Raw genomic sequence first — 109,623 nt, forward strand, 5'->3', positions numbered from 1 at the left:
GTTCGCTCGCGGCGTCCCTGCCGAGATATCGCCGCTCGAGGAGACGGGGATCGACGCGGAAGCGATCTTCGAGGAGTTCGCGTCGGGCGAGTACACGAATCTCGCCGGACGACACACCGACCTGTTCGAGTAAGCGGGAGACGGATAGACGCGAACGGGACGATCGAGGCGTCTACTGAACGAAGCCGGCGAGTGGATGCTGAACAGGCGACGAACGGGAGCCGAGAGCAACGACGAGCGGAAACTGAGACGCGGCGACGCGCTCGCTACTCGCCGACCGGAATGCCGGCGCTGTCGTCGGCGTCGATTCGGATCGGGTCGTCCTGCCAGTCGATATCGAGTCGGCGACGCGAGAGGTACGGCGAGAGTGTCGACATCGAGACGAGCCCACAGTAGGTCTCTCCCTCGACGACAGGCAGATGTTTCACCCCATCCGCTCGCATCGTTTCGGCGGCCGCCGTGATCGATTCGCTCGGAGAGATGGTAGTCACGGGTGCGGACATGATGGTCTCGACTGGATGGGAATCGAGCGTTTCGGCCACGAACGCGACGATATCCGATTCGGTCACGATCCCGGCGACGGTTTCGTCTTCGAGGACGACCAGCGCCGGGACGTCAGGGTCGCGCAGTCGCTGGGCGGCCTCGCTCACGGGCGTCTCCGGCCGGAGCGTTCGTGCGGAACGAGTCAGTACGTCTTCGATTGGAACGTCGATCATCGCTTGTATAGTGGTACCAAACGACACTATATAGTCGCTGTGGACATACACACTATATCTCCTAGTATGGTTACGAAAGGCTCAATCAAATCACCATATGTGCCACAAACGTCTATGAAATCATCGGTTCGAACGCCATCGTCAGTGTTAGAGCTGTCCCGACGACTCACCTAAGCGTGCAATACCGGACTCGGCGAGACGGCGGCTGAACTAACCGAGTCTGCGACGGCATCAACGATCAGTTCGACCCCTGTGACGCGTCGTCGAACGAAGCGAGCCGCCGCAGTCGGGACAGTTCGAACGGTAGGAGACCGGATGGACTTCGGTTGAACAATCCCTGCGCTTGTAGTACTCTTTGTACCGACTCATTCGATATCCACTGTATTATATCTCCATCTGTCACGTATTAACGCTTTCTCTGGACGAAGTCTCGATACCGACAACAGTTCGGTGTACGACTGCTCCACGACGTGACGAAAGCGGCGAGTCACTGAACGATACCGGACTCGAGCAGCGTCTCGATTTCCTCCTCGTCGTACCCCGCGTCGGCGAGATACTCCCGAGTGTGTTCGCCCTGTGATGGAACGGTCTCGTCGGTCGCGTCCGACCCGGTACCGTGGCGTGCAGGGTAGCCGATCCGTGGCAGTGCGTCGTCCGTCCCTTTCAGGATCCCGCGAGCCTGAAACTGGGGATGATCGACCATCTCGGCGGGCGAGTAGACGCCCGCGAACGCTGCGTCGACGTCCTCGAGCCGGGTCTCCCACTCGTCTCGCGTGCGCTCGCGAAAGAGGTCCCGAAGTTCGCCCTCGAGCGCCGCCAGCACGTCCGGATCCTCGGATCCGTGTTCGTCGGCGAGGTCGTTTCGGTCGACGGCGTCACAGAAGGCGTCCCAGAACTGCGGCTCGAGGGCGGCCAGCGTCACCCACGTTCCGTCGGCCGTTTCGTAGCTGTCGTACCAGGGGACGCCGCCCGTCAGCGACGTCGCGCCGGGCCGCGGGTCGGCGGGGTCGCCCGTGAGTGCCTGGTAGGCGACCGGTTGAGCGAACGACGCCACGACGTCGGCCATCGCGACGTCGATGTACTCGCCGCCGCTATTGCCGAGTTCGCGCGCGAGCACCGCCTCGACGATGGCGAACGCGGTGAACAGGCCGCCGGCCATGTCGCCGATGGGGTAGCCGGGCATCTGCGGTTTTTCGTCCGGCGACTCTCGAGTCATGTCGAGCAGGCCGGCCAGCGCGACGTAGTTGAGGTCGTGACCGGCGCGGTCCGCCCAGGGACCCGCCTGCCCGTAGCCCGTGAGCGAACAGTAGATCAGTTCGTCGTTGTACTCGGTAAGCGTCTCGTAGTCGACACCCAGTCGGTCGACGACGCCGGGACGAAAGCCCTCGAGGACGACGTCGGCGTCCTCGACGAGCCGGTAGAACGCGTTTTGGCCGTCCTCGCTTTTCAGGTCGATCGCGACGCTGCGTTTCCCTCGGTTGACCATATCGAAGATTGCGCCGAAGCCGCGGGTCGTCTCCGGACCCATGAATCGGGCGTAGTCGCCCGCGCCGGTATCCTCTACCTTCACGACCTCGGCACCCGAGTCGGCCAGGAGCTGCGTCGCGTACGGGCCAGGCAACAGCCGCGAAAGATCGAGCACGCGAACGCCGTCGAGTCTCATAGCCGAGTTCTCGATGTACCGATACTTTATCGTATGGGCTGGGCTCAGCCACCGACCGACGGTGCGCGTGTCGTTCTCTCCCAAAGAATTACCTCCGTCGGCGGAATACGCAGCGATCTATGGACTTCGGACTGCAGGACAGAACCGCCGTCGTCACCGGCGGTGCCGGACGAATCGGAAGCGCCGACTGTCGACTACTCGCGAACGAAGGGGCGGACGTCGTCGTCCTCGACGTCGACGCCGACGGGGCGAGCGAGGTCGCCGCCGAAATCGACGAGACGGCGGACGCGGGCGAGGCGATGGCCCTCGAGTGCGATCTGACCGATGCGGACGACGTCCAGGACTCGATGGCTGGGGTACGCAACGAGTTCGGCGGGGTCGATATCCTCGTCAACAACGCGGCGATGGTCGACGCCCGTTCGCGCGTCGGCGACTACGACGACGACGTCTGGAACCGCGACGTCGAGATCAATCTCACCGGGACGTACAACATCAGCAAGGAAGTCTTCCCGGAGATGTGCGAGCGGGGCTGGGGCCGCGTCGTCAACATGTCCTCGATGGCCGGCTGGTACGGCGGGTTCGGCCAGCTCTCCTACTCGGCGACGAAGGCCGCGATGATCGGACTCGGGCGGACGATGGCGCTCGAGGGCGCCCAGTCGGACGTCACGTCGAACGTCATCGCACCCAATATCGTTGTCGGCGCGTGGGCCGAGATGGATCCCGACGAGCTCCGCGAGAACGTCGACGAGTACTACGCGCGAATCGCCGAAGCGACGCCGATGCGCCACCTCGGGACCGAAGAGGACGTCGCCAACATGGTCACCTACCTCTGTTCGGAGCAGGCGTCGTACGTGACCGGTCAAGTGGTCGGTGTCACGGGCGGCGTCGACCTCTTTAGCTTTTAAGCCCCGGACGCGGAATCGTTCGCAACTCTCCTTTTCACTCCGGATATTCGTCGTGCCACGGCCGCTGGCGTTCGAAGGCGGCGCTGGCGGCGATAACGTCGTCGTCGGCGTGTCGCTCGCCCGCGATCTGCATCCCGACGGGGAGTCCGTCGACGAAGCCGGCTGGAATCGAGGCTGCTGGCTGACCGGTGAGGTTGTACGGCTGTGTGAGCACCCAGCCGCGGAGCGGTTCGATCTCGACGCCGTCGATTTTCTCGGGCTCCTCGTCGTGGGGGAACGGTGTCGTCCCGACCGTTGCCGTCACGAGGAGGTCGTACTCCGCGAACAGGTCAACTAACCCATCGAGCACCCGCGTCCGAACGACGTCGGCGCGCTTGTACTCCCGCGTGGTCGGCTCGTTGGCGTCCATGATCAGGTTGACAAGGTACGGCCGCAGGCGGTCGCGGTCGTCGCCTTGCGGGTCGAACCCGTCGTCCTCGAGTGCGTCCAGCAGCGACCGCCACCGCACGGTCGCCATGGTATAGTAGGCGTCCAGTATCTCCTCGTTGTGGTGTCCCAGGTCGGGATCGACTGTGTCGACGGTCGCGCCGGCGCGTTCGAACGCCGAGACGGCGTCGTCGAGAACCGCACGTACGTCGGAATCGACGGGATAGACGTCCATGCCCGGACTGTAGGCGATCGTCATCTCGTCGATGGGGCGGTCGACGGCGGCACGGTACTCGTTCCGTTTCGGTACCGAGAACGGATCGCGCGGATGGGCCCCCGCCATCACGTCCAGCGAGAGGGCCGCGTCTTCGACTGTCCGAGCCATCGGTCCCGTGGTGGAAAACGGCGTGTGGCTCGCGAACCCGTTCGGCCGGCTGACGTTCGGGATCACTCCCTGGGTGGGCTTCAGTCCGTACACGCCGCAGAAACTCGCCGGCACGCGGACCGAACCACCAGCATCGGAGCCCGGCGCGAGCGGTACGAGCCGGTCGCCGAGCGCCGCTCCGGCTCCTCCGGACGAGCCCCCGGAGACGCGGTCAGGATCGAACGGGGTCCCCGTCGATCCGGCGACCCGGTTGTCGGTAGTCGTGCCGAGCCCGAACTCGGGCGTGTTCGTCTTCCCGACGACGATTGCGCCCGCTGCCTTCAACCGAGCGACAAACGGCGAATCCGAATCGGCGACGCGGTCCTCGAAGAGCAACGATCCCGACGTCGTCCGGACGCCCTCGACGTCGTCCAGGTCTTTAATGGCGACGGGGACGCCGTGTAGCGGCCCGAGCGGCTCGCCGTCCGCGATCGCACGCTCGGCCTCCTCGGCCATTTCGTGGGCCAGTTCGTCCGTAACGGTGACGAAAGCGTTCGTTCGATCGTTCCGTTCGTGGATGCGCTCGAGGACGGATTCAACGACTTCCGTGGGCGAGTACTCGCCGTCTCGAATTGCTCTCGCGAGACCGGCAGCAGTCAGACGTGTAGGTGTCGCGACCATGCTGGATCAGTCCATAACGCCCATCGACTTCGCGATCGTGTTGAGCTGAATCTCGTCGGTGCCCTCGACGATCCGCAGGATTCGCGCCTGGTGGAGCAGATCCATGTAGGGGTTCTCCTCGGCCAGCCCGTTCGCGCCGTTGACCTGCACGGCGGCGTCGGCGACCTCCCACATGACGTTCGTAGCGAACCACTTCAGCACGGAGGAGTCCATCACCGTCCGCTCGTCATGGGCCATCTTCCAGGCCAGTTTGAGCCCCGCCGCGTCCGCGGCGTAGGTCTTCGCCTTCCCGCGAGCGAGTTTCGCCGAGACCTGTTGGAAGTCGCCGATCGACCGGCCGAACGCCTCGCGCTCGGTGACGTACTCGGTGGCCTCCTCGAGCAGAAACTCGCTGTAGCCGACGGCCTCAGCGCCCAACTCGAGCCGTCCAAGCGAGAGAAAGTCCATCGCGGCGTAAAACGCGCCGTCGACCTCACCGAGCACACGACTTTCAGGAATCCGCACGTCGTCCAGTACGATCTCGGCCTGCGAGCCGACGGAGCCGACGGCGTTGTTGAACGAGCCGAGTTCGTACTCGTCGCGTTCCACGATGAAACACGTAATCCCGCCGTAGCGCCCCACCTCCTCCTGTGGCGTCGTCCGGGCGAAGAGTTGGACGAAGTCCGCGTACGGCGCGTTGGTGATCCACTGCTTGCGGCCGTTCAACACCCACTCGTCACCCTCCTTCTCCGCGATCGTCTCCATGTTCGGCGAGTCCGAGCCCGCGCCGGGTTCGGTCTGGGCGAACGCGGTCGACTGCTCCGCCCGGACGGTGGGCTCGAGGTAGCGCTCCACCTGATCGCCTTCGGCCTGCAACAGGAGCGGTTTCGGCCCCTCGGGGCCGGCGAGGACGTACCGCGTCATCCCGGGGCCGTGGGAGGCGAGGTGCTTTTTCGCCCGGTACCAGGCGACCGGCGAGACGTCCTCACCGCCGACGTCCTCGGGCAGGTTCATCGCGTAGAAGCCGGCTTCCGCGGAGCGACGGCGAATCTCGTCGCGGGCCTCGAGCAACTCGTCGGTCCACCGACCGTCCTCGCGGTGGCCCTTCCGCGGGTTCGTATAGACGTCACCCAACTCGTCGAGTATCGGCTCGACCTCCTGGGCGACGAACTCGTCGAGGCTGTCGAGGATCAGTCCCGTCTCATCGTCGACGGCGAAGCTCACGCCACCACTGTCGTTCGTTGACATACCCCAACGACCGTGTGATCGGACTTAAGGTTCAGCCTCTTCCCCGTCGTCTGCCTCGAGCACGGTATCGAACCGATCCCGCAGCCGTTTCTTGTCGAACTTCCCGGTCGAGGTCTTGGGAATCTCCTCGATAAACTCGTAGGCGTCGGGGAGCCACCAGTCCGGGAACGTCTCGGCGAGGTGGCTCTCGAGGTCGTCCGCTGTGAGCTCCCCGGTCCCCGTTGGAACGACGATTGCGAGGGGCCGTTCCTGCCAGCGTTCGTGTTCGACCGCGACGACCGTGGCCTCCGCGACGCGCTCGTGGGCCATGAGTTCGTTTTCGAGTTGCACGGAGGAGATCCACTCGCCGCCGGACTTGATCATGTCCGTGTCGCGGTCGACGACGTCGATATAGCCCAGTTCGTTCCGCACGGCGACGTCTCCCGTCCGAAGATAGCCGTCCGCCGTGAACGCGTGTTCGTTCTCCTCGGGACGGTTGTGGTAGTGGTCAGTCACCCAGGGGCTGCGAACCTCGAGTTCGCCCATCGTCTCGCCGTCCCGCGGGACCTCCTCCCCGTCATCGCCGATCACGCGGACCTGCATTCCGGGCACCGGGAATCCGGCCATCGCGCGGTACTCGTACTGCTCCTCATCCGGCAACTCCGCAACCTCCTTTCGGAGCGTGCTGAGCGTGCCCAGCGGCGACGTCTCGGTCATCCCCCAGCCCTGGAGGATCGGCGCGTCGTACTCCTCGTCGTACCGGCGGATGAGCGACTCCGGCGGCGCGGAGCCGCCGACCGTCAGCCGATCGATGTTCGAGATGTCGACCTCGGGATTCTCGTCCAAGTACTCGGCCATCTCGAGCCAGATGGTCGGGACGGCGGCGGAGAACGTCACCGCCTCCTCGTCGATCAGGTGGGCGATCGACTCGGGGTCGGTGTGAACTGAGGGAAACACCTGCTTCGCGCCGACGAACGTCGCGCCGTAGGGGATCCCCCAGCCGTTGGCGTGGAACATCGGGACGACCGGGAGCACGGTGTCGCGCTCGCCGATCGCGTTGGCGTCGACATGGCCGCCCACGACGCTGTGGAGGTACATCGCCCGGTGGGTGTAGGGAACGCCCTTCGGAAGTCCCGTCGTCCCCGACGTGTGGCACATGCCGTACTCCGTGTCCTCATCGATGTTGGGCCAGTCGTACTCGGTGGGGTGGCCGGAGAGCAGCGACTCGTAGTCGATCACCGGCTCGAGGTCGGTCTCCGGACCCGCCTCCTCGCTCTCGAGGACGACGTACTGCTCGACGCTTTCGAATTCGTCGGCGTTCGCCTCGACTTTCTCGACGAAGGCCGGATCGACGAAGAGCACCTCGTCCTCGGCGTCGTCGATGGTGTGAACGAAGTGGTGGTCGGGCAGCCGCATGTTACACATGTGGATCGACCGCCCGGTGCAGGCCGGCCCGAAGTACAGTTCGAAGTGCCGGTAGTGGTTCGTCGCGACCACGCCGACTCGCGCGCCCGCCTCGAGTCCCAGTTCGTCGAGCGCGTGCGCGAGCTGACAGATCCGCCCGTAGGCGTCGGCGTACGTGTACCGGTGCGTACTCCCGTCGGGGAGTTTCGTCACCAACTCCCGGTCGGGGAACAGGTCGACCGCGCGCTCGAGATGCTTGTCAAGTGTTAACTGGATACCCATCATGGCTGGGGCAAATATTACGATCAGACAGTTAACTGTTCGGCCGACCGTCTCTCAGTACGCTTCGTCAAACCCTTTCCGAACCGGTATCGAAACATCTCTCTGACCGTCTCGAAGCACCTTCCCGACCGCTATCGGACCACCTTCCCGACCGTCAGTCGTCGCCCTCGAGTCGCACTAGCTCGTCGACGTCGGGAATGTCGGCCGCGGCGTCGGTGATCTGGCGCATCCGATCGGTGTGCTTGTCGACGGCGTAGGCTGCAAGCTCTCCATCCTGCAGACCGACGCGCTCCTCGCCGGGGTCGGGCTGGAACCGGTCGTCCTCGGTGATGCCCTGGACGAGCGGCAGCAGTTCGTTGACCGTCCCCTCGATCAGTTCGGGGTCGACGCCCTCTTCGCGGATGAGCGTCTTGAGCTGATTCATGCCGAAGCCGACGTGGCGTCCCTCGTCGCTTCTGATCTTCGTGAAGCCCTCGACCAGCCCCGGCAGGTACGGCAGTTCCTCGAACTCGCCGCCGTAGGAGGTCTGCATCCCGTAATAGCCCGTCTGGGCGAGGATTCCCTCGACGGTGAGGTGGTAGTGGCAGTACGCCTTCGCGCGGTTCTCCGGGGTGTCGTCCTCGAGCAGCCGATCCTGCGCCTTCTTGTTTCGGTCGAACAGCTCGATGTAGGGATCGTTGAACCACTTCTCGTCGCGGGGGTTCGACCGCTCCCAGCCGAGTTCGTCCTCCACCGTCCAGATCACCTCGCGCCAGTAGCGGTCGAAGAAGTCGGCGTGTTTGGCCTCCTCGTAGAGTTGGGTCGTCAGGAACAGCTGATCGTCGATGTCCTCGAGTACCGTCGCCAGCGGCGCGAGATCCTCGGTGACGGCGTCCTCACCCGCCCCGAACTTCGCGATACCGTTCAGCGTTCGGTCCCACGCCCGGGCGTCGTAGTCCTCGGTGCCCTCGATGTACTCGAGGAGGTTTTTCACATCTTGTTCGAGGTCGATCTCGCCGGGATCCCAGTGCCGTTCGACGGCGTTCCGGTAGTATCGGTTCGATCGTGACTCCCGATTCATCAGCTCGGACGGTGTGTAGTCCGTTGCCATGACCCAAACTAGTCGGCGCGGCTACTAAAACTGCTCTTCACCAGAAACTGAGAGAACGAGTCGTTGGTATCACACACTGGCGTCGTCTTCGCCCTCGAACGACGGCCCGTGAACTACGTCTGCTGGGGTGCCGAGCCGATTTCGAAGATCTCCGCGTAGAGGCTCTCGGCGAGCGCGTCGATATTTGCTTCCGCCTCGCTGGCGGCCATCGTGTCGCCGACGCCTTGCCATTCGACGGACAGCTGGGCGACCGGGACCAGTGCAATTCCGCCGACGGTGATCTCGCCGTCGGGGGTGTGAACCGTCCACTCCGTTCGCATGCCGTCCGACGAGCGGGTGACGTCGTCGATCTGACCGCCGGCGGCGACCCACCGCTCGACGAGCCCGTCGGTGATCCGCCGCAGCTTTCGTTCGCCGAGAACGTGGACGGCGACGCCCGCACCCACGAGCGCGACGAACGCGACGAGCGCCACCGGCAGCCCGCCGTAGGGGACGTTCACCGACGCCGCGAGCCCCGCGGTGACGACGACGAGACCGAGGACCCGCGCGTCGACCGCGCTGGGAATCGTTCCACTCCAGCCGGCCGTCCGGCTCTGGCTTTGAGTCGGCTGCTCGAGTTGCATCGTATCTACGACTGTCGAGGACACCCGGGTAGTCGTTGGCCTGTCTCAGTGTTCACTTTATACGCGAACTGTCAAATTCATTCGTAATCGAGTAATTCTTCGTCACCGTGACGTTCGCGCAACGCTTCGAGATCCGCTCGCTGTTCCTCGAGTCGCGGCGTCGGTTCCGCGTACACGTACTCGAACATCTCCCGGGGGTCGACGTCGCTATCGGCGCCCTCCGCGCGGTCGATCAGGCGCTCGAGGGTCGCGTCGATTTCGGACTCGATCGACTCGATTCGCTCGTCGTCGAGCAGGTCGCGGCCGCGCAGGTAGGCGTCGAACCGATCGATCGGATCCCGGTCGCGCCAGCGCTCGACCTCCTCGTCGTCGCGGTAGACCGACGGATCGTCGGCCGTCGTGTGCGCGCCGTAGCGGTACTGGACGGCCTCGATCAGCGTCGGCCGTACCCGTTCGCCGTCGGTCTCGAGCGCCTTCTCCCGCGCGGCTTTCGTGACGACGTAGCTCGCCAGCGGATCCATCCCGTCGACCTGCACGCCCGCGAAGCCGTAGGCGTCGGCCTTCTGCGCCAAGGTGGCGCTGGCCGTCTGTCTCTCTCGCGGAATCGAAATCGCCCACTGGTTGTTGTTACAGAAGAAGATCGTGGGCGTATCGAAGACGCCGGCGAAGTTCATCGCCTCGTGGAAGTCGCCTTCTGACGTCGACCCGTCGCCGAAGTGGACGAGGCTCACGCGTTCGTCGTTGTTCAGTTTCGCGGCCCACGACCAGCCGACCGCCTGGGGGAGGTGTGCGCCGATCGAGATGTTCAGCGGGAAGATGTCGATCTCGTCGATCGCCGCGTTGCCGTCCTCGTGACCCATCCAGTACAGCAGGTACTCCCAAGGCAACTCCCGCGCGACGAGCGCGCCGTGTTCCCGATACTGGTAGGAAATCATGTCGTCGTCCGCGAGCGCGTAGGTCGACCCGATCTGTGAGCCCTCCTGACCGGCCAGCGAGGAGTACGTCCCCATCCGCCCCTGTCGCTGGAGGCTGATCATCCGCTCGTCGAACCGCCGGGAAAAGCGCATATCGCGGTACATTCCGAGCAGCGTCTCGTCCTCGAGATCCGGTTCGAGGTCCGGTGCGACGACGGCCCCGTCGGCGTCGAGCACCCGAATCCGATCGTCCGGCGCTCGCTCGAGAACGGCGTGCTCGAGGGCGTCTTCTGACATGCCTGCACCGTGGGGTTCGGACTACATAACGGTACTCGTGCCGGAACTGCAGTCGGAAACCGATGGGAACGGTCACTGACAGGAGCGTGGCGAAAAACGCTATGTGCTGGCCCCAGTATGCCAGTGTATGACCTGGACGGTGATGCCGACGTTCGAGGACTACACGCAGGCGCGAGCGGAGTTCGAGTGGGACCTCCCCGACGCGTTCAACCCCGCCATCGATTTCCTCCGGAAACACGACGACACGAGTCGGACGGCGCTCCGATACGAGGATCCCGACGACGGCCTCGAGACCTACTCCTTCGACGACCTCGACGATCGATCTGATCGGATCGCGGCCGCGCTCGCCGACCTCGGCGTCGAGGCGGGCGACCGCGTCGGCGTCGTCGTTCCGCAGAAACCGGAGAATCCGATCAGCCATCTGGCGAACTGGAAGATTGGTGCCGTCTCCGTCCCGCTCACGGTACTCTTCGGTCGGGACGCGTTGCAGTATCGACTCGCCGACAGCGAGGCCACCGCCGTGTTCGTCGATCCGAGCGTGCGCGAGACGATCGACGAGATTCGAGACGAGTGTCCCGACCTCGAGCACGTGATCGAACTCGGCACCGGGAAGTCGGTCTCGGGGGACGCCTACGCCTTCGATGACCTGCTCGAGGCTCACGAGCCCGGTCTCGACGTCTACGACGCGACGCCGGAGACCCCGACGGCGATCATGTACACGAGCGGCTCGACGGGACCGCCGAAGGGCGTCCGCCACAGCCACGCCCTCTGGCTCGGCCGGGCCGCGGCGGCGTACAACTACTTCGATCAGGGGCTCGAACCGGGTGAGACGACTCTCTGGACGCCGGCCGACTGGGCCTGGGGGGCCGCGCTTGGCGGCACGCTCTTCGCGGCGTGGCACCACGGCTGTACGATCGTCGGCTGGCCGCGCGACGGGTTCGATCCCGAGGCGGCCTACGACCTCATGGCGCGACACGAGGTGGACAAGGCGTTCATGCCACCGACCGCGCTCCGGATGCTGATGTCCGTCGACGACCCCGAGGACCGGTTCGACCTCTCGCTCGAGACGTTCGCCTCGGCGGGCGAACCCCTCACGTCCGAAGTCGTCAATTGGGTCGACGCCACCTTCGAGAGCGTCGCGATCAACGACTTCTACGGCCAGACCGAACTCAACCTCGTCGTCGGCAACTCGGATCTCTGGTTCGACACTCGGCCTGGGAGCATGGGGAAGCCGTTCCCCGGCTACGAGGTTCGCGTCATCGACCCCGACAGCGACGAAGCACTCGAGACCGGCGAGGTGGGCGAACTCGCGGTGAAGCCGGGGGACCGACGCGTCTTCTTCGACGAGTACTGGAAACTGCCGGAGAAGACGGCCGAGAAGCAGACGGAGGACGGGTGGTTCCGCACCGGCGACCTCGTGAAACGCGACGACGAAGGGTATTTCTGGTTCGTCTCCCGGACCGACGACGTGATCCTCACGAGCGGCTACCGCGTCGGCCCGATGGAGGTCGAGGAGGCCATCCTTCACCATCCCGACGCCGAACAGGCGGGCGTCGTCGGCGTCCCGGACGAGACTCGTGGCGAGGCGATCAAGGCGTACGTCCAGCCCGCGACTGCCGACTACGACCCGGCCCAACTGCGCGAGGAGATTCGCGACCTCGTTCGAGAGCGCCTCGCCGAGTACGAGTACCCACAGCACATCGAGTTCGTCGAGGAACTCCCGACGACGACCACCGGCAAGATCCAGCGCCGATCGCTCCGAAATCGCGAAACTCCCTCGGACGGAACCGACGACTGAGGCGGTCGGCGGTCATCACCACTCGGACTCATCGACTCGAGGCTCCTCGTGGAACGTCCCGGCTACGCCGGTTCCAACGAACCGGCAGTCAAAGTCGGTTTTATGAGTCCACTGTGTGAACACCAGCCTATGCACCGCGTGCTACTCCCCGTCGACACAAACGAGAGTCGGGCGATCAAACAGGCGACGTACGTCGCCTCGCTACCGGATGCAGCGCAATCGGTCGAAGCGCACATTCTGTTCATCTTCGACGAGGAGAGTGCGGACCTGCCCAAGGAGTTCGAGCAGTTCAAGTCGGCCTCCCGTATCGGGTCCGTTCGACGCGCAAGGGAGCGACTCGAGGAGGCCTCGGTCGACGTCACCGTCCTCGAAAAAAGCGGCGGCGCCGACGGGGGCGACATCCTCGAGACGGCCCGAGAGTACGACGTCGACTCGATCGTGCTCGGCGGCCGGAAGCGCTCGCCGGTCGGCAAGGCGGTGTTCGGCAGCGTCACGCAGTCGGTCATCCTCGAGACCGATCGGCCGGTCGTCGTGACGGGCGGCGGGCAGGACTAAACCGGCACGCCGCTGTTTCTCCGCTCGATTCCGTAATTCGGCTGTTCGACCCACGAGCCGCCGGACTGTCCGATGGCGTCGGCTCGAGTTCGGGCGCGGATTCGACTCGCGTTCAGCCGATGCCGTCGTGTCGTCTACCGATTTGCTATCGCGCTCACTAGTTTATCGACCGGTCGCCGTTCACCGTTCGACGAGACAGTGATGGTGTCTCGACGGCGTCTCGGTTCGGTTTGTGCCGAATCGTCGTCTCTCCTGCCCGTTTGCTGACGCTTATCCGTTGGACGGTCAATGTGTGCGTATGGCACTCGAGAAACCGGATCTCTCCGGCCAGACGGCGTTTATTACGGGAACGACCCGCGGTATCGGCAAGTCGATCGCACTCGCCCTTGCGGAACAGGGCTGCAACATCGTCTCGACGGGCAAGACGAGCGAGGAAGACGACGATTACGAAGACCGCGACCTCGAGGGGTCGATCGAGCAGACGGCTCGCGAGGCAGAAGAACGGGGCGTCGACGCGCTGTCGATCAAGCTCGACGTCCGGGACGAAGCGGCCGTCGAGGCGGCGGCCGAGCGCGCGATCGACGAGTTCGGGGAGGTCAACATCGTCATCAACAACGCGAGCGCGATCCAGCTCGCGTCCGTCGAAGACCTCCCGCCCAAGCGGTTCGACCTCCTGACGGACGTCAACGTTCGGGGGACGTACCTGACCTCGAGAGCCTTCGCTGACCACCTCCGGGAAGTCGAGAACGCCTGGTTGCTCACGAACTCGCCGCCGGTCGGCATCGACCGCTCCCCCGGATCGGGTCCGTACGCGTGGTCGAAACTCGGCATGTCGTTCGTCACGCTCACGCTGGCGAGCGAACTCGGCGGCGACGACGTCGGCTGTAACACGTTCTGGCCAGTAACGGCGATCGATACCCGCGCGACGCGGTACTTCGGGATGGGGACCGAAGACGACTGGCGGACGCCCGAGATCGTCAGCGACACCGTCCTCGAGATTCTCGGTCGCGATCCGGCCGAGTTCACCGGAAACGCCGTTTACGACGAGGACGTGCTTCGAGAAGCGGGCGTGAACGATTTCTCGCGGTACAACCTCACCGAGGGCGATCCGGCGCCCGGATCGGCGCAGTTGTTCGATCCGGAGTACAGTCGTCCTGAGTGACGGTCATCGCCCGTTCTCACCTCGAAACGAGTCAGCTACGACAGGAGTTCGGACGCGTCGGTCGACGCGACCTCGGCCTTGAGCGCGACCGGAACCGAATCGAGTACGATCGACGGCGCCACGTTGGCCGGTTCGCCGGCAGTCGCGCCGCTACTGCTGGTTTCTTCGACGACGTACCGCTGGCCCAGCATCGGATCGAGCAAGCTGTCGACCTCGCCGCGGTCGTCCCGGAGGATCGGCGCGTCGGGGTCGGGATCGCCCAAATGGTTGTCGATCTGATCCGCAAGGTCGACGCTCAGTTCGCGGTCGTCGTTGCGCTCTTGGAGGTCTGCCTCGGAGAACGCAGTCGCGTCGTTCGTCCCCACGATCTGAATGTTCTGGATGGCACTCGAGTCCGACGTACGGAAGGCGTACGTGTCGCCGAAGGCCTCGTCCATCGTGTTCTGCTGGGCGTGGTAGAACTCGGCGGCGGGTCCGTTCGGTGCGGAGATGACGTTGGCGTGGAAGATGCCGTCGTCCGTCAGTCGCTCGCTCACGAGGTCCATAAACTCCACGGTGGTCAGGTGGAAGGGGACCTGATTCTGTTTGTAGGCGTCGAGGACGATCAGGTCGTAGGTTTCGTCGGTGTTCTGGAGGAACTGCCGCCCGTCGTAGACGTGTGAGGTCATGTTCTCGTCGTGCTCGAGGCCGAAGTAGTCCTCGGCGGCGTCGGTGACCTCGGGATCGATCTCGACCACGTCGATGTCGACGTCGTACTGTTCCTCGAAATCCTGCGGGCCGCTGTAGCCTCCGCCCCCGATGAACAGGACGTTATCGACGTCCTCGACGTCGTCGGTCATGAGCATCGGCAGGTGGAAGTAGGTCGTGTACTCGAAGACGTGTCGGTCGGGATCCTCGAGGTCTACCGCACTGTGTCGCGCGCCGTCTAAGTACAGCGTCCGTTCGTCGCCGTCGTCGACGACCTCGAGTTGCTGGTAGGCCGTTTGAGTCTGGTAGACGACGTCGCCGCGGTGGTCGACCGCGACCGGCCCGGCACCGGTCGCCGCGACGAGCAAGAGAACGACGACGACGCTTGCGAGGACGGGTTTCCGCGAGAGCGAGGGGACGTTGAGTGCGAACGCCGTCCCGACGAGGACGAGTCCGAACAGGAGGCCGATGCCGTCGATACTCAGTTCGGGGATGAGGACGAACGTGGTCGCCGCCGAGCCGAGGATGCTGCCGATCGTCCCCAGCGCGTAGACGTGTCCCGACGCCTCGCCGGTGCCGCGCTTCTGCGAGAGCTCCGCGGCGTAGGGGCTGATGAAGCCGAGCAGGTACGTCGGCGGGCCGAAGAGGATGATCGCCGCCGGGAGCGCGGCGTACCGCGGCGGCAGCGCGAGCGTCGCGGTATACCGCAGGAGGAAGTCGCTCGCGTAGATCACGACCGCGACGTACACTGCGGTCCCGAGCAACAGCCACGACATCTCCCGGTTCGTCGCTGTGCTGGCTCGCTTCCCGCCCTGCCAGTAGCCGACGCTCAATGCGGCGAGTACGACGGTCAGAATCCCGCCGACGGTGTAGATGTGGCTGCCGAACTGGGGGGCGATGAGTCGGACGGCCAGAATCTCGAGACCCATGCTGGTGACCCCCGAGACGAAGACGGCGAGTTCGGGTTTCGTGGGTCGGTAGTTCGCGGCGGTCCGCACGTCCATTACCCGACCGGAATAGGTCCCGCCGTGAGTACTTGTCGCCTCGGTAGCGGTCCGACGCCCTGCGGGGGTCCCATCACGGCCGCGTGACAACGTGCGTGAGTACGAACACGGCAACCGCGACGACCGCGACGGTCGCGACGCCGAACTCGAGGGCTCCGACGAGGTCCGCACCCCAGACGAACATGGCGGCGAACAGCGTCGACAGCACCGCGTTCATCGCCACCAGCACGCGCGGGTCGCCCTCCGAGGACTCGAGTCCCTCCGTCAACCCGTCCGGCTCGGCGTCGGGGTCTGTCATGGCTGAATACGCGAACGTCGCCCACTTATCCGTTTCCCTGTCGGAACCCCCTCGCGTACTCGGCGACACGGGCATTTATATCGGTTCCCGCGAAGGTGGCCGGTATGCGCGAGGTGACGGTCTCTCGAGTCGTCAACGCGTCGCCGGTCGTGGTAGCCCGGTGGCTCGATCCGCCGACGATCGTTGAAGCTGAGGGGAGTTTCACCGTCGAGACAATCGGCAAGGACGGGGACGCAACGGTCGTGGTCGCCAGCGGCCCCGGCATGCAACTGCCGCTGCGGTTCGAGGATCGCGACGAATCGATCTACTACACGCAGGAGGGCGAGCAGGGGCCGTTCTCCCACATGGAGACGTGGATCGACCTCGAAGACGCGCCCGACGGCACGCGGGTCACGATTCGGTCGTCGGTCTCGCTCGCCGCACCGCTGCCGTTCGGGGATCGGCTGGCCGCCTGGAAACGAAAGGGCGAATTGAAACGGGCGCTCGACGCGCTCGCCGAGGAGTTCGGCGACGTCTAATAAACCGCGTCCGCCGGACCCGATCGGGGCTCTCGTCGCACGAAGCCGATCAGGGCTCTCGTAGCGCTACGTCCTTTCCGTCGTCGCTCGGGAACGGATTCTCGAGGTCGGTCTCCTCACCCCACTCCTCGTCCGTGACGAGACAGTCCTCGAGTGCCACCTCGAGCCGATCCTCGTCGGTCTCGGTGCCGATGAAGACCAGTTCCGTCCGTCGGTCGCCGTGTTCGTCGTGCCACTCGAGGTTCGGTCGGTTAGAGCGGTAGAGGTCCCGTTGTGTCTCCGGGAGGGCGGCGATCCACGGGCCGTTGGTGCTCGCGCGGACGGACGGGCCGGCGTGGGAGATGTCGATTCTGACGTCGCGTCCGGCGATCCACGCGGCTCCCTTCGAGCGGACGATCCCGTCGGGAAGCTCCCGGAGGAACGACGCAAACCGTTCGGGGTGGAACGGCCGTCGCGCGCGAAAGACGACGGAGTCGACGCCGTAGACCTCGTCGGGATGGCGGTGGTCGTGGTCGTGCCCGTCGTCGCTGTGACCGTGGTCGTGGCCGTGCTCGTCGTTGCTGTGACCGTGGTCGTGGCCGTGCTCGTTTTTGTCGCGTCCATCGCCGTGGTCGTGGCTATGACTGTGTCCGTCCTCGCCGCGCTCGTCGTCATCACCCTCGCCTTCGTCCGCCAGTGCGCGCTGCCAGCCGGCGATCTCTCCCATCCGATCCGGATCGAAGAGGCCGATGCCGAGCACGCGGTCGGGATCGACGGCACTGAACTCCGTGCGGACGATCTCAGCCTCGGGCTGGAGCGCGCGGACCAGGGCTTCGGCCTCCTCGAGTTCCGCGGCCGAACAGAGATCGGTCTTGTTGAGTAAGACGAGGTTCGAAACCTCGAGTTGCTCGATCATCAGATCCGAGAGCGGGCGCGTTTCGTCGCCTTCGTCACCGACTGCCCCTTGCCGTTCGGGCACCTCGTCGCCGGCGAAGCAGTCGAGAAAGCGCCGCGTGTCGAGGACGGTCACGAGCGCGTCGATCTCGTAGCTGGCTGCCACTCGAGAGGTGGTCGTAAACAGCCGCGCGACCGGTTCGGGCTCCGAGATGCCCGAGGACTCGACGAGCAGGTGATCGAAGTCGCGCTCGCGGGCGAGTCGCACGACGGCGGTCTCGAGGTCGTCCTGCAGTTCACAGCAGATACAGCCGTTCGAGAGCTCGGCGACGCCGTCCTCGAGATCGAGATCGGAGCCCTCGGCGACCAGTTCGGCGTCGACGTTGACTTCGCCCATGTCGTTGACCAGGACGGCGAGGTCGCGCTCGCCCGCCTTGCTCAGCAGGTGATTGAGGAGCGTCGTCTTGCCCGCGCCGAGATTTCCCGAGAGTACGGTGACGGGAATGCCGCCGGATTCGGATGACATACCCGAGAGGTTGTGACTCGAGGGTCAAGAAGCGTCGTGTTGTGGCCGATACACCCCGCAAAGGGGGTGTCCGACGCGACAGCTTTTTGCCTCCGGGCCCGAGCATGACCGACGATGACACTTGCCGATCGGATCGCGTCGTTCCGGGAGACACTCGAGGAGTGGCTTCGCGGGCTCTTTCACGGGATGTTCACGCATCCGGCCTACGAGAAGATCGAGGCCGAGGCCGAAGACACGGAGGATGCGTTCATGTTGGCGTGTTTCCCCGACGCCTTCGGCATTCCGAGTCCCGTCTCCTACTACACCGCCGAACTGCTGCCCTACCTCGAGGACGAGTATCAGGCCTGGGAGCGGCGCATGTGGGACCGCCAATCCGTGATCGAGCGCAAGGGCCACCAGTACCACTTCTGACCGATGGCAACGTTCACCTTCTTCGGCGGCAAGGGCGGCGTCGGCAAGACGACCGTCTCGAGCGCCTACGCCCTCGAGTGCGTCGAGGCCGGACTCGAAACGCTCGTCGTTTCGACGGACCCGGCCCACAGCACGGCCGACGTCTTCGATCAGGAGTTCAGCGACGAGCCCCAGCCCGTCGAGGGGTACGACGGGCTCTCGGCGATGGAAATCGATCCGGAACAGGAGGTCCAGGACCACCTGATGGACCTGCGCCGACAGCTCGACTCACAGCTGAGCGCCGCGATGGTCAACGAAGTCGACATCCAACTCGAGATGGCCCACCAGACGCCGGGGGCCTACGAGGCCGCCCTCTTCGACCGGTTCGTCGAGGTCATGCGGAACGCAGACCCCTACGACCGAGTCGTCTTCGACACTTCGCCGACCGGGTCGACGCTCCGCCTGCTCGCCCTGCCGGAACTCCTCGAGCGCTGGATCGATCGGCTGATGGACAAACGCGAACGTAGCATCGATCTCTTCGAGAAGGCCGCGATCGGCAATCAGGAGCCCCGGCGGGTGATGGAGGGGGATCCGATCCTCGCGCGCCTGCAGGGGCGCAAAGAACGCTTCGAGTTCGCCGGCGAGGTGCTCCGCGAGGACGCCGCCTTCTACCTCGTCCTCAATCCCGACGAGCTCTCGATTCGGGAAACCGCCCGGTCGCTCGAGACGCTCGGCGAGGCCGACCTGCCCGTGCGCGGGCTCGTCGTCAACCGGCTGACGCCCGAGCCGGATCCCCACGAAGAGGGCCGCGGCGCGACCTATCTCCGCGACCGGGTCGAAACGGAACGCGAGCGCCTCGAGTACATCGAACGGGAGTTCGACACGCCGGTCGTCGCGACCATCGAGACGCGCGTCGCGGAGGTTCGAGGGAGTATACTCGAGGACGTCGCCGGCGAACTCGAGATTTCGGTTGGCGATGACCGACCGCGGCCGAGCTAAGGAGGCCGGTCGATTTCACGATCGAACCCTTATCGCTGAACGGAGTGTCTGCTTGTCTTACAGCAACCGCCGTTCGCGGCGGCAACTGGGCATATGATCAGGGGTAAAACAAACCACAATAAATTATATTTATAGTGCTCCCGTTCGACACACGGTTAGGGAGACAATACCATGGCAGGTGTAATCTGGATCGTGGCACTGGTGCTGACGACGTTTACCGTCGCGTACATCGGGTACGGTCGGTACCTCTCACAGTTCGTGGGATTAGACGACAGTCGGGAGACGCCAGCACACAAGTACCAAGACGGACAGGAGTACGTACCGGCGAAGAAACCGGTGCTACTGGGGCATCACTATTCGAGTATCGCGGGCGGCGCACCCGTCGTCGGGCCGATCACGGCCGCACTGGTCTGGGGCTGGGTGCCGGCCGTGCTGTGGGTCGCGATCGGGAACCCGCTGATGGGCGCGGTTCACGACTTCATCTCGCTGTCGAGCAGCCTTCGACACGAGGGGAAGTCGATCGGCTACATCATCGGCGAGTACGTCGGTGAACGGGGCAAGAACATGCTCCTGTGGTTCGCGTTCTTGCTGACGATCCTCGTCGTGGCGGTGTTCGCACTCGTCATCGGGGTCGTGCTGAACGCGTATCCGTCGGCGGCGACCGCGAGCTTGCTGTACATCACGCTCGCGTTCGTCTTCGGGTTGTGGCTGTACCAGCTGGGACTGCCGTTCTCCGTTGGGACGGTCGTCTTCGTCGCGGGCGTCTTCGCGTCGGTCTGGGTCGGCATCCAGTACCCGCTCGCGCTCGTCCCCGGCGAGTATCCCGAGGGAACGATCGTTCTGCTCGAGTCGGCGCTGTTCTTCCCGGAACTGCTCGGCAGCACGAACATCGGCGCGTGGGTGCTGGTAATCCTCCTGTACGGGGCCGCTGCGAGCATCCTGCCGGTGTGGATGTTGTTGCAGCCGCGCGACTACCTCTCGTCGTTCCTCCTGTACACGGGGGTCGGCGGGAGCCTGCTGGCGGTCATCGTCGGGACGTTCATCACCGGAATGGGGACCGACGCGGTCCACCCCGACACCGGGAATCAACTGAGTTTCGACATCGCGACCGGGGCCTGGTACGGCTTCCTCGGTCAGAGCGGGCCGCTCGCGGAAGCGCTTCCGCTCATGCCGTTGTTCCCGCTCCTGTTCCTCACCATCGCGTGCGGAACCATCAGCGGCTTCCACTCGCTGGTGTCCTCGGGAACGACGTCGAAGCAATTGAACAAGGAAACCGACGCCAAGCTAATCGGCTACGGCGGGATGCTTGCTGAGGGACTGCTCGCGGCAGTCGCCCTCTGTGCGGTGACGATCGTCGCGATTCCCGCGGCGAGTGGCGGGATCGGGCTCGCGTTGCCGAACTTCGCGACCGGCGGCGGGGCGATGCTCACCGCGCTCGGCATTCCGTTCGAGTACGCCGCGCCGTTCATGGCGCTCGTGCTCGCGAGTTTCCTGCTGACGAGCATGGACACGGCCGTGCGACTGGGCCGGTACATGTTAGAGGAGATCGTCGGTACGCCGGAGACGCCCGTCGAAGAGTACGCGGCGAACCGCTACGTCAACACGACGGTCATCGCTGTCGCGGCGTTCTTCCTGCTCGGTAGCGGTCGATGGGAGGATCTCTGGACGCTCTTCGGCGGTGCGAACCAGCTGCTGGCGTCGCTGGCGCTGCTATCCGGTACCGTCTGGCTGGCCAACTGGAGTAAATCCAAGCAGCTGATTTCGACCGGCGGTCCGATGGTGTTGATGGGCTTCATCACGGTTATCGGTCTCAGCTGGGTCGGACTCTATCAGATCCTCGGGGGTCGGCTGCTCGGTATCACCGCCGACGCAGAGACGGGACTGATCGGGCAGGTGTCGGCGGTCGCCCAACTCGTGATCATCGTCGTCCTCATCTACCTCGCGCTGTCGTTGTTCAAGATCGGCTACGACAACATGCAGACGGCTCGAGAGACCGGTGACGGCGTTGCAGCCGACGTGAGTTCGGACGACTGATCGCGACTCGGCGTCGCGATTTCGATTGCGACTTTGCTTTTTTGACTCGAGTCAGAGCGACTGCGAACGCTCGTCGCGCGGGTTCGAAGCAACACAGACGACTCGCCGTGTCGGCCGCGGCTACAGCTGTAACCGTCGTGAGATCAGATCGAGAATACCGGGCTCCTCGCGCTCGATCGGGTCCCAGAGCCGGAAGGCCGTCGCGACGTCGGCGTTCTCGCTCGCGGACAGCGCCTCGCTCTCGGGGGAGACGACGGCCAGGTTGATCTCGTAGTGGCCGTGGTAGCCGTACCTCAGCAGCGTTCGGCCGTCGAATCCCTTGACGCGGTCGCGGATCTCGTCGGGGATCGAGGGCGCAACCGCGACAAACGTAAAGTCCGTCGAGAAGTGTTCCTCGTCGGGATCGATCCACTCGTCGGCCAGCCGCTCGCCCAGATCGACGAACCGGTCGAGCGTCCGGTCGTCGACGCGGTCGACCCGCCTGACGAACAGGTGTTCGGTGGACTCGTGTTCGGCCAGCGACAGCGCGGGGTGGAGGAAGTGTTTCTTGCTCGAGAGCGCCATCTGTCCGTACAGCGTGAACGTCTCGCCCTCGACCGTGTAGTCCTTCTCGAGGTCGTAGTTGTGCATGAGTCGGTCGCTCACCCGATCGACGTACTCGTCGTCCCAGTCAGGGACGCCCTCGAGCGTCTCGTTCGGGGGCGTTTCGGCGTCCGAACTCGACGGTTCGGTCTCGAGTGGCTCTCCGGCGGTCTCGCCGTCGTCGGGGCCGCGCGTGTGATCACTCATATCGGTCACCGGTTCGATCGTTCAGAGGGTGCCAGCCGAGGGATGGCGACTCGGCGCGTGGCCGGTCCATGTGGCTCGATGGCACGACGACTCCAAAAGTCCGTCGGCACCGCTCTGCGGGTTGGCGCCTCCGTGACAGTACTTAAGACTCCGCACCGCCAATATGGACCACTATGGCCAAAGACCGCGAAGCGTGCGGCCGCTGTTCGATGTCGGTCGCCACCGAGGTCGCGAACGCAAACCGGTCCGCCGAGGAGCGGGCCGACCGCGATCCGTACGGCGAGCACCGAATCGAAGTCGACGACGACCAGTTACGAACGTTCTCGCCGAGCGCCTGGCTTTCGGGCGTCTCGAGTCGGCTCGACGACGCAGCACAGCGGTTGATCTGGCGGCAGTAAGCGCGGGACGGCGTTGACCGACGATAGCAGTGCTCCCTTCTAGTAGTCCATTTTACCTTCACCGTGTACGGCATATCTCTGATTCTCTTGCTGAAGTAACAATCGAGGACTCGTATTACAGCCGCACTCGAGCCATATTGGGGGCCGGAATCAACCGTACGATGAACTACTTGACGGAGCAACTCTACCCGCAAAGGGTCTCGTATAGGGATACGTTCGGAAATTAGCGTTCTGTAATATACTGTGTTCCGTGGAAGGAATATGATGGATTCCGGGTCACAATCGTTTTTACAGTTGTTTACGTACTCTTCCCAAGAGGCACGTTAACATGAAACACCACCGGCGGGACTCACCGATTGGGGATGTTTCGTATCTAACCCGGTCCGAACATCGCGTCCCGACGCTCGTCGCGCTAACCGAACGACCACGGAGTCGCTCTGAACTCTGTGAGCTGACCGGGGTTTCGTCGTCGACCATCCGACGGACGCTAGCCGAATTTGAAGACCGAAGCTGGATCCGTAAAGAGGGATACCAGTTCGAGGCGACGAGTCTGGGTGTGAGTATCGCCTCCGGAACGGAGGACCTGCTCGAACGAGTCGAAGCCGAGCGGAAGTTACGTGACGTTTGGCACTGGCTTCCGGATGATGTTATCGAATTCACGATCGAGACGAGTTCAGAGACGACGGTGACTGTCGCCGACCACGATGCGCCGTACCGTCCGGTTGGACGATTCAGATCGCTGCTCCAGAAGGCCGATCAGTTTCGGTTCCTCGGGGTCGATCTCGCCTTGCTCGAGCCCTGTCGGGAGGAATTCCGTCGGCGGATCCTGAACGGAATGCGGGCTGAAATTATTAATCCACCGAACGCTGCCAGGTACGTCCTCTCGACGTATCCCGAACTCTGCGCTGACATCCTCGAAAGCGGCAATCTGAATCCACTCGTCCACGATGATGTGCCCTCCTACGGGCTCAGTTTCTTCGACGATCGAATCGCTGTGAATGACTACGATCCCGACAGAGCAGGAGTGGAGGTGGTAATCGACACCGATGCACCGGCGGCACGTGAGTGGGCGAGATCGGTGTACACTACATATAAGGCCGAGGCCCGACCGCTCGAACACCAACGAATCCTCGGGTAACGATTCACCGGCGTGAATGTGGACTCCGTTTCTGACCGCTCGTTGCTCCGCTATTTCGGGCTACTGACCGAACTAGTTGAAAAAGGCGGATCTACGTCACACCCGTTTCTGAACTGCAGCCGTTGACGCTTCTTCAAGGGCTGAAAATACAGCTGTGCCTGCCGAAATGGCACGAAATGGCTACAACAATCTCCAGTCCGTAGTCTCGTTTGCAGAGGGGCGATAAAATCATGACAACTGAGCAAGTCACCCACGGGATAGACCTCGAAACACTCGAGGAGTTCGCCGAACACGCAGCTGAACGGCCTGACGCAGTCCAACTCGGCCTTGGAGCCTCCGCGACCTACGAAGGGACGTGCGCCCACAGCTTGGCGAAGATCGATAGCTACGAACTCGGAGGCGAAACGATCGCACGCGAGACGCGCGAGTACACCCTTCCCTACGGCGGTTGGAAGGAGGTGCTGGACGCTGGTGGATGGGTCAGTGCGACGGATCGGATGGAACCGATCGAAGTCGCGCTGTCGGCGCTGGCCGCCTGCATCAACGTCGGTATCACCATCAATGCCGTCGCTAACGGCGTCGACATCGAGCAACTCCAGACTCGCGTACGGACCGAGTTCGATCCAGCGGTCCTCTTCGGTCTCGAGGAGCTCAAAGAGTCCGACTCGGTCTTCGAAAACGTGACCGCGGAGATCGAGATCGACGGTGAAGACCTCGACAATGATCTCGTCGACGAGTGGGCGCGACGAGCACCAGTCTACACGTTCGTTTCGCTCGTTCAGGACGTCAACATGACCATCAATACGCCTGTTGAGGTAACGGGCGACGACTAACAGGTGTTCAGTAATGAGTAAATCACTCGATACGGATAAACTCGAGCGCGAGGTCAAGTCGATGTACCGTGACGTCGCGGAGTCCGCCGATGCGGAGTTCCACTTCGAGACGGGCCAACACCTCGCCGAACGCCTCGGCTACGATTCGGAGACCCTCACTTACGTTCCCGACGAGGCGATCGACTCGTTCGCAGGCGTCGGCTACGCCTTCGAGATGGCGGCTCTCGAACCACGGGAGGACGTACTCGATCTCGGCAGCGGATCCGGGATGGACGCCTTCTATGCCGCGATGAACGTCACCGAGACCGGATCGGTGACCGGTGTGGACATGACGCCTCAGCAAATCGAGAAGGCCACCGATCTCGCCGCGGACAACGGCTTCCACAATGTCAGCTTCCGCCAGGGCTACATCGAAGACCTCCCGTTCGAGGACGAATCGTTCGACGCCGTGATCTCGAACGGCGTGATCAATCTCTCGGCGGAAAAAGACCGAGTGTTCGAGGAAGTCTACCGCGTGCTGCGGCCGAACGGGCGCCTCGCACTGTCGGACATCATCAGCGAACGGCAGTTGCCCGAGAGCATCAAGACCGACGCGGACCTCTGGGCAGCCTGTATCGGTGGTGCCGAACAGGTCGATAGCTACACGTCGTTCATCGAAACTGCCGGCTTCGACCGCATGGAGGTTCGGGAGAACACCGAGTACGAGTTCATCTCCGACCAGGCGATGAACGCGTGTCAGACGTACGGTGTCAAGAGCATCTCCCTGTGTGCTCGTAAACACTAACACAAACATGATGGGAACGAGGGAGAGACACCAACTCTACACCAGCGTTGGGACAGCTCGATACCACAATTATTGCTTTCGGCATGGGCAGTACAGTATGTTCCCAGAACGCATCGAGACGGATCGACTCGATCTCGAGCGATTTTCGCACGACTCCGTCGATGTATTCGGTCTCCACGAACTCTACGCCGACGGAGACGAGACGGACAAATAGGTCTCCTGTACTGAACGCGATTTTCACGGTCAACCCTGAACAACGAATCTGTACTTCCACCTCCTAATCGACGACGCCGTCAGTTCGTCGTGATGACTTCGATCACGTCCCGCGACTCGACCTCGTAATCTTTCCCGAGCTGTCGGTTCGACCGGCAATCGATCGCGTGGAGGAAGCCGTCGCCGATATCGGAGTGGAGGCTGTACGCGAAGTCCTCCGCGGTCGAGTTCGGCGGGATCAGATAACAGTCGGGGAGCACCTCGCCGCGTTCGTTTCCGAGGCCGTTCGCGCCGCCGGGGAACACCGGCGTCACCTCGAGGACGTCGAACAGTGCGGTCTCGATGGCCGCCTGCACGCCGCTCGCGCCGTACGCGGAGAGGAAGTCGCGGATCTGCTCTAACCCCTGTTCTTGCTCGTCCGAGATGTCTCCGACGATATCGAAGTCCTCGTCGCCGGGTCGGTAATCGACGACGCCGGCCTTGTCTGCCGACTTCAGGGCCTTCTCGGCGTGGGCGCTACAGGGAACGATCGTCAGGTGTTCGTACTCCGGATCGCTCGTGATCTCCTCGTAGTTGTCCTGGGCTTCGGGCGTGTCCATCTTGTTCGCCGCGATGACCATCGGTTTGGTCTCCTTGCGGATCTCGCGGGCCAACTCGAGTTTGTCGTCGTCCTCCCACTCCTCGGGCTCGAAGCCGACGTCCGTACGTCGGATGAGTCGCTTGATCTCGTCCTCGTTGGTCTTGAACGCGCTCATCTGGACGGCGAGTTCCTCCTCGATGGCGTCGTCTTCGGTCGTGTAGCCGGAGGCGTAGCGGTCGATCCCCTTCTCGAGAACGCCGAGATACCACTGGTCGAGTTCCTCCTCCAAGAAAGCGATATCCTTGCGCGGGTCGTGGCCCTCGGTGGGTTCGCCCTCGAGGTCGGTCTCGCCGGAGAAGTCGACGACGTGGACGAGTACGTCGGTTTCGTTCAAGTCCGAGAGGAACTGGTTCCCGAGACCGTTGCCCTCGTGAGCGCCGGGGATCAGCCCGGCGACGTCGACGAGTTTCGTCGGGACGAAGCGGGTGCCGTGGTCGCAGTAGCCGACGTTCGGGGTACACTCCTCGTCGAACTCGGGAGCCGCACACTCGACGCGGACGTAGGCCTCGCCCACGCTGGGGTCGATGGTCGTGAAGGGGTAGGCGCCTTCGGGGACGTCGTTCATCGTCGCCGCATTGAAGAAGGAGGACTTGCCGACGGAGGGTTTGCCGACGAGTCCGATCCGGTAACTCGTACTCATTGTCCGTCCCACGAGCGGGGTCACTAAACGGGTTTCCTTCCGCTCTCGCCGTGTGATGGGTGTGCGTAGCACGGAACTGGGTTGGTCGCGCATCGTTCGAGACCGTCGCTCCCCGGCGCCGCCGTCGCATTGTTTGGTACTCTCCGTACTGCCGTGTCCCCGGTATTCGGTCAGAGCCGTTCTCGTCTCCAGTGCTCGGTTAGAGCCGCTCGCTCCCGTCCGTCTCTCGGATGCGCCACCAGTGGACCAACAGTCCGACGCCGGTGACGAAGAGTCCGAGACTCAGCAGGTCGATTGCTGTGGCCACGGCGCCACTGAAGGCGGTGACGACCTGAAGAAGACTCCACGCGAGCCACATGAGCGCGCCACCGCTGGCCAGAGACAGTTCTCGTCGGGTAATCCGCTCGCGGTCGTATCGGTACAGTGCGACGCCGATCGCAACGATCCAGGCTGTTACGAAGACAGCACCGAGCGTCGCACTCGAGAGTCCGAGCGTCTCGGGAATGCTCATTAGTCTCGGTTCGACAACGTATCGACACGTGTTGAAGATGTCGGTGGCGGTGAACGACGGAGACGGTGTCGTTCCCGCGGACTCCCTGTCGGCGTCCCCCAACCGTGGTACCACGACCCTCGCAACCCTTATCCGGGGACCGTCCCTACGTTTGGTTGTAATGGCAAACGGTAAGGTTGATTTCTTCAACGACACAGGCGGCTACGGTTTCATTGAGACGGACGATGCGGACGATGACGTTTTCTTCCACATGGAAGACGTTGGCGGTCCGGACCTCGAGGAAGGCACAGAGATCGAATTCGATATCGAACAGGCCCCCAAGGGTCCGCGCGCGACGAACGTCGAGCGTCTATAATATCGGTTTCACGTCGCCATAGGCGACGTTGACTACTATATCATTTTTCGCACCGCTACACTCCAGCCACTGGTGACTCCGGCGCTCGAGTCGTGCCCGGTGGTCAGCACCGGCTGCGAGAGTCGGACGCGCGGCGGTCGTCCTCGACGCCGAAATCAGTATCCCTATCACGAATCGGTACTGACGGGAGTCCATGAAAGTCGGCGCACACGTCTCGATCTCCGGCTCGCGCGTCTCGTCCGACGACGAAACACCGCCGTACGACGACATGCGGAACGCGGTTCACCGACAGCTCGCCTTCGGCGGCAACTGCGGCCAGGTCTTTACGACCTCCCCGCAGGTCTGGGCCCAGCCCGAACTCAGCGACGAGGCCGCCGAAGGATTTCGAGAAGAGACCGACGAACAACTCGAGGGGCCGTGGGTGATCCACTCGTCGTACCTGGTCAACCTCTGTACGCCCAAAGACGATCTCCGACGGAAGTCCAAGGAGAGCATGCAGGCTGAGCTCGACGCGGCCGAGCGCCTCGACATTCCGTACGTCAACGTCCACCTCGGCGCGCACACCGGAGCCGGCGTCGAGGGCGGCCTCGACAACGCGGCGAGTCTGATCGACGAACTCGACGTGCCAGAGGGCGTCGAGATCCTCATCGAGTCCGACGCGGGCAGCGGGACGAAACTCGGCGGCGAGTTCGAACACCTCGCGGGGATCATCGACCGCACCGAGACCGAGATCGGCATCTGTATCGACACTGCCCACACGCTGGTCGCGGGCAACGATCTGACGACACCCGAAGCGGTCGACGAAACCGTGGGACGGTTCGACGACGAGGTCGGCCTCGAGTACCTGAAGTACATCCACCTCAACGACTCGAAACACGACGTCGGCACCCACAAGGACGAACACGCCCACGTCGGCGAGGGCTACATCGGCGAGGACGGGATGCGGGCGATCGTGAACCACCCGGATCTGCGTGAGCTGCCCTTTGCGCTCGAGACGCCGACCGAGGACGGCCGCGGCTTCGCGTGGAACATCGAGAAGGTGAAAGAGCTGCGAGATTCGGAGTGAGCGCGGTTCGGAGCGAGCACTGCGAGCGAGAACCGCGAAAACGCGAACGGCGTGAGCCGTGAGCCGTGAGCGGGGAGCGAAGCGAACGAGAATCTCGGTATGGTGAGCGGGGAGCGAAGTGAGCCGTGAGCTAAGCGACTCGGAGTGAGCGGCGGAGCCGCGAACTGCGAGCCACGTAAGCGTCTCGAGATTCGAATACATCTCCTATCGCCGGGTTACGATGCATCTGACGGAAGTATAGCGAGATACGTGCCCGCGAATACGACACCGAGAAGCGGCGGTACGATCGTTCCGACGAGGATGGGCGCCGAGATCTCGATCCCGCCGTAAAGATCCACTACCGTAATCGCAGTCAGTACCGGTGCGACGAGCGCGGCGAACACGAGTAACGCGCCGGCGAACACGTACCCCCACCGCCGCTCCCGCCAGAGCCAGCGGGCGCTGATGGCGAGGGCGGGGACGAGAACGCCGAGATCGACGACGTACGTGTATGCGGCTTCGGCGCCGAGTTGCTCGATCGCCGACGGAAGCGTCCCCGCACCGAGAGCGGGAAGGATGTCCGACAGCCACATGGCGGCGAGTCCGACCGCGGCGATCGCGAGGAAGCCCGCGTAGACGCGTACCGGCAGCGCACCACGTGCTGCCTCGCCGAGTGCGGCCGCGTCAGTTCTGGCGGAGCCGCTGATCAGCGTAAACGTCGAGAGGGCGAAGAGCGCGACGTAGCCGAGGAAGAACTCGTTGTACGCGACGACGAACGCGTAATGCGTCCACATGTACGTCATGAACGCGAGCGAGCCGAGCCACGCGACGCGACCACGTACCGACCCGCGCGTCGCGTACAGTAGGCTGATCGCGAGCACGGGAACGCCGATTACGAGGACGACGGCGTCCTGTGCGTGTATTCGCAGCAGTTCCCCTGCGGGCTCGGCGTAGTGACCGTCCCGAAACAACCCGAGAAGGCACGACGTGCTCGCGAGCGCGAGGATCGCTACCGAGGATGCAACCTCCCAACGGTTCGGTGAGGCGTTCATACGAGATCACTATCGAGCGAAATACGCGCCGAAGAGCAGCGGTGCGACGAGTAACGTCAGCGGGACGACGATCCAGACCTGCCCGCCGAACACGTCGTACTGCGCGACGGTCTCGCTGACCGGAACACCCTCGAGGTAGCCGACGAGGAACTCGAAGCCGACCGTCAACACGACCCAGATCATTCCGACGAGCAGTCGTTCCGTTCGAGTGTAGTCGATCGCCGTGTACGCGAAGTAGCCGGCCGAAACGGCGAGAATCGCGACGACCAGAAGGGCCGTGCTGAGTAGATGACCGGAATACTCTCCGACCCGCGGGATGATTACCGTCTCCCTGAAGATTCCGTTAATGACGGCAAGAACGGCCATCACTATCCAGAGGCCAAGCGGGTAGACGATAGCTGTCGGCTCTACGGAGTGGCGCTGTGCGGCCGGCGTCTGGCTCGGCGAACCCATCTCTCCCGCGACTACGCCGAGACACCTGAAAAATCGACGGGGGTCCGTCGTCGAACCTGACGTGTTGGATCGAACTGCGCCACTCGAGCGAGTGGAGCGAACGAGTGCAGTGCCGTTGCGGGCGGCGAGGGGCACGACCCGTGGCCGCTCGCGTTCGCGGTCGGTATCGCGTTCGCGACTGTCAGGGGAAGGTATAGGATTCGCCGTCACTAACGGTCGAATATGAGCTCTCCTGGTAGGACGCCCACACTCGGTATTGGACTCGGAATCGCCCTCGTTGCCCTGGGTATTGGTGCCTACGTGCTTTCGGACTTCGCGAGCGTCACGGCGCTTATTCCGGCCGTCTTCGGCGTTGCCATCGCGCTGCTTGGCGTCGTCGGTTGGCAAACGGATCGCCAACGGCTCGCCATCTACGGCATCGGCGCGCTTGCACTGCTCGGCGTGTTGGGGTCCGCCCGCGGGATCCCGGACGTGATCGCGCTGCTGACCGGCGGATCGGTCGAGTCGACCGTCGCTGCGGTCGCACAGGGGTCGATGATCCTCATCGGACTCGTTCTGCTCGTTGCCGTGGCTCGAGACCTGTGGAGCGATTCTCGATAACTAATCTGCGGCAGCGTCGGCCAGAACCGCGAATCGACCCGCTTTTACTCGGCCCGTTCGTCCCTCGAATCGTGCGCGAGTTCTCCGAATCTTACCTCGAGCGGACCCGCGAGGGGATGTGGGACGATAGCCGCGAGGCCCTCGAGCCGCTCGCCCTCGAAACCCGGTCCCGAATCCTCGACGTCGGCTGCGGTACCGGCGAACTGAGCCGCGTCCTGCGCGAGGAGGCCGGCGACGACGCCACGGTGGTCGGCTGCGACGCGGATCTCGATCTCCTCGCGGCCGCCGCCGATCGCGATTCGACCGGCGACTCGATCCCGTTCGTCGGTGGCGACGCTCTCCAGCTACCGTTTCCCGACGACACCTTCGATCTCGTGGTCTGTCAGGCCCTGCTGATCAACTTGCCCGATCCCGCCGCCGCGCTCGAGGAGTTCGCCCGCGTCTCTACGGACCTCGTCGCGGCCGTCGAACCCGACAACGCCGCCGTCGAGATCGACTCGAGCGTCGAGAGCGAGGACCGACTCGAGCGCCGGGCCCGACGGGCCTACCTCGCGGGCGTCCCGACCGACGTCGCGCTCGGCGCCGACGCTCGCGAGGTGTTCGAGGCGGCGGGCCTCGAGGTGTGTGAGACCCGGCAGTACGATCACGTCCGAACGGTCGAACCGCCCTATAGCGAGGGGGCGCTGCTCGCGGCCCGACGGAAGGCGATCGGGGCGGGGCTGGCCGACGACCGCGAGACGATGCTCTCGGGGGCGTTGACCGAGTCGGGGTACGACGACCTCCGAAGCGCGTGGCGGGAGATGGGCCGAGACGTGATCGAACAGATGGAGTCGCGGGAGTACCGTCGCGAGGAGGCAGTTCCCTTTTTCGTCGTCGTCGGCCGCACGTAGCCCGACGAATCCAGTCAGTCTCAGTCGTGCCCAGCGTCGGCCGTGCGTAGCCCAACGAGCGAGACGAGGACGCCGGCGAACCCGATCGTGACGAGCAGTACGCCGGTGACGATGTCGACGACCGAAAGCAGTGCGAGCACCGACCCCGTCATCACGAGGGCGAGATTGGCGATCGTCGCAGTACGCGGTGAACGGATCCGGTCGGCGAGTGACGGCGCGCTCATACCGCCGTCACTGGACCCGACGGATATAGCCGTTCTCCTCGAGGCTCGAGGCGGGTGAGGTGCTCTCGAGTCGCCGTTTCGGGGAAAATTGACCGATTCCGTCGAACTGTGCCGTCGGGTTACATGTAGTCGGGCGACCAACGCCTCGGTATGGCAGCGATTGAACTCGAGGGCCTCACGAAGGACTACGGGGAGGTACTCGCCAACGACGACGTGACGTTTGCCGTCGAGCGCGGCGAGATCTTCGGTTATCTCGGCCCCAACGGGGCCGGAAAGACGACGACGATTCGGACGCTGCTCGGGCTCCTCTCGCCGACCGACGGCTCGGCCCGGCTGCTCGGCTACGATGTCACCAACGAGGACGAACTCATCGAGGCCAAACGCCGACTCGGCTACCTCCCCGACAGTCCCGCCTTCGACGAGACGGCAACGGGCCGGGAAATCCTCGAGTTACACGCCTCGATCAAAGGCGACGAGCGCAGCGACGAACTGCTCGAACTGTTCGATCCGCCGCTCGATCGCCCGGTTCGGGACTACTCCCACGGCAACGTCCGAAAGCTCGGGCTCGTGACGACGTTCATGCACGAACCGGAGCTGGTGATTTTGGACGAGCCGACGGGCGGGCTCGACCCGCTGATGCAACACCGGTTCGCCGAGTTCCTCCGCGACGAGCGAGAACGGGGCGTGACGGTGTTTTTCTCCTCGCACATCCTCGGCGAAGTCCGTCGGCTCTGCGATCGAGTGGGGATCATCCGCAACGGTCGGCTCGTCACGGTCGAACCCGTCGAATCCTTGCTCGACCGCAGCGGAAAAGTGGTCCGGCTGCGCGCCGCCGATCCGATTCCGACCGAACGCATCGCGATCGACGGCGTCCACGACCTCGAGGCGACGCTGGACCGCGGCTCGGGCTCGAGTACGGAATCCGCTCGTGACGACTCGCAATCGGCGTTTACGGAGTGTACGTTCACGTTCACCGGCGACGTCAACGCGCTGCTCGAGCGCCTGCGGGAGTACCCCCTGCTCGATCTGTCGATCGAGGAAGCGCCGCTCGAGGACGTCTTCATGCGATTTTACGGCGGTGAGGTGGACGAGGAAGAGAGCACCGCGGCCGGTCGCCAGGGGACCCCCACGGAGGTGACCGACGATGTTTGAACTCACCCGCTACGACGGTCGCCACCGCCTGAAGGGCAGCGTCTACCTCTCGATCGCGATGTCGCTGCTGGCGGTCATCGTGATCTGGATCTACCCTTCGTTCAGCGGCTCCTTCGAGGACGTCGACGAGGAGTTCCTGCAGGCCTACCCCGACCAGATCATCCAGATGTTCAACATTCAGACGATGGCTTCCCTCGAGGGCTTTCTCGCGTTCGAACTCTACGTCTTCGGCTGGATCATCCTGCTCGGGCTCTATCTGTCCTACCTCGCGGCCGGGACGATCGCCGGCGACGTCGAGCGCGGGCGGATGGACATCCTGCTCTCGATGCCGATTTCGCGGGCCCGCACCGTCGGCGAGAAGTTCGCCTCCCTCGCCGTGCCGATCGTCGTCGTCAACGTCCTCACGCCGATCGTCGTCTACGTGACCGCGCTCCTGGTCGGCGAACCGCTCTCGGCGGCCGATCTGGCGGCCGTCCACCTCCTCTCGATTCCGTATCTGTTCGCCTGCGCCGGCATCGGGCTGGTCGCCTCCGTCGTCGTCGACCGAACGAGCATCGCCCAGCGGATCGCCCTCGGCGTCACGTTCGGGCTGTTCATGCTCGAGTCGCTGCTCTCGGGGACCGACTACGAAGCGGTCGGCGCGATCGCGCCGATGCGCTATTTCGATCCGAACGAGATCTTACTCGAGGGGACGTACGACCTCGTCGGTGCCGGCGTCCTGATCGCGATGACCGTCGCGTGTGTCGTCGGCAGCCAGGTCTGGTTCAGGCGACGCGATATTCAGTAGCGGATTCCGCGTTACCGTCGCCGATCACGGACGCCACGTACGTAAACGCGAGTTACGGATCGTCGCGCCGATGCTCCTCGTCGAGTTCTCCGAGTCGATCGAGTTCCCGTTCCGCTGCCGGAGAGCGTCGGTGCTGGGGCGACGTGATCGCCTCGCCGGAGCCCTCGATGCGCTCCTCGGCGTCCTCGACGGCGATCCACTCGCGGAGCCGGGCGATCACTCCTCGAATCATGCTGACACCTTTCGTGTGATCGATTAAAAGTGTAAGCCACGGGACGTGCGTTCGCAGGCCGGTTCCGGCGCCGATCAGACGACGTCGCCGCGCACGGTCACGCCCTCTTGCTCCTCGCGCCAGGCGTGGAGTTCCTTGGCTGCGTCCGCGGCCGCATCCTCGTCCATTCCGAGCATCTCGAGGGCACTCGAGAGCGTCGGCAACGCCAGTTCGCTCTCCCGAAGCTTTCGGAACGCCTCGTCGCTGCGGGTGCCCTCGGCCCAGAGACAGACCCCGCGGGGGTCGAGCAACTGGGTGTAATCCTCGCGCATCGTCGCGCCGCGCAGGCGCTGGGTGACGTTGTCCTCAAAGGGGGCGTTACAGACCTCGAGGTGGATCGGTTCGTCCTGACCGGCGTCGCCCAGCAGGTGGGCGGCGAGACACTTCTCGGGCGCGGCGTGACCGTTCGCGTTCGCTCGGAGAGACTCCGGATGGTCGGCGGCCCAGTCGGCTCGGACCGACTTACCGACGCCGTCGACGGCGAACGTCGCGTCCGGGTCGCCGCCGTCGGCGCTGTCGTCGCGCAGCAGGATGTCCTTCGTCAAATAGATGTCGAGGCGTTCGACGGGATCGAGTCCGAGCGCGACGTCGCCGAAGGCCCAGACCTCTCGCACCGGGACGGGCATTCGCTCCGCTTCGACGGTGTCGACGAGTCGCTCGAGACGGTCGACCGCGTCGCGGCGGTCAAATCCACTCATTACTCGACCTGGGGACTCGAGTCGCAAAACGGTTTCTTCGGCGCTCCGGGGCGCCCGATTCGACGGCGCCACCGCCGACCGTGTCCTCCCCTCCCACACGTGTCAAGAGAGCACCTTTTTTATCAGTTCCCGGCGAACACGAGGGTATGAGACACCGCATCTTCAACGAGGACGGCGACGAAGAACTCGTCTTCGTCATGAGCTGGGGCAACCGCTGGACCCACGAGAACGTCAGCTGGCTCATCGGCACGCTGACCGAGGCCGATTACCGGGTGCACGCGTTCGAACTCCCCACCAACATCGACGACTTCAAAGCCGACTGGCTCGAGCCGATCGCCGAGTACGTCGTCGAGTTCGACGAGCCGTACCAACTGCTGGGCCACAGCGCAGGCGCGCTGGTCGCGCAGGCGTTAGACGGCGCGGAGAACCACGTCTACCTGAGCCCGTGGTGGGGGTACGGTGCGGACTACGCGGAGCCGTTGCTCGATCTCGCCTCGAAACTGCCGACGACGCTCCCGTGTCTCCCGGTCGGCGAGATGGGCCGCGAAGCCCTCGGCGAGCTGGCGACCGACCACCAGATCGCGACGACGCCGGACTGGGTGTCGCCCGCGTTCGTCCGGGAGACCCGTCGCGCACAGGACGAACTGTTGACGATCGACCACGACGCGGTCGTCTTCTGTTCGCTGCGCGATCCCGTCGTCAGCCTCCGCCCCATTGGCGAGCGCGTCCCCGCCGAACACGTCGTCCTCTACGACGGCGGCCACGAACTCTTCTCCTCCGCGAGCCGCGAGCGCCACGTCGACACGCTGCTCGCCGCGCTCGAGGACGGCGCCGACGCCGTCGAAGACGACGAGGATGAAGCGGACGAGGAAGAGCCGGTTCCGGCCTGAGCTACCCGGTTCGGCGCTGTACATGCCGTGGTTCGCCGTCGGTTAGAGCGCATCGACGAGCGCCCGCAGTTGCGGTCCGCCGTTCGCCAACACCGCACAGGGGAGCCCGCGGCGTGCACTTCCGAGCGCGTCAGCGAGAGCAGCGGCGGCGTCCTCGAGAATGCCGGGACCGTGACCGACGAGGATGCGCTGCGGGGCAATTCCCGTAAACGCTGCCGTCGGCGGTGTAAGGCGGGCCAGGAGGTAGACCGCGAGGCGTTCATCGCCGGCGAGATAGACCGGTGCCGTTCCCAGTAAATCCGGCACGTACAGGGTCGCGTCCGACCGGCGGTAGGCGATGGCCTCGCTCCAGCCCGGAACCGGACTCGCCTCGCGGAGCGACAGCCCGGACGTGCCGACCTCGCCGTCGACGGTCTCGAGCGAGACGTCGTCGTCCAATCGGTCGGGGACGCGATCGATCCACTCCGGGACGAAGACGGGAACGTCGAACCGACGGGCGAACGATCCCGCGTCGCGAGTGTGGTAGGCGGAACAGACGAGGATACCCGCAACGTCGCCCCGTGACTCGAGTTCGGCGTCGATTCCGGGAGCATCGAGCGGGTCGACCAGCCAGAGCCGAGCCCGTTCGCCGACGAGCGCGTGACTCGCCCGCAACCCGGTCTCCTCGGGATGTGCGAGCCAGCCGAACCCGCCGTTGGTCTGAGACCGACGAGCCCCGCCTCGCTCAGTCGGCGGGACCCCGTCGAACTCGTCGATCAGCCGACAATTGGTCGGCGGGGACCGATCGTAGATCGTCATATCGAGGCCCTCTCGAGGCCCGTCTAAAGTCGTTTCGGATGACAGGAACGGACGTTTCGACCCTGATATGTCGTGATAGAACACATATCGAAGGGATTATCAACCCGGGTGAGTACTATCGTATCCAATTAGTTTTCGACCGATCACCACGTTCGAGCGGCTGTCCGCGACGCGCGGCCAGTCAACGGACCGCGAATCGTGTCGCAACCACCGTCCGAAGACAGCGATCCCTTCCCAGATTCATGACGACAACACCCACCGACGAGACCGCGGAGCCGTCCGAAATCGACTCGATCACCGACCTCGAGACGCTCCGCGCCCGTTCCGACGTGCCGGTTCACGAGGAGACCGACGTCGTCGACCGTGAAACCGTCGAGGCGATCTCGGAACTCGATAACATGGCCATCACCGGCGTCACCGACGACGCCGGCGCGGTCCTGTTGATGCGCGTGACCGAGACGTGCGGACTGAAACCGCCGTCAGCCGCCGTCGCACCCGGCGACGATTACGCCGCGGCCGCGCGGAAGTGGGTCGAAACGCAGGCCGGTTTCGAGATCGCGCTCGACGCCGTCGAAGGCGTCTGGGACCTCGCGGTTCGCCTCGAGGACGGCGACCGGACGGCCCGACGATCGTTCGTCCTCTTCGGTGCCACGCCCGCGACCGATCCGACCGACGCCGAGCCGGAGGCCTACGATACCGGCTGGTACGACGAACTCCCCGAGGAGGCGGTCGAACCGCCGGGCAGTCGACTGCTCTTCGACTGATCGGCGACCCTCTCCGCGCTCGGTCGCCCGCGGACGCGTCCGTCGGTCCAGTCGATGAAACGGGGCATACGAGGCGCCGAGACGAAACGGACATACGCGTTCGCTGGTTACGTGACGGCGATGGACTGTAACCGGTGTGACGAGGAGGCAATTATGCACGCCGCCTACTCCGGGTCACACCTCTGTACGGATCACTTTCGGGAGTCGGTCGAAAAGCGGGTTCGCCGACGGGTCCGACGGGACGATCTCGTTCCTCACGGCGTGACGCCAGAGGATCCCCTGACGTGGGTGATCGGCCTCTCCGGGGGGAAAGACAGCGTCGTCCTCACCGACATCCTCCACGAGACGTTCGCCGAGGACCCCCGCATCGAACTCGTCGGCCTGACCATCCACGAGGGGATCGAGGGCTACCGGGACAAGAGCCTCGAGGCCTGCGTCGAACTGACCGACGACCTCGGCATCCGCCACGAGGTCGTCAGCTACGAGGAGGAGTTCGGCGTCCGGATGGACGACGTCGTCGAGGACGATCCGGAGAACATGGCCGCCTGCGCCTACTGCGGGGTCTTCCGCCGAGATCTACTATCGAACTACGCCGACGAACTCGAGGCAGACCTCCTGCTGACGGGCCACAATCTCGACGACGAGGCCCAGACGGCGATGATGAACTTCCTCGAGGGCGACGTCGAACAAATGGCGAAACACTTCGACGCCAGCCTCGGCCCGCTTTCCGAGCGCGACGAACAGGACGAGTTCGTCCCGCGGGCGAAACCCCTGCGCGACGTCCCGGAGAAGGAAGTCGCCCTCTACGCCCACGTCAACGACCTTCCGGCTCACATCACGGAGTGTCCGCACTCGAGCGAGGCCTACCGCGGCGAGATTCAACAGTTGCTCTACGGGTTAGAGGAGAACCACCCCGGCACCCGTCACTCGATTCTCTCGGGGTACGAGGAGTTGGCCAGCATCATGTCCGGCGAGTTCAGCGGCGACGACGGGGCCGACCTGCAGGAGTGTGTCGAGTGTGGCTCGACCACCACCCGCGAGGTCTGTCGGAAGTGCTCGCTGCTCGAGTCCCTCGTCTGATCCGGAACGGCGACCGGATAGCCGTCACAGCTCGCCGTCGCAGTGCGTACACGTCGTTTGATCCGGATCGTTCGGCGCGCCGCAGTCGGGGCAGTTCGTCGGCCGGCCGGCGGTCCCGTTGGTCGTGTCGGTTCCGCGATCGGACTTCGTCGCGGACTCGAGCGGTGCACCGCAGTCCGGGCAGTGGCGGACCTCCCACGGCCCGTCGTCACCCTCCCGCTCGTCGTCGAAGGCGTCGGTATCGATCGCTGAACCGCAGTGTCGGCAATAACTCGGGCTCTCGGATACGGATTCGGAGCCGCTCCGCCGGGTTCGGTTTCGATACACCTGTACGGCGCCGATCGCGAGCAACGGCACGAAAACGACGAGGCCGATCGGCCCCATTGCGAGAATCGTCACGAATAGGAGGTAGCCGCCGACGAGAAGACCGAGGACTTGCAGGGCGACGTGGAGAGACATATTGAACGTTGTATACTGCTTCTCATTAAACACTTCTGTACGAACAGGTTCTTCAGCGTCGTCCTCCAGCTATCGGCCAGTCGCTTCCGCTCGCGGCCGCTACCCCGTCGAACCGTCTCCTTCGAGATACTGACGCGCTCGCTCTACGTCCGCCGGCGTGTTGACGTTCAGGTGCCAGCCCTCGAGGTCGACGCCGACGTACCGGTTGCCGTCGGCGATCAGCGATTCGAGGGCGTCCGCGAGTTCGTACTCGCCGCTGTCGCCTCGATCGACCGCGCGACACGCTTCGAACAAGGCCCGAGCGTCGTGGGTCTGGACGCCACCGGCGATATACCCTGCTTCGGGGTCGCCGGTCGAGGACTCGAGCGACCGAACCGCACCGTCACCGTCGAGCACGCAGCGGGCCGTCGTCTCGGCCTCGTTTCTCGCGACGCGATCGAGCAAGAGCGTTCCGTCGACGTCGGGGTCGCGATGGCGGTCGACGAGTCTCAAGAGATCGCAGTCGCTTTCGAACACGTTGTCCCCGTTGACGGTCAGTACGTCAGTCGGGGCCGATTCGGCTCCGCTCTCGTCGATTTCGGCGGGAGCAGAAATACCGTATCCGTCCTCGAAGGCCGCACAGACCGCGTGGGCGAGTCCCTCTCGATCGTCTTGGACGGCGTACCTGATCGGAACGCCGCCGATGGCGTTACCGATGGTGTCGATCACCTCGGTTGCTCGATAGCCGACGACGATGACGATTTCGTCGACTCCCGAATCGACGATCGAACGGAGCGTCCGAACGAGCATCGGTTCGCCCGCGATCTCGAGGAGGGGTTTCGGCGTCCGGTCCGTATACGGTCGTAAACGGGTTCCTCGGCCGGCGGCGAAGACGAGTGCGTGCATCGGATGCTCGGTGGGATCGTACACGATACCGAGTGTTGTGACTATCGAATCAGGCTCCCGTAGGATGCGTCGCGAACGGCGAAAACGGCCGTCGAACGGCACGCAGGTGGTGTGTCAAGTGGTGTGTCGCGTACCGTCGGGCGTCTGCCGTGACTGCAGTGGTGTGTCAGTCGCGCCGATTACCGGATGACGTCGACGCCGTTCTGTTTGTCGAGTTCCTCGCGGCCGCCGTCGCTGTGAGCGTTGAACCCGTTGTCGACGTTCTTGCTCGCGTCGAAATCGGTGTTCTTGACGCCTTCGATGCTCTGTCGCGACTTGTCGGCCTGCTTCTGGGTCGTCGGACCGAGCACCTGGGCACTCTGAACGCCGGTCATGATCGCCATGACGCGGACTTTGCCCTTGTAGTTCTCCTGGATCCGGGCGCCCCAGATCACGTTCGCCGAGGCCTCGAGGCGCTCGGTGATGTTGTCTGCGATTCCTTCGGCCTCTTTGAGGGTGAGGTCGGGACCGCCGGTGATGTGGACGAGGCCACCCGACGCGCCACGATAGTCGACGTCGAGCAGCGGGTGGTTCATCGCGTCCTTGACGACCTCGTCGGTCTTGTTCTTGTCCTGGGTCTCACCGACCAGCATGACGGCGACGCCGCCCTGGTTCATGATGGTGGACATGTCCGCGTAGTCCAGGTTGATCAACGAGGGTTGGGTGATCGTCTCCGAGATCCCCTTGACGGTCTCGGCGATGATCTGGTCCATCACCGAGAACGCCTTGCCGATTGGGAGGTTCGGGACGTAGTCGAGCAGCCGGTTGTTGTCGAGGACGATGATCGAGTCGGCCTGGTCTCGCAGCTTCTCGAGACCCTCTTCGGCCTTGACCGTCCGGGCGCGTTCGACGTTGAACGGCGTCGAGACCATTCCGACGACGATCGCACCCTGTTCTTTGGCGATTTCGGAGACGACGGGGGCGGCACCGGTACCGGTTCCGCCACCCATGCCCGCAGTCACGAACACGAGGTCTGCATCCCCGAGGACCTCCTTGATCGTTCCCTGGGCCATCTCGGTCGCGCGTTCGCCCATCGAGGGATCGCCGCCAGCGCCGAGCCCGTTCGTGAGCGACTTGCCGACGAGGATCTTCGTGTCGGCTTCGATCATCTTCAGGTGCTGTTTGTCCGTGTTGATCGCGACGGTATCAGCACCGTCGACGCCGATGTTGTACAGCCGGTTGATGGTGTTGTTACCGGCACCGCCACAGCCGACGATGACGATCCGCGGATCGCCGAACTCGTCGTCGTCCATGTCTTCCATCTCCCGGGACTCTTGTTCGGCGTTTTCGAGGGCGTCTTGTACGATATCCTGCATCGTTACACCTTCGCCCAGTTGCGTTTGCCGGTCTGTTCGCTCGGTGCGTCCTGTTGTTCGTTGATCATCTCTCGGACGGCCGATCTGATCGCCTCGCTCCGGTTCGGGAACTCGCCCGAGTCGACCAGCTGCTCTACCTCATCGATCTGCTGTTTCGGAATTCGCAGTGTCACACGCTCCATTGTTGTATTCCCTTTGGGGTAAGACGGCGCGCGCCCCTGTCAGACGCGGCGTGTCTTACACGGATTCGCCCGACATCGGGCGTTTTCCGGCGTTTGCCGACCGTTGTAAGACGACCGTCTTACGCGAATAAGTGAAATACTGGCATAGACAATAAAGCTTTCGTCGGACACGACTTTCTGTGTCTTACACCGGTCCTTAAGTATGACTGTCACGGCCGAGGACGTCTGCGGCCGGCGTCCGACGCCCACAGCCCGGACAGAACGCCCAGTCCGACCGAATTTCGTCGCCGCAGTCACAGAATAGTCGTCGCGAGGTCTTCTCGCCGCAGTTCGGACAGTAAACGTGGTCGTCGTCGACGTGTTCCCCGCACTGATTACACTGACTGACCGGCTCGTCCTCGAGCGACCGTGGCTCGTCGGCGTCCTCACGGGCGGGCCGTTCGGTCCCGTCGCTGCGACCGGCGTGGTCGTCTCCGCGTGCGTGCGTATCAGTCCGGATCCGCTGGTCGTCTCGAGCCGACTGCTCCGGCAACCGCCGGTCGTCCTCGAGTGAGACGCTGATCGTGACGTCTCCTGCGTTTCGTCCGCGTGCACGCGACTCCTGCCGTCGGGTCTCGTCGAGTCCGTACTCGTGGAGCCGATCCGCGAGCAGTTCGTCGACACGCGTTCGGATCAGATCGTCGATGGCGCCGGTCGATTCCGGCTCACCAATCGACGCGCGTTCCGCCCCTCGGTCGGCCCCCGTGGAGCCGTCGAGGTACGCTCGAAGCGCCTCACGCATCGCTTCGCTCTTCGATACGTCGAGGCGCTCGAGTTGCTCGACGAGGTCATCGTCGGCGCGGAACGTGATCTTGCTCATGTCCGAGATATACGCGTTATTGTGACTCTAGCTATATCAATCATTCTACCGTATGCCACGCGTCACACGCCTCCCGTCACCGAGAATGACAACCCTTATGTTATCCAGAGCGGCTACGTTGAAATGCGACCGCCCTTAGCTCAGACTGGTAGAGCAGTCGACTGTAGATCGACTTGCCCCCCGTTCAAATCGGGGAGGGCGGATTTGTTTTACAAATCCGATCGACGCGATTTGAGCTTGTGAGTCGCAACCCTGGAACGGCGCGAAGCGCCGCAGCCCGGAACGTCTCTCAACTGTTCAAATCGGGGAGGGCAAATTTCTCCGAAAATCTGCCAAATGAGATCCGTGCTTGCAAGTCACAACCCCAGCACGCAGCGCCGCACGTCCGGAACGGCTTCCGACTGTTCGGATCGGGGAGAAACAGCGTTCGAACGGCCGTTCAAACGAAAGCGGTCTCGAGCCACACCGCTGTGAGACACTCGTCTTACAGACTGTTCTCGCCGGATCGACTCCCGATTACTCGTCGGTCACGTCGTCCTCGAGGTCGATATCCGAAACTGATTCGTCGACAGGCGTAAACTCCAGGCTCCCGCACTGACAGCCGTCGCGTCTGCCGATGGGGCGGAAATCGTCCTCGCCGATTTCGAGAGCGGCATAGAGGGCACCACATTCATTACACATCGCGATACTCCGTCGGTTCTCGTCGCCGTCGGCCATAGCGTGGTGTCGAGTATCGAGAGGTCCATTAAGAGTGTACTCGGAGGATACAAGCGACAACACTCCTGTTACGATTATTGTGACAACACCCTATAGCGTCTCGAGCGGGTGTTCGAACACAGGCGATCGCCGGCCGGCCGCTTTTTCGTCGGACGCAATCGACATGCCCAACGAGACGGAGTCGCTAGGGAGCGTCTTCGATCGGTTGGCGGGCGAGCAGTACGACACTCCCGAGGACGTTCGGGAGGCGGTCTACGGCGAAATCACCGGACAGGCGGGGGGTCCGAACGAAGCCAACACCGAACGCGACCTCACCGAGCCGGACGCGGAGGGTCAGGGATCGATCGGCGAGAGCGGCGGCGACTCGCTCTGAGCGGAATTCGACGCGATTCGAACGACGCTACGCCGGTCCCCGACCGGGATAGCAGAACCGATTTACGTCAGCGTCGTCTGTTCTCGAGTATGGATTACGAAGCGAGTCTCGACCGAGCGATGGACGATGTTCCGGACATCGGCGGCGACGAACAGCGACTGCAGATTCCGGACGCGACGATTCAGAAAGACGGTGCGTTTACGCGGTTTACGAACCTCGGTGAGATCGCCGACGTACTCTCGCGCGAGGACGAACACCTGCACCGATTCATCCAGCGAGAGATGGGGACCAGCGGAAAGTTTGAGGAGGGCCGCGGCCGGTACAACGGGACGTTCTCCGAGCAGGACTTCGACGTCGCCGTCGAGGCCTACGTCGACGAGTACGTGCTCTGTTCGGAGTGTGGCCTGCCGGATACCCGTCTCGTCCGCGAGGACCGAACGCCAATGTTGCGCTGTGACGCCTGCGGTGCGTTCCGTCCCGTCACCAAGCGCTCGACGAGCAGCCAGCAACAGCAGCAGGCCGACGCCGTCGAGGAAGGGAAGACCTACACCGTCGAGATCACCGGCACCGGCCGCAAGGGCGACGGTGTCGCCGAGAAAGGCAAGTACACCATCTTCGTCCCCGGCGCGGAGGAGGGCGACGTCGTCGAAATCTACATCAAGAACATCTCCGGCAACCTCGCGTTCTCCCGACTCGCCTGATCGGTCGGACGAGTCAGTTTCGGTCGATTACCGTCGACGGATTTTCTGGGGTTCGTCCGTCTCCCGAGCGACGGCTTCCGTCTGGGGAAGCTGTACGACCTTCTCGTGGCCGATCCGGTATCGCTCGATCACGTCGCGGTCCTCGTGATTCGGGCGAAGCCGGGTGACTGTCCAAGACGCCCAACCGTACGACGAGCCAATCGCCTCGAAATCGCACCGAACGAGATGGCGAAGCCTGTCGACCAGGGTGGAGGATGGTCGTCGATGGTCCAGAGTAGCTGAACGAGGCCACTGAAATTTGACGGCGTTATTCACAGAACTGCCCAATAGTCGATGGCAACGCAGCGCACGGCGGACCGCGAAATTAAAGAGAGCTTGTGCTAGTCACACGTACGTGGGAGTATCGTTCGACCTCTTCGGGACGCTCGTGACCGCCGATAGACCGACCGACCCGGCCGCAGCCGTCGCGACCGAACTCGAGAAGCGAGACGTCGACGTGCCGGACGATTGGGCCGACGCGTACGCCGAACCGCACGTCGACGCGCCCGAGGGTGCGGAGGTGCCGCTGCCCGCTCACGTCTCGCACGCGCTCGCGAGCCGCGGGGTCAGCTACGAGCACAACGCGGTTCGACGGGCGATCGTCGCCGCGTTCGATCCCGACGTCGAGACCAGGGACGGTGCCAGAGCGGCCGTCGATGCGGCGCTCGAGCGGGGCCCCGTCGCGATTTGCTCGAACTGCAGCGTTCCGGAACTGGTCGGCCGGACGCTCGTTCGATCCGCGTTCGACCGCGACGAGTTCGACGCCATCGTGACGAGCGTCGGCTGTGGCTGGCGGAAACCCGCCCCAGAGATTTTCGAGCTCACCGCCGCCCAACTCGATATCGACCCGGACCGACTCGTCCACGTCGGCGACGATTCCCGGACCGACGGCGGTATCGAGGCAGTCGGCGGGACGGCGCTGTTACTTGAGGACCACCCGCTCGAGACGATCCCGTCCCGGCTGGCGGCGGCCGCGGAGTCAGAGGAGTCATGACCGCGCGGCCGGACGGGGAGGGTGTGAGCGGAGCGCGCCACCTCGCCGAGCCCCGGGAGGGACGACCGTGATACTGACGACGATCGCGCTGTTCGGACTGGCGTTCAGCTTGGATCTGTTGATCGGCGAGCCCCCGAACGCTCTCCATCCGGTGGCGTGGTTCGGCCGTCTGGTCGGCGCGCTCGATAGGGAGTGGGCCGAAACCGACGGCGGCCAGCGACTGGCCGGTGTCGGGATCGCCTTGTTTGCACCGCTGCTTCCGGCCGTCGTCGCGGGTGGATTCGTCGTGCTGGCGAGTGCAGCATCCCCGCTCGCGGGTGCGATCGTCGCCGGCCTCGTGCTCTTTCTGACCACGAGCCTGCGCTCGCTGCTCGAGTTGACGCAGACGGTCGTCGTGGCGACGGACGTGGGCGACGAGTTCCGTACCGACGGGAGCGACGTGGCCGGCACCGACGAACGGACTGGCGACACTAACGGAATGACTGGCGATACCGGAGACGCCCTCGAGACGGCCCGTGAACGGGTTCGCGGCCTCGTCGGTCGTGACACCTCGGCGCTCTCGGCAGCCGAAATCCGCAGTGCAGCTGTCGAGAGCGCCGGCGAAAACCTCGCGGACGGGCTGGTCGCGACGTTGCTCCCGTTCGCCCTGCTCGCCCCGATTTCGCTGCCGGCGGCCGCGGCGGCCGCGGCGTGGGTCAAGGGCGTCAACACGCTGGACTCGATGCTCGGCTATCCCTCGAAACCCCACGGCACCGGGAGCGCCCGACTCGACGATCTCGTGATGTGGCTTCCCGCCCGAATCGCGGCGGTCGCGATCGCTATCGCCGGAGCCGACCCGCTCGCGGTGCTTCGCGCACGCGAGTGGGCACGCGATCCGCCGTCGCCCAACTCGGGGTGGCCCATGGCGACGCTCGCCTGCGTGCTCTCGGTTCGACTCACCAAGCCGGGCGTCTACGATCTGAACACCGCCGCCGACCTGCCGACCGTCGACGACGGTGAGCGAGCCGTCTTCGTGGTCGGACTGGCCGCCGTCGTGTCGGTGCTCCTCGCTGTTGCTCTGGCCGCTGGGGTGGCGATGGGCGTGACGACACTCGAGGGAACGCAGGCGGGAGCAACGGCTCCCACTGCGGTTCTCGAGGCGGCTTCTGACGCCGGTATCGATGCGTTTACGCAGCTCTTAGGAGAGGTGAACCGATGAGTTGGCTCGCCGCCGTCCGCGGTGGACTCGGCTTCCTGACGCGGCTTCCCGTCGGCCACCGAGACGGCGATTGGGAGGCCTTTCGCACGCGGCCGGCGGCGTTCCCCGTCGTCGGGTTCGTCGCGGGCGCGATCGCGGCGATTCCGCTGCTGGCGACCGAGACGCTGGCCCCGTCGACCGTCGCCTTCGGTTATCTGCTCGCCGTTTACGCCGTCATGGGGGTCCACCATCTCGACGGCGTGGCGGATCTCGGCGACGCGCTTGTCGTCCACGGCGACGCCGACCGACGCCGCGAGGTCCTGAAGGATACGACGACGGGCGTCGGTGCGGTTCTCGCAGTGGCGATCACGGTCGCGGGGCTCGCACTTGCCGGTCTCGGACTCGCCGGACTCCCCGCGTTCGTCGCGGTTGCCGTCGCGGTCGCCGCCGAAGTCGGGACGAAACTCGGGATGGCGGCGATGGCCTGTTTCGGCCGCGCGAGCCACGACGGTATGGGGCGGCAGTTTACGACTGCAGCCGTCCCTACGTCGTTCGTCGCACCCGCCGCCGTCGCCCTTCCGGCGGCCGTCCTCTCCTGGCCCCACCCGGTCGCTGCGGTCGCACTCTCGGGGGCCGTCGCCGGCGTTGCCCTCCCCTGGTACTGGGCGACCCGCCACCTCGGCGGCATCAACGGCGACATTTTCGGCGCGGCCAACGAGATCGGCCGCGTCACAGGCGTCCATCTGGGGGTGATCGCGTGGACGCTATCGTAATGTGCGGCGGCAAGGGCACCCGCCTCGAGAGTTCCCGCGAGAAGCCGCTCCACCCGATCGACGGCGTGGCGATGGTCGATCGTGTGCTGGCGGCGCTCGAGGAAAGCCGCGTGGACTCGATCTACGCGGCCGTCTCGCCGAACGCCCCGGAGAGCCGCGCCCACCTCGAGCGTAGCGACGGCGAAGCCCCGAACGTAACGGTCCTCGAGACGGCCGGCGACGGCTACGTAGCCGACCTGATGGCACTCCTCGACCGACCCGCCGTCTCAACGCCGGTGCTGACCGTCGCCGCGGATCTCCCGTTGCTCGAGGCTCCGGTTATCGACCGCGTTCTCACGACTCACGGCGAGTGCGACGCCTCGCGGACCGTCTGCGTTCCCGCAGCGCTCAAACGCCGGCTCGGCGCGAGCGTCGAGTCGACGCTCGCGCCCGAAACCCACCTCGCGCCGACCGGGGTCAACGTCGTCGGCGACGCATCCGATTCCCAGACCATGACAGACGTACACTACGACCCGCGACTCGCGATCAACGTGAACCGACTCGAAGACGCTCGTCTCGCGGCGAACGAACTACAGCGTTCCGACGCGGAGGGAAGATAAGATGCGCGTGATCCTCCCCGCCGGCACGACCGAGACCGCGCTGATCGACGGTATCAGCGCCGCCGGTGCCTCCCCGGACCTGATGGAACACACGCCCTCCGCGGACGTCGAGATTCTCGCGTACGGTGAGCCGACGATGGCCCCCGTCACGCCGGTGAGTCCGAACGGCTGTCCGACGCCGGCCGCGGTGACGCGGGCCGTCCGCGAGGTGATCGACTTCGACGTCTCGGTCGTCGACGCTGGCCTCGCACAGCCGACTGGCGCACCCGCGGTCGACCTCGGTATCGAACCGGGAGCCGACATTCGCGAACCCGTCGCCGTCCCCGATGCACGGGCGATCTTCGACCGCGCCCACGCCTACGGCTCGAGCCTGCCCGACGACGAACTCCTGCTCGGCGAGACGGTCCCCGGCGGGACGACGACGGCCCTCGGCGTCCTCACTGCGCTCGGCGAACCGGCCGGCGTCTCCTCCTCGCTCCCGAAAAACCCCATCGAGCGCAAACGGCAGGTCGTCGACGAGGCCCTCGCTGCGAGCGACGCTTCGGCCGGGAGCTTCGACGGCCGGCCGCTCGAGGCGATCCGGGCCGTCGGCGACCCCGTGCAGGCGACCGTCGCGGGGATCGCCGCCGGCGCGCTCGAGTCGGGCATCGACGTCACCCTCGCCGGCGGCACGCAGATGGTGGCCGTCGCGACCGTCTTACGCCACGTCGGCGTCGACGCACCGTTGTCGATCGCGACCACCTCCTTCGTCGAGCGCGAGCAGGGCGACCGGCTCGGCGAGGCCTGCTACCGGCTGAACTGCCAGTTGACCGTCACCGATCCCGGCTTCGATGCTCGCGACCACGTCTCGATGGAGCGCTACTGCGCCGGCGTGGCGAAAGAGGGCGTCGCAATGGGTGGCGCGCTCTCGCTCGTCCCCGACGAGCGGATGGAGGCGGTGTTGGATCGGTTCGAGGCGGTTTGCGGGCGTCTCGGAATCGAAGACGACGGCGGGAGCGGGAGCGAAACCGGAAACGCCAGCGAACCCGCGAACTCGACCCCGGAGGATGATCGTGCACCCTGACTCGATACGAACCGGGGACCGCGTCCCCCACGGCGGCGAGACCGACCGGGATATCCTCGACTTCTCGGCCAACACCAATCCGTACACACCACACGGCGTCGAGCGGGTCTATGAAGGGGCGCTCGAAGCGTCCCGCAGGTATCCCGACGACGACTATTCCGACTTCCGGGCCGCCGCGGCCGCGTTCGTCGGCTGCGAGCCGGAACGCGTGATCCCCACCCCCGGCGGGCTGGCCGCGATTCGACTGGCGATGGAGTGTTCGCTCGAGTCGGGCGACGAGGCCTTGATTCCGTACCCGAGCTTCGGCGAGTACGCCCGCGAAGTGCGTTTACAGGGTGCGACACCACGGTTCGTTCCGCACGACGAACTGCTGGCGGTGAACGACGAACGTCTCGAGAACTGCCAGTTCGCGGTGATCTGTACGCCGAACAACCCCACCGGCGAGGCGACCGACCCGGACGCGCTGGCGGCGTTCGCGGCCCGCTGTGGCGAGGCGGGAACGACGCTGTTGGTCGACGAGGCGTTTCTCGGCTTTACGGATCTGCCGTCAGCGGCCCGACTCGAGGCCGAGCACGTGATCGTCGCCCGGTCGCTGACCAAACTGTTCGGCCTGCCGGGGCTGCGTGCGGGATTCGCGGTTGCGACGGACGAGCGGCGCAACGCACTCGAGACGGCCCGTCGCGCGTGGTCGCTCGGCACGCCGGCCGCGCGCGTCGGTGCGCACTGTCTGCGTCAGGACGCGTTCGTCCGCGACACGCGCGAACGCGTCGAACGCGAGCGCGAGCGAATGCGCGAGGCACTCGAGCGACGATTCGACGTCGTGCCGTCGGACGCGCCGTACCTGCTGTGTGATGTCGGCGACCGCAGCGTCGACGACGTGATCGCGTCGGCCCGCAAGAGCGGTGTCGCGATCCGCGACGCGACGACGTTCCGGGGTCTCGACTCGCACGTCCGCATCGCCGTCAAGGACCGAGAGCGGAACGACAGATTGCTCACGGCGCTCGGCGTACTCGAGAGCGGCGAACGGCGTGTCGACGAGGGCGGCGAGAGTTCCACGGACGACGACACCGACACGGGGACGACGTCCGAATGACGGATTCAGATGCAGCGTACGGTTCAGTTTGTCGCGACGGCGTCCTCCGGGTACACCGGCCCGAGACCGAGTGGCTCTCGACCGGCTGGAACGGCGGCCGCCGAACGGCTGACTGTGCGTACAACGTCTCGGTTCCCGAGGGATGGGATCGGACGGATCTCGGCGCGTACGTCGACGAGCGACTCGAGCGGGCGGGATTCGATCGCGGTAGCGACCGTCCGGTCCTGCTCACCGGCGTCGAGCAGTCCGACGCTCGCGGAGCCCAGTACGGTCCCGTCACGGCCTACGCGACCGCCGGCATCTCGAATCCGGCCGCGTTGCCGATGGATCCCGACGGACCGGGGGGGAGCGGGGAGTTCCGTTCGGAGTCGAGTTCTCACCCGGGACGCGGAACGGTCAACGTAATCGTCGGGACGACGCGGGCGCTCGCACCCGGCGCGCTGGCGAACTTGATCGCCGTCGCCGCCGAGGCGAAAGCCGCGACCTTGCTCGCCGAGACCGGGTTTCCGGGGACGACGACGGACGCCATCGTCGTCGGCCACGACCCGACGGGCGAGCGCCTCGAGTTCTCCGGCAGCGGCACCGACGTCGGCGCGGCGACGCGCGCCTGCGTTCGGGACGCCGTCTCCGCCTCGCTTCGCGCACACTACGAGGATCGCGACGAGACCCTCCCCGACTCCGTTGCGGACGCGACGTACGGCGTTTCGACCAATGTCCGGGCGACGGTGTTCCGACCGACGCGGTGAGCGCGGTGTCACGGCCCTTTGGCTCGAAACGTTAACCCGTCTCGAGGCGAACGTTCCGACAATGGCCGGGGACGAAGCCGACGATCCGACGGCGATCCGCTCGCTTGCGCTCTCGCCGGCGGACGCCGCCGACGCCTACGCGTATACGCAGGAGAACCCGGGCGAAGCCGTGCTCCGCGTGACGCCGCCGTTTCATGGCCGCATGCGGGCGCGTATTCACGTCTACCGTCTCGACGACACCGAACTGACCGGCGCCGTTCACGTCGCGCCGGCGGCCGTCATCGCCGACAACGTCGTCGCCGACTACCCCGCGCTCGAGACCGAACTCGAGGACGTCGATCCGAGCGAAACGGACCGCGTTCGAAAGCGACACGGAGAGGCGGTCAAAGCGTGGCAGAAACGCGCGCGAGAGGCGATCGTCGACGAGATCGCGCTCGAGACCGACGACGGGCCGCATCCGGTCGAGATCAAACAGGTCGGGTAGCGCGACCTGAGCCGAGACTCGTTGTCGTGTCTCCCGAGTTTCTGCGGCACACGCGCGCTTTCTTGCACTTTCACTTTCACTCCGGGTGGATCGGATTAACGTACTATCCGTCTCATTGACTGGTATGGCACTGATCGTCGACCGGAGCGAGGACCGAACCGAGCAGACCGACAGCACCGACACGGCAACCACACTCGAGGCGGAGCTGGAGCGACGCCGTATCGACGTCACCGACCTGCATGCGGCCGGCATCGAGGAATTCGTTGAGTCGAACGTCGACACCGAGTTCGTCTCTCTCGAGCACCGCGGCGCGCGGACCTATCTCGTCCTCGAGGATTGAGCGAATCGAAACCCGCTTCAGGAGGTACCGACTCGACCGATGCGATTGCCCGCGTCGTCTCGCTCAGAATCGTTGGAGCCGGATCTCTTCGGGCGTCACCTCGTTGACGTACTCCTCGTCGATCCGATAGTTCTCCATCCCGTCGGCGACCTCCCGATCCCGCCGGAGTCGCGATTTGATCGAGTCGGTCATTTCGGGTCCGGGCTCGACGCACGCGACGCCTGCATCGACGTCCCGAACGATGCCGATCTCCTGTCCGTTCGTGTTGACGACCGGCTTCCCCTCGCCGTCGACGGTGAAGTTAGCGCACATACACCCCCGTTGCCGAGCGACGAGGGTATCCAGAACTACATGTGCCTGTGTTCGTCAGTCGACGTAACCGACGACGGGACGAGCGACGGACCGATCGGTCTCGAGGCGGTCGCCCGATGACTGAGGCGAGATCGAACCGATATTACTACCGGGCTGGACTCGAGATCGCCGGTAATGAAACTCGCGCGGATCGCGACGGACGACGGACCGGTCAGCGGACAGTACGAGGACGGCGTCGTTCACGGTGAGGACGGCGCGTACGAAGTCGGCGTCGACGGGACCTTCCTGCCGCCCTGCGAGCCCTCGGCGCTGTACTGCGTCGGTCGGAACTACGCGGCCACGCTCGATCAGATGGAGTACGAACGACCCGACGAACCCGACTTCTTCATCAAGCCGCCGGCGTCGCTGCTGGGCCATCGGGACCCCATTCCCTACCCCGGCTTCACCGACGAACTCACCTACGCCGGCGAACTCGCGGCGGTCATCGACGAACCCTGCCGCAACCTCTCGGAGGACGAGGTGTCGGACGTCGTGCGCGGGTACACGATCATGAACGATATGGACGCGCTCGATCAGCAGGGTCGAACCGCCCGCAAGGCGTTCGACGGTTCCGGCCCGCTCGGGCCGTGGATCGAAACCGCGCTCGACCCGACGGGAATCGATATGTGGACCGATGTCGCCGGCGAGCGCCGACAGGAGGCCAACACCGAACTGATGCTGTTCGGCCCTCACGAGATCATCTCGTACCTCTCGCGACGATTCACCTTCCGACCCGGGGACGTGGTCGCGTTCGGGAGCCCCGCCAATCCCGGACTGGTCGAACCCGGCGACACCGTCGAGATCACCTACGACGGCGTCGGGACGCTTCGGAACACGGTCGTCGACTCGAGCGAACGGGGCCGCTCGGCCACGAGTAGCGGTCGGTAGAAAGGCACTTCAGGCCGAACCGCCTCGCCAAACACGTGAGCGCTGACGCCACGCGACGCGTCGAAGTCTACCCCGACCGGGAAGTCGTCGTCGAGTTCGATCCCGACCTCACCTTCGAGTGCGTCGAAGAGTGTACCTGGTGTTGCCAGCACGGGGTCTTGCTCTACGATCGGGACCTCCTCGAGCTAGCCCGGCGGGCGAATCTCGCCGAAACCACGACCGACTTTCGCGGCGAGAAGTTCGTCACCCGCGAGGAGAAAGACCGGGACGACCACGTCGCGGACGACGGCTGCGCCTGCGCCTTCCTCCGCGAGGACGGCCTCTGTTCGCTGCACCTCGAGGAGGACTGGAAACCGACCAGATGCTCCGTCTTCCCGCTGGGCGTCTGGCTCGAGGACGGCGACCTCCACGTCGACATTCGCGATTCGGCCCACGAGCACTGCGAGGGACTGAACGTCAGCGACCGGAGCGTCATCGACAACCTCGAAGCGTTCCTGCCGGAGGTCCTGTGGGAGCTCGAGAACCCGGATTCGGACCGAGCGCTGTAGCGCGACGATCAGTTGGTGATGTACGTTCCAGCGTCCGGACCGATTGTCTGTAAGTGATACGCTATCACGACTCTCCAATGTTTTAAACGTCCGCCGTACGTAGTACGGGTGTGACAGAAGAATCCGGGCGGCGGAACCTCCGCATGCCCAACAGTGACGAAGTATTCGCCGTCGTAACCGAACACCTCGGAGGGAACCACGTGCAACTCCGCTGTGAGGACGGCGAGGAACGGCTCGGCCGCATCCCAGGTCGCATGAAGTACCGCACCTGGATCGAACAAGACGACATCGTCGTCGCCGAGCCGTGGGACTGGCAAGACGAGAAAGCGACGATCGAGTGGCGCTACACCAGCCAGGACGCAGATCAACTGCGTCGTGAAGGCCACATCGATTGAACCTCGGTAGCGACCACTAAACGAGATTTCTCCGCGCACTCCACGTCAGCGAGCGACGGCGTTCGCGCTGTTCGGAGCCAGTTGAGCGTTTTCCTCGAGACCGATCGTAACGGCTTCTGCGGCGAGTCTGATTCGTTCGAGCTTCGACCGTGGTTCGGATGAATAAACCACTATCTGCGATAGCAATTCACCGCGTCGCCTGCTTCCAGGTTCGGAGGTCGACTACCGTTCCGTCGATCGCCTCCGGATCGGCCTCGAGCGCCGCCCAGACGAACATCCCGGCGATAGATTCCGGATCGCGTCCCCGGCCGCCCGAGAGCGCCGTCGCAACCTGCCCGAGGTCCAGACAGCCGACGGTGTACTCGGTGTCGGCGGCGAACCCTCGAGCCACCGCCTCGGCGGTCGCCTTCGACATCGCGTACGAGCCGTACCCCGATTTGGCTTCGCGGGCGACGGCCCCCGTCGGGACGAGCACGCGAGCGTCGTCGTTCAGGTGGGGGAGCGCCTCGAGGATCGTTCCGAAGACGCCGCGCGCGTTGATCCGCCAGTGGTCGTCGAACGCCGAGTACGACTCGCGGTCGGTCGGCGTACTCCCCGGCTCGCCGTGATAGACGCCTGCGGCGGGCACGAGGATGTCGATACCGGTAGCCGGGCCGGTCCGCGACGCGGTTTCGACCAGTCGCTCGAGGTCGAACTCGTCGCGCACGTCGGTCCGCAGGCCTGCCGCACCGGCGTCCGCGGTCTCTGACGACTCGAGGCGGTCCTCGAGTGCGTCGACCGTTTCCGACACGTCGTCGCCGTCTCGAGCGCCGACGACGACCGTCGCACCCTCGTCGACGAACGTTTCGGCGACAGCGCGTCCGATCCCGCGAGTCCCGCCTGTGACGACGGCTGTCGTTCCGTTGAGTGTCATAGGACATCTACGCGCTGCTCCGACAGGAATCCATCGACGCGGTTCGATCGGACGAGCGGTTAGAACGACGAAACGGTCGCGGTTACCAGTTGAACAGCCGCTGGTAAAGCGTCCGTTCACCGGGTCTCTCTGCGAGTAAGACCGAACAGTCGACGTCGTTGACGACGTCGAGGTGAAGGGAACTGGTCACGAGTCGCGAGAGCAGACCTCGCTCCGTCGCGCCGATGAGAAGCATCGTGTGATCGTCGGCTGCACGGCAGATCGCATCCTCGACGTCGCCGGAATCGTCGACGATGATCTCGGCGTCGTGGAGGTCGTGATCGATCGCCCACTCGGAGAGGAACTCTTCGCCCAGCGGGCGTTCTTCGGGATTGTCGACGATATGAAGCAGCGAGACGTCGGCGCCGATGGTCGTGCTCAACGTTTTCGCGATTTCCGCGCTCAGATCCGAATCCGGGCCACCGGCGGTCGGTAGGAGGATCCGTGAGGTGTCCAGCCCGCGGTCTTTGAACACCAGAAAGTCACACGGCAACTGGCTGGTTAACTCGCTGAGCGGGCGTTCGGCGCGTGCAGCGTCCCACAGATTGTTGCCGCCCCATCCCATCATCACGAGGTCGGCGTGTTGCCGTTCGGCCGTGTCGAAGATTTCCTCGAACGAGCGGTGGGTGACGATCGTCGACGTCTCGTACTCGACGCCGCGTTCGGCGACGGTTTCACAGACTCCTTCGAGCAAGTCCTCCGATTCGGAAATGATCCGTGCGCGCTGTTTGTCGCCGCCAGCGGCCCCCGGCCGGTCGGGCGTCTGGACGATGTGGACGACGTGGACGGTCGCGGACTCGCGTGTACTCGCGAGCGTCGCCGCGAACTCGACTAACCGGGATTCGGTGCGCGGGTTTGCGATCGGGACGACGATTCGGTACGTGTCGTCGTCCTCGCCGGCCGACGCCGTCTCGGAGGTGTCGATCAATGGGACGTAGGACCGTCCGACAAGGCTCCCGAAGGTCCACTCCCGGATCGAGAGGCGCCGCTCGATCCCCTCGAACCGGGCGGACTCGAGACGTTGCTCGCTCGTCTGGTAGTAGTTGACGACGGTGACGAGCAGGATCCCACCGAGCGTGTTGCCGAGTAACACCGGGAGGACGAACTCCGTCATACCGACGAACAGCCCGAGTTCGCCGGCGAAGACGAGATACAGCATCTCGGTGAACGAGACGACGACGTGGAACAGGTTCCCGAGCGGGATCGCCAGAAAGGCGAGATAGACGACGATGAGTCTGGAGATCGTGTCGCGTGAGGCGAAGGTGACCCAGACGACGCCGGCGACGATCAATCCGGCGAAGACTGCCTTGGAGAACAGGGACCACCACGCGGTCTCGACGCCGTGCTGTGCGATACCCATCGCTTCATTCGCCGCTTCTGGCGAGAACACGCCGCCCCACGTAAGCGCGGCCGCGCCGAGTGCGCCACCGGCGAAGTTGCCCGCGAGCACGATCGTCCAGTGGCGAAGCAGCGCCGGCAGGCTGGCCAGCCGTTCGAGGGTCAGCGCGACCGGCGGGAGCGTGTTCTCGGTGTACAGCTGGTAGCCGCCGATGATGATGTAGATGAACCCGAGCGGGTACAGCAGGGAACTCAGTATCGGGTGGCCGTCCGTCGAGGCGTACATCGAGGCGTACAACAGAAACGTAATCGTGATCGCGAAGCCGGCGGCGAGCCCGCTGAAGAACAGTTCGCGGTTTCCCGACGTGATCTCTTCGTCGGCGTCCGCGATGATCCGCTGGAAGACCTCGTCGGACGAGAACCGATCGCGAACCACGGATCCGACCGCGGGCGCGCCGTGTCTGGAGCGTTCGACTGCATCGCGAACGGTCTCGACCTCCGTCTCCGGCTCGCCCGGTGGGGGCGCAGCCCCCTGAGACGTGGTTCCCCCGTCACCGCGTTCGGGACTGTCGGCATCACTCATTAGGTACTCCGATTCGACAGACGAACTAAGCACTTGGCTTTGATGACGGTGAGACAGGGGTCCGAACCGGGCCATCGCTCGAATTGCCCTTCACGGATTGCAGCTTTTTCGCGGTCCCCTACGTAGGTATGGCGTACGTTTATCACCGAGCCGACACTCACGGTGATATATGCAATCGCTGGCCGACGAGTCCGTGGTGGTGATCGGGGCCGGCGTCGGCGGGCTCTCGACGGCCTGCTACCTCGCCGATCGGGGTGCCGACGTCCACGTCATCGAGAAAAACGAGCAGCTCGGGGGCCGTGCGAGTCGGCTCGAGGAGGACGGCTTCCGGTTCGACATGGGTCCATCCTGGTACCTCATGCCCGACGTCTTCGAGCGCTTTTTCGCCGAGTTCGACCGAACGCCGTCGGACTACTACGAACTGACCCATCTCGATCCGCACTACCGGCTCTTCTTCAAGGACGGTGATCAGGTCGACGTCACGCCGGACCTCGAGCGAACGAAAGCCGTCTTCGAGGAGTACGAGGCGGGCGCAGGGGACGCGCTCGAGCGCTACCTCGACAAATCGCGGGAGAACTACGAGGTGGGGATGGAACACTTCGTCTACGAGGATCGGACGCGGCTGCGAGACTACGTCGATCTCGACGTGGCTCGGCAGGCCCGCGGCCTCTCCCTGTTGGGCTCGATGCAGGGACACGTCGAGAACTACTTCGACCATCCGAAACTCCAGCAGATCATGCAGTACACGCTGGTGTTCCTCGGCGGTTCGCCGACGAACACGCCGGCGCTCTACAACCTGATGAGCCACGTTGACTTCAACCTCGGCGTCTGGTACCCGGAGGACGGCATCGGCGGCGTCATCGACGGGATCGCGGACCTGGGGAGTGAACTGGGAGTCACGTACGACACCGACCGACCGGCGACGGCGATCAAGGGCCGGGAAGGGGCGTTCCTCGTCGAGACTCCCCGAGGGCCGCTACGCCCCGATCTGGTGGTCAGCAACGCCAGTTATGCCCACACGGAACAGGAGCTGCTCCCGGCGGAACGGCGCGGCTACGACGCCGACTACTGGGAGTCACGGACGTACGCCCCCTCCGCCTTCTTGCTCTACCTCGGCGTCGAGGGCGAGGTCGAAGAACTGGCCCACCACACGCTGGTCCTCCCGACGGACTGGCAGGAGCACTTCGACCAGATATTCGAGGACCCGCAGTGGCCGGACGAACCCGCCTACTACTGCTGTGTCCCCTCCGAAACCGACGACACGGTCGCACCCGACGGCCACAGCGCCCTGTTCGTTCTCGTCCCGATTGCGCCGGGACTCGAGGACACGCCCGAGATTCGGGAGTCCTACCGCGAGAAGATTCTCACAGATATCGCCACGAACACCGGCGAAGAGCTACGCGATCGGATCGTCTTCGAGGAACAGTTCTGCGTCCGGGACTTCGCCGACCGGTACAACAGCTACGACGGGACGGCACTGGGGTTGGCCCACACGCTCCGACAGACCTCGCTCTTCCGGCCCCCCCACCGGGCGAAGGGCGTCGACGGACTCTACTTCGTCGGCGGCGACACCACGCCGGGGATCGGCGTCCCGATGTGTCTCATCAGCGGCGAACTGACCGCGGAGAAGGTACTCGAGGATTACGGACACCCGATAGAACAGTGATCGAACCGTCGGCCAGCCTGCTATGACGATGGGATCGACGTCCGCGAACGATGACGGTCTCGGGGCGGAGCTGTCGTACCTGCTGACGCTCTCGAGACCGCGGTTCTGGCTTTATCTGGCGGGACCGGTGCTCGTCGGCGTCGCGTACGCCGCGAGTTCGGTCGACGACCTGTTCGCCCCTGCCGCGGTCGCGTTGTTCGCCTACTTCCTCGTGCCGGCGAACGTCTTCCTCTACGGGATCAACGACGTCTACGACCGCGAGATCGACGCCGCGAATCCGAAGAAGGAGTCGAAGGAGACACGGTATCGGGGTCAACGATTCGTTCCGGCCGCGGTCGTCGGCTGTGTTCTTCTGGGGCTGGCGCTCGTCCCGTTCGTGCCGCGGGCGGCCTGGCCCTGGCTCGCGGTCTTTCTCGTCCTCGGGGCGGCCTACAGCGCGCCGCCGGTTCGATTCAAGACGACGCCCATCCTCGACTCGGTCTCGAACGGGCTCTACATCGCGCCGGGTGTGGCGGCCTACGCCGCCGTCGCGGGGAGTCAGCCACCACTGCTCGCCGTCTTCGGCGGTTGGCTGTGGGCGATGGGGATGCACACCTTTTCGGCGATCCCCGACATCGAACCCGACCGCGAGACCGGCATTCGGACGACGGCGACGGTGCTCGGCGAGTCGCGAACCTACGCTTACTGCGGCGCGTGCTGGTTCGCGAGCGCGCTCGCGTTCGCCGCGATCGACGTCCGCCTCGGCGCGCTCATGCTGGTCTACCCCGCACTCGTCGCGGCGCTCGTCACCTCGAGCGTCGCCGTCGATCGGGCGTACTGGTGGTTCCCGGCGATCAACACGGTCGTCGGCGCGCTCCTGACGATGGGCGGACTCTGGAGGCTGCTCTGAGATGAGCGACGATCGGAGGCTGATCTGAATGGATACACCGAATTCGACGACACGCACGAGCGAGACCAGAACGCGGATTCAGCGCCGGCTCGAGTCCGTTATCCGGGAAAATCGGTTTACAATCGCCGTCGTCTTTCCGTTCATCGGTGCGGTGACGCTGGTCGCCAGCGCGGAGGGGCTGATGCCGGAGCCGCTGGCGTACAACCCGCTGTTGATCCTGTTCGGGACGATGGTGATGCGCTCGCCGCTGGTCGTCGGCCTGCTGCCGCGTGTCGGCTGGTGGGCCCTCGGCTGTCTGGGCCTGCTGACGGCGTACACGTACGCGATCGAGATCGTCGGCGTGCGAACCGACTGGCCCTACGGCGCGTTCGAGTACACCATCCAACTCGGACCGATGCTGTTCGGCGAGGTGCCGCTGGCGCTGCCGCTATTCTTCATTCCGCTGGTGTTGAACGCCTACCTGCTCACGCTGCTCGTCCTCGACGAGTGGAGTGCGAACCCGCTCGCCAGGATCCTGGCGGCCATCGCGGCCGTCGTCGCGATCGACCTCGTGCTCGACCCCGCCGCCGTCGCCATCGGCTTCTGGGAGTTCGTTCCTCCGGGCGTCTACTACGGCGTCCCGGTCTCGAACTACGTCGGCTGGCTCCTCTCGGGTACCGTCGCCGTCGTCCTCGTGGATCTCGCCTTCGAGCGCGTGTCGCTGGTCGAGCGGGTCCGAACCTGCGAGTTCATGCTCGACGATCTGGTGAGTTTCGTCCTGCTGTGGGGGACGATCAACCTGCTCTACGGCAACTGGCTGGCGGCCGGCGTCGCCGGACTGTTCTGTCTCGGTCTGTTCCGGACGGATCGGTACGACCGCGAGATGATCCGGCGTTCGCTCCCCTCGAGCGTCGTCGAGAGTCGGGATTCCTGATCCCCGGTTTGTGCTTCGAACGCTTCGACGACTGGTGCATCAATTCGATCAGACGACCGATTCCTCGGGGACGAACATGCTTGCTCCAAGCTTTTGCTCGTGTCGCTACTGGTGGGCGTATGGCGACTATCGCACCGATCGAATGTCCGCTCTGTCACGACGAGCTAACGCGGAACCAGAACCTGGAGGACCATCTCGTCGCAACGCATTCAAAACAGACGTTAGCGAAGTTCGTCGTCGCCGAAACCGAAGCGCTGGGCGAAGAGGACGTCTCGGAGTGACGACGAGCGGCCGTCGGCGACTGTTAGACGAAGATGGACGTGAGCGTGCTCCCGAACAGGAGCAGGAGGATCACGACGGCGAACGTGATCGTCAGCCAGACGCCGAGTCCGATCGCGGCGGTGCGGGCGTTTCGGCGGTCGATAGCGAGCGGATCGTGTGGATCGCTGGTGGACATACGGGAGCGACTACGCTCCGAGGGATCACAACAGGAAATCCACAATATCGTGGGTATTAATAACCGGTCGCTCGGCGGCGTTACTGCGTTGGAACGTGACCGCCGTGACCGGAGTCGTGCCGATCCCTCTCGAGCGCGGGGACGGCGGAGACGCGTCGGAAGACGGCCTCCGGGTCGCGGTTCCAGTGCCAGTGCCAGCGGGTCTTCGCGAGACACCACAGCTTTCGAGTCGACGACAGCGCGGGGTCTCGACTGAGAACGTCGTAGTTCTGAGAGCGAATGACGGTGTGGTGTTCGGCGTAGAGGACGGCCGAGAGCAACACGGGTAGCTGGCAGTCTTCGGGGAGGTACCGAATTCCCGCAACGCCCTCTCGATACAGGTCCTCCGTTCGCTTGAGTTCGGCAGCCATTGCGGCGGCGAACGAGTCCGAGTACTCGAGTCGCTCGATCTGTTCCGGTGAGACGCCGTGGGAATCGAGCGTCTCCTGGGGCAGGTAGATTCGGTCGCGCTCGAGGATGTCCTCACGAACGTCACGAAGGAAGTTCGTCATCTGGAACGCCTCGCCGAGTTTGACGGCGTGTGAGAGCGCGGCCTCTCGGTCCTCGGGTTCCATGATCGCGGTCATCATTACGCCGACCGCGGACGCCGACCCTCGCATGTACGACTCGAGGTCGGCGTAGCTCTCGTAGCGGTCGGTGTCGATATCCGACTGCATCGCGTCGACGAACGAGTTGATTTCGGCGTCGGAGATGTCGTACTCGCGGCGGAGTTCGCCGAACGCCTCGAGCACGGGACCGTCGGGATCGGTCTCGCCGAGCGCCTGGGCGCGGAGGTCCTCGAGCTCGGCACGCTGTTCGTCGGGTGGAGTACCGTTCGCGTCGTCGACGACCTCGTCCGCGATCCTGAAGAACGCGTAGAGAACGTGCGTGGCGTGGCGAACGCGTTCCGGGAGGAACCGCGTCGCGAGATAGAACGTTTTCCCGGTTCGCCGCTGTATGGCCTTGCCTACGTCGATGTGTTCCTGTTGCATTCTCTCCTCGTGCCCAACTGACGGCTTTTGGGTGTAAACGGTACGACAGTAGTATATAAAACAATTAGCCCTTACTAAGCGGGTCACCGTCGAACAGTTCGTCGAGGAGCTTTCGCTGGGCCGACCGGAGATGCTGGTGAAACGTGGATCGAGAGATGTCCATCGACTGTGCCAGATCCTCCCCCGAGACGTTCCGCGGCCATTCGAAGTAGTCCGCGTAGTAGGCCTTCCGAAGGGCCGTAAACTGGCGATCGGTAAGCGACGACTCCAGCCGCGCCGTCACGTCCTGTCGCGACCGCAGCGGCCGATCCGTCTCGTGGTAGCTGAGGAGTTCGACGCTTTCGGCGCGCTCCTCGAGTACGTCGTACACCGATCGGGCGGATTGACCGTTCGGAACGTCGACGGTGAGATCGACGACGGGAACGCCCGTCCCGGTTCGGTGTGCCGTCTGGCCGACCGCACCGCTGGCGTCGAATCGGCGAATATCGGCGCCGTGTCCCGAGAGGGTCGTCACGATCGTGTCGTCGACGGCGATTTCGAGAAGCGTCCCCTCGTCGTACGTCGACAGGATCGTACAGTCGGTTACTCCTTCGAACGCCGTCGCCGGCGGGACGTCGTCGACGGCGCGGTCGACGTGGTAGAACGCGAGCGGCGTCCCGTCCCCGTCGTAGGTCAACCCGCGATAGGTGATCGTCGCTTCGAGTTCGGCCGCGAGCGCTGCGACGAACAGCGAGGAATCCTCGATTGCGATCTCGAGTTCGACGACCGTGTCGGTGGTGAGCATCTGCTGGGTCTCGATCGCGTTCATCGCGGTTGCGATCGTCCCGGCGAGCGAGTCGAGGACGAGCCGCTCCCGTTCCGCGAAGGCGTCAGGCTCCGTCGCGAACAGCACGAGCACGCCGTAGGTGATGTCGCCGTAGGTAAGGGGGAGTGCGGCGAGCGACTGGACCCGTTCGACGCCCGCGGGCCACCAGCGAGACGCGCCGTCGACTGTCTCGAGGTTTTGAATTACCTGCAACTCTCCCGTTTCGAGCGCCCGAACGGCCGGATGGTCCTCGTCCGACTCGAGACAGAGGTCGTCGTCCTCGAGCGGGACGTCGCCGTCGTGGGACCACTCGTGCAGTGAGAGGCGACTGTTCGCGATGTCGGCCCGACCGATCCAGGCGAGGCCGTACGGATCGGTGTCGGTGAGACACGAACACACCCGACGCTCGACTTCGTCGCGCGTCGTCGCACCGAGGACGGCATCAGTCACGTCACGGAGGAGTCCGTCGATTCGGTCGAAGAGGTGCTCGAGCGCGCGGTGCTCCTCGCGAAGCTCCGCCGCCGTTTCTTCGGCGGCGATCTCGGCCAGTTTTCGCTCGGTGATCTCGAGGTGGACGACGGAGACGCGACTCTCGCGGTCGACGGTGAACCGGTTGGCTCGCATCATGAACCACTGCTTTCGCTCGGGAGTGTGACACGGGTACTCCATCGCAAAGGTCTCCTGATCGCCCGCAATAACGGTATCGAGTCCCTCCACGGCGCGTTTGGCGTGTTCATCGTCACCCATCTGGGCGGTTGCGATGTAGTTGACGCCGACGTGGTCGTCTCGGTACTCGTCGGGACCAAACTCGCGCCAGGACCGGTTGGTCAGCAGGATTTCCCCGTCGCTATCGATCACACCGACGATAACCGGGAGCGTCTCGAGGGTCGCGTCGGAGAGTGCCTTCCCGGAGTGCATCGGCTGGAGGTTCGTGCTTGAACCACATAACGAAAGTGGATGACTCGAGCGAGGATTCTATCTCAGCGGGGTCGACCTCGTCGAATCCGTCGAGCGCGTGGGACCCGTCGTCCACCGGATCATCGGTTCCTCGAGTGCCGTATCGAACTCGTTGCTGGCTGGGTCGATCCAACCAATTTCGTTCTCACATCTGGGGTTTAAATACTAACGCGCGGCCACAGTGGATATGGCCTGGGAGGCACCCGCCGACGCCTGGTACGTGTGGGTAGCGGTTGCCATCGTCAGTTTCGCGATGGCCGGCATCGTGCTCGGGCTCCCGACGGCGCCACCGCCGGACGCCGATCGAACGGCGAACGCGATCGAGGAGACGTCCGGCAGTTCCTACGAGGCCGCCTCGGCCTACGGCTACGGTGCGGACGAGATCAAGATCGACGGGAAAACCATCGAGTTGCGAAACGAGGGGGGAACGGATCACTCCAGTCTCAGGTACGAGCAGGTCGTCGTCGTCAACGGCGACGACCGACTCGAGCGACTCGTCTACGGCGAGGCGTTCGAGGAGGAGTTCGAGAACGAAATCGACGACCAACACGAGGACGCGGCGACGGTGTTCATGGACCGTCTCGCAGCCGCCGAGGAGGACAACGCGGGCGAGTGGCTGACCGCGTCGGAGGAACTGACCGTTCGACAAGTTACCGTCGAACCCGACGAAACGACGAACATCCACGTGGAAGTCGGATCGCACGAAACCGTGGATCTCATTGCGAGCACCCACGGCGACGTTCCTCAGTCGATAGATGCGACCTACGACGGGTTCAGCGAATTCACTGCCGTCGACTACACGATCGAGGGCGAGTCCATCATCGAGACGGAGTACGACGACGACTCCGATTCGTTCTGGGACCAAGCCAAAGACACGTTTTCGGACTGGATCGATTCGGCCAGCTGCTGGCTCTCGGACTGTGACGACGAGGAGGACCCGGAAGACCAAATTAACCCCGATCACGTGGCGGAGATCGATAACAGTGATGGAGACGTGAAGCTGTATTCGGGGGAAAGAACTGACGAGATACCGCTCTCGAGTCGCATCTCGTGGGACCGCGGAGAGAACGTCTGGATCGGCGACTATCCGCTCACCGTCGCTGCCGAGTTCGATGGAACTACGTGTAGCGCAACGCTCACCTCCCCGTCGGACGACGAGTATCTGTGCCCGCTCGGTATGGATTCCGCCGACCGTGTAGACGAACTGAACTGGATCGAACGAGACCACGAGACGGAGGACTACCATGTTACGCTCGTCGTCTAAGGGCCAGACGGAACCGCTTGCGGCACTGGTCGCCGTCATCGTGCTGGGGCTGGCGATCGTCCTCTACGGCGGGTTCGTCACCGACGCGCTCATGGACTGCACCGATCGAACCTCCGACGACGTCGCGACCGATCTGATCTGGGACGATATCTCTCACGACGGCGTCTACTCGTCCGATCGCGGTACCGATCTTTCGGACATCGAGATGGCGTCGCTGCCACAGGGACAGAACGTCTACGTCGAGGTGACGATACTCGACGACGACGGCTACGAACGCGTCGTCGACGACTTGCATTTCGACTCCGACGGAACGAGAGCGTCCCCACAGGAGGGACCACCCGCGGACGGTTCCGGTATCGAAACGCAGGTCAGCGAGCGTCCCATCCCCGTCGAGACCGACGTCGCTGGCGACGTTCGTGGCGGAACCCTTCACGTCGAGGTATGGTCGCCGTGAGAGCCGACCGAGTCGTCAGCACCGAACCGGTGACGAGCGCGCCGTTAGTACCCTGACAGATAACGAGTTGACACCGTTGTTAATCACTACCCACAGTCGGCGCGTTCGGTTCGATCGTTGGTCCACAGCATACGATCGGCGTATATGAACTAACTGATAAAATCGACAAAATCAGTTTACCTGTCTCGAAAGGGATGCGGACGATCGTTACTCGAGCAACTCGTCGCGCAACATCGGGATGAACGTTCCGATGTCGGTGACCATGCCGATGGCCTGTGCGCTGCCGCGGTCGAGCAGTTGGGTGACGGTGGCGGGGTTGATGTCGACGCAGACGGTCTTGGTGGTCGAAGGGAGGCAGTTCCCGACGGCGACGGAGTGCAGCAGCGTCGAGAGCATGAGCACGAGGTCGGCCTCCTGGGCCTGCTCGCGGATCGCGTTCTGGGCCTCGATCGAGTCGGTGATCGTGTCCGGCAGCGGGCCGTCGTCGCGAATCGAGCCCGCGAGGACGTAGGGAACGTCGTTTTCGATGCACTCGTACATCACGCCCTCGTCGATGATCCCCTCGTCGACGGCCGCCTCGATGCCCCCGAGACGGGCGATCTCGCTGATCGTATAGATGTGGTGTTTGTGGCCCTTTCGCGGGTGCTCTAAGCTCTCCGTGTCGACCCCCAGCGACGTGCCGTAGAGGTCCCGCTCCAAGTCGTGGACGGCGAACCCGTTCCCGGCGCTCAGGCCGTCGATGTAGCCCGCGCGGACGATGTCGGCCAGCGCGTTCCGCCCGCCGGAGTGGACGATCGCCGGGCCGCAGACGACGAGCACGTTACCGTCGTTTTCGCGAACCTCCCGCATCTCGTCGGCGATCTCCTCGATCAGGGATGCAGAGGGGCGTTCGCTCGAGACGCCGCCCTGCATGAACCCAAAGGAGCCGCCGCCGTTCCGGGGCCGTTCGGGTGGTTCGACGCGGATACCCGTCTCGCCGGTGACGACGAGGTCGCCCTCCTCGACGGCGTTGAGGACTTTCGTGTACACGCGCGTGTCGTCATCGCTCTCGCCCTCGTCGGCATCGTCGGCGTCGTCGACTCCCTGCGAGTCCTCCGGACCCGCTCGTTCGACGATCAACGCACAGTCCATCTCGACGTCCTCGACCTCGACGTACTCGCCGTCGACGCGGACGTAGGTCGGGTGGTTCGTCGTCGAGTAGAAGTCGACCGGGACGACCCCGTCCTCGGGAGCCGCCTCGAGCGTCGCGTCCCGCGGATCGGCCACGGTCGCGCCCTGCTGATTGAGCTCGTGGAGGATGGCCCGAAGCTCCTCTTCGGTCTCGGCCATCACTCGCATCCGGCAGTACGTCTCGGCGTGTTTGTGGCGGCCGACCTCGAACTCCTCGACCTCGAACTCGCCGCCCATATCCATCACGACCCCGAAACACATGCCCATCGTCCCCGAGTCGATGATATGCCCCTCGAGTTCGACGGTTCGCGCAACTGTCATCGGTGAGGGGTTGGCGACCGAGGACCGTGAATGTGTGCGTTGTGGGCCGACGAGCCAGCGGTTCGGCGTCGGGCACCGGTCGTCGCCTGCGGCGGCCGCCGGCAAGTGCCCTCTCGGTGTCGACTGGCTTTCGCGACCGGTAACTGCCCGTCCCCACTCGCAGTACCGATTGTCGATCTCAGTTTTCCGTCGTTGTTATGTGAGACGTTGGGATTCGCCACGAACGGATCGAAACGGTATTTCAGGGGTATTGATAGCTGAGGCAACACTTTTGTACGTTTCTGCCGACAGCCACGACACCGTGTCGACCCCTACATCCACCCCAGCGACAGTCGAACTCTGGATCCGATCGTTCGCCCCCGCGAGCGCCGGGCCGACCCAGGAACGCGCCCTCGAGCGACTGGAAGCACTCGAGTCGAGCGAGCCGATCGAATCGGTCGAGGTCGGCGTCTGGGGCAAAGAAGTCGAACAGACGGCTTACACGGCTCGCATTCCACAACTCCAGCGGATCGAAACGCGCCTCGAGGCGTTCGAGCGGTGGGCGGCCGACACCGGCCGCCAGCTCGAGCCGTTCTTCCGGAACACGCACGTCGAGTCGACGATTACCGGGACGTCTCACGACGTTTGGCGGCTCCCGACGGTCGCGCTCGCGGAGTTCGACGAGGACGACGAACTCGTCCACGTTGCCCCCTGCCGGACCGAGGAACGGACCATCGACGTCTTCGACCGACTCGACGCACTCGTCGCGGAGACGGAGCAGGCGCTGTCGGCCAACGGTGATCGGCGACGCGACGAAGTGATGACCGACCGGCCGTCCGGCGGCGCGACCGGCTACGGACAGCGCCGTGTCGAACCGTTTTCGCCGAGTTCCGACTGACGACTGGCGATCGACTGTGGGGGGATGCAGTCGCCGGTTCTTCGACGTTCGCTCGTTTCGACCCAAATTAGCGCCGCGTACGGTAGCGGTTCGGAACGTTCACGCTCGCCGTGAACAACTACTATGCCATTCTATACCATAATTTCGTGTATGGTAGGTGAATCAGTCACGTTCGGCCCGTCACGGTGTCGGAACTGTGGCTTCGAAGCCCCCGGCGGTGACGACGCCTGGCGTCGGATCGACGTCCCGAAGCTGGGTCGGATGACCCAGTGTCCTGACTGCGAGAGCACGGACGTTATCACGAGCCGATAGAGACGCGGTTGCGCGGGCGGGAACGGATGCGGACAGACTCTTGAGTCTCTCGCCCGTAGGAGAGCCTATGGAACACGACGCCGACAAGCAATCCCGAGACCGCCAGTCCGACGCCGACCTCCCCTCGAGCGACGCCGAGTGGCGGGAGGAACTGAGCGAGGAACAGTACCGCATCCTGCGCGAGGCCGGAACCGAAGCGCCGTTCAGCGGCGAGTACGTCGACCACAAAGACGACGGGAGCTACGCCTGTGCGGGCTGCGGAACCGAGTTGTTCGACTCCGAGACGAAGTTCGAGTCCGGCTGCGGCTGGCCGAGTTTCTACGACGCCGACGACGATATCGTCGAAACCCGACCGGACAACAGCCACGGAATGCAACGCACCGAGGTCCTCTGTGCGAACTGCGGCGGCCACCTCGGTCACGTCTTCGAGGACGGTCCCGAACCCACCGGGAAACGCTACTGTATCAACTCGGCGGCGCTCGAGTTCGACGACGAGTAGTTGATCAACGATCGATTTTCTGGAACTGGTTCTCAGTAGCCGGGCTTAGTGGCCAGTTGCAGTAGTGACTAGCATACACCGAGCGGAGCGAGGCGTTTCACCGCCAGAGCGGACGAAGTCCACAACGGCGGCCTTTTGGCATCAACGGTTTTTCAAAAACGGCGTCGTCGGTCACGTGCAGTCGGTCCGGCCGGACGAATAACGCCTCTCGCCGCTCGTTTTCATCGCTGTCGTGTCGCGCTGAGACGCGTTCCCACCTGCCTGCCGGCCCAATCGATATCCGGCGCGCCGTCGATATCGAGATATGGCCGACTCGAGTCTCTCGTCGCTCGCTCGCAACGTCGCCGCGGTCGCCCGCGAACGGCAGATCAGCGTCAAGTCCGCGGGACTGGCCTACCACGGGTTCAACACGTTGGTCCCGCTGGTCATCCTGGCCCTCGTCGCCGTGACGCTCGTCGATGCACTCGAGCCGCTGGTGACCGCACTGGAGTCGGCGGCTGGTCTCGAGGGCGTCGTGACCGACGACGGCATCGAGGAGTTGGCCGGAAACGGCGCGGATCGGACGCGGGCCGCGTTACTTGCGCTGATCATCTTGCTGTGGAGCGCGGTCAGGTTATTTCAGGCGGTCAACAGCGCGTTTACGGACGTCTACGGCTCTCGAAAGCGCGAATCGTACGTCGACACGGCGGCGACGGTGACGCTCGTGACGGCGCTCAACGTCGCGCTCGCGACGGCGACGCTCGCGATCGGCGTGATGCTGGTCGGCGTCGTCGGGATCAGTCTCTCGATACTGGTCGGCGGTATCCTGGCGACGGCCGCCACCAGCGTCCTCCTCGCCGGGCTCCTGCTGGCCGTCTTTCTCCCGATGTACTACTTCTTTCCCCAGCCCGAGGTCTCGGTCGGCGAGGTTCTGCCGGGAACGGCGTTCACCGCCCTCTCGTGGACCGTCCTGGCGGTCAGCTTCAGAATCTACGTCGCGACCTCCGAGAGCATCGCGCTCTTCGGTATCGCCGGCGCGATCCTGATCATCCTGACGTGGGTCTACCTCGGCGGGCTCTGTCTCCTGCTCGGAGCCGTCCTCAACGCCGTCCTCGCGGATCACGTCGACCCCGAAGACGGCTGGGTCCCGATGCGGGAGGTGTGGCAGAAGTACGCCTGATGGACCAACCGTTTGGCGAATCGATAGGTTCTATCACCTCGCGCCCGTACACGCGACGAATGGCTCCCGAAGGGATCGCCGACGACGCGCGAGTACTCGCCGTCGGATTCGACGCCGAGCACGCCGGAACGGCTACGGGCTGGTGGACGGACCGAACGGAAACCACGAGCGACGGGATCGGCGACATCGAGACGGTTTCGAGCACGGCCGCGGCGCTCGAGGCGCTCGAGGAACGCCCCGTCGACTGCGTCTTGATCGCTCAGCCGCCGTCGGACGGGAACGGAATCGATCTCGTCGAGCGGATTCGCGAGCGCGATCCCGAGCTGCCGATCGTCTACGCCGCGCGTGACGGTGACGAATCGCTCGCCGCCGAGACCGTCGCGGCGGGCGTCACGGAGTACGTCCCGAGCGAGCGGTCGGGGACGGCTCTCACAGCGGCGCTCGAGCGGGCGATCGAACGCGGTGCGAACCGTCGGGACCGTCGAGCGCGAGCGCGCCAGTTCGGCGCGGTGTTCGACGATCCGGAGACGTACGCGTGGGTGTTGGCCCCCGACGGCAGCGTTCGACGGGCCAACGAGCCCGCGCTCGAGGCGATCGACGCAACCGAAGCCGACGTGCGCGGACGGCCGTTTCCGGAACTGGCGTGGTGGCAGCGCACCGGGGCGGGATCGACGATACTCCGGAGCGCAGTCGAACGGGCGGCGAACGGGACGGTCGTCCACCGGGAACTGCAAGTGGGGAGAGGAGGCGCAGACGATAGCGCCGACGACCGGCGAACCCTCGAGGTGACGATCCGTCCGGTTCGCGACGATTCGGGGGCCGTCGTTTCCCTGCTCGCACGGGCGAGCGACGTCACCGAACGCGTCGCACTCGAGCGGGAACTCCGCGAGTCGGAGGAGCTTCACCGGGTGACGCTGAACAACATGACCGACACGGTCCTCATCACGGACGACGCGGGCGAGTTCACCTACGTCTGCCCGAACGTCCACTTCATCTTCGGCTACGACGACGACGCGATCCACGAGATGGGGACGATCGACGACTTGCTCGGGCCGGAGCTGTACGACCACGAAGCGCTTGAGGAAGACGGCGTGCTGACGAACATCGAGTGTACGGCGACCGACCGGGCGGGTCGGGAGCACACGCTGTTGGTCAACGTCCGCGAGGTCTCGATTCAGGACGGGACGATCCTCTACAGCTGTCGGGACGTAACGAAACGCAAGCGGCGAGAGGAGGCGCTGACGGCGCTCCACCGCACGGCACGGGAACTGCTCTACGCCGAGAGCGAGCGCGAGATCGCCGATATCGTCGTCGACGACGCGACCGACGTCCTCGACCTCGAGGCCAGCGGCGCGTACCTGTTCGACAGGGACGAGAACGTCCTCGAGCCGGTCGCCTCGTCCCCGGGGCTGAACCGCCTCAACGGTCCGCTTGCACCGCGACGAGCGAACGCCGACAGCATCTCGGGGCGGGTCTTCGTCGAGGGCGACGCCGAGTTCTTCGCGGACGTCGCCGATTCGGCGGCGCTCGCGAACCCGGCGACCGATGTCAGGAGTGCCGGCGTCGTCCCGCTGGGCGATCACGGCGTCTTCCTCGTCGGCTCCTCCGAGATCGACGCCTTCGACGACGTCACGCGCGAACTGACCGATCTGCTCGCCGCGACGGCCGAAGCGGCCCTCGACCGCGTCGCGCGGGAGCGAACCCTCCGCGAACGGGACCGGGAGCTCCAGCGGCAGAACCGCAAACTCACCAGGCTCGACCGGGTGAACGAGATCATCCGCGAGATCGACGCGGCGCTGGTTCGGGCCGAAACCCGCGAGGAAATCGAGGCGGCCGTCTGCGAGCGACTCACCTCGGCCGACCGATTCTCGTTCGCCTGGATCGGCACGACCGACGTCGCGAACGAACGACTCGAGGCGAACACCCACGGCGGCACGGGCCGTGGACGGGAGTACCTCGATGGCGTCTCGCTCTCGCTGGCGGACGCGAACGAGCCCGCGGCCCGGACGGCGGCCACCCGCGAGGTGACGGTGGTTTCGAACGTCGTCGATCGGCTCCGCGACGAACCGTGGCGTTCCGAAGCGCTGTCGCGGGAGTACCAGTCCGTCGCCGGCGTCCCGCTGGCGTACGACGAGTTCACCTACGGCGTGTTGACGGTCTACGCCGACCGGCCCGACGCGTTCGACGGGGTCACGCGGACGGTTCTAGCGGAGCTCGGCGAGACGATCGCCTCCGCCATCGCTGCCGTCGAGCGCAAACAGGCGCTGTTGACCGACTCCCGGACCCGCCTCGAGTTCGACGTTTACGACGATAGCTTCGTCTTCTCTCGGCTCGCTCGCCGGGCCGACTGCACCCTCTCGTTCGACGGTGGCGTTCGGCTCCACGAGAACGGGGCGTCGGTGTTTACGACCGTTGAGGGTGGCTCTCCGCAGGCCGTCGTGGATGCAGCCGCCGATCTCGTCGCCGTCGAGGGCGTACAGGTGATCGACAGCCCTGATGTCGATGACAGCGACAGCGAGGGCGACGGCAACGGAAACGGCGGTAGCGGTTCTGCCGATACGGCTGGTGGGACGGTACTTCTCGAACTGTCGCCGCCGTTTCTGGCGCTACAACTCGCCGACCACGGCGTCGTGTTGCGCAGCGTCGAGGCGACGCCGGAGGCGACCCGCGTCGTCGTCGACGTCCCGCGGACAGTCGACGCGGGCGGCAGCGTCGACGTCGTCTCGAGCGCGTTCGCCGACGTCGACCTGCACGCAAAACGGAGCGTCGACCGGACGACGGCACGCGATCTTCGGTCCGAACTGCTCGAGCGACTCACGGAGCGACAACTCGAGGTCGTCCAGTTGGCGTACTACAGCGGCTACTTCACGTCACCCCGAGAACGGTCGGGCGAGGATGTCGCCGACGCACTGGGCATCTCGCCGGCCGCGTTCTACCGCCACATCCGGACCGTTCAGCGCAAACTCTTCACGATCCTGTTCGACGAGATCGGACTTCCGGCAAACACTGTATCAGCAGTTGAATAGTGAACCCCAGTATCTCACCGACGCTAGCTATCTGACGAATATATCTTTCCTAATATCCTTATTATTCCTAAATGCGATATCCACCGCTCCCATGAAAGACGTCCAGTTCAACCCCGACGAGGTATCGAGTTACGAGTGTTTCGACTGCGGCACCGTCGTTCGCGCGACGACGGCCGCGTGCTGTCCCGACTGCGGCGCCGACATGCGCAATCGCCGAACACCGATCGAGTAATTCAGTTTTGATCTCATGGCTTCACACCAACAGTCCGCAGTGTCTACCGAGGAGCAGCAGGCGACCGAGACGGCCGAACCCGAAACCGCACTCGAGACGGCGCGCAGACAGCTCGAGCGCGCCGCGACCCACCTCGAGATCGACGAGTCCGTTTTAGAGCGCCTCGAACACCCGGCGAAAGTCCACGAAGTGACAGTCCCGCTCGAGCGCGACGACGGGAGCGTCGAGGTCTTTACGGGCTACCGCGCCCAGCACGACAGCGTCCGGGGCCCCTACAAGGGCGGCCTCCGGTATCATCCCGAGGTCACGCGCGACGAGTGCGTCGGCCTCTCGATGTGGATGACCTGGAAGTGCGCCGTGATGGACCTTCCCTTCGGCGGCGCGAAAGGTGGCGTCGTCGTCAACCCCAAGTCGCTGAGCGACGGCGAGAAGGAGCGACTCACGCGCCGGTTCACGCAGGAGATTCGGTCGGTAATCGGCCCGACCAAAGACATTCCCGCCCCCGATATGGGGACCGATCCCGAGACGATGGCCTGGATCATGGACGCCTACAGCATGCAGGAAGGCGAGACCATCCCCGGCGTCGTCACCGGCAAACCGCCCGTCGTCGGCGGCTCCTACGGCCGCGAGGAAGCGCCCGGTCGCAGCGTCGCCATCGTCACGCGCGAGACCTGCGACTATTACGACTACCCGCTCTCCGACACCACGGTCGCCGTCCAAGGCTTCGGCAGCGTCGGCGCGAACGCCGCCCGCCTGCTCGAGGAGTGGGGCGCGACCGTCGTCGCCGTCAGCGACGTCAACGGCGCGATCTACGACCCCGACGGGATCGAGGTCGGAGCGATCCCCTCCCACGACGAAGAGCCGGAGGCGGTGACCGCGTACGCGGCCGAGGCGACCGATATCACGCGGATATCGAACGAGTCCCTGCTCGAACTCGACGTCGACGTTCTCGTCCCCGCCGCCGTCGGGAACGTCCTCACCGCGGACAACGCTGCCGACGTCGCGGCGGACATCGTCGTCGAAGGGGCGAACGGTCCGACGACGTTCGCCGCCGCCGCCATCCTCGAGGAGCGCGGCGTCCACGTGATTCCGGACATCCTTGCCAACGCCGGCGGGGTGACGGTGAGCTACTTCGAGTGGCTTCAGGATATCAACCGCCGGAAGTGGTCGCTCGAGCGCGTTCACGAGGAACTCGAGTCCGAGATGGTCGGCGCCTGGTCGGCCGTACGAGACGAAGTCGAGTCCGAGGAGTTGACCTGGCGCGACGCCGCCTACGTCGTCGCGCTGTCGCGGGTCGCCGAGGCCCACGAAGTCCGCGGACTGTGGCCCTGATCGCGTCGATCGGTCGATGGTGAACTCCCCCGAACGGATCAGTACGGTGGCTCCGGTCGGTCTCCGTCCTATCGATCACCGCGATCGAGGTACTCGAGCGCCTCCGCGTCGGTTACCTGCCCGAACGTCCGGTAGAACTGCCCGACCGCGCGGAACGACTGGGGCTGCCCGAGTGCGATCACCTCGTCGGCTTCGGCCTCGAGGTCCGCGAGACCGCGCGGCGAACCGACCGGAACCGCGAGCGTTACGTGTTCGGCACCGGCCTCGCGAATCTGTCGGAGACAGGCCCTCGCGGTCGCGCCCGTCGCGACGCCGTCGTCGACGACCATCACGCGTTTCCCCTCGAGATCCGGCAGTCCCGGCGTCTCGCGGTATCGATCGGCCTTCTGGCTCGCGTTGTTCGCCTCCGACGCTCGCACCTCCTCGAGGTAGTCCTCGGAGACCCCGAGCCGATCGATGAGGTCTTCGTTGTACCAGACGCTGCCGTCGCTGGCGACCGCTCCCAGCGCCAGTTCGGGGTTCTTCGGCGCGCCCATCTTCCGTGCGACTACCACGTCGAGGCCTGCGTCCAGCGCGTCCGCAACCGGTCGGGCGACGGGGAGCGCACCGCGAGGAATTCCGAGGACGATATCGGCGTCGAGGCCGCGGGACTCGAGTTCGGCGCCGAGGCGTTCGCCGGCGTGGGTTCTGTTGTCGAACATGGCTCTCACTACGACGGCGACGGCCTATGCTTTGGTGTGGCACACGACGGGGTCGAGCCGCCCTCGTCAGCCAACGTCTTCAAACGGGGTTGGTCAGCCACGTTGCGATGGCGCGCGCTGTCGTGTGCTCGAGCGATTCTACACAGAGTATTCCGCCGGGGTGTGTATTCGGTCGTTTCGTACAGCGTCGCAAAGCGACCGGAACTCGCCTGCCGAACGGCTACCCGTCACGACCAGACAGACAAGATATGGCCCGTCTTCAGCAGACGCTTTCGAACATTTCCGAGGAAACGGGGGTCAACAACGGTCGCGTCGGTATCGTCGGCGGGGCCGTCGAGTACCCCAACCAGCCGGCGCTCGTCGGCCGAGCGGCGCTGCGAACCGGCTCGGATCACGTCCGGGCGTTCGTCGCCGATCCGATCTACGAGATCGTCGCGGGTCACGAACCGAATCTGCTCGTCGACCGCTACGCGGGCGAACAGTTCGAGGAGAGCGCGGTCGAACGCACCCGCGAGATGAGCGAGTGGGCCGACGCGATCGTGATCGGCCCGGGTCTCGTCGACGCCGACGCGGACGCCGTCTCCCGGGCTGTCGAGACCGTCGACGTACCGACCGTTATCGACGCCCTCGCGATCGAACCCGCCCTCGAGGCCGACCTCTCGAGTGCAGTGCTCACCCCCAGCGACAAAGAGGTCGAGCCGATCGAAGACGCCTACGGGAGCCTCGAGGCGTTCTCCGAGGAGACGGGGGCCGTCGTCACGCTGACGGGAAACGTCGACGAGATCGTCGCCGACGGCGAACGGACGAGCAACGAGACAGGGACCTCGGCGCTGACGGTCGCCGGAACCGGCGACACGATGGCCGGGATCACCGCCTCGCTGCTCGGGCAGGGGATGGACCGCAGCAACGCGGCGGAGTTGGGCGCGTGGATCCTCGGCAAGAGCGGGGAGCTGGCGACGACCGAGTACGGTCCGGGCGTCCTCGCGACCGACGTGATCGATCGGATTCCGGACACGATTCGCTGAGGCGAGTCGCCGAGACGGGAAACCATTACCTCTCGTCGCGTCGTCAGTACGACCGAGATGTCCGAACAGCGCTCCCCACCCGCGGCGACGACGGAGGACGAAATCTCCCATCCCGTCTTCGCCGCGCTCTACGATCTGTGTCCGGAACCGGACCAACTGACGGCACAGCGAGCGTACCTCGCGCGCGACCTCTCTGGCCGGGTGCTCGAACTCGGCTGTGGCACCGGCGATATGTTCCCGTTCGTCGTCGACGGCACCGCGGGGGACCTCGAGTACCACGCGATCGAACCGGACCCACACATGCGCAAACGAGCCGTCGACGCCGCACGCGAGACCGGTCTCGATGTCGACCTCCGTGATGCGCGGGCCGAATCGCTGCCCTACCCCGACGGCAGCTTCGACGTCGTCCTCGCCGGCGTCGTCTTCTGTACCGTACAGGACCCCGACGCAGCGCTCGAGGAGGTCGTGAGGGTGCTGAAACCGGGCGGCGAGTTCCGCTTTCTCGAGCACGTCCACGCCGACGGCTGGCGCGGAACCGGCCAGGAACTGCTCGATCCCCTCTGGAAGCGCACCGCCGGCGGCTGTCACCTCACCCGCGAGACCGTCGCGCGGTTCGTCGGCCACGACGCGTTCGCCGTCGAGGAAGTCGATCGGCTCGATATCAGCGTCTTCCCAGCAACGCCGATCGTTCGGGGAACGTTGCGTCGCCGGCAGAACGGCGTGCTCGGATAGGAACTCCGGTTCGACGTTCTCGAAGGGGAACCGGTCTCGAGAGCAGGCACTCGCTTCGCCGTCGACATCATCGACCCGGAGTCTGCAGGTGGAACCGTTTCCCGCGAGTCTGTTCAAGAGCCGTATATGTCCGAACCGGATCGAGAACCAACGGAGACGACCACGACCTCCACGGAGGAAGCCGAGGAGGAAGGGCAGTGGATGGCCCGGAACTGGATCGGGATCGCCGTCGTCTCGATCTTCTCGCTGCTGTTGATCATGCTCGCAGCGATGCAGTTTACGGGTGTCATCGACATCCTCGCACCGATCGCAGAGACTGAGGGCCAGCAGTGGGGCGTGTTCTTCGTCCTCGCGCTGATCCTGATCATCGTCGGCGGCTGGAGTTGGAAGGCGATCCTCAACTGAACGGAGTCGAACTGAGACGATATCGCCCGTAATGCGACTCGAGACGACCGCTCCGCTCTGCTTTTCGAGAATCGATCTGTAGTCACAACGCCGCCTGCGATTACTGTTCGCTCGCCTCGAGTACCTCTCGATTCCGAATCCACGCGTCGGCGCCGAACTTCCGATCGGCGAGGTCGTGGGCGGCCTCGAGCTCGCCCGCCTGCCATTCCGATTCGTCAGCGTCGCACCACTCCCCGAGCGCCGACCCCAGGGTATCGACGGCCTCCTCGCGGTCGATCCCCGCTTCCTCACGGATGCTCGTCACCCGGTCGGTGAACGTCTCGTGCTCGAGATCGGTATCGAAGACGCCGACGTGATGAGCGGGCTCGAGGTCGTAGCTGATCGAGCCGTGCTGGATGACGACGTCGCGCTGGCGGTACTGGGCGTTGCCGCTGATCTTCTTCGCGTCCGCACCCGAACTCGCCGGCGCGACCACGTCGTGGGCCGGGTTGATGTCGCGAAGGTAGCAGGAGGGCTGGTAGATCGACGACTGTTCGGCACCCGCGAAGTCGGCGTCGACGCCCATTCGCTGGAGTCCCTCGAGCACCGGCTGGCAAAACAGATCGTAGCAGTCCATCAGATTCCCGGGCACCTCGTCGGCCGGCGCAACGATCGTATAGGAGATGTCGGCGTAGCGGTCGTGGTAGATCCCGCCGCCGCCGGTCTGTCTGCGAGTGACGTCGATCCCCTCGCGTTCGCAGTAGTCCCAGTCGACCGTCTCGGGATCCTGACGATACCCCAGCGACAGCGTGCTCGGCTCCCACGAGTAGACCCGGACGGTTCGCAGGTCGTCCTTGAGGGCCGTCCGCGCAGCGATTTCCTCGACGGCCATCTGTACGTCCCCCGCGCGGGGGTCGTCCCGGATCAGCCGCCACTCTCGATCGGCGAGGTCGCTCATACCCGTTCAGTCGCTCGCAATCGAGTTAGTGATTGCGACCCGCCGAGTGGCCGGGCCGAGCATCCGGTTCGCCCGACGACGGTGAGACCGGAAACGCAGTTCAATATCGACAGTCGTTATGGGCTCGGACGAGGCATCGCTTCGAGCTCCTCGATCTCACCCGTTTTCTGCACTCGCTCGTACTGTCGCGTCCACGGGTCCTCGGGGAAGAGGTCGTTCCGGTCGAACAGTTCCCGCGCCGCCTCGCTGACGCGGTAGAACTTGTACGGATAGCCTCGAACCCGCGTTCCCGGTTCGACCTCGAGTTCCTCTAGGACCCCGACTTCCTGTAACGTCTTGAGGTGGCGGCGAATGGCATCCGCCTCGAGGCTGGGGTTCATGTAGTCCAGTTCCTTGACGCTCGGCGCGCCCTTTGGATGGCCGACGATATCCGCGAGGAGGTTCGCACGCGTCCTCTCCGTCGATTTCTGGAGGGCAAGCCACGTATTGAACCCGTCCGTGGGCCCTCGCTCACCGCCGTCGGTTGGTTGGGTCGTTTCCGGGTGCATATCGGACACTACGGTGGCATCTCACATAAACACTCGGTCGATAGAATCAACTGTTTTACTAACCGTTTCCGAAGTGTTTTATCGAGCAGTACCTATATTAGTTGTCCAACTAATCCTGAAATAGCGTGACGAATAGCGAAGACTTCCCACGAGACGAACCGATCGAGTCGTCCCTCGACGGCGTGGATTCCGACGAACTCGTCGACGACGATCAGTTACAGCCGACACCCGAACAGCACGAACAGTTGAAAAACGGGTTACACGGGGATCGATTTACGGCGATCAAACGTTCGGAACGACGATACCTAGTAATCGGTCGTGGCGGTGACGACGGTCCCGGAAAGCGGCGAACCGAAGTCTGTACACTCCTCGACGAACGGCGGGCAGCGACTGCGTTTCGCCTCGAGGATTTCGGCTTCACGGGCGAGGAACTCGAACTGTGGGCTCCCGCCTTCGACATCCTCTCCGAGATGGCGACCCATATCGTCGGGGTCCTCGAGGACTACAACGGCGGGCACGTCTGGGAACTCGGATTCCTGTATCGGTACCAAACTCGCATTCGGGACGCGCTCTGGCTGCTAAAGCGAATCTACGATACCGAAGCGGAAATGCGAGAGCACTACGATAACGGGATGGCTGCCTCCCATCTGGCGGCGCTCGAGGAAGCCGCCGGTGGCCGAGTCCTCGAGTGGGACACTCCTGCTGACTTCCCGGATGCAGTCGGATCGATTCCGTGAGTCGGCGAGATCACTTGTCTGACCCGTTGTGATAGCGCTAGAGCTGAGCTCGGCAATGAACCTGTAGCTTGCACCAGTGAGGAGAAACCACTCGTAGCGTGAGTTCCGTCGGTCGAAATTCGATTTAATATCGCAAAATACGATTTATCTCGGCGGCGGTGACGATACGACGCACGGCCTGAACAGCAGGTAGAACTGGATAGAACGCCGGGAACGGCCGATCGAACGACGATCGAACGACGATCGAAGACGAACGTTCTCGGGCGGACCGATCACGACAGTGCGATCCGCACGTCACGACGTTTTTACGTACACGCCGGCTACCACGCGCTATGGTGCGGAACGTCGCCGGATTACTTCCGGAACTCGAGACCGAAGACTTCTATCTCCTATCGGGGGTCGAGCAGGGAATGCGCTTCTCCGAGTGGGTCCAGCGGGAGAAACTCCCGAAGTTCTCGAGCCTGACCGAGGAGGAAGTCGACTACCGGCTCGAACGCTGTCTCAAACGAGGGTTGGTCGAGAAGAAAACGATCCAGTACGAGGGCTACACGCTCCAGTTCGAGGGGTACGATATCCTCGCGCTGCGAGCGCTCGTCGAGCAGGATACGATCAGCGAGTTCGGCTCGCCGCTGGGCGTCGGCAAGGAGAGCGACGTCTACGAGGTCAAATCCTACAAGCCCCACGCGCTGAAGTACCACCGCGAGGGGTACACGAACTTCCGGGAAGTCCACAAGGAACGGGACTACACCTCGGATAACGAGCACGTCTCCTGGATGTACACCGCTCGGAAAGCGGCCGAACGGGAGTACGACATCTTAGAGGAGCTGTATCCTGACGTCTCGGTTCCCCGGCCGATCGGTCAGAACCGCCACGCTATCGTCATGGAGAAGATGGAGGGCGTCGAACTCTCGCGAACGAAACTCGAGGATGGGCAGGTGCTCGGGGTCCTCGACCTGCTCGTTCGCGAGGTCGCGCGCGCGTACGATGAGGGGTACGTCCACGCGGACATGAGCGAGTACAATGTCTTCGTCAGCGAAGCGGGCGTGAAAGTCTTCGACTGGCCCCAGGCGGTCCCGACCGATCACGAGAACGCCGACGAGTTCCTCCGTCGAGATCTGACGAACATCGTGGGTTACTTCCGACGAAAGTATCCTCGACACGTACCCGACGAACTCGAGAGCGACGACGTCGCGGAATCGGTCGCCGACGGATCGTTCGAGACGGTAACTGACGTCTGATCGGCGTCGGAAGTCGATAAAAACGGATGCTGGTTGATCGAACTGTTCTCATACGGTTTACTGTAAGTCATTTCCGGGCCGACCGCGAGCCGTCCTGCGGTCGGGCCGATAAATCGTTACAGCAATCCGTATCAGGCCGGCGTCCCGGCGGCGCCCGGTCGCGGCTCGGCTTCCGGTGGCTCCTCGAGCGTGTGCAGTTGATCGTACGCGCGAGCAGTCGTCGCGAGGGCGTAGACGAAGACCACGGCGCCTCCGATCTGAAAGATCGTGGTACCGACGATTCCGCCGGCCAAGACCGCCGGCACGCCGACTGCGGCGTTGACGAGCAGGCCGAGAAAGACGACGGCGACGCCGAGACCGAACAGTCGGAGTCGGCTGCCGCGAGTCAGCGCCCAGCTGCTGCGGAACGCCTGCACGAAGTTTTGGTCTTCAACCGCGACGAACACGCTCCAGTAGTAGAGGCTGACGAGGATGAACAGCCCCGGGACGAGCAGGAAGAGGCTCCCGACGGCGACGGCGAGGGCGAAGACGATCGCTCCGACGAAGAGGTTGAGCGTGGCCAGCCCGATATTCCTGCGCTGGAACTCACGCGGGATGATCTCCCGCTCGTCGGAAGCGAACGTTCGCAGCGCAACGATTGCGACGACCAGCGTTGCGATCGTGATGGCAAACGAGAGCAGTCCCGTAGCGACATCGACGAGGCCGACCGTCGGTGCCGTTTCCGCGGCGGGACCGAGGTTCGTGGGCGCGACGAGGGCGTTCACCACGGCGAGGACGGCAAATACGGCGACGAAGATGAGTCCGTTCCGCTCGCGGGTGCGGTCGAATCCATCGGTCATTGCGTCGATGATGCTGAAGACCATGCATAGAGTACGCGCCCTGAGGAGATATAGTTATGTTAACATAGTTAGGTAGGTCGAAGGATCCCGACGGAGAGACCCTCCCGGCGCCGTGTGTGGAGCTTCGGTTCTATCTGACTCGAGCGACTGCGCTCCCGGAATCAATCATATATTGGTATATAAAATGAGGAGGCGGTATACCAAACGGTCGCCGTTGCTTCGACTAGCGTCGGAGTCCGTGAGCGACTCGAAGCGGTGACCGAACTGACGTTTCGACAGTTGACGTGGCCAACCCGTCTCTTTCCTCACGAGTCCGGACGCGGCCTTCGTCACCGGAACCTCGCTGTTCGCTGACAGCGAGCGTAGAGCGGTAATGCAGGACGAGACGCTCCCGACGATCGATCGTTGGAGGACTGATAACAACTTGCGGCTCGGTTCTCGAATCGAGCGAGGGCGCCGGGCACCGATCGCTCACTCGAGTCGATCGACGGAGAGCCCGTCGACGATTTCGCCGTCCGCGACCGCCGCGTCGAACGCGCCGATGACCGCGTCGCCGACGAGCCACGAGACGTCGTCGTCGGGATCGACGCGATACCGGTCGCTCGAGAAGTTCGTCACCCAGGTCCGTCCGTTTTGCTCGCCGACCCGGACGCCGTCGGGGAGGCGATCACTGTACGCGACGCCCGTTCGCTCGAGGAGCGGGCGGACGAGATCGTCCGCGAGGTCGGCTTCGGGCCAGACGCCGCAGTAGACGACGCTGCCGTCGCCGACGGTGTTCCGAACGGCGGCTGTTCGGCCCGATTCGATCCCGTCGGTGTCGTAGGTGAGTAACGGTTCGGCCGCATCGGTCTCGAGCCACTCGGCCCACGTGCGGAACGGGTACGTCTCGCTCTGCCCGTCGGGATCGTTCGCAGATCGAACCCTGGTCTCGATCTGGGACGGCAGCGACTCGTGTTGGTCGACCGTCGCGCCGACGAGATCGGCAAGCGGCCCCGGCTGAGGTGCAGGTCGGAGCTTGTTGTACTCGTCTTTGACGCCCGTTCGGGGGCCGAAAAGGAGTTCGCCGCCGAGTTCGACGTAATCCGCGAGCCGATCGGCGAGGTCCCCGGTGAGGAGGTGGAGCGCGGGTGCGACGACGGCGTCGTACTCGGCGAGATCGGTGTCGGGGTGGACGATGTCGACCTGCACGCTGCGAGCGCGGAGCGCGCCGTAGAACGACTCGAGCAGGCTCCAGTAATCGAAGTCGGGCGAGTGGGGCTGTGCGTCGAGCGCCCACAGGTTGTCGTAGTCGAACAGCAGGGTCACGGGCGCGTCGACGTGGTCGACATCGCCCAGGTCGGCCAGTTCGTCCGCTGTCTGGGTGGCGTCGTGGTAGCCCCGGTCGGGCGAGCCGTCCTGTTTCCGCAGTCCCGCGTGGTACTGCTCCTGGCCCTCGAGGCAGCGTCGCCACCGGAAGTACAGCACGGCGTCGGCGCCGTGGGCGGTCGCGTGGTGGGCCCACAGTCGTATCGCCCCCTCGCCGGGCTGGGGACAGTGCGGCGGCCAGTTGACGTCACCCGGCTGTTGTTCCATCACCCAGAACGGGCGATCGAGCGCGCTCCGGTAGAGGTCGTGGTCCATCCCCACCTGATCGGGGTCGCCGGCCCGCAACTGGTCCGGCGAGGCGTCACCCTCGAGGCGATCCTGCGCGGATCCCGTGGGATAGGAGTCCCACGAGACCAGATCGAGGTCCTCGCTGACCGCGTAGGCGTCGAGCGCCGGGAACCGGCCCATGAAGTTGTGGGTGACGAACCAGTCCGAGTTAGCCTCCTCCAGGAGGTCGACGTGCAACCGGTTGTAGTCGACGACGGAGTCGCTCGAGAACCGCGCGTAGTCGAGCAGTCGGGACGGGTGGTGTTCGGACGGCGTCGGTCCCGGGGGGTCGACCGCTTCGAACGCGGCGTACCGCTGGCTCCAGAAGGTGTTCCCCCAGGCCTCGTTGAGCGCTTCGATCGAACCGTACTCGTCGGCGAGCCACTCGCGGAAGGCCTCGGCGCAGTCGTCGCAGTAACAGCGGACGGTCCCGTGACAGCCGAATTCGTTGTCGGTCTGCCAGCCCGCGACGGTCGGGTCGTCCGCGTACCGTTCGGCCAGTTTCGTGACGACTCGTTCGGTCTCCTCGCGGTAGGCGTCGGAGTTGAAGCAGTAGTGCCGACGACTGCCGTGTTCCCGAACCGTTCCGTCGGCGTCCTCCTGCAGGATGTCGGGCCGTTCGTCGACCAGCCACTTCGGCGGCGTCGCGGTGGGGGTACAGAGCACCGCCTGCATCCCGTACCCGCCGATCAGTTCGACGATCTCGTCCAGCCACTCGAATTCGAACTCGCCGCGTTCGGGTTCGAGGACGGCCCACGAGAACTCGGCCATGCGGACGTACTCGAGACCCGCTTCGGCCATCCGTTCGACGTCGGACTCCCAGCGCTCCCGGGGCCAGTGCTCCGGGAAGTAACAGACTCCGATACTCATATTCGCACGCCACGACGTGCCTACCTAAGCCTTCTCACACTTCCGACGAACTCCGTTCGGGACGCGTCGAGTACCTGTCGCCGTCAGTGACGGATGATCGTTTAATTTGGCGCGCGTCCGTAGCTAGTACCATGGGAGAAAATACCACCCGAACACTCGATGGTATCGGCATCTGGGGCGGCGGGGTCACCGGTGGTCTGGTCGGCGGAATCACGATGGGGCTGGTACTCCACCTGGGCGCGAACCAGATCGAGTTGCTAGGCGGACTCGTTCCCGGGGCAGGGACGGCGGTCGCGGTCGGCTGGACCGTCCACCTGTTGCTCAGCGTCCTGTTCGGACTGCTGTTCGCCGCCATCGCCTCGAGCAGCATCGTCCAACAACTGCTGATCACGTTCACCGACTACGTCATCGTCGGCCTGCTCTTCGGCGCGATTCTGGGGCTGTTCGCCGGCGGTGTCCTGTTCCCGGTCGCGATGCAGGGTGCCGGCGTCGCGACGCTACCGCTGCCGTTCCTGCCGGTGCCGGGCGTCGCGGCCGAACTGGTTAGCGCGCTGCTGTTCGCGATCGGCCACCTCGTCTACGGACTCCTCCTGGGAGCCGTGTTCGCGACGGTCAACGGCGTCGCACCGGCCGGTCTGGGAGAACGCGTTCCGCTCGAGCGCTGAGCGGACGCGTCGACTCGCGCGGACGGCTCCCCCGTCCGACTCGAGCGCACCGGCACCTCGTTTTCGACCCCGAGCGCGTCCTCGGAGTTCGAAGCCCTTATACTCGAGAGTTGGGTAGACTGTCGTAGACTCGCTGAGTCGCGGGCATCAGCGGGCACCTGTTCGGCGACGACGCCACCACAGGTCGGGATGTGATCCGCGGGGACCGGCCCCGGTCGGGATTGAACCAGGAAACGCCCGCGGTGATAGCTATGGCAAAAAGCTTCTACTCCCACATCAAGGACGCATGGAAGGACCCCGACGACGGGAAGCTCGGGGAACTCCAGTGGCAGCGAAAACAGGAATGGCGAAAGGAAGGCGCAATCGAGCGAATCGAGCGCCCGACCCGCCTCGACAAGGCGCGCGAACTCGGCTACAAGGCCAAGCAGGGCATCATCGTGACCCGGGTCTCGGTCCGTAAGGGGACCGCCCGGAAGGAACGATTTACGGCCGGTCGCCGATCCAAGCGCCAGGGTGTCAACCGTATCGGACGGCGCAAGAACATCCAGCGCATCGGCGAGGAGCGTGTCTCCCGCAAGTACCCCAACCTGCGCGTGCTCAACAGCTACTGGGTCGGGGAAGACGGCTCGCAGAAGTGGTTCGAAGTGATCCTCGTGGATCCCGAACACCCCGCCATCCAGAACGACGACGATCTCAACTGGATCTGCGACGACACGCACACGAACCGCGCGTTCCGTGGCCTCACCAACGCTGGCACGGCCAACCGCGGTCTCAACAACCGCGGCAAGGGCGCCGAGAAGGTCCGTCCGTCGAACAACGGCGGCAAAGGCCGCGGCAAGTAACCCGCTCCGCCGACCGCGGTCGGCTTTACACCACCTGCTTCGATTTTTGGCGACTCCTCCGCACTCGAGAGCGACTGCGCCCGAGACGTGCTGTCGTTCTCAGACGGCGACAGGCCACTCCGTGCACCACTCTCACCTGCGCGATAGCGGCGACGGACACTAAGTAGCCGTCCGTGGTACGGAGGGTATGCCACGATCACCGGTCGCCGAGTTCACGATCGATCGCGTGCAGGTACTCGATCAGGAGGGGCGCGTCGACGAATCTCTGGAGCCGGATATCGACGACGAACAACTGCTCGAGTGGTACCGGACGATGAAACACGCTCGCCGACTCGATCGGCGGGTAATCGCCCTCCAGCGGCGGGGTGAGCTGGGAACGTACGCGCCGTCGACGGGACAGGAAGCCGCTCAGGTGGGGAGCACTGCGGCGCTTTCGGACGACGACTGGACGGTCCCCGCGTTCCGCGAACATCCCTCGGCGCTCGCCCGCGGGCTGTCCGCACAGGGCATCTTCGAGTACGCGATGGGACTCGAGGAGGGCGGCGAACCGCCCGACGACGTGCCGATCATGCCGCCGTCGATCGCGGTGGGTACCCAACCGTTACACGCCGCCGGAATCGGCTGGGCCGAGGCGATGAACGAGAGCGATCGAGTCGCGCTCACCTACTTCGGCGACGGCGCGACCAGCGAGGGCGAGGTGTACGAGGCGATGAATCTGGCGGGGGTTTACGAGGCCCAGACGATCTTCTTCTGTCAGAACAACCAGTACGCGATCTCGACGCCATTGTCGAAACAGACGCGGGCCGCCACCCTCGCTCAGAAGGCCGTCGCCGCGGGTATCGAGCCGATTCAGGTCGACGGCAACGACATCCTTGCCGTCTATCTGGTCACGCGGGAGGCGATCGAGCGCGCTCGACGCGGCGTTCCGACCCTGGTCGAGGCGACGACCTATCGCCGGGAGATGCACACCACCGCGGACGATCCTTCCGTCTACCGGACCGTCGAGGAAGAGGAGGAGTGGGAGCCCCTGGACCCCATCCTGCGATTCGAGGGCTACCTCCGCGACCGCGGGATCCTCGACGACGGGACCGTCGCGGAGGTCGAGCGCGAGATCGAGGACGTTCTCGAGACCAACCTCGAAGCGGCCCGGGAGACCGCCGCGAACGCCGATCCCGCGGACATGTTCGAGACGGCCTACGGCGATCCGCCCGAGTACCTCGAGCGCCAGCGCGACGCATTTCTGGACGATTCGGGACGCGAGGTCGCCCCCGCAGACGGAAGCCGGCGCGGCGACGGCGGCTCGACGGCGACCGGATCGGGGACCACCGAGGGCGTCGAGCGGCTGAACATGGTCGAGGCGATCCGCGAGACGCTTGGCGCGGAGCTGGACCGCGACGAGGACGTCCTCGTCTACGGGCAGGACGTCGGGGTCGACGGCGGCGTTTTCCGGGCGACACAGGGCTTACTCGATACGTTCCCGGGACGGGTCCACGACGCCCCGGTCGCCGAAGCCGGCATCGTCGGCCTCGGCGTCGGCCTCTCGGTGGCCGGCTACCGACCGGTCGCGGAGATCCAGTTCGCCGGCTTCAGCTTCCAGGCGTTCTCTCAGATCCACCAGCACGTCTCGCGGATCCGAAGCCGTTCTCGCGGGAAACTCACCTGTCCGATGGTGATCCGAGCGCCCTACGGCCTGGGCGTGAAAGCCCTCGAGCACCACTCCGAGAGCTACGAGGCGGGCTACGCCCACGTGCCGGGACTCAAGGTTGTGATCCCTTCCACCGCGGGGGACGCGGCCGGGTTGCTCCGGTCCGCGATTCGGAACCCCGATCCCGTCCTCTTCCTCGAGCCGATGCCGCTGTATCGGGCGGCCCGTCGACCGGTTCCGGAGGACCATACGGTTCCCCTCGGCGAGGCACGCGTCGTTGAGGAGGGGACCGACGTCACCGTCGTCACCTGGGGCGCGATGGTCCGGGAGGTCGAGGGAGCCGTCGACGCGAGCGAGGTATCGGCCGACGTGATCGACCTGCGGTCGATTAGCCCGATGGACGCCGAGACGGTCCTCGAGTCGGTCCGGAAGACGGGTCGCTGCGTCGTCGTCCACGAAGCGCCGCGGACGGGCGGCTTCGGCGCCGAGATCGCGGCCCGCATCTCGGACGAAGCGGTCTGGCACCTCGAAGCGCCGATCGAACGCGTCGCGGGCTACGACGTTCCGGTCCCGCTGTTCGGGCGCGAGGAGGCGTACCGACCCGACGAGGCGCGAATTCGGGCGGCGATCGAACGGGTCGCCTCCCAGTAGGCGCTGGTTGTGGTCCCGTCGTTACCGATTTCCGGACGATTCCGGCCCGAGGCTTATTTTGGAGGCCGGCGTAGGCCGAGGTATGGTAGACCACGTGCTCGTTCCCGTCGACGACTCGGATCGATCGACGCAGGCGCTCGAGTTCGCCTGCAAGGAGTACCCCGACGCTCGAATCACGGCGTTGCACGTCCTCGACCCGGGCGATTTCTACGCCGCAACGGGGATCGAAGGGGGTGCGATGGCCAACTACGAGGAGATTCAGAACGCTCACGAAACCCGGGCGGAGGAAATTCTGAAGCACGCGCGCGAACTGGGCGCCGAACACGGCGTCGAGATCGAAACGGATCACATCGTCGGCGGTATCTCGCGGTCGATCGTCGAGTACGCGGACGACAACGACGTCGACCACATCGCTATCGGCAGCCACGGGCGGACGGGCGCGAGCCGTATCCTGCTTGGCAGCGTCGCCGAGAAGGTCGCCCGCCGGTCGTCCGTTCCGGTGACGATCGTTCGGTGACTGTAGTCACGCGGCGGCGAGTTGGCCCGACAGCGTCTCGTGAGTGTTATCTGTGCATATTGTTCTCACAGGAGCCCACATACGAACGATTAGGGCGTCCCAGCCACTGGTTCCGTGTATGACCGACGACGACACCCACGTTGCGTTCGTCTGCGTCCAGAACGCCGGCCGAAGCCAGATGGCGACCGCCTACGCCGAACGCGAGCGCGAGGCGCGGGATCTCACCGACGCGGTCGTGATCCACTCCGGCGGCACGCACCCCGCGGACGCGGTCCACGACGTCGTCCGCGAGGCGATGGCCGAAGACGGGATCGATCTCGACGGGCGCGAGCCACGGCAGATCGACGACGAGACGCTCGAGTCCTGTGACTACGTCGCGACGATGGGCTGTTCGACGCTCGAACTCGAGGCCGAGACGGACGTCCGCGACTGGGATCTGCCCGATCCTCACGGGGAGGACCTCGAGACGGTCCACGAGATCCGCGAGGACGTATGCGGGCGTGTGAAGGCGCTGTTCGACGAGATCGAGTCGCGATAATCTCTCGCCGATCCACGCGATCGCTCACCAGATCGCTTCCGGCACCGATGCCTCTCGAGGAACGAACAAGAGCGCGTACTGCTGCAGACCGAGATTCTCCGCGACGGGCAGTACCTCACCGAACGCTCCGCGTTCGCCGAGACTGTAGTAGAACATCACCCCGAGCGAGATCGGGAAGAGTACTGTCAACCAGAACGCACTCGGTGTGACGGTAACCAGTAATCTCGTCAACCGATGGTGACGAACGGTCCGGATCAGTTTCCGGACCGCCGTCGGTTCCTGCCTCTCGACACTGTGTTTAGTTCCCACGCGTGTCCTTTTCTGTCACTGTAGCTCTCTGTACCAACTAATTTGTGACGAAACCAGCCCCTCACCGTCAATAGTTCTCCACATAGGGTCGCTTCGGTGTGGCGAGGAGCGCCACATCACCGAACGGTTCGTCGAACTCGGCGCTCCGATCTACCATTCGGTTCACGGTTCCGGCAGCTTCGAGGTCGGCAACGTCGTCTGGATCGACAAGGAGACGATCGCGATCGGTCGCTCGCGGACGACGAACGCCGAAGGCATTCGACAGGTCCGGACCCTCCTCGAGACGTACGATATCGACGTCGTCGAGGTACCGATCTTCGGGAGCACCGAAAGTACGGGGCAGACCCACTTGGCGCTCGTCTTCTCGATGGTTGCGCCCGACCTGGCCCTCGTCTACCCCGAAGCGGTACCCGACGAGTTCCTCGAATTGCTTACCGATCGGGGTATCGAAGTCGTCTCCGTTCCGATGCGCGAACAGCGAAATCGTGCGACGAGTACGGTCGTCGTCGAGCCGGGATCGGTGCTGCTGCCAGCGGGGAACCAGACGGTCAGTTCGGCGCTCGTCGACCGGGGCATCGACGTCACGGAGTTGCCAATTCGCGAGACGACGAAAGCCGGCGGCGACTTGAAAGGACTCGTACTCCCGCTCGAGCGCACTCCGTTCGAATAATCTGGTCACAATACTGGGTATGTAATCGTACTAATTTCGTCAGAGTAGCTTTTTCTCTAAAGATTTATTGACAACCTCGCCGTCGATATCGACAATGAGCCTTGGTGACGAGGAACGCGACCACGACCACGCCGAACTGCTCCGCGAGCGAACGCAGTCGAGTGAAGCGTTTCACGAGCGCGCCGGGGCGGTAACGCCGCTCGGGGTCGAATCCAACGTCCGCGCGTTCGATCCGTATCCCTTCTACATCGACGAAGCGGACGGATCGCACGTGTCCGATATCGACGACAACGAGTACCTCGACTTCCTGTTGGCGCTGGGTCCGATTATCCTCGGCCACGGTCACCCGGAGGTCCGCGAGGCGGTGAAATCGCAGGTCGACACCGCCGATCTGACGGCGACGCCGCAGCCGATTGCGATCGAGTTCATGGAGAAAATCGCCGAGTTGACTCCCAGCATCGAGTCGGTTCGGCTGGCGAACAGCGGTACCGAGGCGACGATGCACGCCCTCCGCGTCGCCCGATCGTACACGGGGAACGACAAGGTCGCCAAACCCGAGGGCGGGTACGCGGGGGCACACGACTACGCGCTGCAGAGCGTGTACGCCAGCGAGGAGGCGCTCGGCCCCGCCGACCGACCGAACACCGTCTCCTACGGGACCGGTATTCCTGACGTTGTCAGCGACACTGTCGTCGCGTTCCCCTTCAACGACAAGGCGGCGACCGAAGCCATCCTCCGTGAACAGGCCGACGACCTCGCGGCGGTGATCATCGAACCCGTGATGTTCTCCTGTGGTTGTCTCAAGCCCCGGGACGGCTACCACGAGTTCCTCCGCGAACTCACGGAGGAACTCGGGATCGTACTCATTTGGGACGAAGTGATGACCGGGTTCAGACTCGGTCTCGGGAGCGCCCAGGAGCGATTCGGCGTTACGCCGGATATGACCACTTTCGCGAAAGTCGCCGGTGGAGGCTACCAGACCGGCGGATTCGGGGGCAAAGCCGAGATCATGCGCGAAATCGAGCCGCCGGCGAAGAAGGATGAGGAAAAGTGGCACGCCTCCGCGTTCCACGGCGGCACGTACAACGGTCATCCGGTCTCCGCCGCGGCCGGATTGAAGACGCTCGAAATCCTGGAGCGTGAGGACGTCTACGACCACATCGAACGGTTGGGCGAAAAACTCTTCACCGGACTTCAGGAGGTCGCCGACGACGTCGGACTGCCGGCGAACGTCCAACACGTCGGCTCGATGGGGCAAGTCTACATGACCGACGCGGACATCCACTCCTATCGCGATAGCTGGAAAGCGAACGAAGAACAGTTCGCCGACTGGTGGCTCGAGGCCGCCGGGCGCGGCGTATTGTTCGGGAACCCGATGCAGGGCGAACGCTTCTTTACGACGTACACGCACACCGAAGACCAGATCGATCACGCACTGGAGATCGCCGAGGAGGCCTTCCGCGCGGTCGACCACCCCTACGACGACTGATCGAGTATGCGCTCGAATCAGGACTCCGCGGACGCGACGTCCGACGACGGGATCGCGAAGGAACTCGCGCGCGGGTGGCTCGCTCAAGGACGCGTTGCAAACGGTCGGTGACCACCGGTGACCGACGATCGACGTGACGTTGCGATCGTCGGCGGCGGCGTCGTCGGCTGTGCGATCGCGAGAGCGCTCTCGCCCGCCTACGACGTGTCCCTGTTCGAGCGGGGGACGCTCGCGAGCGGTGCGACCGCCCGCGCCGCGGGGGAGGTCACCATGGCGCCGTCGTACACCGATTACCCGCGGAGCCGTTCGAACTCGATCGGTTCGACGACCGCTCGAGCGACTTCGAGTTTACCAGCATAAGCGACGGCGGAGACGGTTACTGACTACGGAGCGACGCGCCTCTACGAAGGCGCGTTCAGGTGAAACGAAAATCCGGCAGTTGCCGACCGGAACTCACGCGGAGACGGTCTGACTCTCCCGCTCGGTTTCCGACGGGCGAACGTCCAGGTCGGCTCGGAGCGCTTCGATGGCGTCCTCCGGATCCGTTTTGGAGTCGAAAACGCGGTCGAAGCCCATCTCGCGGAACAGCGTGCGGGTCTCGTCGAAGTCGTCCTGCCCGACGGCGAGGTTGCCGCCGATGTAGGTCGTGACGTCCTCGAGGTCGGCGTCCAGCATCTCCTGGTGGAGTCCCTCACAGTCCTGCTCGGCGTGGCCGTAGAGCGAGGAGACGAGTACAGCCTCGGCGTCGTGGGCGGTCGCTGCGTCGACGAACTCGTCTTGGGAGGTCTGCACTCCGAGGTTGACGACGTCGAACCCGGCCGCCTCAAACGCTTGTTCCAGGATGGTGATCCCGACAACGTGGGCATCGGACCCGATCACGCCGAGGATGACTGTCTTCGTCATGTTCGTACCTCCACCGAATACGGCGACCACCATAAACCTAATGATTAATAATGTGGCAACGGTTCACACGGTTCCAGTCGTGCGATTGGGTCACCCGAACGGAAGGCTACTCGATTCGGTCGTCTACGCACTTGCTCGAGGCGATATCCGTCCGTTCGACTCGCGTCGGTCGATTCCCGTCCGTTCAGGCTGAGACGAGCGTCGCGATTCGAAAGTCGTACACGTCGATACGTGATCGCGAGACGGTCGATCGGTCGAACGCGATCGCAGAACTGGTAGTAGGAACTTCGAGACGGCTGATACGCTGACGAGCGGGGACGATCAAACGGTCGTCAGCGCACCGATCGGCGCGTCGGTCCGGCCTCGAGCGCGCTCGATGCCGTCCTCGCCCGCGGCGATGAGCGCGAAGACGCCGGCGACGTCGGCGTCGGCGGTTTCGACGATGTCGAGGAGGAGTTCCTGCGTTTCGCCCGAGCGGATGAGGTCGTCGACGACGAGCACCGACTCGCCCTCTGCGATGGCGGACTCGGGGAGGTAGTAGGTGAGTTCGATCCCCGACTGGAGCCGTTCGCGGGCCTCGATGAACTCCTCGACGGCGGTCTCCTTGCGCTTTTTCGCGTAGGCACAGCGGGTCCCGTAGTAGCTCGCGAGCGAGGCGGCGAGCGTGATGCCGTCGGTCGCGGCGGTCAACACCACGTCGGGGCGATCGAACTCGAACCCGTTGGCGACGACGGGCGCGACGAGGTCGAGAAACGGCTGATCGAAGACGGCCGAACTGTTGTCGACGTAGCCCTCGTCGTCGACCCGAATACGGGCCTCGAGTTCCTGCCCGAGCGCTTCTCGGCCGAGGTCCTCGACGACTTCGCGTGCGCGTTCGGTTCCGGGAAGGACGTGGCCGTTGACGTATCGGTTGAGGTCGCCCGCCGGAAGCTCCGTGGTCTCGGCGAGCTCGTCGTAGGTCCGCGTCTCTTTCAACATCCGCAACACGTCGACGGCCCGCAACTGAAGGGCAGCCTTCTCGGCTCTGTTCATACAGATATGCACGATTCCGCAACTATGGGTATTTCGATCGAAAATCTACACCGGATCTGCACGAACGTGGCAGATCTACCCGCACGGTCGGTGCCCGAACTCCTGCCCGCACACTCACCGGCTGTCCGGGCGTTTATCGCGTCCGTAACGGTCGATCAGCCGTCGCATGACTCGCGCCTGCGCCTTCTGGAGGAGCGTTGCGGCCGTACTCGAGGCACAGCCCAACTCGTCGGCCACGGCCTCGACTCCGCTATCGCGAGGGACCTCGTAGTAGCCGACGTCGACGGCGGCTTCGACGGCCTCGAGTTGGCGAGTAGTGAGATCACCGGTGAGCGGTGCGTGTCGGCGGTCGTACTCGCCGATCGCCTGCACGGTCGCGTCGATTTCCTCCGGCAGTCCGTCGAGCATCGCCTGGAGGTTGTCGCCGCTGCCAACGACCGTCATGTAGAACGCCGCGGTGGAGTCGTAGACGATCGGCGGGACGACGACGAGATCCAGCGCGGCGAACGCCTCGCGCCAGCGCACGTCCTCCGGACGGGTCTCCTGACAGATGTAGACGTAGAACGAATCGTCGTCGATCGGCGTGAGGTCGTACCAACGAACCGAGTCGACGGCCTCGATCGCCGCTTCGTAGGGTTCGCGATCGGCTTCGGTGTAGAACAGTTCGTACTCGAGGCCGTCCTCGCGGCCCGCGACGTTCCAGGTCCGGAGCTCCTCGTACCGAACCGCGTCCTCCTCGCGGATGAACCGCTGCATCGGATGGAGCATCCAGTCGGGCTGGGAGAGACGCACGGTGAGGTACTTCATCGGCTGTCGGTCGGAACTACACTCCCAACACGCTTATAAATTGACTAGTAGAGCCGTGAGAAAACCGACGACGATCGTGGGGCAACGGTCACGTATGCGACTGCACCAGTGGACAGCGGCCGAGCAGTGGACAACCATCGAACCGTCGATGGAGGTGCGCTCGTAACCGTGCTCGACTCGCTCGCAATGACGCCGACGACAGTAGCGTTCATCGCCGGTCTCGGTCTCGTACTCACCAACCTCGTCGGTATCGTCGCCAGCGCGCTCGGCGTCGCCGACTACTGGCCGCCCGGCGAACGCGGGTGGCAGTTCTACACCCACTGGGGCATTTCGCAGGCGCTCAACGTCGTCCTGGCGGTGGTCGCGTACCTCGACTGGAACAGCCTCGGCCTCCCGCGAGGACCAACGCTCGTCGCCGGCGCGACCCTGTTCGTCGGCGGCTTCGCCGTCGCGCTCGCGGCCGGCTACGACCTGGGCGTCGAGGAGACGAAGGGGCTGTCCGGCGAGTTGCGAACCGGCGGCTGGTATCGCTACTCGCGGAATCCCCAGTACGTGGGCTACATCGCGGCGACGATCGGGTTCGTACTCCTCGCGAACTCCACGCTTGTGGCCGTCATCTGCGCGTGCTTTCTCGGCTGGTGGCTCGCGCTGCCGTTCGCCGAGGAGCCGTGGCTGCGCGAGCGGTACGGCGAGGAGTACGAGCGGTATGCCGATCGGGTCCCGCGGTTCGTTGGGCTCCGAACGATACGTGCGGTCGCCGGCAGTCGAACGGAGTCTCCGGTTACGGAGTGAGCCGCCTCGAGTACCGTCGGAAAATCGATACTGGTGTCGGGCCGGTTGACCGTCGTCAGTCCTGCAGGAAGTCCGGTTCGGTCCGCTGCTCGTCGCGCTCGCCCTCGAGGTGGTTGCGGAATTCCTCGATCCCAACATCGTATTCCTGGTCCTCGAAGCGGTCGCGCACGGAGATGTTGCCGTCGTCTTCCTCGTTGTCGCCGACGATGATCTGGTAGGGGACCCGATCATCGTGGGCGGCGCGGATCTTTCGCTCGAGCGTGCTGTCGCGGCCGTCGACTTCGACGCGGAAGTCGTCGAACTCGTTGGCGACGCGGTGGGCGTAGCCGAGGTTGTCGTCCGAAATCGGGAGCACGCGGACCTGTTCGGGCGCGAGCCACAGCGGGAAGCGACCCTCGTAGTGCTCGATGAGCATCATGAAGAACCGCTCGTAGCTGCCGTACAGTGCACGGTGGATCATCACCGGCTCGTGCTCTTCGTTGTCTTCGCCCACATAGCTCAGGTCGAAGCGATCGGGCATGTTGAAGTCCAGTTGGACCGTCGGGCCGTCCCACGAGCGGCCGATCGCGTCCTCGAACGCGAAGTCGATCTTCGGCCCGTAGAACGCGCCGTCGCCCTCCTCGAGTTCGTACTCCAAGTTGCGCTTCTCGAGGACGTTCTCGAGTTGTTCCTCGGCGTGCTCCCAGATCTCGTCGCTGCCGACGGACTTCTCGGGACGCGTCGCCAGTGCCATCTCGTAGTCGAGGTCGAACGTCTCCAAGACGTCCGTGATCATGTCCATGATCTCCTCGACCTCGCGTTCGATCTGGTCGGGGCGGATGAACAGGTGGCCGTCGTCGATCGTGAAGGCCCAGACCCGCGAGAGTCCCGACAGCTCGCCGCGCTGCTCTTTCCGATAGACTTTGCCGTTTTCCGCGTAGCGGATCGGCAGGTCGCGGTAGCTCCAGGACTGGTCCTGGAAGATAGCCGCGTGGCCCGGACAGTTCATCGGCTTCAGGCCGAACTCGTCGTCGCCGACGTCGAAGATGAACATGTCGTCGGCGTAGTTCTGATAGTGGCCCGAGCGGTGCCAGAGATCCGTCTTGAAGACGTGTGGCGTCTCGACGTAGTCGTAGCCCGCGTCCTGATTCAGGTCTTCGACGAAGTCCTCGAGCTCCTTGAGGACCGTCTTCCCCGGCGGGTGATACAGCGGCAGTCCGGGGCCGGTGACGTCCTGGATCGAGAACAGGTTCATTTCGTTGCCGATCTTCCGGTGGTCGCGCTTCTCGGCTTCCTGCTGGCGCTCGAGGTAGGCCTCGAGGTCGCTCTCGTCCTCGAAGGCCGTGCCGTAGATGCGCGTCTGCATGGTGTTTTCCTCGTCGCCGCGCCAGTAGGCGCCGGCAATCTCCAACAGCTCGACGGCCCCGATCTCGCCCGTCGACTCGACGTGCGGGCCGGCACAGAGGTCCTCCCACTCGCCCTGGCTGTAGAAGGTGACCTGCTGGCCGTCCTCGGCGAGTTCCTCTAAGAGTTCGAGCTTGTACGGCTCGTCGGCGAGTCGCTCTTCTGCCTCCTCGATCGAGACGTCCTCGCGCTCGATCTCGTAGTCCGCCGCGATGATCTCCTCCATTTCGGCCTCGATCTTCGCGAGGTCTTCCTCGTCGACGTCGAGGTTGTCGAAGTCGTAGTAGAAGCCGTCGTCCGTCGGCGGGCCGATGGCGAGTTTGACCTCCTCGGCGTCGAACAGGCGCTCGACGGCCTGGGCGAGACAGTGCGACGCGGAGTGGCGCATCACGCGGAGGTACTCCTCGGACTGGTCCGTGACGATCTCGAGTTCGGCGCCGTCGTAGGCTGGCTGTTCTTTCGCGACGAGTTCGCCGTCGAGTTTACCGGCGATCGTGTCGCGGCCGAGACCGGGACCGATCTCGTAGGCGCAGTCCTCGACCGTCGCGTCGGCGGCGACCTCGAGTTCGGAGCCGTCCGGTAGTACAACTACGATTCGTTCCTCTGACTGGGAATCTGATTCTGACATGGGTAGCGCTGTGGCTGGTTGGTGAACTTCTCACAGAAGTTCGGTCGGGCGTCCGCGTGTGCCGCTCGGCTGTGCGTTCGGGCCGACACAGCGAGCGGTAGGTGTGGGTTAGAAGCGGGCGGAAGCCCCTGTAAAGCGGACACCTACCATCGTGAATTCGAATTGTCTCGAGTAGGATAAAAGCCTTCTGATGGTCTGCGGCGACGTTCCGATCCCGTCTCGGGTCCCGCGCTCGCGTCGCGCCGCGCTCGATTCGTCCCGTCGCCGATTACGTCATCCGCTCCGACTCCGCGCTCGGTCCGGACCGCCAATCACGTTACCCGCCCCGACGCCGCATCGTCGATCCGTCCCGACGCCGACTCGACTCGCTCCATCCGACCGTCACTCCGATCTCGTCTCGTCGCCGATATCCTCGAGCGGCGGAACCACGCCGAGTTGCTGGAACAGCCCGAGGGCGTCGTAGCTCGTCCACATCTCGACGATCCGCCCGTCTTCGATCCGGTACTGCTCCATCCCGGACACCGTGACCCGCTCGCCGGTCGGCTCTACGCCCGCGAACTCGCCCTCGTGTGTCCCGCGTGCGGTGTATCGCAACGCGGCGACATCGGTCTCAGCGACGATCGACTCGACCTCGTACTCGACGTCCGGAAACGCCGCTCGGTACGTTTCGACGTACTCCCTGTAGTCGTCGCGTCCCCGCGGTTCGCCGTCCGTCGCCGGATCGTGCAGGACGAAATCGTCGGCGAACAACTCGTCGATTAGCTCGAGGTTACCCTCGGTCCAGACCTCCTCCGGGTCGCGTCGCACCAGTGATCTCGTCTCTGTCGTCATCGTGGTACCTCGTCCCGTCGGGGCTGCGGATCCGGGTCGCGACGCGCGTTCCGACTCGGCAGCACCCGAAGCGGTCCGGACGACGTACGCCGAATCGAGCCGTAAAGGGCGTCCCTGCAATGTGCGACCGGCGTGTGAGATCCGGGCCATCTGGTGTCCGAACCGCGCACCCACGTAACCACCTACTGCGGCGGCGTGTCTCCGTCTCCGTCGCCGTCGGCTCCCTCCGACTGCGAGGCGTCGTCGGTTACGAGCAGCGCGCCCGCGATGCCGACGACCGCCACGACCGCACAGAGGATCATCGCGCCGTCGAAGCCGTAGACGAACGCCTCGCGGACCACGTGCTCGACCTCGCCGGCGGCGCCGGGCGCGAGCTCGCGGAGTTTCGCCTCGGCGGCGCTCGAGCCCGAGAGCAGCCCACGGATCTCGCTGCGGTCCGACGCGTCGAGGGACGCGCCGGCGCCCTCGAGCAGCGTTTCGAGCCGCCGGTTCTCGAGGGTCTTGAACAGCGCGCCGCCGATCGCGACGCCGAAGACGACGCCCAGCATGCGGACCATACCCAGGATCCCCGAGGCCGCGCCGGCCTTGGCGTCGGGAACTGCGGCCATCCCCGCAGTGCTCGAGACGGAGTACGCCACCCCGAGTCCGACGCCCATGATCGCGAGCGCGACGAGGACGAGCGCGAGGCCGCTCGTCGGGGTGAGAAACGCCAGCAGCAGGAACGATGCGGCCATCAACGCCATGCCGCCGGCCATCGCCGATCGGGCGCCGATCCGCTCGCTGATCTCGTTCGACTTGATCTCGAAGGCGACCAGCGGGACGGAGAACCCGAGGAACACGAGCCCCGCGTGCAGCGGCGAGTAGTGCAACACGTTCTGGAGGTAGAGCGTGAGGAAAAACAGCAGCGCGCCGCTGCCGAAGTTCGCCGTGAAGCCGACCGTGTTCGCTCCGAGGTAGCTGCGGTCGCGAAACAGCGCGAGGTCGATCAGCGGGTCGCGGAGGCGCGATTCGGCGACCACGAACAGCGCGAATAGCGCGACGGACCCAACCAGTAGCCCGACCACGAGCGGCGACGTCCAGCCGGCGGTGTCGCTCTGCTGGATGCCGAGCACCAGCGCCGCGAGCGCGGCGGTGACGGTAACCAGTCCGACGAGATCGACGTGGCGTTCAGCGGTCTCGTCGCGCGACTCGCGGACGGCCGCCAGCGTGATGACGACCGTGATCGCGGCGATCGGGACGTTGAAGAAGAAGAACCACCGCCACGAGAGGGCCTCGGTGAGCGCGCCGCCGACGAGCGGGCCGACGGCCAGTCCGAGGCCGCTGACGGCGGCCCACATCGCGATGCCCTTCGCGCGCTCGTCCGGCGGAAAGGCGTCGCTGACGATCGGTAGCGAGGCCGCGAAGAACGCGGCGGCGCCGAAGCCCTGGACGATGCGCGCGCCGATGAGCCACCAGTCGGTCTGTGCGAGACCGCACAGCGCGGACGCGCCGGTGAAGACGCCGATTCCGGCGAGCAACACGCGACGTCGACCGAAGATGTCGGCGAGTCGGCCGAACGCGACCATCGACGCCGCAAAGGAGAGCAGGTAGGCGTTGATCGTCCACTGCAGACCCGTCGTCGAGGTGCCGAGATCCTGACCGATCGTCGGGAGCGCGACCGTGATGCCGTTGAAGTCGATCGTGACGAGCACGATCGCTAGCCCAGTCGCAGCGACCACCCACCACTTCCGGTTCTCGTCGGTGATCCACACCCGTCCGCGGAGGCGCCGCGGCGCCCACCGTCGCACCGTCATGTGCTGTCTCTCTCCAGTCACCGACTCGTTTACCTGCGGTTGCTCGTCCGTTACCATCTCGTTCACCCGACTCGCGACAGAATCAGCGGGTCCGCGATCCCGAGGGAGTCACGTCTCTTACGCCCACTGTTATCATCTACCTTGTGCCTGTTGGAATATTGGTCGGTGCGAGGGCCCGCTCGTTCCGTGACCCGAGATATGCGTGGGGGCTTGTCCGGCTGCTCGGGCGCCGATTCTCTCAGACCGTACCGACCGATACTCGTTTTGCGGTTCGCGAGACATCACTCCGTATGACCACGACGACCGTGTTGTTCGACCTGGACGACACGCTCTACCCGTACCCGCCGTGTAAGGAGGCGGGGCTCGAGGCGGCTCGAACGACCGCGCTCGACCTCGGTTACGAGTTCGACCGGGCGGGCTTCGACGCCTTCTACCAGTCGGGCCGCCGGGAGGTAAAGCGCGAACTCTCCGGGACGGCCGCGACCCACGAACGGTTTCTGTACTTCAAGCGCGCGCTCGAGGAGCGAACCGGAGAGCCCAGAGTCGGCGACGCGCTAGCGCTCGGCGAGGCGTTCTGGGAGGCCTACGTCGACGAGATGGAACTCTTCGATAGCGTCGCGGAGACCTTCGAGACGCTGGGCGAGAACGGCGTCGCGGTCGGTATCGTCACGAACCTCACGACGCGCATCCAGCTCGAGAAGGTCGATCGACTCGGACTCGAGGCCCACATCGACCTCCTGCTCACCTCCGAAGAGACCGGCCGCGAGAAGCCGGGCTCGGTCATGTTCACGCTGGCGCTGTCGCGACTCGAGTCCCGGCCGTCGGAGGCGGTGATGGTCGGCGACGACGTCGAGGCGGACATCGTCGGCGCGAACGCGGTGGGCCTCGAGACGGTGCTCTGGAACGCCGACCCCGAGACTTCGCTCGAGGGCCACCGAGCGCCCGACCACAGATTAGATGCGTTCGGCGAGCTAACGGAGGTGATACTGTGATCCTCGAGAGCCAGCGACGACAGGTGGTCGAGCACGCGCCGGATCTCGCCGCGCTGACGCCCGGACGGACGGGCAATCTGAGCGTCCGCGACGGGACCACCGGCGACGCCTTTGCCGTCACGCCGACGGGCGTGCCCTACGACAGTTTCGACGCAGCAGACGTCCCGGTCGTCGGCGTCGACGGTGAACAGCGCGAGGGGGAGATGGCCCCGAGCAGCGAGGTGCCGATGCACGCCGCGATCTACCGACGCGAGGACGTCGGCGCGATCGTCCACACTCACTCGCCGTGGTCGACGGCGATGGCGGTCGCTCACGAGTCCCTGCCGCCGATCCACTACATGATCGTCGCCGTCGGGAAGTCGGTTCCGGTCGCCGAGTACGCCCCCTACGGCACCGACGCGCTCGCCGAGAACATCGTGACGGCGATGGACGAGGCCGACGCCACCGCGTCGTTTATCGAGAACCACGGGCTGGTCGTTACCGCACCCGATTTGGAGACCGCCCTCGAGAACACCCACCACGTCGAGAGCCTGGCTCGGTTGTACCTGCAGACGAAAGCGGCGGGTCTCGAGCCGCGGACGCTCTCGGACGAGCAGTTGGTGACGGTGCTCGAGCAGTTCGAATCCTACGGGCAGTAATTTCGAGTTTCAGTCCCGCTGTCGTCTCGGAGATGGAGGGGCGTGGGATCGCGAACACCTCGAAAGCCCCCGACGGGATCGAGTCGGAGGTGTCGCTGCGCTCCTCACTCGCTTCGCTCGCTGCGGTGCTTGCGTCCTCCGCCTTCCTCGAACCCGTCGGCCCCTTTCAGTCCCACCCGAAACCGCGCCGCTCACGGGTCACTTCGTTCCCCGTTCGCCTCCTCGAGGCGCTCACTACGCTCGCGCCTCGCCCTCCCCATCCGACTCGCTCGCGTTGCTCACTCGCCCCTCGCGGTTCGACGAGGCGTTCTCGCAGTCACTCGAACGCCTTGCCAGCGCGCCGCGTGACTCGGACAGAGTACCGTTCTCGACAAACGTGAGAAGACGTTCACTGCCCAACAGGCGAACCCAGACTAGTTTCGGTCGGCCAGCAACTCACTCGCGGTCACCAGCGACTCCATCTCGACGCCGGCGTCCTCGACGTTCTCGCGGCCCCCTTCCTCGCGGTCGACGACGACCAGCGCTCGGTTGACCGTCGCACCCGCCTCGCGAAGCGCTTCGATGGCGTCGACCAGGCTCGTGCCCGTGGTGACGATGTCCTCGAGCACCACGACCTCCTCGCCCTCTGCGAGTCGCCCCTCGATCAGGTTCCCAGTGCCGTACTCCTTGCGCTGTTTGCGCGCGATGACGTAGGGAACGCCGGCCGCGACGCTGGTGGCGGCCGCGAGCGGGACGCCGCCGAGGGCGACGCCGCCGAGTTTGTCGTCGGCGTCGACGCGCTCCGCGAAGGCCTCGGCGATGGTCTCGAGGCAGTCGGGATCGGTCTCGAAGAGGTACTTGTCGACGTAGTACTCGCTGGTGCCGCCGTGGGAAAGTTCGAACTCGCCGAACTGGACGGCCTCCGCCTCGCGCAGGGCGTCGATGAGTGCCTGGTTCGTCATTGCTCGAAGGGGCGCACCGAACCGAAATAAGCGGTGTGGAACGGCGCGGTGGCGAGCGCGGGGGATCGACGCGAAATCAATCCAGTGACGGCGACACGAGGCGGCCGGTCCGTCGCCGTCGGCTGTCCTCCCACGAACGAAGTTTTTTGTCCTCTTCCGTGAGTGTAACGAGTAATGACAGCATCTCGCGCACCGGAACCGCACCCCGACGTCAAGACCTTCCTCGAGATGTACAACTCCCTCGACACGCCGTCGTTCGACGAGGTATCGGCCGAGGAAGCGCGCCGGATGTTCGACAAGATGCAGCTCGGGGGCGACCCGGTGGTCGCCCTCGAGTCCGTCGAGGATCGGACGATCGACGGCCCGAACGGGGAGGTTCCGATCCGGATCTACGAACCCGGAACGGCCGACGGATCGAGCGACGACACCGGTGCGGAGGGGGATCGACCGCTGATCCTGTACTTCCACGGCGGGGGCTGGGTGATCGGGAGCATCGAGACCCACGATAACACGTGCCGAAAGCTCGCCAACGACTCGGGCTACCCCGTCGTCAGCGTCGACTACCGGCTCGCGCCCGAACACCCCTTCCCCGCGGGTCTCGAGGACTGTTACGCCGCCCTCGAGTGGGCTGTAGACGCCGCCCCCGCTCTCGAGGCCGACTCGGATCGAATCGTGCTGGCGGGCGACAGCGCGGGCGGGAACTTGGCGGCGGCGACGGCGCTGCTCTCGCGCGATCGCGGCGGCCCCGAGATCGCCTACCAGCTACTCGTTTATCCCGGAACCGGCGACGCGACCGAGACGAATTCCTACGAGGAGAACGGCGAGGGATACGTTCTCAGCGCCGACGATATGGACTGGTTCCGCGAGCAGTACCTCGAGCGGGAGATCGACGACGGCAACATCTACGCGTGGCCGCGACTCGCGAACGATCTCTCCGGACTGCCGCCCGCGACGGTGCTGACCGCCGGGTTCGACCCGCTTCGGGACGACGGGGCGGCCTACGCGAAGCGACTCGAGGACGCGGGCGTCCCCGTTCGCTATCGCAACTACGACGACATGGTCCACGGCTTCTTCGGCATGATCTCGGAGCCGGTGAACCTCGACCGCGCCCACGCGGCCCACGAGGACGCCGTGAGCGATTTACGACGTGCGCTCGAGTGACAGAGCGATCGGCCTCCTGGTCGCTCCCGTCACTCTAAACGGAGTTACGGCTCGTCAGAATCGTCGTCCGGCTCTCGCGACGAATACCGAAAGAGCGCCCAGCTTTTGACAGCGGCGGTGAGCAGCATGATCACCAAGGCCAGAGTCAGCACGAACGTCTCGATCATCGCCGTTCGACAGCGCACTCCGTCGCGTCTCGTAACGTTGTCGACGCCCGACGGCGCGACGGCTTGACCTCTCCGCCGACCGACCAATCCAAAACCATCTAACGACGGCCGTACATCGCTTACAGCATGCACGTTTCTATCGTCGGCAGCGGCTATGTGGGAACGACCGTCGCCGCCTGTCTCGCGGATCTCGGCCACGACGTGGTCAACGTCGAAATCGACGAGGAGATCGTCGAAACGATCAACGCGGGCGAGGCTCCGATCCACGAGTCGGGCCTCGCGGACCGCATCGCCGAACACGCGGGGACGAACCTCCGGGCGACGACCGACTACGCCGAGATTCGGGACACCGACGTCACCCTTCTCTGTCTGCCGACGCCGCAGGCCGACGACGGGAGCCTCGATCTGGCGATCATGCAGGCCGGTTCGGAATCCCTCGGTCGAGCGCTCGCCGAGACGGACGACGACCACCTCGTGGTCGTCAAGTCTACCGTCCTACCCGGAACCACGGAGGACGTCGTCGGACCGATCCTCGAGGAGGAGTCCGGGAAGTCGATCGGGAACGGTCTCGAGCTGGCAATGAACCCCGAGTTCCTGCGGATGGGAACCGCCGTCTCGGACTTCCTCGAGCCGGACAAAGTCGTCGTCGGCGCGACGAGCGAAGGAGCCGCCGCGACGCTCCGTGAGCTTTACGAGCCGATTCTGGAGAGCGAGGAAACCGACCTCGTCGAGACCGACATCCGCGAAGCGGAGCTCATCAAGTACGCCAACAACGCCTTCCTCGCGTCGAAGGTCTCGCTGGTGAACGAACTGGGCAACATCGCGAAGGAGTACGGCGCGGACGCCTACGAGGTGCTCGAGGCGGTCGGGCTCGACGACCGCATCTCGTCGCGGTTCATGCGCTCGGGGCTGGGGTGGGGCGGCTCCTGTTTCCCGAAGGACGTCGACGCCCTGCGGGCCGGCGCGCGCGATCAGGGGTACGACCCTGCGCTGCTCGACGCCGTCGTGGCGGTCAACGACGCCCAGCCGCGGCGGCTCGTGGACCTACTCGAGACCCACGTCGCACTCGAGGGCGCCCGGATCGCGGTGCTCGGACTCTCCTTCAAGCCCGGCACAGACGACATCCGAAAGTCCCGCGCGCTGGACGTCCTCGAGTACCTCAACGCGCGCGGCGCGCGACCCGTCGCCTACGATCCGGTCGCGGTCGAGAACGTACGCGAGAAACACCCGGAGCTCGAGGTCGAGTACGCCGATTCCGCGACCGCGGCGCTCGAGGGGGCCGACGGCGCGGTCGTCGCGACCGACTGGCCGGAGTTCGACGACCTCGCGTTCGACGGGATGGCCCGTCGAGTGGTCGTCGACGGCCGCCGGATCGACGTCGACGAGGGAGAACTCGAGGTCTACGAGGGGCTCACCTGGTAGCCGTTGGATGTCTCTGGTAGCGGCAAACACGCCTGACACGACCGAACGACCGTCCCTCGAGTTGATATGCTGCTAATAAACGACTTACCGCTCAATCAGTACGCTTTTGCGGTCACAGACGCGAATGATTCCCGATGGAAGATGACGCGGTTCGCGCCGAGTCCAGTATCTCTGTCGGCGACGGAGAGGTCGTTGCTATGAGCCGCGAGACGCGTGAGATCCGCGCAGAGGACGTCTGTATCCTCATTCCGACTCTCGACGAAGCGGCTACGATCGGCGACGTCATCGACGGCTTTCACGATGAGGGGTACACGAACGTCTTCGTCGTCGACGGCGGCTCGAGCGACGAGACGCGCGAGATCGCCCGCGACCGCGGGGCCCACGTCCTCGTCCAGTCCGGCGACGGGAAGGGACAGGCCGTCCGCGAGGCGCTCGAGTATATCAACGTCCCTTACGTGTTGATGCTCGACGGCGACGGCACCTACGATCCGGCCGACGCGGATCGGATGCTCGAGCCCCTCTCTCGCGGCTACGACCACGTCATCGGGAACCGCTTTGCGGAGATGGACGACGACGCGATGAAGGCGCTGAACGGATTCGGAAACCGGCTGATCAACAGGTCGTTCCGGGTTATCCACGGCGCCGACTACGACGACATCCTCTCGGGGTATCGCGCCTTCACCGTCGACTCGTTCGAGCGACTCGGACTCGATTCGGACGGCTTTACGATCGAGACGGAGCTCGCGGTCGAGTGCGTCAAACACGGGATCGAGACGACGGTCGTCCCGGTCAGTTACGCCGCTCGGCCCGAGGAGTCGGAGACGAACCTTCACCCGCTGAAAGACGGCGGCACGATCGTCCTCGCGCTCTACTCGCTCGCGAAGACGAACAACCCGCTCTTTTATTTCGGCAGCCTCGGTGTCGCCGGCATCGCCTCCGGCGGCGTCGTTGCGTCCTACGTCCTCTGGCAGTGGGTGCAGTACGGCATCGGCCACGAGATCCTGGCGATGGTCTCCGCGGCCGCGATATTGCTCGGCGTGCAGCTACTCATGTTCGGCGTCCTCTCCGACATGCTCGTCACGCTCCACCGCGAGCAACGCCGTCGTCTCGAGCAAATCACGCGAAAGTCTCGAGAGCGAGACGACGAGTAGCGTCGGTCGGGATTAGAAGGGAAGCATCGAGCGGACTTGCTGGATGACCCCGCCGGAGTTGTTCCGACGGTACTCCTCGAACGGTTCGTGAAGTTGGTTGAGCAGCTCCTGGCGCGAGCGAAACTCCGCCGTGGGGATTTCGTCGAGCATCTCACCCAGCGCAACGGTGTTTCCGTGGACGTCGTAGGGGATCTGTTCGTGGCCGAGTTCCGCCGCGACGTCGTCTTTCGTCGCCGGAAACGAGAGATCGGATCGTCTGAGCCGCGCGTCGACCGCGGCGATTCCGAACTCGACACTCTCCGGTTCGTCGTCGTCTCCGCCCGATGGTGGCCGAACTCCCATACGAACCCGTAGGGAGCCCGGTAGCAAAACCGCTACGAAGACTGGCGGCGGAAACTACGCGAAGAAGTGACGAGGGTCCGCTGCGCTCAGTGCCGACTGTCGACACGCATTTGACGCCGGCGACGGAGTATCGTGTATGACCGAGTACACCACGGTGTCGATCCCGAAGGATCTCGCCGAGCGCGTCGAGGACACGATCGAAGGCACCAGCTTCCAGAGCACGAGCGACCTCACGCGATTCCTGCTCCGCAGCATCGTTATCCAGCACCAGAAGCGAGGGGAACTCACCGAGGCCGAGTTCGAGGAGATCACCGAACAGCTTCGCGGACTGGGCTATCTCGAGTAACGGACGTTCGTCTTTGTCGATCAGGGTACTCCACTGACGGGCCGGCCGCTTATCCGGCTCAAGCCGACTAGTGACGACTGGAGGTCGAGACCCATGCCACACATTCCCGACTTCCCATCGAAATCGAGCGACGATGAGGATGGACGGGAGTCGAACCGCGGTGGCATCATCGATCGAATAATCGGTGACGGGCCGTCCACGCCAAGCGGCTGACCGGTACCGCCTCGCTTCGCCCGCTCCGTCGCAGTCGCGCCGAACTGCCCGTTTTTCGGTGAGCTACTTCACAGCGCCTCGCTTCGCGGCGGCTCACCTCGGCAGCGACTGGTCCGGCGGGTGGGCGTCGATGACTTCGAGTGGCCGGCGCTCGCCGCGGCGGTCGAAGGCGGCGAACGTCCGGTCGTCGAGTTCCCACGGCGGGACCGCGACGAAGATGACCTCCGCGAGGTCGTCCCGTTTGGTCACCTCGAGCTCGCGGACCGGGTGGGAGACGAACCGCCCCTGTGCCTGTCGAGCGGGCGTCGAGAGATCGACGCCGAAGACGGCGTTGACGGCGTTGCCGGGATCGGGAAGAAAGAAGTCCGTAAAGACCGGCGTCTCGGGCGAGAGGCCGGACGCGCCCTCGAGTTCGCCCGCGGGCGTGATCGAGACGCCGGTCGCCACGCGATCCGGATCGGCGTCGCTGGCCAGGTCGAGCAGGACGTCGACGAGGGCACGCGTGATGTAGATCACACCAACGGTACGTGCGGAGCGTAATTAGCTGTGTCCCCCGCAGGTGTCGATTACACCGGGGCGAACTGCCGGAGCATCCCGGCGACGAGTCGCGGCGTCCCCCGGCGGGAGTTCTCGAGTGCCTCCTCGAGTGCGCCGGGCGCGTCGGTCGTGATCCCGGCGCCGTGGCCTACGAGAATGCGCTCGGGCGAGAAGCCACCGAGAGCGTCCCGTGGTGGGACGAGTCGACGCATCGGGTGGACGCCCAGCCGTTCGTTGCCGACGACGAAGTAGTCGACCGTCCCGACCGATTCGGGAACGACGAGGGTGCCGTTCTCGCGATCGTAGAGCGCGACCTCCCGCCAGAAGCGGTTGTCGACGACGGTGTGGGCCTCGAGGCCGGTGTCGGAGAGTTCGTCGGTAAAGCGGGCGACGGGGGCGTCGATCTCCTCGGTGACGCCCTCGAAGATTCGCGGCAGGTAGACCGGGACGTTGTGCCGGTTCGCGATCTCCGCGGCGTCGCGTTTGTGGCGGTCGAGCAGGACGACGACGCCGCCGACATCGCCGAACTCGGCGAACAGGTCGTCGATCCCCGCGGCGTCGACGGGGTCGATGATCCAGGCCTCGCCGTCGATCTCGAGGACGTGGCTCGCTCGCTGCATCGCCTCGTCGGGGTGGGCGATCCAGCTGACGCCGCCGTCGAAGCGGTTGCACTCCGCGAAATCGGTCGCGTCCTCGTCGGCGCGAATAGTCATATCCGACTGCTACGGCCGTTTCGGGCATAAACGTGGGTGTCCCGGAAGGGGACTTTCCGGAGCGGTGCCGGCGACGCCTCTATGCCCCTCCCGAAAGTACGGTCAGCTATGCTCACTGGGCTCTCCTGGCTCGCGCTCGAGACCAAGTATCTCGACCGGGCGCGGTCGTTCTACGAGGAGACGCTGGATCTGACCCCGCTCGAGCGCGACGACGGCGAGATCGCGTTCGAGGCGGGCGAGACCGATCTCGTCCTCCGACGCCCCGACGGCGTCCCTCGCGGCGGGCTCCACACCCACTACGCGTTCTCGATCCCCGAGAGCGAGTACGACGACTGGTGGGATCGCTTGAGCGAGGAGTACGACCTCGAGGAGGCCCGGTTCGGCCCGGCCAGTTCGCTCTACCTCTACGACCCTGACGGGAACTGCGTCGAACTCGGCCAGCAGGACGTCGACGGGCCGGGGATCGACGGCATCTTCGAGGTCGTCCTCGAGGTCGAGAGCCTCGAGCGCGCGGAGTCGTTCTACGCCGACCTCGGCTTCGAGACGGTCGATACCGGGTCGGACCGCAAGCGTGTCCGGATGAACGGTCCGATGGCGCTGGAGCTGTGGGAGCCACACCTGGGGATCGCGGACGCCCGCGGCGGCGTCCACGTCGATCTGGGGTTCGAGACCAGCGAACCGACGGCGGCGCTCGAGGCGGTCTCGGATCGCGTTCAGCGCGTCGATCGCGTGGACGACGAGCGGGTCGTCGTTCGGGACCTCGACGGACACTCCCTGACGTTCACGACGTAGGTTCATCCTTCGATCCGGAACGAGCACGTTCGTCCAGCGATGCCGTCGCCACCGTGCTCGAACAGCGCTCCGACTGCGTGCCTGCCTGTCGCAAGCCCGCAGCTTATCGAAACCAGCGCTCTCTCGTCGGACGGAGACATGAGCATCGATTCAACTGATGCGGTAGCGCGGAGTCTCCTTCCTCAAGGAGCGACCAACGGGAGCGAGTAGGGAGGGGAGGAGCGCGTTAGTATAGCTGGCCATTCCCATTATCTATAAATAGCCACAGGACCACATTGAATATGTGGCAGACGACTACGTGCGTCGGACGGCAATCACCCGCCTCTCGGTAGACGGCGAGCAACGCGACTTGCTCGAAGACACCATCTCCGAGTGGAAACGGGGCTGCCAAATCGCCACAAACCTCGCGTGGGGGAAGTGCAACACGAAGAGTGACGTGCAACCCCTCGCCTACGATTCTGTGCGCGAAGATACCGACCTCGGTAGTCAGCACGCGGTTCTCGCCACCCACCAAGCCGCAGAAGCTATCACCGGCTGTATTGAACGCCGGTCGAAGGGCAAAAAGGTCAGCAAGCCGACGTTCACCGTACCGACCGTAACGTACGATACGCGGACGATGACGGTATTCGATGACGATACCGTATCCCTCTCCACTACGGAGAGCCGGGTTCGGTGCCCGCTCGACCTTCCCGACGACGACGATGGCTACCAACGGCAGTATCTCGACTCGGACGAATGGAGCGTTACGGAAAGTACGCTCACCGCCCGAGACGGCGAGTTCTTTTTGCACATCGGCTTCCGCCGGTACAAGAACGATACCGAACGGAACACCGCCGAGGACGGAACGGTTCTCGGGGTTGACCTCGGTATCGAAAACCTCGCCGTCACCAGTACCGCCTACTTCTTCAGCGGGCGGGAGCTAACCCACAATCTCCGCGAGTTCGAGAAGGTACGCGCCGGGTTACAACAGACCGGCACACGAAGCGCCCACCGGACGCTTGTACGGTCGAGTGGTCGAGAACTTCGATCCGCCCGTGACGTTCTCCACCGAGCGTCGAACGCGCTGATAGACGAAGCACTCCGCTATGACTGCGACGTAATCGCGTTCGAAAACCTGACCCACATCCGTGACCGTACCGGTGCGTCGTGGGGTCATACGTGGGCGTTCCGAACACTTTACGAATATGTCGAGTACAAAGCCGAATCGGTCGGCATCGCGGTGAAGCAAGTCGGGTCGGCGTACACGTCGAAGCGGTGTACCGAGTGTGGATTCACGGCAGACGAGAATCGTCCATCGCGTAACGGCTTCCAGTGCGTGAAATGCGGGTCGGAAGCGAACGCGGATTACAACGCAGCGAAGAACATCGGTAT

119 protein-coding genes, 1 tRNA gene and 1 pseudogene (2 of these 121 running past the window's edge) are annotated in these 109,623 nt (G+C 64.7%); 72 read left to right on the plus strand and 49 right to left on the minus strand.

Going from position 1 to position 109,623, the window contains the following annotated elements:
• On the plus strand, nt 1-133 hold the end of the coding sequence (locus tag ACSFC5_RS03405; RefSeq protein ID WP_440763852.1) for a gamma carbonic anhydrase family protein. Its footprint begins 386 nt before the window's first position; 133 of the gene's 519 nt are visible here — the last part of the coding sequence; its start codon lies off the left edge, out of view; its stop codon occupies nt 131-133.
• 133 nt (nt 134-266) lie between these two features.
• Here ACSFC5_RS03405 and ACSFC5_RS03410 read toward each other — a convergent pair whose 3' ends face one another.
• Nucleotides 267-716 carry a CBS domain-containing protein gene (locus tag ACSFC5_RS03410; RefSeq protein WP_440763853.1) on the minus strand — a complete coding sequence of 150 codons (450 nt, stop codon included), beginning with the start codon at nt 714-716 and terminating at the stop codon, nt 267-269.
• A gap of 487 nt (nt 717-1,203) precedes the next feature.
• Nucleotides 1,204-2,379, minus strand: coding sequence for a CaiB/BaiF CoA transferase family protein (locus ACSFC5_RS03415; RefSeq protein WP_440763854.1), 1,176 nt, complete (start codon nt 2,377-2,379; stop codon nt 1,204-1,206).
• A 119-nt stretch (nt 2,380-2,498) separates the two neighbouring features.
• Between ACSFC5_RS03415 and ACSFC5_RS03420 the strand changes: the two genes are divergently transcribed.
• Entirely contained in the window at nt 2,499-3,284 is a 786-nt protein-coding gene (locus ACSFC5_RS03420) for an SDR family NAD(P)-dependent oxidoreductase (protein ID WP_440763855.1), read from the plus strand.
• A gap of 34 nt (nt 3,285-3,318) precedes the next feature.
• On the opposite strand, the gene ACSFC5_RS03425 is transcribed toward ACSFC5_RS03420, so the two are convergent.
• From ACSFC5_RS03425 to pdhA (ACSFC5_RS03450), 6 genes are all read right to left on the minus strand, one after another.
• Nucleotides 3,319-4,755 carry an amidase gene (locus ACSFC5_RS03425; protein ID WP_440763856.1) on the minus strand — a complete coding sequence of 479 codons (1,437 nt, stop codon included), beginning with the start codon at nt 4,753-4,755 and terminating at the stop codon, nt 3,319-3,321.
• 6 nt (nt 4,756-4,761) lie between these two features.
• Complete coding sequence (locus tag ACSFC5_RS03430; protein WP_440763857.1) at nt 4,762-5,982, minus strand: acyl-CoA dehydrogenase family protein; 1,221 nt, start codon at nt 5,980-5,982, stop codon at nt 4,762-4,764.
• A 24-nt stretch (nt 5,983-6,006) separates the two neighbouring features.
• Nucleotides 6,007-7,650: a long-chain fatty acid--CoA ligase gene (locus ACSFC5_RS03435; RefSeq protein WP_440763858.1), complete on the minus strand. Its 1,644-nt coding sequence runs from the start codon at nt 7,648-7,650 to the stop codon at nt 6,007-6,009.
• 151 nt (nt 7,651-7,801) lie between these two features.
• Nucleotides 7,802-8,737 (minus strand): ferritin family protein, encoded by a 936-nt coding sequence (locus ACSFC5_RS03440; RefSeq protein ID WP_440763859.1) that lies wholly within the window; start codon nt 8,735-8,737, stop codon nt 7,802-7,804.
• A gap of 113 nt (nt 8,738-8,850) precedes the next feature.
• Nucleotides 8,851-9,360, minus strand: a complete 510-nt coding sequence (locus ACSFC5_RS03445) for a hypothetical protein (RefSeq protein ID WP_440763860.1) — start codon at nt 9,358-9,360, stop codon at nt 8,851-8,853.
• Nucleotides 9,361-9,437: 77 nt separating this feature from the next.
• Nucleotides 9,438-10,571, minus strand: a complete 1,134-nt coding sequence (gene pdhA / locus ACSFC5_RS03450) for a pyruvate dehydrogenase (acetyl-transferring) E1 component subunit alpha (RefSeq protein WP_440763861.1) — start codon at nt 10,569-10,571, stop codon at nt 9,438-9,440.
• A gap of 127 nt (nt 10,572-10,698) precedes the next feature.
• On the opposite strand from pdhA (ACSFC5_RS03450), the gene ACSFC5_RS03455 reads away from it, so the two are divergent.
• From ACSFC5_RS03455 to ACSFC5_RS03465, 3 genes are all read left to right on the plus strand, one after another.
• Nucleotides 10,699-12,369, plus strand: a complete 1,671-nt coding sequence (locus ACSFC5_RS03455) for an acetate--CoA ligase (protein ID WP_440763862.1) — start codon at nt 10,699-10,701, stop codon at nt 12,367-12,369.
• 129 nt (nt 12,370-12,498) lie between these two features.
• A complete protein-coding gene (locus ACSFC5_RS03460) occupies nt 12,499-12,924 on the plus strand; it encodes a universal stress protein (RefSeq protein WP_440763863.1) in 426 nt (141 codons plus the stop codon).
• Nucleotides 12,925-13,222: 298 nt separating this feature from the next.
• The gene (locus tag ACSFC5_RS03465) at nt 13,223-14,086 is read left to right on the plus strand and encodes an SDR family oxidoreductase (RefSeq protein WP_440763864.1); all 864 of its coding nucleotides are present in this window, start codon (nt 13,223-13,225) and stop codon (nt 14,084-14,086) included.
• Nucleotides 14,087-14,121: 35 nt separating this feature from the next.
• Here ACSFC5_RS03465 and ACSFC5_RS03470 read toward each other — a convergent pair whose 3' ends face one another.
• Together ACSFC5_RS03470 and ACSFC5_RS03475 are read right to left on the minus strand one after the other, a co-directional pair.
• Nucleotides 14,122-15,777: a spermidine synthase gene (locus ACSFC5_RS03470; protein WP_440763865.1), complete on the minus strand. Its 1,656-nt coding sequence runs from the start codon at nt 15,775-15,777 to the stop codon at nt 14,122-14,124.
• A 73-nt stretch (nt 15,778-15,850) separates the two neighbouring features.
• A complete protein-coding gene (locus ACSFC5_RS03475) occupies nt 15,851-16,075 on the minus strand; it encodes a DUF8107 family protein (RefSeq protein WP_440763866.1) in 225 nt (74 codons plus the stop codon).
• Nucleotides 16,076-16,179: 104 nt separating this feature from the next.
• On the opposite strand from ACSFC5_RS03475, the gene ACSFC5_RS03480 reads away from it, so the two are divergent.
• The gene (locus tag ACSFC5_RS03480) at nt 16,180-16,593 is read left to right on the plus strand and encodes an SRPBCC family protein (RefSeq protein ID WP_440763867.1); all 414 of its coding nucleotides are present in this window, start codon (nt 16,180-16,182) and stop codon (nt 16,591-16,593) included.
• Nucleotides 16,594-16,642: 49 nt separating this feature from the next.
• Here the strand turns inward: ACSFC5_RS03480 and ACSFC5_RS03485 are convergent, their stop codons facing one another.
• Nucleotides 16,643-17,992, minus strand: a complete 1,350-nt coding sequence (locus ACSFC5_RS03485; RefSeq protein ID WP_440763868.1) for a CobW family GTP-binding protein — start codon at nt 17,990-17,992, stop codon at nt 16,643-16,645.
• 114 nt (nt 17,993-18,106) lie between these two features.
• Here ACSFC5_RS03485 and ACSFC5_RS03490 point away from each other — a divergent pair, with 114 nt between their 5' ends.
• The 3 genes from ACSFC5_RS03490 to ACSFC5_RS03500 all read left to right on the plus strand — a co-directional run bounded on the left by ACSFC5_RS03490 (nt 18,107) and on the right by ACSFC5_RS03500 (nt 21,415).
• Nucleotides 18,107-18,403 (plus strand): DUF7990 family protein, encoded by a 297-nt coding sequence (locus tag ACSFC5_RS03490; protein WP_006090117.1) that lies wholly within the window; start codon nt 18,107-18,109, stop codon nt 18,401-18,403.
• Between the two features lie 3 nt (nt 18,404-18,406).
• The gene (locus ACSFC5_RS03495; protein ID WP_440763869.1) at nt 18,407-19,381 is read left to right on the plus strand and encodes an ArsA family ATPase; all 975 of its coding nucleotides are present in this window, start codon (nt 18,407-18,409) and stop codon (nt 19,379-19,381) included.
• A 171-nt stretch (nt 19,382-19,552) separates the two neighbouring features.
• Complete coding sequence (locus ACSFC5_RS03500; RefSeq protein ID WP_440763870.1) at nt 19,553-21,415, plus strand: carbon starvation CstA family protein; 1,863 nt, start codon at nt 19,553-19,555, stop codon at nt 21,413-21,415.
• A gap of 120 nt (nt 21,416-21,535) precedes the next feature.
• Here ACSFC5_RS03500 and ACSFC5_RS03505 read toward each other — a convergent pair whose 3' ends face one another.
• Nucleotides 21,536-22,204, minus strand: coding sequence for a DUF8052 family protein (locus tag ACSFC5_RS03505; protein WP_440763871.1), 669 nt, complete (start codon nt 22,202-22,204; stop codon nt 21,536-21,538).
• Between the two features lie 173 nt (nt 22,205-22,377).
• On the opposite strand from ACSFC5_RS03505, the gene ACSFC5_RS03510 reads away from it, so the two are divergent.
• The 4 genes from ACSFC5_RS03510 to ACSFC5_RS03525 all read left to right on the plus strand — a co-directional run bounded on the left by ACSFC5_RS03510 (nt 22,378) and on the right by ACSFC5_RS03525 (nt 25,357).
• The gene (locus ACSFC5_RS03510; RefSeq protein WP_440763872.1) at nt 22,378-22,602 is read left to right on the plus strand and encodes a DUF8007 family protein; all 225 of its coding nucleotides are present in this window, start codon (nt 22,378-22,380) and stop codon (nt 22,600-22,602) included.
• Nucleotides 22,603-22,930: 328 nt separating this feature from the next.
• Nucleotides 22,931-23,740, plus strand: a complete 810-nt coding sequence (locus ACSFC5_RS03515) for a helix-turn-helix transcriptional regulator (RefSeq protein WP_440763873.1) — start codon at nt 22,931-22,933, stop codon at nt 23,738-23,740.
• Between the two features lie 230 nt (nt 23,741-23,970).
• Nucleotides 23,971-24,573: an OsmC family protein gene (locus ACSFC5_RS03520; RefSeq protein WP_440763874.1), complete on the plus strand. Its 603-nt coding sequence runs from the start codon at nt 23,971-23,973 to the stop codon at nt 24,571-24,573.
• Nucleotides 24,574-24,586: 13 nt separating this feature from the next.
• Nucleotides 24,587-25,357 (plus strand): methyltransferase domain-containing protein, encoded by a 771-nt coding sequence (locus tag ACSFC5_RS03525; protein WP_440763875.1) that lies wholly within the window; start codon nt 24,587-24,589, stop codon nt 25,355-25,357.
• 293 nt (nt 25,358-25,650) lie between these two features.
• On the opposite strand, the gene ACSFC5_RS03530 is transcribed toward ACSFC5_RS03525, so the two are convergent.
• Nucleotides 25,651-26,850, minus strand: coding sequence for a redox-regulated ATPase YchF (locus tag ACSFC5_RS03530; protein WP_440763876.1), 1,200 nt, complete (start codon nt 26,848-26,850; stop codon nt 25,651-25,653).
• 199 nt (nt 26,851-27,049) lie between these two features.
• Nucleotides 27,050-27,361 carry a hypothetical protein gene (locus tag ACSFC5_RS03535; protein ID WP_440763877.1) on the minus strand — a complete coding sequence of 104 codons (312 nt, stop codon included), beginning with the start codon at nt 27,359-27,361 and terminating at the stop codon, nt 27,050-27,052.
• Between the two features lie 160 nt (nt 27,362-27,521).
• On the opposite strand from ACSFC5_RS03535, the gene ACSFC5_RS03540 reads away from it, so the two are divergent.
• Entirely contained in the window at nt 27,522-27,716 is a 195-nt protein-coding gene (locus ACSFC5_RS03540) for a cold-shock protein (RefSeq protein ID WP_006090124.1), read from the plus strand.
• Between the two features lie 193 nt (nt 27,717-27,909).
• Nucleotides 27,910-28,782, plus strand: a complete 873-nt coding sequence (locus ACSFC5_RS03545; RefSeq protein ID WP_440763878.1) for a deoxyribonuclease IV — start codon at nt 27,910-27,912, stop codon at nt 28,780-28,782.
• Between the two features lie 215 nt (nt 28,783-28,997).
• Here the strand turns inward: ACSFC5_RS03545 and ACSFC5_RS03550 are convergent, their stop codons facing one another.
• Both ACSFC5_RS03550 and ACSFC5_RS03555 read right to left on the minus strand, forming a co-directional pair.
• Complete coding sequence (locus ACSFC5_RS03550; protein WP_440763879.1) at nt 28,998-29,813, minus strand: hypothetical protein; 816 nt, start codon at nt 29,811-29,813, stop codon at nt 28,998-29,000.
• A gap of 9 nt (nt 29,814-29,822) precedes the next feature.
• Entirely contained in the window at nt 29,823-30,266 is a 444-nt protein-coding gene (locus ACSFC5_RS03555; protein WP_440763880.1) for a hypothetical protein, read from the minus strand.
• A 222-nt stretch (nt 30,267-30,488) separates the two neighbouring features.
• Here ACSFC5_RS03555 and ACSFC5_RS03560 point away from each other — a divergent pair, with 222 nt between their 5' ends.
• Both ACSFC5_RS03560 and ACSFC5_RS03565 read left to right on the plus strand, forming a co-directional pair.
• Nucleotides 30,489-30,866 carry a hypothetical protein gene (locus ACSFC5_RS03560; RefSeq protein ID WP_440763881.1) on the plus strand — a complete coding sequence of 126 codons (378 nt, stop codon included), beginning with the start codon at nt 30,489-30,491 and terminating at the stop codon, nt 30,864-30,866.
• A 71-nt stretch (nt 30,867-30,937) separates the two neighbouring features.
• Nucleotides 30,938-31,756 carry a class I SAM-dependent methyltransferase gene (locus tag ACSFC5_RS03565; protein WP_440763882.1) on the plus strand — a complete coding sequence of 273 codons (819 nt, stop codon included), beginning with the start codon at nt 30,938-30,940 and terminating at the stop codon, nt 31,754-31,756.
• Between the two features lie 20 nt (nt 31,757-31,776).
• Here the strand turns inward: ACSFC5_RS03565 and ACSFC5_RS03570 are convergent, their stop codons facing one another.
• The gene (locus ACSFC5_RS03570; RefSeq protein WP_440763883.1) at nt 31,777-31,980 is read right to left on the minus strand and encodes a hypothetical protein; all 204 of its coding nucleotides are present in this window, start codon (nt 31,978-31,980) and stop codon (nt 31,777-31,779) included.
• Nucleotides 31,981-32,130: 150 nt separating this feature from the next.
• Here ACSFC5_RS03570 and ACSFC5_RS03575 point away from each other — a divergent pair, with 150 nt between their 5' ends.
• Together ACSFC5_RS03575 and ACSFC5_RS03580 are read left to right on the plus strand one after the other, a co-directional pair.
• On the plus strand, nt 32,131-33,132 hold the full coding sequence (locus ACSFC5_RS03575; RefSeq protein ID WP_440763884.1) for an ABC transporter ATP-binding protein: 1,002 nt from the start codon (nt 32,131-32,133) through the stop codon (nt 33,130-33,132).
• Nucleotides 33,125-33,919, plus strand: coding sequence for an ABC transporter permease (locus ACSFC5_RS03580; protein WP_440763885.1), 795 nt, complete (start codon nt 33,125-33,127; stop codon nt 33,917-33,919). Before ACSFC5_RS03575 ends, ACSFC5_RS03580 begins: the two co-directional genes overlap by 8 nt.
• A gap of 52 nt (nt 33,920-33,971) precedes the next feature.
• On the opposite strand, the gene ACSFC5_RS03585 is transcribed toward ACSFC5_RS03580, so the two are convergent.
• The gene (locus tag ACSFC5_RS03585; RefSeq protein ID WP_440763886.1) at nt 33,972-34,151 is read right to left on the minus strand and encodes a hypothetical protein; all 180 of its coding nucleotides are present in this window, start codon (nt 34,149-34,151) and stop codon (nt 33,972-33,974) included.
• A gap of 74 nt (nt 34,152-34,225) precedes the next feature.
• Complete coding sequence (locus tag ACSFC5_RS03590; protein ID WP_440763887.1) at nt 34,226-34,888, minus strand: DUF7095 family protein; 663 nt, start codon at nt 34,886-34,888, stop codon at nt 34,226-34,228.
• A gap of 146 nt (nt 34,889-35,034) precedes the next feature.
• Between ACSFC5_RS03590 and ACSFC5_RS03595 the strand changes: the two genes are divergently transcribed.
• Entirely contained in the window at nt 35,035-35,778 is a 744-nt protein-coding gene (locus ACSFC5_RS03595; protein ID WP_440763888.1) for an alpha/beta fold hydrolase, read from the plus strand.
• Nucleotides 35,779-35,820: 42 nt separating this feature from the next.
• On the opposite strand, the gene ACSFC5_RS03600 is transcribed toward ACSFC5_RS03595, so the two are convergent.
• Nucleotides 35,821-36,576 carry a hypothetical protein gene (locus ACSFC5_RS03600; protein WP_440763889.1) on the minus strand — a complete coding sequence of 252 codons (756 nt, stop codon included), beginning with the start codon at nt 36,574-36,576 and terminating at the stop codon, nt 35,821-35,823.
• A 242-nt stretch (nt 36,577-36,818) separates the two neighbouring features.
• Here ACSFC5_RS03600 and ACSFC5_RS03605 point away from each other — a divergent pair, with 242 nt between their 5' ends.
• Both ACSFC5_RS03605 and ncsA read left to right on the plus strand, forming a co-directional pair.
• Nucleotides 36,819-37,340, plus strand: coding sequence for an NUDIX hydrolase (locus tag ACSFC5_RS03605; RefSeq protein WP_440763890.1), 522 nt, complete (start codon nt 36,819-36,821; stop codon nt 37,338-37,340).
• 120 nt (nt 37,341-37,460) lie between these two features.
• Nucleotides 37,461-38,420: a tRNA 2-thiolation protein NcsA gene (gene ncsA, locus ACSFC5_RS03610; protein WP_440763891.1), complete on the plus strand. Its 960-nt coding sequence runs from the start codon at nt 37,461-37,463 to the stop codon at nt 38,418-38,420.
• A gap of 24 nt (nt 38,421-38,444) precedes the next feature.
• On the opposite strand, the gene ACSFC5_RS03615 is transcribed toward ncsA, so the two are convergent.
• The 5 genes from ACSFC5_RS03615 to ACSFC5_RS03635 all read right to left on the minus strand — a co-directional run bounded on the left by ACSFC5_RS03615 (nt 38,445) and on the right by ACSFC5_RS03635 (nt 42,160).
• A complete protein-coding gene (locus ACSFC5_RS03615) occupies nt 38,445-38,879 on the minus strand; it encodes a hypothetical protein (protein ID WP_440763892.1) in 435 nt (144 codons plus the stop codon).
• A gap of 99 nt (nt 38,880-38,978) precedes the next feature.
• Nucleotides 38,979-39,764, minus strand: coding sequence for a nucleotidyltransferase family protein (locus ACSFC5_RS03620; RefSeq protein ID WP_440765015.1), 786 nt, complete (start codon nt 39,762-39,764; stop codon nt 38,979-38,981).
• A 179-nt stretch (nt 39,765-39,943) separates the two neighbouring features.
• The gene (ftsZ, locus tag ACSFC5_RS03625; protein ID WP_440763893.1) at nt 39,944-41,119 is read right to left on the minus strand and encodes a cell division protein FtsZ; all 1,176 of its coding nucleotides are present in this window, start codon (nt 41,117-41,119) and stop codon (nt 39,944-39,946) included.
• A 2-nt stretch (nt 41,120-41,121) separates the two neighbouring features.
• On the minus strand, nt 41,122-41,301 hold the full coding sequence (cdrS, locus tag ACSFC5_RS03630; protein ID WP_006090142.1) for a transcriptional regulator CdrS: 180 nt from the start codon (nt 41,299-41,301) through the stop codon (nt 41,122-41,124).
• 196 nt (nt 41,302-41,497) lie between these two features.
• A complete protein-coding gene (locus tag ACSFC5_RS03635; protein WP_440763894.1) occupies nt 41,498-42,160 on the minus strand; it encodes a double zinc ribbon domain-containing protein in 663 nt (220 codons plus the stop codon).
• Between the two features lie 129 nt (nt 42,161-42,289).
• Here ACSFC5_RS03635 and ACSFC5_RS03640 point away from each other — a divergent pair.
• Nucleotides 42,290-42,363 (plus strand) — tRNA-Tyr (locus tag ACSFC5_RS03640).
• 313 nt (nt 42,364-42,676) lie between these two features.
• Here the strand turns inward: ACSFC5_RS03640 and ACSFC5_RS03645 are convergent.
• Complete coding sequence (locus ACSFC5_RS03645) at nt 42,677-42,877, minus strand: hypothetical protein (RefSeq protein WP_440763895.1); 201 nt, start codon at nt 42,875-42,877, stop codon at nt 42,677-42,679.
• A 151-nt stretch (nt 42,878-43,028) separates the two neighbouring features.
• Here ACSFC5_RS03645 and ACSFC5_RS03650 point away from each other — a divergent pair.
• From ACSFC5_RS03650 to ACSFC5_RS03700, 11 genes and pseudogenes are all read left to right on the plus strand, one after another.
• A pseudogene (locus ACSFC5_RS03650) lies at nt 43,029-43,250 on the plus strand (DUF5789 family protein); the annotation flags it as partial.
• A gap of 89 nt (nt 43,251-43,339) precedes the next feature.
• Entirely contained in the window at nt 43,340-43,951 is a 612-nt protein-coding gene (locus ACSFC5_RS03655; RefSeq protein WP_440763896.1) for a translation initiation factor IF-2 subunit beta, read from the plus strand.
• Between the two features lie 394 nt (nt 43,952-44,345).
• Entirely contained in the window at nt 44,346-44,984 is a 639-nt protein-coding gene (locus tag ACSFC5_RS03660; RefSeq protein WP_440763897.1) for an HAD family hydrolase, read from the plus strand.
• Between the two features lie 67 nt (nt 44,985-45,051).
• Nucleotides 45,052-46,182, plus strand: a complete 1,131-nt coding sequence (locus ACSFC5_RS03665; protein ID WP_440763898.1) for a CobD/CbiB family cobalamin biosynthesis protein — start codon at nt 45,052-45,054, stop codon at nt 46,180-46,182.
• On the plus strand, nt 46,179-46,934 hold the full coding sequence (gene cobS, locus ACSFC5_RS03670) for an adenosylcobinamide-GDP ribazoletransferase (RefSeq protein WP_440763899.1): 756 nt from the start codon (nt 46,179-46,181) through the stop codon (nt 46,932-46,934). Before ACSFC5_RS03665 ends, cobS begins: the two co-directional genes overlap by 4 nt.
• On the plus strand, nt 46,934-47,533 hold the full coding sequence (locus tag ACSFC5_RS03675) for an NTP transferase domain-containing protein (RefSeq protein ID WP_440765016.1): 600 nt from the start codon (nt 46,934-46,936) through the stop codon (nt 47,531-47,533). The genes cobS and ACSFC5_RS03675 overlap by 1 nt, the downstream gene beginning before the upstream one ends.
• Nucleotide 47,534: 1 nt before the next feature.
• The gene (cobT, locus tag ACSFC5_RS03680; RefSeq protein WP_440763900.1) at nt 47,535-48,596 is read left to right on the plus strand and encodes a nicotinate mononucleotide-dependent phosphoribosyltransferase CobT; all 1,062 of its coding nucleotides are present in this window, start codon (nt 47,535-47,537) and stop codon (nt 48,594-48,596) included.
• A complete protein-coding gene (gene cobD, locus ACSFC5_RS03685) occupies nt 48,586-49,689 on the plus strand; it encodes a threonine-phosphate decarboxylase CobD (protein ID WP_440763901.1) in 1,104 nt (367 codons plus the stop codon). Before cobT ends, cobD begins: the two co-directional genes overlap by 11 nt.
• Nucleotides 49,686-50,435, plus strand: a complete 750-nt coding sequence (locus tag ACSFC5_RS03690) for an adenosylcobinamide amidohydrolase (protein ID WP_440763902.1) — start codon at nt 49,686-49,688, stop codon at nt 50,433-50,435. Before cobD ends, ACSFC5_RS03690 begins: the two co-directional genes overlap by 4 nt.
• Nucleotides 50,436-50,496: 61 nt before the next feature.
• A complete protein-coding gene (locus ACSFC5_RS03695; RefSeq protein WP_440763903.1) occupies nt 50,497-50,919 on the plus strand; it encodes a DUF8009 family protein in 423 nt (140 codons plus the stop codon).
• A gap of 124 nt (nt 50,920-51,043) precedes the next feature.
• Nucleotides 51,044-51,259, plus strand: coding sequence for a hypothetical protein (locus tag ACSFC5_RS03700; RefSeq protein ID WP_440763904.1), 216 nt, complete (start codon nt 51,044-51,046; stop codon nt 51,257-51,259).
• 63 nt (nt 51,260-51,322) lie between these two features.
• On the opposite strand, the gene ACSFC5_RS03705 is transcribed toward ACSFC5_RS03700, so the two are convergent.
• Nucleotides 51,323-51,571 carry a DUF8593 domain-containing protein gene (locus ACSFC5_RS03705; RefSeq protein ID WP_440763905.1) on the minus strand — a complete coding sequence of 83 codons (249 nt, stop codon included), beginning with the start codon at nt 51,569-51,571 and terminating at the stop codon, nt 51,323-51,325.
• A 174-nt stretch (nt 51,572-51,745) separates the two neighbouring features.
• Between ACSFC5_RS03705 and ACSFC5_RS03710 the strand changes: the two genes are divergently transcribed.
• From ACSFC5_RS03710 to ACSFC5_RS03720, 3 genes are all read left to right on the plus strand, one after another.
• A complete protein-coding gene (locus ACSFC5_RS03710; protein ID WP_440763906.1) occupies nt 51,746-52,498 on the plus strand; it encodes a fumarylacetoacetate hydrolase family protein in 753 nt (250 codons plus the stop codon).
• Between the two features lie 35 nt (nt 52,499-52,533).
• On the plus strand, nt 52,534-53,046 hold the full coding sequence (locus tag ACSFC5_RS03715; protein ID WP_440763907.1) for a hypothetical protein: 513 nt from the start codon (nt 52,534-52,536) through the stop codon (nt 53,044-53,046).
• A 110-nt stretch (nt 53,047-53,156) separates the two neighbouring features.
• A complete protein-coding gene (locus ACSFC5_RS03720) occupies nt 53,157-53,441 on the plus strand; it encodes a translation initiation factor eIF-1A (RefSeq protein ID WP_076609512.1) in 285 nt (94 codons plus the stop codon).
• A 187-nt stretch (nt 53,442-53,628) separates the two neighbouring features.
• Here the strand turns inward: ACSFC5_RS03720 and ACSFC5_RS03725 are convergent, their stop codons facing one another.
• Together ACSFC5_RS03725 and ACSFC5_RS03730 are read right to left on the minus strand one after the other, a co-directional pair.
• Nucleotides 53,629-54,354, minus strand: a complete 726-nt coding sequence (locus ACSFC5_RS03725; RefSeq protein WP_440763908.1) for an SDR family NAD(P)-dependent oxidoreductase — start codon at nt 54,352-54,354, stop codon at nt 53,629-53,631.
• 82 nt (nt 54,355-54,436) lie between these two features.
• A complete protein-coding gene (locus ACSFC5_RS03730; protein WP_440763909.1) occupies nt 54,437-56,314 on the minus strand; it encodes a formate/nitrite transporter family protein in 1,878 nt (625 codons plus the stop codon).
• Between the two features lie 169 nt (nt 56,315-56,483).
• Between ACSFC5_RS03730 and crtID the strand changes: the two genes are divergently transcribed.
• The 4 genes from crtID (at nt 56,484) to ACSFC5_RS03750 (ending at nt 60,063) form a co-directional block, all read left to right on the plus strand.
• Nucleotides 56,484-57,980, plus strand: coding sequence for a bifunctional phytoene desaturase/3,4-desaturase (crtID, locus tag ACSFC5_RS03735; RefSeq protein ID WP_440763910.1), 1,497 nt, complete (start codon nt 56,484-56,486; stop codon nt 57,978-57,980).
• 22 nt (nt 57,981-58,002) lie between these two features.
• Nucleotides 58,003-58,869 carry a prenyltransferase gene (locus ACSFC5_RS03740; RefSeq protein WP_440763911.1) on the plus strand — a complete coding sequence of 289 codons (867 nt, stop codon included), beginning with the start codon at nt 58,003-58,005 and terminating at the stop codon, nt 58,867-58,869.
• 28 nt (nt 58,870-58,897) lie between these two features.
• The gene (gene cruF, locus ACSFC5_RS03745) at nt 58,898-59,782 is read left to right on the plus strand and encodes a bisanhydrobacterioruberin hydratase (protein WP_440763912.1); all 885 of its coding nucleotides are present in this window, start codon (nt 58,898-58,900) and stop codon (nt 59,780-59,782) included.
• 119 nt (nt 59,783-59,901) lie between these two features.
• The gene (locus ACSFC5_RS03750; protein WP_440763913.1) at nt 59,902-60,063 is read left to right on the plus strand and encodes a hypothetical protein; all 162 of its coding nucleotides are present in this window, start codon (nt 59,902-59,904) and stop codon (nt 60,061-60,063) included.
• 23 nt (nt 60,064-60,086) lie between these two features.
• Here the strand turns inward: ACSFC5_RS03750 and ACSFC5_RS03755 are convergent, their stop codons facing one another.
• The 3 genes from ACSFC5_RS03755 to ACSFC5_RS03765 all read right to left on the minus strand — a co-directional run bounded on the left by ACSFC5_RS03755 (nt 60,087) and on the right by ACSFC5_RS03765 (nt 62,993).
• Entirely contained in the window at nt 60,087-60,239 is a 153-nt protein-coding gene (locus tag ACSFC5_RS03755) for a hypothetical protein (RefSeq protein ID WP_440763914.1), read from the minus strand.
• A gap of 80 nt (nt 60,240-60,319) precedes the next feature.
• The gene (locus ACSFC5_RS03760) at nt 60,320-61,270 is read right to left on the minus strand and encodes a phytoene/squalene synthase family protein (RefSeq protein ID WP_440763915.1); all 951 of its coding nucleotides are present in this window, start codon (nt 61,268-61,270) and stop codon (nt 60,320-60,322) included.
• Between the two features lie 64 nt (nt 61,271-61,334).
• Nucleotides 61,335-62,993 (minus strand): bacterio-opsin activator domain-containing protein, encoded by a 1,659-nt coding sequence (locus ACSFC5_RS03765; protein ID WP_440763916.1) that lies wholly within the window; start codon nt 62,991-62,993, stop codon nt 61,335-61,337.
• A gap of 226 nt (nt 62,994-63,219) precedes the next feature.
• Between ACSFC5_RS03765 and ACSFC5_RS03770 the strand changes: the two genes are divergently transcribed.
• Entirely contained in the window at nt 63,220-64,296 is a 1,077-nt protein-coding gene (locus ACSFC5_RS03770) for a DUF7283 family protein (RefSeq protein WP_440763917.1), read from the plus strand.
• Nucleotides 64,277-64,750, plus strand: coding sequence for a DUF7285 family protein (locus ACSFC5_RS03775; RefSeq protein WP_440763918.1), 474 nt, complete (start codon nt 64,277-64,279; stop codon nt 64,748-64,750). The genes ACSFC5_RS03770 and ACSFC5_RS03775 overlap by 20 nt, the downstream gene beginning before the upstream one ends.
• A 207-nt stretch (nt 64,751-64,957) precedes the next feature.
• On the opposite strand, the gene ACSFC5_RS03780 is transcribed toward ACSFC5_RS03775, so the two are convergent.
• Entirely contained in the window at nt 64,958-66,241 is a 1,284-nt protein-coding gene (locus ACSFC5_RS03780; RefSeq protein ID WP_440763919.1) for an ornithine cyclodeaminase, nickel-pincer nucleotide-dependent, read from the minus strand.
• A gap of 301 nt (nt 66,242-66,542) precedes the next feature.
• Here ACSFC5_RS03780 and ACSFC5_RS03785 point away from each other — a divergent pair, with 301 nt between their 5' ends.
• From ACSFC5_RS03785 to gdhB, 7 genes are all read left to right on the plus strand, one after another.
• The gene (locus tag ACSFC5_RS03785; RefSeq protein ID WP_440763920.1) at nt 66,543-67,118 is read left to right on the plus strand and encodes an HTH domain-containing protein; all 576 of its coding nucleotides are present in this window, start codon (nt 66,543-66,545) and stop codon (nt 67,116-67,118) included.
• 150 nt (nt 67,119-67,268) lie between these two features.
• The gene (locus tag ACSFC5_RS03790) at nt 67,269-67,430 is read left to right on the plus strand and encodes a hypothetical protein (protein ID WP_440763921.1); all 162 of its coding nucleotides are present in this window, start codon (nt 67,269-67,271) and stop codon (nt 67,428-67,430) included.
• Between the two features lie 67 nt (nt 67,431-67,497).
• Nucleotides 67,498-67,929, plus strand: a complete 432-nt coding sequence (msrB, locus tag ACSFC5_RS03795; RefSeq protein WP_440763922.1) for a peptide-methionine (R)-S-oxide reductase MsrB — start codon at nt 67,498-67,500, stop codon at nt 67,927-67,929.
• A gap of 304 nt (nt 67,930-68,233) precedes the next feature.
• Nucleotides 68,234-69,088, plus strand: a complete 855-nt coding sequence (locus tag ACSFC5_RS03800; protein WP_440763923.1) for a YihY/virulence factor BrkB family protein — start codon at nt 68,234-68,236, stop codon at nt 69,086-69,088.
• A 59-nt stretch (nt 69,089-69,147) separates the two neighbouring features.
• Complete coding sequence (locus tag ACSFC5_RS03805; RefSeq protein WP_440763924.1) at nt 69,148-72,114, plus strand: bacterio-opsin activator domain-containing protein; 2,967 nt, start codon at nt 69,148-69,150, stop codon at nt 72,112-72,114.
• A gap of 91 nt (nt 72,115-72,205) precedes the next feature.
• Nucleotides 72,206-72,346, plus strand: coding sequence for a rubrerythrin-like domain-containing protein (locus ACSFC5_RS03810; RefSeq protein WP_139171254.1), 141 nt, complete (start codon nt 72,206-72,208; stop codon nt 72,344-72,346).
• Nucleotides 72,347-72,361: 15 nt separating this feature from the next.
• Nucleotides 72,362-73,678, plus strand: a complete 1,317-nt coding sequence (gene gdhB, locus ACSFC5_RS03815) for a glutamate dehydrogenase GdhB (protein WP_440763925.1) — start codon at nt 72,362-72,364, stop codon at nt 73,676-73,678.
• Nucleotides 73,679-73,746: 68 nt separating this feature from the next.
• Here the strand turns inward: gdhB and ACSFC5_RS03820 are convergent, their stop codons facing one another.
• Nucleotides 73,747-74,379 (minus strand): phosphoribosyltransferase, encoded by a 633-nt coding sequence (locus ACSFC5_RS03820; protein ID WP_440763926.1) that lies wholly within the window; start codon nt 74,377-74,379, stop codon nt 73,747-73,749.
• A 248-nt stretch (nt 74,380-74,627) separates the two neighbouring features.
• Between ACSFC5_RS03820 and ACSFC5_RS03825 the strand changes: the two genes are divergently transcribed.
• The 3 genes from ACSFC5_RS03825 to ACSFC5_RS03835 all read left to right on the plus strand — a co-directional run bounded on the left by ACSFC5_RS03825 (nt 74,628) and on the right by ACSFC5_RS03835 (nt 76,541).
• Nucleotides 74,628-75,404, plus strand: coding sequence for an NAD(P)H-hydrate dehydratase (locus tag ACSFC5_RS03825; RefSeq protein WP_440763927.1), 777 nt, complete (start codon nt 74,628-74,630; stop codon nt 75,402-75,404).
• A 57-nt stretch (nt 75,405-75,461) separates the two neighbouring features.
• On the plus strand, nt 75,462-76,136 hold the full coding sequence (locus ACSFC5_RS03830) for a class I SAM-dependent methyltransferase (protein ID WP_440763928.1): 675 nt from the start codon (nt 75,462-75,464) through the stop codon (nt 76,134-76,136).
• A 126-nt stretch (nt 76,137-76,262) separates the two neighbouring features.
• Nucleotides 76,263-76,541 carry a hypothetical protein gene (locus tag ACSFC5_RS03835; RefSeq protein WP_440763929.1) on the plus strand — a complete coding sequence of 93 codons (279 nt, stop codon included), beginning with the start codon at nt 76,263-76,265 and terminating at the stop codon, nt 76,539-76,541.
• 100 nt (nt 76,542-76,641) lie between these two features.
• Here the strand turns inward: ACSFC5_RS03835 and ACSFC5_RS03840 are convergent, their stop codons facing one another.
• Complete coding sequence (locus tag ACSFC5_RS03840) at nt 76,642-77,478, minus strand: lipoate--protein ligase family protein (RefSeq protein WP_440763930.1); 837 nt, start codon at nt 77,476-77,478, stop codon at nt 76,642-76,644.
• Nucleotides 77,479-77,594: 116 nt separating this feature from the next.
• Nucleotides 77,595-78,026 (minus strand): helix-turn-helix domain-containing protein, encoded by a 432-nt coding sequence (locus ACSFC5_RS03845; protein ID WP_440763931.1) that lies wholly within the window; start codon nt 78,024-78,026, stop codon nt 77,595-77,597.
• Nucleotides 78,027-78,151: 125 nt separating this feature from the next.
• Here ACSFC5_RS03845 and ACSFC5_RS03850 point away from each other — a divergent pair, with 125 nt between their 5' ends.
• Nucleotides 78,152-78,763 (plus strand): aminopeptidase, encoded by a 612-nt coding sequence (locus ACSFC5_RS03850; protein ID WP_440763932.1) that lies wholly within the window; start codon nt 78,152-78,154, stop codon nt 78,761-78,763.
• A gap of 332 nt (nt 78,764-79,095) precedes the next feature.
• Nucleotides 79,096-80,001, plus strand: coding sequence for an RIO1 family regulatory kinase/ATPase domain-containing protein (locus tag ACSFC5_RS03855; protein ID WP_440763933.1), 906 nt, complete (start codon nt 79,096-79,098; stop codon nt 79,999-80,001).
• Between the two features lie 131 nt (nt 80,002-80,132).
• On the opposite strand, the gene ACSFC5_RS03860 is transcribed toward ACSFC5_RS03855, so the two are convergent.
• Nucleotides 80,133-80,864 (minus strand): DUF7847 domain-containing protein, encoded by a 732-nt coding sequence (locus ACSFC5_RS03860; protein ID WP_440763934.1) that lies wholly within the window; start codon nt 80,862-80,864, stop codon nt 80,133-80,135.
• Between the two features lie 447 nt (nt 80,865-81,311).
• Nucleotides 81,312-83,342, minus strand: a complete 2,031-nt coding sequence (locus ACSFC5_RS03865; protein ID WP_440763935.1) for a beta-galactosidase — start codon at nt 83,340-83,342, stop codon at nt 81,312-81,314.
• Between the two features lie 131 nt (nt 83,343-83,473).
• Between ACSFC5_RS03865 and ACSFC5_RS03870 the strand changes: the two genes are divergently transcribed.
• The 5 genes from ACSFC5_RS03870 (at nt 83,474) to ACSFC5_RS03890 (ending at nt 88,200) form a co-directional block, all read left to right on the plus strand.
• Nucleotides 83,474-84,007, plus strand: a complete 534-nt coding sequence (locus tag ACSFC5_RS03870) for a hypothetical protein (RefSeq protein WP_440763936.1) — start codon at nt 83,474-83,476, stop codon at nt 84,005-84,007.
• Between the two features lie 251 nt (nt 84,008-84,258).
• Nucleotides 84,259-84,849: a 50S ribosomal protein L15e gene (locus tag ACSFC5_RS03875; RefSeq protein ID WP_440763937.1), complete on the plus strand. Its 591-nt coding sequence runs from the start codon at nt 84,259-84,261 to the stop codon at nt 84,847-84,849.
• Nucleotides 84,850-85,036: 187 nt separating this feature from the next.
• Nucleotides 85,037-87,145 (plus strand): pyruvate dehydrogenase (acetyl-transferring) E1 component subunit alpha, encoded by a 2,109-nt coding sequence (pdhA, locus tag ACSFC5_RS03880; protein WP_440763938.1) that lies wholly within the window; start codon nt 85,037-85,039, stop codon nt 87,143-87,145.
• An 82-nt stretch (nt 87,146-87,227) separates the two neighbouring features.
• On the plus strand, nt 87,228-87,662 hold the full coding sequence (locus ACSFC5_RS03885; protein ID WP_440763939.1) for a universal stress protein: 435 nt from the start codon (nt 87,228-87,230) through the stop codon (nt 87,660-87,662).
• Between the two features lie 118 nt (nt 87,663-87,780).
• Nucleotides 87,781-88,200 (plus strand): arsenate-mycothiol transferase ArsC, encoded by a 420-nt coding sequence (locus ACSFC5_RS03890; protein ID WP_440763940.1) that lies wholly within the window; start codon nt 87,781-87,783, stop codon nt 88,198-88,200.
• 24 nt (nt 88,201-88,224) lie between these two features.
• On the opposite strand, the gene ACSFC5_RS03895 is transcribed toward ACSFC5_RS03890, so the two are convergent.
• Nucleotides 88,225-88,389, minus strand: coding sequence for a hypothetical protein (locus tag ACSFC5_RS03895; RefSeq protein WP_440763941.1), 165 nt, complete (start codon nt 88,387-88,389; stop codon nt 88,225-88,227).
• A 268-nt stretch (nt 88,390-88,657) separates the two neighbouring features.
• Between ACSFC5_RS03895 and ACSFC5_RS03900 the strand changes: the two genes are divergently transcribed.
• The 3 genes from ACSFC5_RS03900 (at nt 88,658) to ACSFC5_RS03910 (ending at nt 91,028) form a co-directional block, all read left to right on the plus strand.
• Entirely contained in the window at nt 88,658-89,179 is a 522-nt protein-coding gene (locus ACSFC5_RS03900) for a dimethylarginine dimethylaminohydrolase family protein (RefSeq protein ID WP_440765017.1), read from the plus strand.
• A gap of 94 nt (nt 89,180-89,273) precedes the next feature.
• Nucleotides 89,274-90,668, plus strand: coding sequence for an aspartate aminotransferase family protein (locus ACSFC5_RS03905; protein ID WP_440763942.1), 1,395 nt, complete (start codon nt 89,274-89,276; stop codon nt 90,666-90,668).
• A gap of 117 nt (nt 90,669-90,785) precedes the next feature.
• Nucleotides 90,786-91,028 carry an FAD-dependent oxidoreductase gene (locus ACSFC5_RS03910; protein ID WP_440763943.1) on the plus strand — a complete coding sequence of 81 codons (243 nt, stop codon included), beginning with the start codon at nt 90,786-90,788 and terminating at the stop codon, nt 91,026-91,028.
• 93 nt (nt 91,029-91,121) lie between these two features.
• Here ACSFC5_RS03910 and glmS read toward each other — a convergent pair whose 3' ends face one another.
• The 3 genes from glmS to ACSFC5_RS03925 form a co-directional block, all read right to left on the minus strand.
• Nucleotides 91,122-91,571, minus strand: a complete 450-nt coding sequence (glmS, locus tag ACSFC5_RS03915) for a methylaspartate mutase subunit S (protein ID WP_440763944.1) — start codon at nt 91,569-91,571, stop codon at nt 91,122-91,124.
• 321 nt (nt 91,572-91,892) lie between these two features.
• Entirely contained in the window at nt 91,893-92,603 is a 711-nt protein-coding gene (locus ACSFC5_RS03920; protein WP_440763945.1) for a phosphoribosyltransferase family protein, read from the minus strand.
• Between the two features lie 114 nt (nt 92,604-92,717).
• A complete protein-coding gene (locus tag ACSFC5_RS03925; RefSeq protein ID WP_440763946.1) occupies nt 92,718-93,410 on the minus strand; it encodes a helix-turn-helix domain-containing protein in 693 nt (230 codons plus the stop codon).
• Between the two features lie 186 nt (nt 93,411-93,596).
• Here ACSFC5_RS03925 and ACSFC5_RS03930 point away from each other — a divergent pair, with 186 nt between their 5' ends.
• Nucleotides 93,597-94,202 (plus strand): methyltransferase family protein, encoded by a 606-nt coding sequence (locus ACSFC5_RS03930; RefSeq protein ID WP_440765018.1) that lies wholly within the window; start codon nt 93,597-93,599, stop codon nt 94,200-94,202.
• Between the two features lie 55 nt (nt 94,203-94,257).
• On the opposite strand, the gene thrS is transcribed toward ACSFC5_RS03930, so the two are convergent.
• The 3 genes from thrS to ACSFC5_RS03945 form a co-directional block, all read right to left on the minus strand.
• Nucleotides 94,258-96,213 (minus strand): threonine--tRNA ligase, encoded by a 1,956-nt coding sequence (gene thrS / locus ACSFC5_RS03935; RefSeq protein WP_440763947.1) that lies wholly within the window; start codon nt 96,211-96,213, stop codon nt 94,258-94,260.
• 381 nt (nt 96,214-96,594) lie between these two features.
• The gene (locus ACSFC5_RS03940; RefSeq protein ID WP_440763948.1) at nt 96,595-97,044 is read right to left on the minus strand and encodes an ester cyclase; all 450 of its coding nucleotides are present in this window, start codon (nt 97,042-97,044) and stop codon (nt 96,595-96,597) included.
• A 182-nt stretch (nt 97,045-97,226) separates the two neighbouring features.
• Nucleotides 97,227-98,894: an MFS transporter gene (locus ACSFC5_RS03945; protein ID WP_440763949.1), complete on the minus strand. Its 1,668-nt coding sequence runs from the start codon at nt 98,892-98,894 to the stop codon at nt 97,227-97,229.
• Between the two features lie 233 nt (nt 98,895-99,127).
• On the opposite strand from ACSFC5_RS03945, the gene ACSFC5_RS03950 reads away from it, so the two are divergent.
• Entirely contained in the window at nt 99,128-99,829 is a 702-nt protein-coding gene (locus tag ACSFC5_RS03950) for a ribulose-1,5-bisphosphate 5-phosphatase (RefSeq protein ID WP_440763950.1), read from the plus strand.
• Nucleotides 99,826-100,467 carry a ribulose-1-phosphate aldolase gene (locus ACSFC5_RS03955; RefSeq protein ID WP_440763951.1) on the plus strand — a complete coding sequence of 214 codons (642 nt, stop codon included), beginning with the start codon at nt 99,826-99,828 and terminating at the stop codon, nt 100,465-100,467. Before ACSFC5_RS03950 ends, ACSFC5_RS03955 begins: the two co-directional genes overlap by 4 nt.
• A gap of 413 nt (nt 100,468-100,880) precedes the next feature.
• Here the strand turns inward: ACSFC5_RS03955 and pyrE are convergent, their stop codons facing one another.
• The gene (gene pyrE, locus ACSFC5_RS03960; RefSeq protein ID WP_440763952.1) at nt 100,881-101,408 is read right to left on the minus strand and encodes an orotate phosphoribosyltransferase; all 528 of its coding nucleotides are present in this window, start codon (nt 101,406-101,408) and stop codon (nt 100,881-100,883) included.
• Between the two features lie 174 nt (nt 101,409-101,582).
• Here pyrE and lipP1 point away from each other — a divergent pair, with 174 nt between their 5' ends.
• The 3 genes from lipP1 to aglJ all read left to right on the plus strand — a co-directional run bounded on the left by lipP1 (nt 101,583) and on the right by aglJ (nt 105,309).
• Nucleotides 101,583-102,569: a LipP1 family hormone-sensitive lipase gene (lipP1, locus tag ACSFC5_RS03965; RefSeq protein ID WP_440763953.1), complete on the plus strand. Its 987-nt coding sequence runs from the start codon at nt 101,583-101,585 to the stop codon at nt 102,567-102,569.
• Nucleotides 102,570-102,862: 293 nt separating this feature from the next.
• Complete coding sequence (aglM, locus tag ACSFC5_RS03970; protein ID WP_440763954.1) at nt 102,863-104,158, plus strand: UDP-glucose 6-dehydrogenase AglM; 1,296 nt, start codon at nt 102,863-102,865, stop codon at nt 104,156-104,158.
• Nucleotides 104,159-104,292: 134 nt separating this feature from the next.
• Nucleotides 104,293-105,309, plus strand: a complete 1,017-nt coding sequence (gene aglJ / locus ACSFC5_RS03975) for an S-layer glycoprotein N-glycosyltransferase AglJ (RefSeq protein ID WP_440763955.1) — start codon at nt 104,293-104,295, stop codon at nt 105,307-105,309.
• 12 nt (nt 105,310-105,321) lie between these two features.
• Here the strand turns inward: aglJ and ACSFC5_RS03980 are convergent, their stop codons facing one another.
• Nucleotides 105,322-105,651: a DUF5789 family protein gene (locus ACSFC5_RS03980; RefSeq protein ID WP_440763956.1), complete on the minus strand. Its 330-nt coding sequence runs from the start codon at nt 105,649-105,651 to the stop codon at nt 105,322-105,324.
• 136 nt (nt 105,652-105,787) lie between these two features.
• Between ACSFC5_RS03980 and ACSFC5_RS03985 the strand changes: the two genes are divergently transcribed.
• Complete coding sequence (locus ACSFC5_RS03985) at nt 105,788-105,997, plus strand: ribbon-helix-helix domain-containing protein (protein WP_006090254.1); 210 nt, start codon at nt 105,788-105,790, stop codon at nt 105,995-105,997.
• Nucleotides 105,998-106,303: 306 nt separating this feature from the next.
• Here ACSFC5_RS03985 and ACSFC5_RS03990 read toward each other — a convergent pair whose 3' ends face one another.
• The gene (locus tag ACSFC5_RS03990; RefSeq protein ID WP_440763957.1) at nt 106,304-106,726 is read right to left on the minus strand and encodes a JAB/MPN domain protein-containing protein; all 423 of its coding nucleotides are present in this window, start codon (nt 106,724-106,726) and stop codon (nt 106,304-106,306) included.
• 50 nt (nt 106,727-106,776) lie between these two features.
• Nucleotides 106,777-107,460 carry a hypothetical protein gene (locus tag ACSFC5_RS03995; RefSeq protein WP_440763958.1) on the minus strand — a complete coding sequence of 228 codons (684 nt, stop codon included), beginning with the start codon at nt 107,458-107,460 and terminating at the stop codon, nt 106,777-106,779.
• A gap of 108 nt (nt 107,461-107,568) precedes the next feature.
• On the opposite strand from ACSFC5_RS03995, the gene ACSFC5_RS04000 reads away from it, so the two are divergent.
• Nucleotides 107,569-108,252, plus strand: coding sequence for a VOC family protein (locus tag ACSFC5_RS04000; protein WP_440763959.1), 684 nt, complete (start codon nt 107,569-107,571; stop codon nt 108,250-108,252).
• A gap of 283 nt (nt 108,253-108,535) precedes the next feature.
• On the plus strand, nt 108,536-109,623 hold the 5' portion of the coding sequence (locus tag ACSFC5_RS04005; RefSeq protein WP_440763960.1) for an RNA-guided endonuclease InsQ/TnpB family protein. It continues 166 nt past the right edge of the window; 1,088 of the gene's 1,254 nt are visible here — the first part of the coding sequence; it begins with the start codon at nt 108,536-108,538; its stop codon lies beyond the right edge, outside the window.

It is taken from the genome of Natronorubrum marinum (genome assembly GCF_052040125.1).
In the GTDB taxonomy this organism is placed as follows: Archaea; Halobacteriota; Halobacteria; order Halobacteriales; family Natrialbaceae; genus Natronorubrum.

Bases quoted from the DNA above. Each gene is read 5' to 3' on its own strand.
- ACSFC5_RS03465 (WP_440763864.1), top strand. From the start codon at position 13,223: ATGGCACTCGAGAAACCGGATCTCTCCGGCCAGACGGCGTTTATTACG.
- ACSFC5_RS03950 (WP_440763950.1), top strand. From the start codon at position 99,128: ATGACCACGACGACCGTGTTGTTCGACCTGGACGACACGCTCTACCCG.
- ACSFC5_RS03890 (WP_440763940.1), top strand. From the start codon at position 87,781: ATGACCGACGACGACACCCACGTTGCGTTCGTCTGCGTCCAGAACGCC.
- ACSFC5_RS03725 (WP_440763908.1), bottom strand. From the start codon at position 54,354: ATGACACTCAACGGAACGACAGCCGTCGTCACAGGCGGGACTCGCGGG.
- crtID (WP_440763910.1), top strand. From the start codon at position 56,484: ATGCAATCGCTGGCCGACGAGTCCGTGGTGGTGATCGGGGCCGGCGTC.
- ACSFC5_RS03655 (WP_440763896.1), top strand. From the start codon at position 43,340: ATGGATTACGAAGCGAGTCTCGACCGAGCGATGGACGATGTTCCGGAC.
- ACSFC5_RS03700 (WP_440763904.1), top strand. From the start codon at position 51,044: ATGGCACTGATCGTCGACCGGAGCGAGGACCGAACCGAGCAGACCGAC.
- ACSFC5_RS03505 (WP_440763871.1), bottom strand. From the start codon at position 22,204: ATGAGTGATCACACGCGCGGCCCCGACGACGGCGAGACCGCCGGAGAG.
- ACSFC5_RS03415 (WP_440763854.1), bottom strand. From the start codon at position 2,379: ATGAGACTCGACGGCGTTCGCGTGCTCGATCTTTCGCGGCTGTTGCCT.
- ACSFC5_RS03800 (WP_440763923.1), top strand. From the start codon at position 68,234: ATGGCCGACTCGAGTCTCTCGTCGCTCGCTCGCAACGTCGCCGCGGTC.
- pdhA (WP_440763938.1), top strand. From the start codon at position 85,037: ATGCCACGATCACCGGTCGCCGAGTTCACGATCGATCGCGTGCAGGTA.
- ACSFC5_RS03495 (WP_440763869.1), top strand. From the start codon at position 18,407: ATGGCAACGTTCACCTTCTTCGGCGGCAAGGGCGGCGTCGGCAAGACG.
- ACSFC5_RS03580 (WP_440763885.1), top strand. From the start codon at position 33,125: ATGTTTGAACTCACCCGCTACGACGGTCGCCACCGCCTGAAGGGCAGC.
- ACSFC5_RS03690 (WP_440763902.1), top strand. From the start codon at position 49,686: ATGACGGATTCAGATGCAGCGTACGGTTCAGTTTGTCGCGACGGCGTC.
- lipP1 (WP_440763953.1), top strand. From the start codon at position 101,583: ATGACAGCATCTCGCGCACCGGAACCGCACCCCGACGTCAAGACCTTC.
- ACSFC5_RS03575 (WP_440763884.1), top strand. From the start codon at position 32,131: ATGGCAGCGATTGAACTCGAGGGCCTCACGAAGGACTACGGGGAGGTA.
- ACSFC5_RS03810 (WP_139171254.1), top strand. From the start codon at position 72,206: ATGAAAGACGTCCAGTTCAACCCCGACGAGGTATCGAGTTACGAGTGT.
- ACSFC5_RS03520 (WP_440763874.1), top strand. From the start codon at position 23,971: ATGACAACTGAGCAAGTCACCCACGGGATAGACCTCGAAACACTCGAG.
- ACSFC5_RS03905 (WP_440763942.1), top strand. From the start codon at position 89,274: ATGAGCCTTGGTGACGAGGAACGCGACCACGACCACGCCGAACTGCTC.
- ACSFC5_RS03865 (WP_440763935.1), bottom strand. From the start codon at position 83,342: ATGAGTATCGGAGTCTGTTACTTCCCGGAGCACTGGCCCCGGGAGCGC.
- ACSFC5_RS03710 (WP_440763906.1), top strand. From the start codon at position 51,746: ATGAAACTCGCGCGGATCGCGACGGACGACGGACCGGTCAGCGGACAG.
- ACSFC5_RS03600 (WP_440763889.1), bottom strand. From the start codon at position 36,576: ATGACGATCTACGATCGGTCCCCGCCGACCAATTGTCGGCTGATCGAC.
- cobS (WP_440763899.1), top strand. From the start codon at position 46,179: ATGAGTTGGCTCGCCGCCGTCCGCGGTGGACTCGGCTTCCTGACGCGG.
- ACSFC5_RS03825 (WP_440763927.1), top strand. From the start codon at position 74,628: ATGGCCCGTCTTCAGCAGACGCTTTCGAACATTTCCGAGGAAACGGGG.
- ACSFC5_RS03555 (WP_440763880.1), bottom strand. From the start codon at position 30,266: ATGGGTTCGCCGAGCCAGACGCCGGCCGCACAGCGCCACTCCGTAGAG.
- ACSFC5_RS03535 (WP_440763877.1), bottom strand. From the start codon at position 27,361: ATGAGCATTCCCGAGACGCTCGGACTCTCGAGTGCGACGCTCGGTGCT.
- ACSFC5_RS03820 (WP_440763926.1), bottom strand. From the start codon at position 74,379: ATGTTCGACAACAGAACCCACGCCGGCGAACGCCTCGGCGCCGAACTC.
- ACSFC5_RS03855 (WP_440763933.1), top strand. From the start codon at position 79,096: ATGGTGCGGAACGTCGCCGGATTACTTCCGGAACTCGAGACCGAAGAC.
- ACSFC5_RS03530 (WP_440763876.1), bottom strand. From the start codon at position 26,850: ATGAGTACGAGTTACCGGATCGGACTCGTCGGCAAACCCTCCGTCGGC.
- aglJ (WP_440763955.1), top strand. From the start codon at position 104,293: ATGGAAGATGACGCGGTTCGCGCCGAGTCCAGTATCTCTGTCGGCGAC.
- cdrS (WP_006090142.1), bottom strand. From the start codon at position 41,301: ATGGAGCGTGTGACACTGCGAATTCCGAAACAGCAGATCGATGAGGTA.
- ACSFC5_RS03635 (WP_440763894.1), bottom strand. From the start codon at position 42,160: ATGAGCAAGATCACGTTCCGCGCCGACGATGACCTCGTCGAGCAACTC.
- ACSFC5_RS03480 (WP_440763867.1), top strand. From the start codon at position 16,180: ATGCGCGAGGTGACGGTCTCTCGAGTCGTCAACGCGTCGCCGGTCGTG.
- ACSFC5_RS03445 (WP_440763860.1), bottom strand. From the start codon at position 9,360: ATGCAACTCGAGCAGCCGACTCAAAGCCAGAGCCGGACGGCCGGCTGG.
- ACSFC5_RS03545 (WP_440763878.1), top strand. From the start codon at position 27,910: ATGAAAGTCGGCGCACACGTCTCGATCTCCGGCTCGCGCGTCTCGTCC.
- ACSFC5_RS03930 (WP_440765018.1), top strand. From the start codon at position 93,597: ATGACGCCGACGACAGTAGCGTTCATCGCCGGTCTCGGTCTCGTACTC.
- cruF (WP_440763912.1), top strand. From the start codon at position 58,898: ATGGATACACCGAATTCGACGACACGCACGAGCGAGACCAGAACGCGG.
- ACSFC5_RS04000 (WP_440763959.1), top strand. From the start codon at position 107,569: ATGCTCACTGGGCTCTCCTGGCTCGCGCTCGAGACCAAGTATCTCGAC.
- pyrE (WP_440763952.1), bottom strand. From the start codon at position 101,408: ATGACGAACCAGGCACTCATCGACGCCCTGCGCGAGGCGGAGGCCGTC.
- ACSFC5_RS03980 (WP_440763956.1), bottom strand. From the start codon at position 105,651: ATGGGAGTTCGGCCACCATCGGGCGGAGACGACGACGAACCGGAGAGT.
- ACSFC5_RS03595 (WP_440763888.1), top strand. From the start codon at position 35,035: ATGAGACACCGCATCTTCAACGAGGACGGCGACGAAGAACTCGTCTTC.
- ACSFC5_RS03695 (WP_440763903.1), top strand. From the start codon at position 50,497: ATGGCCGGGGACGAAGCCGACGATCCGACGGCGATCCGCTCGCTTGCG.
- ACSFC5_RS03410 (WP_440763853.1), bottom strand. From the start codon at position 716: ATGATCGACGTTCCAATCGAAGACGTACTGACTCGTTCCGCACGAACG.
- ACSFC5_RS03515 (WP_440763873.1), top strand. From the start codon at position 22,931: ATGAAACACCACCGGCGGGACTCACCGATTGGGGATGTTTCGTATCTA.
- ACSFC5_RS03475 (WP_440763866.1), bottom strand. From the start codon at position 16,075: ATGACAGACCCCGACGCCGAGCCGGACGGGTTGACGGAGGGACTCGAG.
- ACSFC5_RS03455 (WP_440763862.1), top strand. From the start codon at position 10,699: ATGACCTGGACGGTGATGCCGACGTTCGAGGACTACACGCAGGCGCGA.
- ACSFC5_RS03460 (WP_440763863.1), top strand. From the start codon at position 12,499: ATGCACCGCGTGCTACTCCCCGTCGACACAAACGAGAGTCGGGCGATC.
- glmS (WP_440763944.1), bottom strand. From the start codon at position 91,571: ATGACGAAGACAGTCATCCTCGGCGTGATCGGGTCCGATGCCCACGTT.
- ACSFC5_RS03740 (WP_440763911.1), top strand. From the start codon at position 58,003: ATGACGATGGGATCGACGTCCGCGAACGATGACGGTCTCGGGGCGGAG.
- ACSFC5_RS03620 (WP_440765015.1), bottom strand. From the start codon at position 39,764: ATGCACGCACTCGTCTTCGCCGCCGGCCGAGGAACCCGTTTACGACCG.
- ACSFC5_RS03995 (WP_440763958.1), bottom strand. From the start codon at position 107,460: ATGACTATTCGCGCCGACGAGGACGCGACCGATTTCGCGGAGTGCAAC.
- ACSFC5_RS03730 (WP_440763909.1), bottom strand. From the start codon at position 56,314: ATGAGTGATGCCGACAGTCCCGAACGCGGTGACGGGGGAACCACGTCT.
- ACSFC5_RS03585 (WP_440763886.1), bottom strand. From the start codon at position 34,151: ATGATTCGAGGAGTGATCGCCCGGCTCCGCGAGTGGATCGCCGTCGAG.
- thrS (WP_440763947.1), bottom strand. From the start codon at position 96,213: ATGTCAGAATCAGATTCCCAGTCAGAGGAACGAATCGTAGTTGTACTA.
- ACSFC5_RS03920 (WP_440763945.1), bottom strand. From the start codon at position 92,603: ATGAACAGAGCCGAGAAGGCTGCCCTTCAGTTGCGGGCCGTCGACGTG.
- ACSFC5_RS03860 (WP_440763934.1), bottom strand. From the start codon at position 80,864: ATGGTCTTCAGCATCATCGACGCAATGACCGATGGATTCGACCGCACC.
- ncsA (WP_440763891.1), top strand. From the start codon at position 37,461: ATGGACTGTAACCGGTGTGACGAGGAGGCAATTATGCACGCCGCCTAC.
- ACSFC5_RS03705 (WP_440763905.1), bottom strand. From the start codon at position 51,571: ATGTGCGCTAACTTCACCGTCGACGGCGAGGGGAAGCCGGTCGTCAAC.
- ACSFC5_RS03590 (WP_440763887.1), bottom strand. From the start codon at position 34,888: ATGAGTGGATTTGACCGCCGCGACGCGGTCGACCGTCTCGAGCGACTC.
- ACSFC5_RS03645 (WP_440763895.1), bottom strand. From the start codon at position 42,877: ATGGCCGACGGCGACGAGAACCGACGGAGTATCGCGATGTGTAATGAA.
- ACSFC5_RS03805 (WP_440763924.1), top strand. From the start codon at position 69,148: ATGGCTCCCGAAGGGATCGCCGACGACGCGCGAGTACTCGCCGTCGGA.
- ACSFC5_RS03470 (WP_440763865.1), bottom strand. From the start codon at position 15,777: ATGGACGTGCGGACCGCCGCGAACTACCGACCCACGAAACCCGAACTC.
- ACSFC5_RS03845 (WP_440763931.1), bottom strand. From the start codon at position 78,026: ATGCACCCGGAAACGACCCAACCAACCGACGGCGGTGAGCGAGGGCCC.
- ACSFC5_RS03760 (WP_440763915.1), bottom strand. From the start codon at position 61,270: ATGCAACAGGAACACATCGACGTAGGCAAGGCCATACAGCGGCGAACC.
- ACSFC5_RS03790 (WP_440763921.1), top strand. From the start codon at position 67,269: ATGGTAGGTGAATCAGTCACGTTCGGCCCGTCACGGTGTCGGAACTGT.
- ACSFC5_RS03550 (WP_440763879.1), bottom strand. From the start codon at position 29,813: ATGAACGCCTCACCGAACCGTTGGGAGGTTGCATCCTCGGTAGCGATC.
- ACSFC5_RS03875 (WP_440763937.1), top strand. From the start codon at position 84,259: ATGGCAAAAAGCTTCTACTCCCACATCAAGGACGCATGGAAGGACCCC.
- ACSFC5_RS03770 (WP_440763917.1), top strand. From the start codon at position 63,220: ATGGCCTGGGAGGCACCCGCCGACGCCTGGTACGTGTGGGTAGCGGTT.
- ACSFC5_RS03830 (WP_440763928.1), top strand. From the start codon at position 75,462: ATGTCCGAACAGCGCTCCCCACCCGCGGCGACGACGGAGGACGAAATC.
- ACSFC5_RS03945 (WP_440763949.1), bottom strand. From the start codon at position 98,894: ATGGTAACGGACGAGCAACCGCAGGTAAACGAGTCGGTGACTGGAGAG.
- msrB (WP_440763922.1), top strand. From the start codon at position 67,498: ATGGAACACGACGCCGACAAGCAATCCCGAGACCGCCAGTCCGACGCC.
- ACSFC5_RS03750 (WP_440763913.1), top strand. From the start codon at position 59,902: ATGGCGACTATCGCACCGATCGAATGTCCGCTCTGTCACGACGAGCTA.
- ACSFC5_RS03870 (WP_440763936.1), top strand. From the start codon at position 83,474: ATGGGAGAAAATACCACCCGAACACTCGATGGTATCGGCATCTGGGGC.
- ACSFC5_RS03485 (WP_440763868.1), bottom strand. From the start codon at position 17,992: ATGTCATCCGAATCCGGCGGCATTCCCGTCACCGTACTCTCGGGAAAT.
- ACSFC5_RS03420 (WP_440763855.1), top strand. From the start codon at position 2,499: ATGGACTTCGGACTGCAGGACAGAACCGCCGTCGTCACCGGCGGTGCC.
- ACSFC5_RS03615 (WP_440763892.1), bottom strand. From the start codon at position 38,879: ATGTCTCTCCACGTCGCCCTGCAAGTCCTCGGTCTTCTCGTCGGCGGC.
- ACSFC5_RS03440 (WP_440763859.1), bottom strand. From the start codon at position 8,737: ATGGCAACGGACTACACACCGTCCGAGCTGATGAATCGGGAGTCACGA.
- pdhA (WP_440763861.1), bottom strand. From the start codon at position 10,571: ATGTCAGAAGACGCCCTCGAGCACGCCGTTCTCGAGCGAGCGCCGGAC.
- ACSFC5_RS03605 (WP_440763890.1), top strand. From the start codon at position 36,819: ATGACGACAACACCCACCGACGAGACCGCGGAGCCGTCCGAAATCGAC.
- ACSFC5_RS03435 (WP_440763858.1), bottom strand. From the start codon at position 7,650: ATGATGGGTATCCAGTTAACACTTGACAAGCATCTCGAGCGCGCGGTC.
- ACSFC5_RS03500 (WP_440763870.1), top strand. From the start codon at position 19,553: ATGGCAGGTGTAATCTGGATCGTGGCACTGGTGCTGACGACGTTTACC.
- ACSFC5_RS03560 (WP_440763881.1), top strand. From the start codon at position 30,489: ATGAGCTCTCCTGGTAGGACGCCCACACTCGGTATTGGACTCGGAATC.
- gdhB (WP_440763925.1), top strand. From the start codon at position 72,362: ATGGCTTCACACCAACAGTCCGCAGTGTCTACCGAGGAGCAGCAGGCG.
- ACSFC5_RS03430 (WP_440763857.1), bottom strand. From the start codon at position 5,982: ATGTCAACGAACGACAGTGGTGGCGTGAGCTTCGCCGTCGACGATGAG.
- ACSFC5_RS03835 (WP_440763929.1), top strand. From the start codon at position 76,263: ATGTCCGAACCGGATCGAGAACCAACGGAGACGACCACGACCTCCACG.
- ACSFC5_RS03985 (WP_006090254.1), top strand. From the start codon at position 105,788: ATGACCGAGTACACCACGGTGTCGATCCCGAAGGATCTCGCCGAGCGC.
- ACSFC5_RS03765 (WP_440763916.1), bottom strand. From the start codon at position 62,993: ATGCACTCCGGGAAGGCACTCTCCGACGCGACCCTCGAGACGCTCCCG.
- ACSFC5_RS03525 (WP_440763875.1), top strand. From the start codon at position 24,587: ATGAGTAAATCACTCGATACGGATAAACTCGAGCGCGAGGTCAAGTCG.
- ACSFC5_RS03840 (WP_440763930.1), bottom strand. From the start codon at position 77,478: ATGAGCGACCTCGCCGATCGAGAGTGGCGGCTGATCCGGGACGACCCC.
- ACSFC5_RS03775 (WP_440763918.1), top strand. From the start codon at position 64,277: ATGTTACGCTCGTCGTCTAAGGGCCAGACGGAACCGCTTGCGGCACTG.
- ACSFC5_RS03885 (WP_440763939.1), top strand. From the start codon at position 87,228: ATGGTAGACCACGTGCTCGTTCCCGTCGACGACTCGGATCGATCGACG.
- ACSFC5_RS03780 (WP_440763919.1), bottom strand. From the start codon at position 66,241: ATGACAGTTGCGCGAACCGTCGAACTCGAGGGGCATATCATCGACTCG.
- cobT (WP_440763900.1), top strand. From the start codon at position 47,535: ATGCGCGTGATCCTCCCCGCCGGCACGACCGAGACCGCGCTGATCGAC.
- ACSFC5_RS03570 (WP_440763883.1), bottom strand. From the start codon at position 31,980: ATGAGCGCGCCGTCACTCGCCGACCGGATCCGTTCACCGCGTACTGCG.
- aglM (WP_440763954.1), top strand. From the start codon at position 102,863: ATGCACGTTTCTATCGTCGGCAGCGGCTATGTGGGAACGACCGTCGCC.
- ACSFC5_RS03925 (WP_440763946.1), bottom strand. From the start codon at position 93,410: ATGAAGTACCTCACCGTGCGTCTCTCCCAGCCCGACTGGATGCTCCAT.
- ACSFC5_RS03425 (WP_440763856.1), bottom strand. From the start codon at position 4,755: ATGGTCGCGACACCTACACGTCTGACTGCTGCCGGTCTCGCGAGAGCA.
- ACSFC5_RS03755 (WP_440763914.1), bottom strand. From the start codon at position 60,239: ATGTCCACCAGCGATCCACACGATCCGCTCGCTATCGACCGCCGAAAC.
- ACSFC5_RS03540 (WP_006090124.1), top strand. From the start codon at position 27,522: ATGGCAAACGGTAAGGTTGATTTCTTCAACGACACAGGCGGCTACGGT.
- ACSFC5_RS03490 (WP_006090117.1), top strand. From the start codon at position 18,107: ATGACACTTGCCGATCGGATCGCGTCGTTCCGGGAGACACTCGAGGAG.
- ACSFC5_RS03940 (WP_440763948.1), bottom strand. From the start codon at position 97,044: ATGACGACAGAGACGAGATCACTGGTGCGACGCGACCCGGAGGAGGTC.
- ACSFC5_RS03675 (WP_440765016.1), top strand. From the start codon at position 46,934: ATGTGCGGCGGCAAGGGCACCCGCCTCGAGAGTTCCCGCGAGAAGCCG.
- ACSFC5_RS03510 (WP_440763872.1), top strand. From the start codon at position 22,378: ATGGCCAAAGACCGCGAAGCGTGCGGCCGCTGTTCGATGTCGGTCGCC.
- ftsZ (WP_440763893.1), bottom strand. From the start codon at position 41,119: ATGCAGGATATCGTACAAGACGCCCTCGAAAACGCCGAACAAGAGTCC.